The organism is Aliiroseovarius sp. S2029 (genome assembly GCF_023195575.1).
GTDB lineage: Bacteria > Pseudomonadota > Alphaproteobacteria > Rhodobacterales > Rhodobacteraceae > Aliiroseovarius > Aliiroseovarius zhejiangensis.
The window spans coordinates 1-115,343 of the sequence record NZ_JALPQE010000004.1; the positions used below are offsets into that span (position 1 = coordinate 1).

Sequence of the window (115,343 nt, forward strand, 5' to 3'; positions counted from 1 at the left end):
CAATTCGGTTTCCGCACCCCAGATAAACGCAGTTAATCTGGTCGAAAAATCACGATGTTTGCAGTTCAAGACGCGGATGATTGCGGTTCACTACACCTATGGCCATTCGTGGCCCCGTTGCTGAAGAAGTGTGGTCAGCCGAACAAAATCGGCGTCATTCTGCAGATCTAGGCGTTCCTCCCGAATTGCCAGCAGCAGCTTCTTCAAGTCTTCTGACAGCCACTGATCTTGCTCGTTCACAATAATCGATAGCAACGCGAGTGTTTCGGATGGAAAAACTCGTGCCGAGTCACTCTGTTCAAGCAGATGTACAACGAGATTGATGTCGTCAACTGGCTGCAGCCAATCACGAAGTAGCTCGAGAGCTGCAGGAAGTGCACTGCCCGATACCGAGCACAAAAGAGCAAAAGCCTTAGATACCTCTTGGGTTTTTGCGTTTGCATTCTTCGGCCAGAGTTTCACGAAGAACGGACAAATCCGGTTTTCGAAGTACTCTGTCTTGTTCTCTCCCGCCCCTTGCATTGCCCGAAAGAGCGTGTTTGCCACCTGCTCCAAATTCGCCATGGGCAGTGCATGAAGTACGGTCCTAAACTCGCCCTCGGTGAACCCCGCATCTGTATCGAGAGCACTGAATGTCAGCAGCGAAATATACTGCCGCCTGTACGTCTTACCGAGCTTCTCGAAGTGGTTAGGCACCTCAAAAAAATCGTTCTTTAGCGCATTTAACACCGGCCAATAGAGTCTGGGGGAATGCAAGAAACTCATCCACATTCCCGGCGCGCGTTCAGGGGAGCTTTGCCAAATGAAATCGGGCAATAGGTTCTTCTCAGTCCAATCTCGATCAACCCTGAAAATGGTTATGAGATGACCGGCTAGGATCACTCGGCAAAACCCAAGACCATGCGCCTCCGAATTAAACACTCTGTCGAACATCGGGCGAACTTTGGGATTGATCCTTTGGCCATCTTCAAGCCCACTTCTGAACCAGCAACTCAGCAATGCTTCAAACGCGAGTCCTGTAGGGTGATTGATAGCTCGGCTGATTACGTCCTCGCCTAGATCGATATCCTTCGTTTCGTGGTTTTCAAAGATCCGATTGATCAACACAAGGAAATGAGGATCTGCGAACGACACCCATTTCGATGCTGCCTTCAAAAACCAGGCGATCTGGTGAGAGAGTTCTTCAATCTCGTGTTGGCCGAAATCCATGAGCAACGGAGCGGTCGCCCTCCAAATATCCGTAATTTCCTCTTCCTTGTTCGACCATGTCTGGAGGGCTTGTCGCCAACGCCCGATGGGAAATGTACCCTCTTCCGCGAGTCCCTTGAGCGCGTCCAACGCTAGCATCTCGCGCTTCGTGCAAACGTCCGTCCAATCATCAGAATCTCTGAAATCATCCGGATCGGGCTTCTTTTTTAGCCATTGCTTGAGCTCTTCGAGATCGGTCGGGGCTTGATCATACGTTCGCAAATCTTCGCCATCGGATGTCCACATGGCAAACTCGTCGCGTTCATCTCCAGCGACCTGCCAGATTGGATACTCTGCCTCAATTTCCTCAACCTTCGACTGGGCATCTTCGAAAAGCGTACCACCGGACGCTCGAATCTTTGCCAAAAGCATCCAAGTCATTCGCTTTCGTATTCGCTCGAGGTCACTTTGCTCCAAGCCTTCGCGGAACATCGAGATGGGAGGTCCTTCAACGATCTTGGATTGAAGTCTTGCCTGTGTTTCGCGCGATGCATTGAGGGAGATCGAAACCACAAATCGAACGGTTTCACGACGAGTGTAAATTGTCCAAAGCCAATAGGATTGTTCATCTAGGAGCCATTCTAGGCCCTCAGCATCTTGTAGAAGGTCGGGCTTTTGCGTTGCTCCGAAAAATGCGAGCCGTTTGAAAATCGGAAACCCAATTCCCGCCCATTTGCGAAGCTCCGCCGCGGCTGCCTGCTCGTCGATTTCCAGTTTCGCGAGCCAGGCGTCGCGCACAAGATCGATCAATACAGTCCATTCGTTGAAATCCTTGTTCTGATCATGTGGCGAGATCGATGGTTGGTGTATGTGTGAGAGGTCTTCCTTCTCATTGGCTTGTTGCAGAACACTCATTAGTTCCATGGCATCCAGCAGCAGAGCAACAAGGTCTGGAAGGAGTCTTGCTGTAGCGCTTGACCAATCATCGTTCTGTCGAAGGTTTTCGATAGCGGAATGTGCGTAGTCAACATTCAGCACAACCTCAGCCTCGACTACGTCCCGAACGGCGGGTTCAGCTTTCTCCGCTGGATTAGCTTCTTGCTCCTTTTCAAAAGCATCGAATCTGTATGGTCGGCTTACCTTAACCAAGGGCTTTAATGCCGCTTGAAACTCAAAACGAAGGATCGAAGTGAGACCCGAAGATACAAATTTCTTCGCCCAAGAATATAGCTCAGCGTGGCTCGACGTATTCTTTATGCGACCGGCAAGCAGAAGGCCCCACAGACTTTGCAAGGCTTTAGAAGGAGGGTGGTCTTCCAGCTCCTTTTGGATATGCCATTTCAACCGTGGATGCAGGATGCCGCCTTGAGAAACCACCCACAGGAAGAGTTTTGGGTCGTGAATGTGCCGCGCGAGCCATCTCGCCATATGCATCATTATTTGGTCGAAATCGCCCATCGAAGCACTGGAATGGGTGACCGGCGACATGCCCGCAGAAAGCGTGTATGGCGATGGTCTTCGCAAGAGGCTGAACTTAAGGCTTTGATCCACTTCGGAGTTGGCCATCACGCCAAACCTCCTGAGATCATTGTGGCCCAAGGCTTGGTCTGTGAATGGTTCGAGCCAGTCAAGCGGCGGCGCAGGCGAAGCGTCAGCAAAATGTTTTGCTGGCAGCCCAGATTTGTCGCTCAGGGCCCAGTTTAGCCTACCAACGAAGTTGTCCTGACGCGTCGTGATTGCTGGAGTGAGGTGACAATAAGAGCTTACTATTGACTGCTTGGCCAATACACCGTCCCGGTAATTAGCAGCCCACGCGGCAAGAGTTTCGTGCAAATACTCGTGGCAACGTCGGCCCTTGTACAAGATGGGCTTTACGTTCTTGGCCACCCACTCCCGCTCAGCTTCATCGAATTTCGCCGCAGGATAGTAACTTCCAAATGCGTAGGCCTTGGGGTTGCTTTCGCCCATCAAGCTGTCGGCAGCCAGCGCGTCCATCATGTACCGGAGGATCGGATCGTTTATGCTATAGCCAACGAAACAGACGGTATAGCTTCGAAACAGCTCCGACACGAAACGTGCGGCCCATCGTTCATTTAGGTAGGCAAGTCCAAAGTCGCCGCTTGTTACGACCAACCGCTGCAGCATCTCGTCATTTTTGATCTCAGGAAGCAAGCCATGCAAGTAAACGAGGCCATCCCACCTATTCTTAGGCACCGGAAGAGTCGGAGCCGCAAACGTGGAAATCGATAGGCCGTCGTCGTAGATTACTTTTTCGAACAAGCGGTCGAAATTCGTGGTTACTAGCCGCAATCGACCAGCTCTACTTCTGCCTAATGTCAACAAAGACCTTTGAGTTCGAATTGCGTTTGGACTTGTAGAAGCAGGCACAAGGGCTTTCTCGAGTGCACGCCGCACAGCAAGCCGACCACCCGTGTGGTTTCGCTCCAGGAGTCCGAGAGCGGTATCAAACTCGTAATTTTCTAAAGCTTTTTGTTCGATCTGCGAGGGAGAAGTGGCTAGGTTCGCATAAATTCTTTCCACAAGGCCACCAAAACCCGGAAGACCAGCAGGGTAGGAAATGCCTGCCCCACAAAAGAAGACAACGCGACCTTCTTCGTGCTCTTCAAACAGTTCTTCTGGGACGTCTGGTCCATTCTTAATGAATTGCAAGTTTTTCTTCCGTTCGTTTCCGGTGCATCGATTGGCGCGTTCAATAATCCCACCTTACTAAATGTCTGCTTTGGGGGAAGTTGCTTGGGCGTCTCGCACTTGCAGCGAACTTCCGCTTCCCGCCCACTCTCGCCGAATGCCGGGTCCGAAATCGACAGTCGGCGTGGGCCGATGGGACAAATCTCGACTAGCCTTGTTTATTTTTGGCTTCCCACCAACTCGTCTTGCACCGTTGTACCGTCGCCCAGCTGAGTTTCATGGTCGTCGCGATCTTGTTTGTTGTCCATCCATCATCAAACAGCTCATACATGCGGGCGCGATCATATTTCTGGTTTGAATTTCGTAACTTGATTGTGCGTCCGGTCGACTTGATCCACTTGGATATCGTCTGTGGCGTCGGTCCGTGCTCTTTGCTCAGGACACGAAGAGATTCCCCGCCTTCCCATGCCTTCGCAATATTCTCTACAACGTCAAACCCAGCCGCTTTCAGAACGTGAATGGCATCGCGGCGTGTGATCGCTAACCTTTTGGCGAACTGATCAAGGGATCCGACTTCCTGAAACAGCGACACCAGCTCATCGGTCGGTCGCACAATGTTGACGTCGGCCCCTAAGCTGTAGACAAATGCACGCTTTTGAGCCTGCTCTTGAAGTTCGAGACGTCGCTTCGTGGCACTACGTTCGGCTTCTCGAAGACGTGCACGTTTTTCTTCGTCGGTCAGCGATCTGCGGATTTGAAGCTGTTTCTGCCTCCGGGCAGGGAGCCTAATAGGTCGTTGAGAAGCTAGCCTGTCGTAGGCTTCTTGGGCTAAGCAAAGAGCTTCTTTTGCTTGCCGCAAGTTTGCCTCGGCCTGACGAAACATTCGGCTTTCTTCGTCTAGCGGCCCGCCAGTATGACTAGGATTAGGCTGCGCATGAGTATCCGAGTCCATATCTGGTTCCTCGCGTGTGATTCCTTTTCGAGGAATGGTCTCAGTTTGCGATGCTTTGGCCAATACAAGTTCTCATTTTGATAGACGACCGACGGGGTAAAGAAGAGATTCAAAGCCCCACAAAGTGGAAATCCTTGACCTCGCAGCGAACGAGCGGAAGTTGGGCCAACAAGCAAAACAGTTTGATAGTTTGATGACCCTCAACCGCGATCGACATGAAGAGATAAAGTACCGCCTCAGGCAGCGAGGCGTATCCTTGGTTCAGATCGCGCGGAGTTTAGGGATTTCTGCTGGTAGCGTTACTGCCGTCAGCCAGGGACACAGGCGTTCGAGGCGTGTCGAACAAGCTCTTGCCAACGCGCTGGAGACGACGCCCGAAGAGCTATTCCCAGAACGCAGCATCGGGAGGAAAAAACAATGAGCCCATAAAAGCAAAGGCCTCGAAGGAAGCTAGCGACTTCCAACAAGGCCTGAGATGCAAAAGTTTGACCCCTTTGCACCTCCTTCATGACCCAAATTCCGAGACTCGTCAACCGCGCAGAGCGTTTCTGCGGGCGGGTCTCGTTTGTCTCAACATCAAGGAGTGTCATCGGCGCCGGGTTCCCTGGCGGCTGATGCAAACATCATGACCAACTACTTTGACGACGATTTCTATCGTCCGCCACAGCCGACCACGGCTGGGCTGATGTTCCCTGCGCGGTCCAAGTTGACCGTTCGTGGGTTCACCTTTGCCAAGCTGCCGGCAGAAGAGCATTGGCGGCAGATCATCAGTGCCAGTCAGGGCGAACGCGAAACCTGCCTGCTGTGCCTTGCAATGCCGGATATCTGGAACCTGCATGATCAGCCGGAAACGGTCTCTTATGTCGATCACGATGGAAAGCTGCGCTCCCATCGTTTCGACTATCTGGCGGAGTTCAGAAACGGCAGCCGGGTGGCCATCGCCGTGAAGCCGATGGAGCGCGCGGAGAAGCTCAATTTCCGGGCAACGCTTCGGGCAATCGAACGGGACTTGCCCCAGGGCTTTGCAGACAAGGTTGTTCTCGTCACAGAGCGACAACGCCACCGGGTCGAGGTCCAGAATGCCGAGCTTCTGAACTTCTTTCGCCGCTCGCCGGATGATGAGGCGGATCAGGTCGTTCTCGATCTGGGACGCAGGCTTGCCGGTGAAATGCCAATCCACCAGCTGATCGAGAAATCGGGCCTTGGCGCGCGCGCTTTCAGGGCGGTGTTCCGCGCGATCTATGCAGGCGTTTTCAACGCGGAAAAGCAGGAGCGGATCACACCAAACACAATCATTTCACCTCGAAAGGGAACCCCATGAACAAGATGAACATCCGGCTTGGTATCACGCCTTGCGATGCGGTGATCGCGGGTGGCGATATCCACACCATCGAAAAAGTGAATGACCTATGCGTACAGATCCGAGCGCTGCACGGTCATGCGGAACCGCTTTCGCTTACGCATCAGGAGTTGTCCGAGCTTGTCGCGGGGGGCGGCTATGCAATCGAATACGGTTACTTCGAAAGCCGTCAGGTGGCGCGGCGTGCGCGTGCCGGGCGATCGCTGCTGTCGCGGCTGTCGACCAAGTCGCAACTGGAAGCCTTTTGGAAAGAATGCTGGTGCGAAGCGATGCTTGAGGCGGAACAGGAAGGGAAGTTCAACCGCTCCGCCGAACGATGGCTGGCATTCCTACCCGAGCTGGAAGGACGGGTGACCGAAAAGCTCAAACTGGGCCTGAAGCAAGCCAATCCGGGAGCCCCGTTTGATAGCGTTTCCTTAAGGCGATCACCGTGCCGCACCTCGGCAATGGCGTGGTTGCGCGACTGGGAAGGCGTCAAGGATCCGATGGTCTTCGTCAAGAAATCGATCTTCAACGGGTCGAACGCAAAGCGCGTGAGTGCCGAGGTTGAAGCGATTATTCAGTGCCACCTTCAAGACTACCTGCACCCGAACCAAATTCTTCCCAGCCATGTTCTGGATGCCGTCAATGCGGAGGTCCGGGAGAAAAACCGGGTGCGTGCGCTGTCAGGCGATCCACCGCTTGCGGAGGTTTCGAAGAGCACGATCGAGCGCCGGATCAATGAGTTGGACAGATTTGAAGTTCTCGCCGCGCGCAAGGGCGTTGCCTTTGCGAAGAACAAGCTTGGCGCGCATGGAGGTGGCCTGAAGGTTGAGGCGCCGCTGCACCGAGTGGAAATGGATGAATGGGAGATCGACCTGATGGCGATCCTCAGGTCGGCCAACATCGACATCACGTCGGGCAGCCTTCGCGATATTGAGACGGGCCGGTATTGGGTCTGCGTGGCCTTCGATACCGCCAGTCGCAGTATCTTGGGGCTGAAACTGTCGCGCAAGCCATCGTCGGGTGAGGCCAAGGCCGTGCTGTGGATGGCGATGCGGGACAAGACTGAACTTGCCCGTCGGCTTGGGTGCAAGGCGGATTGGCGGCAACACGGCCATATCTATCATGTGACCGTCGATAATGGCCCGGCTTTTGTGAACGCTGAGTTCAAGGCAGCACTGTCGGATCTGGGTATTGACTACTCGGTTCTTCCAGCAGGTGTTCCAAAGCTGCGGGGGCGCGTTGAGCGGGTCTTCCGTTCGGTGGCAACACAGCTCATGCCTTTGCTGACAGGACGGACACATTCGAATCCTCAGGAGCGGGGCGACTATCCATCGCAGGACTATGCCGTTCACACGGCGGAAAGCATTGTTGAGCTTTTAATACGGTTTACCGTTGATCGGTATCACAACCGCAAACACCGAGCGCTTGATTGGGCGACACCAAACATTGTTTGGGAGCGCCTCAACGCGAAGTTCGGTTGGTCGCCCGCCCTCAGCAACCACAAGCTGCGCCATATCCTCGGCGTCGCGCTAAGCCGTGAAACAGGTCGGCACGGTGTTTTGGTGGGGGGCGTGAACTATCATTCGGAACGGCTTGCCAAACATTTCCTGAAGTTCGGGCCTCAAACGGTCGATGTGCGGATTGATCCGGAAGACATGGAGCACATCTCGGTCTGGTTCGACGGGGGTGAAGACGCGGGCTGGGCGAGTTTGAAAGCCCAAATTCCCAATCTGGAAGGCCTGTCCTTTGCCGCTTGGGAACGGGTGATCTTTGATCTGCGCCAGACCAACCGCAATGCTGCTGGCTTGACCCAAGGCGTTGTTGATCGCGCGATCAAACGCATCAAGGAGATCGACGCCGAGCAACGTGCCATGCGGCAACTGGGGCCTGTTGCCCTGACCACCGATCAAATCAAACGCGCCGAACGGGAAACCTTTTGGGGGCTGTCTTTGGGTCTCGATCCCGAACGCCAGGCGACGACAGAGGATGAGGGCGAAGGCACTTTGGGCGGCTTGCTTTCTGAGGAAATCAAACACGACCCGGCGTCCCAGCCAGAAGACCAGCCCCTTCAGCGCGACGAGGAGGAGCCCGAAGAATTCTGGAAATTCAGCGACGAGGAGGAGGAGGACGATGACGATGCGTGACCCCAGGATCCGGCAGATCATCCAGAATATCCGCGCCGCTTATGCGCCAACGCCGGCCTACAAAAAGCTCGAAGGGCATTTTCGGTTGCTGCTTGAACAGCGGCGCGCCGATATGGTGGATGGTGTCAAAAGCAATGTGCGCGGCATCGTATTGGTCGGGCAGTCTGGCAGCGGGAAAACCACGGCTATCCGTGAGTTGGTTCGGCAAAACGCCCATCTGCTCGCGACCGATGCGGACAAGGAACACTGCGAGTTCATAAGCTTGCAGGTGCCAAGCCCCGCGACGATGAAATTCGTGGGCTCAGCAACGCTGCGCGCGCTCGGTTACCCCTTGTCCGGCGACAAGCAGGGCTCGGTGATCTGGGACCAGGTGAAGGTTCAGCTCAAGCTGCGGCGTACGCTCTTCTTGCATCTCGATGAGGCGCAGGACCTTGCGCGCTATCAGACCGACAAGGAGCGACAATCCGTGGTCAACACGCTGAAATCCCTGATGGAGAACTCACATTGGCCGACCGGGGTGATCCTGACCGGGATGCCGGACCTGAAGCGGATCGTGAACCAGGACCCCCAGCTGGCGCGCAGGCTCTTCCCGGTCGAGATTGACCGTCTGCACGCCGTCAAACATGTCGCGCCGGTCCTCGATCTCATCAAGAACTATGCGCGACGGGGCCAAATCGAGGTCGCCGACGGTTTGCTGACCGAGCAATTCGCGCAGCGCCTGATGCATGCTGCGGATTACGAGTTCGGCCTGATGGTCGAGATCACTGTTCAGGCAGTGGCCAAGGCATTGCTGGAGGGCGGTGTGGGGGCAACGCTCGCGCACAGGTGTTTTGCCGATGTGTACCATGATCGAAGCGCTGCGGTGGATGCGTTGAACCCGTTCCTTGCGGAGGATTTCGTTCGGATCAATCCGCGAAGCATCTTTGATCGCCGCTATGATGACGAGGACCCGCAATGAACGCGCCCCTTGTCTTGGCGCTCCCCCTCATCGAGGGGGAGACGCCCTATGGCTATGTCAGCCGCAATGCGCAACGTCATCATACCACGCCCCGGGATTTCTGCACCGATATGGGTATGCGCTGGCCATTCTTATGCTCGGCGCATCCCGATCAACTCGACCGGCTGTCCTGGATCACGGGGGCGCCCCTGGAAACTCTGACCCGCTGGTCGGCCCCGAAATCCGACATTGGCCGCTACCGCGTGGGGCAGGCCTTCTCGACAACGGGTGCGTTTCGCCGGACCGCGACCCGCCTGTGCCCGCGCTGCGTCGTATCTGCGCTTGAGGCGCGCGGACCGGCGGGGGTGGTTCAGATGCTGGAATGGTCGGTGCTGGCGCTCTATCGCTGCCCCACGCATGGATGCGCGCTCATGACCTTGCCGCCGGCGAAAAACTCACATGCGACCTATGATTTCGCGGGGCAGGTGCTGCGGCACGCGGAACTGCTGCGCCGCGCGCGTTGCCGCGCGACGCCGATTGCCGGGACCCGCTATGAGGCCTATGTCAGGCGACGTATCTGGGAGGGGCCGCAAGACGATTGGCTTCGCACCTGGGATCTGACCCATATCCATCGCGCCAGTTTGACCCTGGGCGCAGGGCTCAACGCGGAAGTATCCGCCTCTTTGCAACACATGCCTGCAGCGGAGCAGACCGCTTTGTGCGATGCGGGGTTCGAGGCTCTTTCCGGGGGCCGCGATGCCTATCGCAACGCGTTGGAAAAGCTGCGCACACAGAGCCGGTCTGAACGGCCCTATTTCAGCGCGGATATGGGTCCCTTCTATCATTGGCTGCGGGAGGTCTATGCCGACGAGGCACTGCATCAGCTGACAGATGTCACGCGCCAACATGTCTTTGCGACCTATCCGACGCCGATGGACAAGGAGGTGTTCGGGAAGAAGCCGGACAAGGAGATCTGGCTCACGATGGAGGATGCGCGCAAACGCTCTGGCTTTGGCGCGGTGTTTCTCAAGCGCCTGCTTGGCCATATGCAAGGCGTGCCGGAAGGCGCGGCGCTCAAGCGGACGGACGTGCATCTGGACGAGGTTGCACAGGCCAGGGCCTATTGGAACTCGCTCATCAATCTCAAGGACGCGGCCGGGCTGTTGGGGATCCTTACCCAACAGGTCAAAGCCTTGCAGAACCGCGATGTGTTGTCGACGGTCAGGATCACGTCGTCCCTGCGCTACTTGCTGCGCGACGAGGTGAGGGCGCTGTTGGCCCAACTCGACGCCTTGCCGGAATGGCTGCCCGGAAAATCTGTGGTGCCACTCAAGGAGTTTTGCCGGGCCAAGGGGGTGCCTTTGGCGCAGGTGATTGATCTGTGGGCCCAAGGCGATCTGGACGGAAAACTGTGTCGCGGCGACGGGGCGGGGCTGCAAGCGATGGAGGTGGATTGGGACGCGCTATGCGGCAAAAGCCTTCTCCAACTCGACCGCGACCTGATGCTGCCGGAAACGGCCAGCTATCTCAAGATCGGCTTGGGATCGATCCGCCATCTGCGAGATCACGGGTACCTGTGCCAGGTCCAGCGGCGCAACCCCGACACCAATCACCGAAAGAACTACATCTCCCGGGCCAGCATCGCAGGGTTCGAGGCGACCTATGTCACCTTGGGCCAATTGGCGGCTCTCGGGAATATTGCCCCGATCCACCTGGCCCGCCGCTTGGACCGGGAGCTTGTCCGGCCGCTGTCTTGCGGCGGCAAGCTTGTGCGGGTGTATAAGCGCGGCGACGTCTTGCCCGGCGAACAGGGGCCGCAAATGCAACATCATCACAAGGAGCGAGAAGACGCATGAGACAGAAAATGAGGGATGATCACCTTGCCAGGGATATATCGGCGCAACTGAAACTGATCTCTGACGCCTATGCCGCGGGCGTTGCGTCCGAGATCGACCAGGCACTTGTCCGCGTGGTGGAGATCAGGCGGATGGAGAAGACCGGATTGCAGGATCTGCTGGATGAATGTTCGGCGCCGGATGATGCGGAGTGATGCAACCAGAGGTCGGTTCACATAACACCCCTTGGGCGGTGCTTATTTTTCGGCCGGAAATGAAATTGAAGCTGGGGGTTGAATGGTTCGCCGCGTGCCTCGGAGAGCGGCAATGTTTGGTAGTCGTTCTCTTGGCTGGTGCATATTCCATGATATGTGCACCATGATCGCAAAGCGCGCAAAACAAGGCTGTGCGCGTGGTGCATAAATCAGGTGCGAGTTTGGCTGCATTTTGGTACATAAAGCTATGCAGATCGGCTATGCCAGAGTATCGACGCAAGCTCAGAACCTCGACCGGCAGTTTGGGGCGCTGAATGGTGCCGGTGTCGAACGTATCTTTCGGGAAAAAGCCACAGCCAAGACGGTAAAGGGTCGTCCGCAGCTCGAGAAGGCTATTGACGCGCTTGGAACAGGCGATGTGTTAGTAATCGCCGAATGGGACCGAGCCACCCGCTCAATGGTAGACGGCATTAAGATCATTCAGCGTGTCGCAGATCGTGGGGCAAAGGTGAAGGTACTCGATAAGCCCTGGCTCGATCTGACGACGCCCATGGGCAAGGGCATCCTCGCATTTCTCTCGGCATTGGCAGAGGACGAACGTGAAAGGATTACGCGCCGCGCCAACGAAGGCAGATTAGCGGCAAAGGCTCGGGGAGTAAGATTTGGTGCGAAGCCAAAGCTGTCAGAGCACCAACGGCTTTTAGCGTTACGACGCCTTACAGATGGTGATAGTTGCCGTGCCATTGCGAGGGATATGGGTTTCGCGCATACGACAATCACCCGGCTTCGTTAATCAGCAGTGTGTTAGCGTGAGGACCAAGATGGAAAAGAAGCTTCTCATAACCGCGCCAGTTACAGACGGTGATTGGAGTTTTGGCTTCCGGGTTACGCACGAGCAGGCATTTGAAATCTTGAACGCCCGAGTGGGCGACAGGGTCATCCTGAATGAGGTTCGCGAACAAATACACGTACAAAACGCGCATACGCTGTATCACACGAAAGCGGCGAATTTCATGGGAATAAATGATGGTTCGACATCAGAAGGGCTGCGACGCGAGGCTGTTCTGTCCATCTTAGAACAATTGATCTCCGAGAATGCTTGGGCAGATGAAAGTTCATAGGTTCCAGGGGTTTCATGTAGAGACCCGTCCATGCAGCAACTGCCATCATCAAATGCACCAAAATCGTGCTACAGAAATAGAGAGTTTTGCAACACAATTTAGCATCGTCCAGATGGGGAACTGGTCGGCGTTGCGCAAATGACCGTTTGCACAGCAAACCTCAAAACCCGCCGTTCGCTGCACGACGTAGAAAGGGGTAAGACGCGGGACGAAGCGGACTAAGCACCTCTTTTAATAGTCGGCTGCTGACACCATAAAGCTGTCATTCGACGCAACGAGTTTTCTCTGTGCTTGGGCTCATCTTTGGAAGCATGAGCCGTCTAAACCTCGTTGGTCGGATTATCAAGAAAAGCACTTAGGTTCTTGAAAACTCAATCTTGCGTTCAACTTTTGCTTGCGTCAAAAGCTGTCCGAACAAAGAAAATGTACCTTCGGACAGAGAAAGGACATCTCTGATTTGTTTGAGCTGAATTATCGCCTTTGGGGCGCAATCTTCCTTGTTGCTTTCTTTCCGACACTCTATTCGACCGTCCGAATTTACTTCATCAACAGCATTCCGGATATTTGGAGTGTCAGTATCGCCGCTCAATCAATGTGGCTACACCTTTCATATGAAGTCATTCAAGAGGCGCTGCTTGCTCCTCTTTATTTCTTGTTTGGGCAAGTGATCCGCGATCTGCCGGCCCTCAGAGAAAGAGTGTCGCGCGCCTTTGTGGTGACTTTTATAGCCTATGCGCTTCTGACTGCCATCATATTGCTTGGCGCAGATCGGCTGACAGACCTGATGGCTCAGCAAGCTGAGCTTCAGACCCTCACTGCACGTTACATCCGTCTTGAGGCCATCGCGATCATGATCGGGATCTGCAACGATATTTGCACCGTGGTGCTGGTCGCGCTTGGGAGGTCTAGGCTTGTGCTATTCCTCGTGATGTTACGCGCCGCGTTCACGATCAGCTTTGATGCCTTCTTAGTAGGGCAGTATTCGTGGTCCCTCGATCTCGCGGTTACAGGTGTGGCTCTAACCAACATCGTTGTCGGTTTGATCATACTCGTTCCATCATTTGTTATTCTTCATCGACTTAATGTGATTGCCATGCCGCGTGGGACAGGTCGAGAGGGATGGATGTGGAACTGGTTTCGGGTCTCGGTGCGGTCAGGACTTGAGTCAGGCGTTAGAAACCTCGCCTTTTCGTTGATGATTTTGCGACTGATGAATGAGGTGCAGGAGGCCGGTCTATTCTGGGTGACCAACGGCTTTATCTGGGGATGGCTCCTGCTCCCGGTTCTAACGCTTGGGACGCTCTTACGCCAAGATGCAGGGAACAACGACGGGAAGCTCGGAAGCCGCTTCGTCGGGTATTTCATCGCAACCGGATTAATCATCCTTGTTTGGCTGCTCACGGTTCCGGGATGGGGCTGGTTCGTATCGACAGCCATGGGCTCGTCCGACGCCGGGCGCGTGGTCGATCTGGCCTTGCTGATGCTCTTCTTCTACGGGGTGTTTGCGTTCAACCATCTACTCGACAGCTATTTTTATGGGGTCGGTCGCACGGACTTGATGCTTTACCAGTCGCTATTTGTGAGCATCTGCTACTACGGCGTGGCGTTTCTGGCATATCAGGTTGGGTATTTCGTTCCTGATCTTCAGAGTATCGCCTTGTTGTTTGGCGGCGGAATCATGATCGACTCAGTCGTTACGTTTTGGCAATTCAGACGCCACTGCTATTTCCAACGTGCCGGCCAACGACTTGAACTTCAGGCCTCAGCGTCAAGCGAAGAAACGCCAATCTGAAAACAGTAGGATTATGAGGATTGATCAATGGATGTCGGCAATGGGATCACTAATCAAGACTTGCTATCGACCGCCAGAGCGCTGTTATTTCCTCGCTAAAATGCAATTTTCGACCATTTCAAGGGATTAGGAATAAGAATCTGATTACATCCGTTGGCTCTCCGCATTGTTGCAGCGGTTCTACAAAGCCCGCTTCAAGGCAAGTGCTGTCGTTCAGATTAGCCGCAGCATCAGTCATTCCGGGGCTCTTTCGACACCTTCGCCGCTGATTCAACGAATGGCGGCTCTGTGTGTTGGGTCAGAAATGCTTGACGTTTGGGCCAGAATTGAATGATGTGATTTTCTTGTTTCTTGAGGTTTTGGCTGCCAAAAGAGTCAAAGGTTCGTGACGTTCCACACCAATGTTGAATGTCATACGAACCTGACCCAAGTGTCATAACGTGACCCAATCCCTGTTTTTACCCATGTGGCCTGTTGCGTTGATCTGACTTCCCTATCTGGAAAATCAGGGCAGATTTGCAGATCAGACGGCGAAGCCGCCTGTTCCTGCTGATCTGCCACGTGGCGAACGTGGATGGGGGCGAGGCAACGCTATTCGACAGGGGCGGTGCAAGGAACTGAATACTCTTGAAAATGGGTCATGATACTCTCAGCGGGTTGCCGAGACGATTGTATCTGACCCCCCCTCTAGTCCGAGACGCGGGCGTGCGAAGCGATGATCTCAGCGATCTGCTCGCTGTATTTTGCCTCTGCCGGAAACCAATGCCCGCCATTTTGGAAAAGGTGGAAATCCGCAGAATAACGTTCGGCAATCGCGCGCGCGGCCTTCATAGGAACGATCCGATCCTGACCGCCAGCAATCACGGTGCAGCTACATTGCAGCGGAGGCGCGGGATCGAACTTGTTGCCCGGTGTCAAATCCATTGCCTCTGCAAGTACGCGGCCGCTGTCAGGCAGAAGCGATTGCCTGATTTCATCTGTCGGAGGATCAGGGTCCATGCGGTGAGGTTCATCAAACCGGACGATGCCTGTCCGCCAGTTGCGCCCCAGCGATAACCGGAAGAACAGCTTTTGCAGCCAGCGCGGCGTGCCCGAAGCAATTGATGGAGGCGGGGCCGGTGCCAGCAAAACCAGATGAGAAGCAAGTCCTTCACCTGCCAACGCCAGTCCCAGCAAAGCACCATTCGAATGGCCACAGATGATCGGTGGTTTGTCTTGGGCACATTCTGCGAGGTGCAGGGCTTTGGTTCTTGCTTCTGCCAAAAGGTCGTTCAGGCCAATATGGGACAATGCGCCCCCCGATTTCACGCGTGCCCTGTCGGCCTCGGCCAGCGTGACGGTATGAGCGGAAAACCCGTGGACATCCAGCGCATGGGCCAACGGGCGCATCGTTTCTGTGGTGCCGCCGAGACCATGTAAAATAAGGACATTCTGGTTGCTGCAGGTTACTGTCATCATCGCCATTCGTCAGGATTTTCTGCAAGGTTTGAAACGGCTGGTTCAAGCAACGACACGGTTCCAGCGTCGCAATTGAGTTCAGCATTGACGCCATATGGCAGGACGAACATGGGATCGGTGTGCCCGAAATCCAGGCGAGTAATCAGCGGAAGATGCGTTGCCCCGAACTCGGCCAGAACTTTCGCAATCGCAGCACCGTATTCGTCATGCCGTTGCGCAGGCACGCCACCGCCGGGACGCCCGACGATGAGGCCCCTTATGCGGTCCAAGATGCCCTGTGCGCCGAAGTTGCGCAGCCATCGGGCAACGGTTGAAGGTGTCGGGGCTTCCTCTGATGTTTCGTAAAAGAGGATGGCATCCTCCCAGTAGTCCAGAGGCGGCCAGAGATCGGTCCCTTTGAGCATTTCAAGAACCTCGGCGCAGCCGCCGATCAGCTGCCCACGCGCCTTGCCCGCACCTTGCCAGGTCCTAGACGCAACGGGTGGGTGCAGCCGGCGCTTGCGCGCCTGGTTTTCCGGCACCGACCAGTCAAGCCGCTCGTCCGTCCAGCCCTCGGTGTTCTCGGGAAGACGTCCGGGTGTTTCGACTGAAAACAGAACCCGCCGGATCGCTTCTTTCGACAGGGCGTGCATGCCGCCATTTTCGGCAAAACCGGCCATTACAGTCGGCCCGTAAAAGCTTGTCACGCCAGCTTTGAGGCAGGCAAAGTGAAGAACAGTCGCATCGGAATACCCAAGAAATACCTTTGGGTTTCGTGCAATGATGTCCAGATCGAGATGCGGCAGCAACCGGATGGAATCGTCGCCGCCGATGCTGGCGATCACGGCAGAAACTGAGGGGTCCGCGAAGGCTTGCATCACGTCCTCGGCACGTGCCTGCGGGTTTCGATCCAGCCAAGCGGCGGGCTTGCAGGCATGAGGCATCACGGTGACCTCCAGTTCAAATGCCTCCTCAAGATGTTTCCTGCCTGCTTCGAACCGTTTCGGAAAACATGCGGGACCGCCCCAGGATGGCGTTACAATGGCAACGCGGTCACCGCGTTTGAGCATCCGAGGTTTCTTCAATGTCCTGGGCCAATACTCCATCGCCATTACCTTCCGCAGATTCTGCAGTTCAGGTTTACCGCTCTTCCGTATCATGCACCCGCGATCCATTTGCTCGCAACAGGACGTACATGCCCGATCCAACGATCAGGGCGGTCCCGGCAAGATCAACAATGCCAATCGTCTCGCCGAACAACATGACACCAAATACCGCGCCGCATACCAGGCGGGTGTAGCGAAAGGGGGTGACAACCGATACGTCCCCGGTCCGCATGGCTTCGGTCAGGGCGATGTATCCAAGCGCCCCGGCCAGTGCGGCTCCGGCAAGAACCGGGAGGTCCAGGATATCGGGCATCCGATAGGGCACGCCTTCCCAAATCGCATAGAATACACCTGCAACCACAATCGACGCAAAACTGTAGAAACCCAGAACCGCATTCGGAATCGTTCGCGGCGCAGCCCGCGTGGCGAGATCACGCAACGCCAGACCCAGCATGCCCAGCACGGCGAGCAGGGACAGGACCGAGAAGTCGGAGGCTGCCGGGCGCAGGATCAGCAACACTCCCAACAAGCCGACAAAGATTGCCAACCAGCGCCGGACAGAAATGCGCTCGTGAAACACCAGTGCCGCGCCACCGACCACGACAAGCGGCGTTGCCTGAAGAATGGCCACCGTGGAACTGAGCGAGCACAGAACCAGCGACAGGGTGAAGAACAGACGGCCAAAGACCTCGAACCCGAACCGCAGCACCACACTGAAGTGTTTCAGATCTGAAGGAAACATCGACTGCCGTCTCGCCCGGCAGAGCAATGCAAAGACCAGCATGCCGAGCGATCCGAACGAGAGCATCACGTGCGAGACAGGCATGGCGGCACTCGCAAGTTTGAGGAACGCATCCTCGAACGAAAACGCGGCCATCGACGCAACCATCCAAAGACTGCCCGTCAGGTTCATTCGCGGTGTGGCGGCTGAAACGTTCGTCATGGAGAGTCGCCCTTTCTGCTGGCGTATCGGGTTATCAGACGGCCTGACCGTCCGCTTGTGCAAGAAATACATGCCAAAAACCCATTCAGGCCGAACAGAGCCGTTTGGCGAGCCCCTCGAACCCGGACCAGTCAGACAGAACCCCAAGCGCAAGTTTCTTGACCGATGCGAAATGGCGGTCGGGCCCGGCAAGATCGACATCCGCGATGGAAACGCTTGGAACGGGCCACGGTTGGGACCATTTGAAGTCTCGTTTGGACAAGGTTCGTCGCAGGGCAATCACGCGCGCTTCGGATTGGCCAAGTACAATCTGCGCATAAAGCGCAGCAAGATGCACATGCGCCGACCGGATCGCACGCGGGTCGCCGTTCCGGCTGTGTTGCAGCGCGTAGGCGTCGGTAAGAAGCTGATGCGCCCGCCAATACCGGTGGTCCGAGTATTGCAGAGCAAGTGCCTGACCAAAGCGTGCCCAGCACCCCGCCGAAACGGAAAGATAGTCATGCATGGGGCCATCGGTTTTGGCAAACCGCCCTTTGCACCCGGGACAGGTGGTCATCATGGCAGTCTTCTCCCTTTTTCTGCGATATCGGCAGCGTCCGCGAAGCGGTGGTGACGCTGGGGTTCTGGCGGGGTGCTTCGCCCAGGCACCGCAGACACTGCCGGACTCTCCTTCGTCCTGGTGCAGCATCAGATCGCCCGCGACATACGGAAACCGGGCACCATCGCTTGGCCATCCGCGCCAACCAGGACGCGCTCTTCTGTTCGCCATCCCGACGCCCGATAGAGCCGTTCACCTGCGATGGTCGCCAGAAGCTGCGCGCGCCGAAACCCGGCAAGACGCGCGGCGGCAAGCGCCGTTGACAACACCAGTGAACCAAGGCCCTTCCGGGCGAAATCCGGATGCGTGTACATGTGACGAACACCTGCCGCATCGCGTTCAGGATCAAGAAATGCAATTTCGGAACCCCGACGATCACCGCCGCCGTAAAGCGCCGCGCGCCGCGACCAGCCACCGCTTGCCGCGATCCGCCCGTTCACGGTTGCGACATAGTATGTGCTATCTTCGGTCAGTGTAGCGTCAAACGGGCTGATCTGCCTCATCACACGCCTTTGTTCGGGTGTCATGAGCGGGTCGAGAAGCGCCGTGATCGAGAGTTCCTTCATCTGTTCAAGCAGCTCGCGATCCGACATTGTGGCGTGACGCAGCTCTATCGTGGGCGTGTCGTGAATTGTGGCCTGATAAGTCACTGTTTCATCTCCGTTTTCCGCCCCGCCGGATGATCCGGCAGGGCGTCGAGGTTTGCGGCTACCAGACACGCTGGGTTTCAAAAGCCGCTCCCTTGATTTCAATTTCGCGATAGCTGCCCGAGGCGTTGCCGCCTTCATCCAACTCGACATTGGAGACGCCAACATAGTCGATATCGCCACCTTCCGAGAGTATCCTCAGACCCTTGGCCAGTTCACCGACACCAATGGGCGTCCCGGGCGCATTGGCCACCCGTGACACGTGGCCGGCAATGGCATCCCGTTCGGAACTGCCTGCCGACTGCATCGCCAACGCGATCAGCGCCGCCGCGTCATAGCTTTCGCCGCGAAATGGTCCGATGCCAGTGATCCCGGCTTCCGTCGCCAAAGCATCGAACGCTGCCGACGCATCGCCGTCGGACCCTGGAACCGACCCGAAAGATCCTTCAAGCTGGCTGCCAAGTGCCGCCAGCAACGCATCCCCGATCATCCCGTCAGGCAGGATGAACCGGTCGAATGCCCCAAGATCAAGCGCGGTCTGGATGATCTGGCGTCCGCCCTGATCCACGTATCCGATCACCAGCAAATCCGATGCGTCGGACGCGGAAAGGGTCGAAACCTCTGCCGTATAGTCGGCCTTGCCGTCTTCATGCGCGACAGAAACCGTCACGGTGCCACCAAGCGCCTTGAAGGCGCGCGTGAAAGAATCCACAAGACCCTGGCCATAGTCGTTGTTGGTATAGGTGACGGCGACCCGGTCAATTCCACGAGCCTTGGTAAGCTCGGCAAGAACCTCGCCCTGGCGCGCGTCAGACGGGGCCGTGCGGAAGAACAAGCCACGATCGTCGATATCGCTCAGACCGGGGCTGGTCGCCGAAGGCGACAGTGTCAATACGCCGTTCGGCACCGCGACATTGCTGACGATCGCACCGGTCGCACCGGAACAGGCTGCGCCGACAATGGCCGCGACCCCGTCCCCAACAAGACGTTCGGCGGCAGCCGTTGCGGCGGCAGCATCAGCGCAGGTGCTGTCACCGCGGATCGGCTCGATCCGGCGGTCGCCAAGGAACAGACCCGAAGCGTTGACTTCATCGAAAGCAAGTTCGGCAGATGCAGCCATATCAGGAGTGAGAGATTCCACCGGGCCGGTGAAGCCCATAAGTACGCCGATCTTGACGGTGTTGCCGTGCCCGTCAGCAAGCGCAATACCTGACAGCAGAGACAGAAAAGCTGTTGTCGATAGGATGTGTTTCAACGTTTGGTTCCTTTGTTTTGACAGATTGGCCGGAATGGCCGTTGACGAATTGCAGGCGCTCGGGCAGCCACGGGTCGCGGCTGCGTATTCTGTGCGCGTCGCAAGTAAGAATGATCGCCCGAGGATCATGAGGGGCTGCATTCCGAACCCCCTGCGTTAGTTCACGGCCATCCGGCCGCGCATCGACGGGTGGTAGTCGCAGAAATAGTCGATGCCCCCGGACCCGTTGATCGTGACGCGGACCGCTTCACCGGGCCGAATACGACCGGTATCGAAAGCGCCGCTGCTGGCGGTGGCTGTGTGTGGCGCCCGTCCGGCATTCACGAACACGATGGTATCGCCCGCGACAACGTCGAGGCTCTTCGGTTTGAAGGCCATATTTCGGATGGTCACGCGGTGTTCTTCCGCAAGGACCGGCGTCGCGATATTTGCCGCGAGCGCAAAGATGGCGATAATACGCTTCATAAAGTTTCTCCGTTCTGATCAATCTTGCGGCACGCCGCGAGATAGACCTAAATGGTCCTGTTCAGCGAAGCTTGACGAGGTTCTGAGGGTTTTCTGAGGAATCCCATCTGGTTTCTGGTATTTTCGGTATGGAACCCGTTTTTCGGTCTGCGCCCTTTCAATGATGAGCGATGATTTACGCATTCGAGAATTTCACCGTCGACACGGAACGGTTTCGGCTCGTCGGCCCCGAAGGGCCGATCGAGGCCGAGCCACAGGCGCTGGAATTTCTGATCCACATGATCCGGAATCGGGGACAACTGGTTTCGAAAGAAGCACTTCACCAGACCTTCTGGCCGGACCGGGTCGTCTCGGATGCCGCGCTGTCGACGCTGGTCCGCAGCGCACGGCGGCTTGTCGGCGACAGCGGTGAGGAACAACGTATCATTGCAACCCGGCACGGCCGGGGCTTCGTGTTCCGCGCCGATGTGCAGGAACTTGAAGGCCCCGAGGTTATTGGCGAGGCCATGCGCGACGCCTCTGGCAAGGCGAAGCCCCGTGTCAAGGGTGCGCCGGCAATCATGGTTCTTCCCTTCGAAATTGTCGGAGAGACGCCGGACGCAATCGGGTTAAGCGAAGGCGTGACGGAAGAGGTTATTGCAGCACTGGCGCGGTCGCGGTGGTTCCCGCTGATCGCCCGAAACCGTGTGCGCACCTACCTGGAATTGCCGGCCGAGGCCCGTCATCCTTTCAAGCTGCTGGGTGCCGGCTATGTCGTCGAAGGCGGTATTCTTCGCGATGGCGACGACATCCGTTTGCACATCCAGTTGACTGACGCGGAATCCGCGCTGCATATCCACGTGTCCCGTCATGATTTGAAATACACCGGGCTGTTTGATCTGCTGGACAAGATTTCGACCATCGTGACGGCAACGGTGCAGCCTGAATTGATCGAGGCCGAGCGCGTCAAGGCAGACGCTATTGATCCCGAAGTGCGATCTGCCTGGCAGGAATTCGTTCTGGGTCAGCACCTGATCGCGGCACCGCACAAGGCCGCGAACGCCGATGCCCGTGCCCATTTCGAACGCGCCTTGGCTCTTGAACCCGGGTCGGGGCGCATTCACGCTGGCCTCGCGATGACGCATCTTTGGGACTACAAATATGATTGGTCGGGCAATGACGAACTGTCCCTTGGGGCTGCGGCGCGCGACGCCGAGCGTGCGCTGAAACTGGCACCGGACGACAGTTGGGCGTGGTCCATTCTTGCCATCTGCAAGCTCACCTTGCGACGGTTTGATGCGGCGCTTGTAGATACCAACCGCGCGATCGAGGTCGACCCAGCCTCCGGCATGGCGCATGGCTGCCATTCCTGGATCCTCGCCTATTCCGGTCGATACGAAGAAGCCCTGGCGGCCTTTGATCGGGCCATGGAACTCAGCCCAAGCGATCGGCGCCGGGGGCTATGGCTTACCGGCCGCGGTGTCGCGCAATTCGGTCTTGGCGACTTTGCAGGAGCACTTGAATCCGCGCGGGAGTTGATCGCACTCAGCCCCAGGCATCCTTCGGGACACCGGATGAAATGCGCGTCGCTCGCCTGTCTCGGAAGGCTTGTCGAAGCGCGGCGCGCGTCGGAGCATCTGATGAAACTTCTGCCGCAGCATGACGTCGATGTGGCGATTGATCGCCAGCCCTTTCGCTCAGGTCTTGGCAAGGCGTATGCGAGTGCCTTGAAGCACGCGGGGTTGAAAGGAAGCGGATCTGCGGACCGGAACACAGTGCAGGCCGAACCGGGCGACGGCGGCCCCGCGCAATACCCGATTGAAACGACGACCACAAAGGATGGTGCGCGTATTGCCTGGTCACGTATCGGATCAGGCCCGCCCCTGGTCGCCGCGGTGCGCTGGCTTGGCAATCTGGGGCTTGATCACAAAAACCCGTTTTCGAATGAAATTGTCCGCGCACTTTCCGAACGTTTCACCCTGATCCAATTTGACCATCGTGGCATGGGGCAGTCGCAACGCGATATCGATCAGCTGACGCTGCAAGACCTTGCGTGCGATCTTGAAGCTGTCGTCAACGCCGCCGGACTGGACCGGTTCGCGATGTTCACGATGGCCCACGGCTGCCCGACCGCCCTTGAATACCTAGGAAGAAACCCCGGTCGAATTGAACGCCTGGCCCTTTATGGGGCGTCGGCGACCGGCTGGCGTGGTGCGGGCTGGGAAGATATGACTGACCGTACCGAGGCGATTATGGCGGTCGCCCGGCTTGGCTGGGACGCCGAGGAACCGACATTTCGCCGGCTGACCGTCAATGCCGTCCTGGCGAAGCCTTCGCCCGCAGATGCCCGTTGGTTGGATAGCTATCTCAGGCAAACGATTTCCGCCCGGATGTCGGTAAGGCTGATCGAGGCGATCTCTGATTATGATTTCCGAAATGACCTTCGCGCTCTGGACCTGCCGACGCTTGTGCTCCATGCATCCGGCGATACCGCGATCCCGATTTCGCACGGAAGGCGCGTGGCGCAGGCAATCCCGGGTGCCATCTTTCGCGAAATCGCCTCGGACAATCACATTTATTCTCAGACCGACGAACACTGGAACGAAACGCTCGACGTGGTGATGGATTTTCTGGACGGTCACTAGACGTGATGACCGCACCACCACTCTTTCGTGGCGGTGAGGGAACCTTTGGCAAATACAGCATCAAAGCACAGGGCCGCTTGGCGTGCGATTGCCCGCTCGAAGGCTTCGAAGGTGTTCCGACACGGCGCCGCTTCCTGAGTAAACCGGACAGGTTGGGGGCTTTCCGGCAAAGCGGGATTTAACGCTATTGTCGAGAAACCGGCTGGTTCCAAAAAAAGCGGCATCGCTCTTGCCTGGAACTGATCGTTCCCCACGCAGCACGATACGCCATGTCTGCTATGGGCTCTTTCGACACCCGCCCCAGCTTTGGCCCGCCCACATTGCCTGCTTATTTGCGAACGCAGCCTTGGTCGAATCCTCCATCGCAGAGGCGCTTCAAGCGAGCCGTGTCGTCATCTGTCCATTCCGCCGGATCTGTGACTGCGACCCATGGTCCGACATAGTCGGGTCCGTAATAGGCATGACCGTGCCCTTCAGGTGCTGTGTTTGCCAGGGCCATATCAACCGCCAACTGGAATTGCGTCACGAGGGGCATGAAGCGCATCTTCGGAGAGACGTCAGGCCCGGGCGGTTCGCGCATCCATTCCGGGGCGCGGAACAGTGAACTGGAGGTGAAGAAGACAATCGGATCGCTGGAATATTGCAGATAAACGATCCGCATGTCGCCCCAGCCCTCCGGGCCACCTGCATCAACCGTATGCGATGCAAACCGCACAAGCCGACCGTCGCCAAGGACAGGGGCAATCGCCGGACTGTCGATATCACGCGAGGCAACGATGCTTTGCCACTTTGCGGACGGAAAAGGCGGCCCGGCCCAAAGCGCGCCGTCAATCGGATCGTCGAGCAGCGCGAACAGATCGGTCCCGTGCATTGACGACCACGCCCCAAGGCTCAGACCATGAATATAGAGGCGAGGGCGAGCGTCCTTGGGCAGATCGCGCCAGTATTTGTGTATCGTGTCAATCAGCGCCTCGGCCTGATCAAGGCCCGAGCGGGTTTCCAGAATAAGGGCAAGCGGTGATTGCAGATAGGAATACTGCACCGTGACCGTCGCGATGTCGCCACCGTGCATGTATTCAACGGTATCAACCGCGCCGGGATCCATCCAACCCGTGCCGGTGGGCATGGCTACGATCAGGATTTCGCGGTCAAACCCGCCCTGTCGGATCAACTCTGCCAGCGCGATATCCGCGCGCTCTTGCGGATCGTCCGCCTGCGCACGACCCACATAAACGCGGATGGGCCGAAGTGCATCCCGCCCGGTGAAGGCCGCGATGTCGGCTGCATCCGGTCCCGTCAGCACATAGTCACGGCCCGGTTGCCCAAGGGCGCCCCAATCAACCAGGGATGCCGCACCACCGGTCAAGTTCTCGTCTGTTGGCGGGGGCGGCGCATCGGCAAAGAGCTTCTGGGCCAGCGTCACGGAATCGTCCAACCCTTCAATCACACGGTCCAATACACCATCGCGTGTCGCGATGAGCAGCAGCAGTGCTGTCAGCAGAAAGCCCGCCACGTTCGCGGTGCGCGGCGGCATGTATCGGTAGAGCCGAAACCGAACGCGATCGAAGATCCATTGAAGGGTATAGCCGACAAGCACCAGAGCTGCGAAGACAACAAGGGCAAGCGCCAGCATCTGAACCGTATGGGCTGTCTCGACCAGGTCCACGCCCATTCGTTCGCGGATGCCGTTTTGCCATCCGCGTGCCGAGATAAGGCACAGGCACAACACCATTCCTACCGGAACACCTACGATCAGCCTTGCGATGAGGGCTGTGCGCCCGCCAGGTTCAGGCAGTTCAAGCAATCGCCACAGTGACACGAAGGCGCGGCCGATCAGATACCCCAGAGCCATCACCAGCCCCCCCAACACACCCTGAACCAGCCAGTTGCGCGGGATCAGGGTCGGTGTCAGCGAAGCGGCAAGAAAGAGAAGCCCCAGGAAAAGGGGCAGCGTGTAGATACCGATGCGTGAAAGGTACGTCATCTGCGCGTTCTAGCTGGGTGCCGTTGTGACCAAGGGGTTGCCGCGCCATTTGGTCAGACTGTCAAGCATGGCAACGCAGAACGCCGCCGTGAACGCCCCGGCCATTGTCAGAACGATGCGCGTGAAACTGGCATAGGCCGGATCCTGCGTCGACAACGCGCCCGCGACCAACGCCAGCACGACCGAGAAGGCGTATTGATAGACCATGCTGGGGTGCGGCCCGCTCAGCATCTTGCTGCCCAGAAACAGCCCGGACAGAAAGATCAGGCCAAGGACAATGGGCAAGTGCTGCGAGAACGTGAACAGCCACAGCACGATCAGGGCAATCGCGGCACCGTAGAGAGTAGCACGAACCCGTTGGAACGCCTCGTCCCAGACGCGCCTGCCTGTTGGGAAAACCAGTACCATCGCCGCAACCATCGCCATCATCATGTCGGACGGCTGCATCACCGCATAAAGCCAGAAGCTGAGGCCCAGCAGAACGGTCGCGCGGATGGCTGCACCTGTCTCGATCCGGCCATCTGTGGGAATGGGTTCGTCAACGTGGCGCTCGCGCGTGCGCGCGGGCAGCAGAAGATAAACCAGAGGTCCGATCACGAAAGCGACGAGTGACGCCTGCGCAAAGCCGTCGCGCATGGTCTCAAGCGTTGCCGTGCCATGCATGCCCATGATAGACATCAGGAGAGCGACGATAATGATCAACATCCCCAAGGGCGCGCCGGTTTTCAGGATCATCCGAAAGGCAGCAAAGTAGATCAGCCACATCGACCCGACATACACCAGCGGCATCGGGCGCAACTGTTCCACGAACCATGTCATCGCATAGACCATCACGATCATTACGACAGGCGCAGCCAGCACCTTGCCCGGGTTGAACGCCTTGCGCTGTGCGGCGATCAGGCCAAGCGGAAGCGCGGCGATGATCGGCGGCAACGCAGGGTTGAGGATCGGGATGGCGGCAAAAGCCAGCATTCCGGTCAAACCAAGCCTGACCGCATAGAGCGGATCTTCCTGAACGTCCGGACGGGGCGTGACATACATGGCGCGCCCTCAGTGCAGATAGCTGGTGATCGACCGCACCCGTTGCAGCGCACCGGCGATCCAGGCTATCGGATTGCCGGTGCCAGACGCGTAAACAACCGCATGCACCTTGCCCCCGACCCGGACTTGCGCGGGCCAGCTGTCCAGCCCGCCCTGCAATTCGATCCGCACGGGGATGCGGCGGGCTGGCTCGAACCAGCGGTTGGACGGCTGGTTGACGACAAGCCCACCCTGCATATTGCGACCGGGGTTTATGCCCCAGGCGATGCTTTGCACGCGACCGTCGAAAATCTGCCCCGGCACGGCGTCAAACAGTAGGCCGACGGTATCGCCTGCCTCGATATTCTGAAGCTGGTTTTCGCGCAGATCGACGGTGATCCATGCCGCATCCGCATCAATGAAAGTCAGGGCCGGGTTGCCCGCCCCGACAAATTGGCCTTCTGACAGCAAGACGTTGGTGACGACCCCGAAATGCGGTGCGGTGACAGTGGATGAGGCCAGATCATACTGGGCGCGCTCCAATTGCGCCTCTGCGGCGGCAATTGCGGGATTGCCTTCGCCTTGCGGACCCAACTGGGTGCGTGCGCTTTCAAGATTTGCTTCCGCCGTCGCCAGGCGCGCCTCGGCATCTGAAACCTGGCCTCGGGCCGTGTCGCCCTGCGCATTTGACGCGATGCCACGCTCTTCCAGCCGGAAGGTGCGTTCAGCTTGCGCCTGCGTTGTCTCGAGTGCCGTGCGCGCCTGCGTGACCGCCGCCTGCGCTGCCAACAGGGACGCGCTGGAGGCGTCGATGTTCTGTATCGTGGATGTCAGGTTGGCCTCGGCCTGTTGCACGGCCAGTTCGAAGGGCCGTTTGTCCAGAGAAAACAGTGCATCGCCGGCTTGAACAACGGCGTCATCCTCAACATGCACCTGCGTGATTTCGCCCGACACACGCGGTGCAATCTGTACCACATGGGCAGAGACAATTCCGCGCGAGGATGACGGGGCCATCTTGTCGGACATCGCATAAATCGCCACCAAAACGACCAGAAGGACGACCACGATCGCCGCAATCTTGCCTGCCGGGTTTCTTGCCTCACTCATCTTGAAATCCTTTCATTCCATGGTCGCAAACAAAACACATGACCAGCACACCACCAATACCCCGCTCGCCAACAGCCCCCAAAGACCTGCCTGCAAGAAGAGAGGAGCCGCCTTCATCATGGAGCAATTTTCCGAAGTCTGAATCCTGACAGGACAAACAATGTCCCGACGACGATGGCCCAGAACCCGATGATCCAGGCGATCGAGACCAGGCCAGCATGCGGCAGGAACAGAATGGCGAGACCGAACAGGATCGACAGTACACCGCTCACGATCAGGACCCATTCGCCTTCGATGTGATTGCGCAGCTTGATCGCAGCGGCAATCCGCAAGCCGCCGCCAAGGATCGACCACGCTGCAACGAAGGCCAGCAAGACAACGGCCGTGACCCCGGGCATGAGAAGCGTCAACACACCGACGATGATGCCCAAAGCTGCCTCGAGGGCAAGGTATGCCCAGCGATCGCTGCCGCGTTGACCCAAGGCCTCGATCAGTCCGAACACCCCGTCAACCAGGATGAACGCGCCGAACATCAAAACCAGAACCGTAATGCTCAGCTCTGGCCAGAAAAAGGCGGCGAGACCGAACAATATCGCCGCCACACCCCGCAACAGAAACACCCACCAGTTGCGGGCAATCATTTCCAGCATTGTGTCCATGTCACGCATCCCTCTGTCAGCGCCGCCGCGCGGTGATGGTCGCGCCGTCGGCCGTCTTCAGGATCAGGGTGCCGGTGTCATCAATGCGATAGCCGGTCACGCCTTCAAGGATTGCCAGCAGCGTGCGCTCCTGTTCTTCCAGCGCAGAGGGACACGCCATCATCGTGGCTCCGGTCTGGCCAATCGACAAGGCGCCATCTGTCTCTTCATAACTGCCGACCAGCCGGTTGCAGGTCGCGTTTCCGGCAAGGGATCCGTCCGCCATGAACAGCAAGTGAGCATCGCTGTTGTCGATCACGCCCCCACCGTTGATGTCTTCGACATGCCAGGCCTGCCCCACCAGCGTGGGGTTCGCGGATTGTTGCATCAGATAATCCGCGACAGCCTGATAGGCTGGCAGGGAAGTCGGATCGTTGGCCGCGTTGCCCGCGACCGGATGCGAGGCAAAACGCGCGATCACCATATCAGCCGTCGGATCGACATAGATGGTCTGCCCGTGCACACCGCGCGCCGCGAAGGCGCCATTGTCATTGTGGCTGACCCACCACATGCCGCGATAGCTCCACCCCGGCAGCAGATCATAGCCCGCAGCGGCAAAGGCATCCTTGTTTCCACCCTGCCGGATGCGGTCAATCGCGGCAGAGGGAATGACCTGTTCGCCATTCCATTCACCGTTTTGCAAGACAAGCTGACCAAGACGCCCCATATCCCGCAAAACGGCATTGAAGCCGCCGCCAGCGAAGGGCGTGCCGATGCTGTCCACGGTATAGAACGCCTCGCGTTCCGTGCCGATGCGCGACCAGATACGGTTTGACAAATACTGCGCTGCCGACACGCCGGTTGTGCGTGCGATCAGCCACCCGGCCACGTCCGAGTTCACCGTCTTGTATCCAAAGACCTCGCCATGCGTCCCGTCCTGTTCGACGGTTTGCAGATACTCGAAATAGCTGCGCGGCCCGGTATAGCCCTCGGGTTTGGGCAGGGGGCTGCATAGGTCCAGACCTCGGCGTCGGGGTCGGCATAATCTTCCGAGTAATCCAGTGCGGTGGTCATTTCCAGAACCTGTTGCACGGTGGCACTGCCGAAGGCATTGCCGCCCAGTTCGGGGATCAGATCCGCCATTTGGGCTGTTTCGTCGACCTGACCTTCGGCCACCAGAACCTCGGCCATAAGCCCCGTCAGGCTTTTTGTGACCGACATCGCCCCGTGCAACGTATGCTCATCCAGACACCCGTCATAGCGTTCATAGACGATGCGCCCCTTGTGCAGCACCAGCAGCCCGTCGGTATAGTTGGCGTCAAAGGCGTCGTTCCACGTCATCTGACCTTCGCCACCCAGCGGGGTGAAGGTTACATTGTCGATGTTCGGGTCCAGGGCCGTTGGCAAAGCTGTCACATCACCCGGCGCGGTGGGCACCGCAACCGTTGGCATCAATTCGCGGAAATGGCAGACCGTCCAGCGCAGCTTGGGAAAGGCGAAGTAATCAGGGTCGGTGAACCGGATCGTCTTGTCGGCTGCGGGTGGGAACCCCTGCATCCAGCCCATCGTGACCGGGTTTGACTCCGTTGCGTTCAAAGCATCTTGCGCCATGGCCGGTCCTCCAAACGTAAGCGCGGCGGCGATGGCCGCAGGCAAAAACTTCTTTGTCATAACCAAATCTCCTAGTCTAATTCCTGAACGCCACCGCCCGAAACGGTTAAGATCTGACCGCTGATCCAGCTGGCCGCGGGCGAGCACAGAAATAGCGCGGCATTGGCCATATCCTGTGGTTCTCCCAACCGTTTGATAGGCGTATGGGCAAGCATTTTGCCCTCGATCTCGTCGTTCAGCACGCTTTCCAGCGCATCGGTGCGTGTCGCACCGGGGGCCACACCGTTCACGCGAATGCCTTTCGGCCCCAGATCGAAAGCAATGTTGCGGATCAAATGGTTTGTCGCCGCCTTGGACGAGCCGTAGGAGGCCATGCGCTGGTTCTTGTTCTCGCCAGCCATGGACGTGATGGCCAGCATCGCGCCGCCGCCGGCTTTCTCCATTTCCGGGGCCGCGAGCTGTGCAAGGCGGAACAGGGAAAAGACATTCAGATCATAAGCACGGCGAAAGTCGTCCATCGGCATGTCGAACGGCTTGGGGCCGCCCCCACCTGCGTTGCTGACCAGGATGGTGAGCTTGCCAAATGCCTCGACAGTTCGATCAACCGCGGCGGCCAGATCAGTTTCTTTTGTCACGTCGCACGTGATGGCACGCGCCTTGCCACCCTGCGCTTCGATCTCGGCGGCAACTTTTTCCGCCGCAGCTTCGTCCAGATCGCTGGCCATGACCGACGCACCCGCTTTGCCCAGTGTCAGGGCGATGGCTTTTCCGATACCCGCAGCCGCCCCCGTCACAAGCGCGACCTGCCCTGCCACTGTAAAGTCCGATGGTGCATACATTTCGAATCTCCTTACTGTGCGACTGGCCATCATTTGACAGCACACGATACTTCAGAGCCTGAATGAGGTTGGATGCACCGCCTTAGGTTTGCGGACAAGTCGGGCCAGGTCGCGATCGCTTCTACGTAAACTTGGCCCCTTTCAGGTGGATTTCAATCTAAGCCACTCAAATCGCTTGTTACAATTCATACATCACACCACAGCCGCCTTCCGCGCGGGGCGGCTTGCTGCCTGACTTACATGCCCGAAGACCTAGACGCTGATCCGAGTATGACGGTGATGCTGTGCAGTGTCAAAGCGTCAGACATGCCTGAAGACTGACGACGAAACAACTTGCGATTGCCGATCGCCAGGTTGCAAACGCGAAGGGGTTATGTAGATTTTCAGAGCCTCGAACTTTACCGCGCGATGCTGACATCGGTCACCATACCGGGCCCGGACCTTGTTAAATTTTCGGCAATGGGTTTGCGCGATGAGGTCGATGGTATTGTTTGTTCAGCCAAGGCAGGGTGCAAGAAACCAGGCTACCAGTTCTTTGCGATAGCGGCGCAGCCAGCGGGACAGGAAAGCGGCTATATTCTGACACAGACCCCACAGCGTGCCCTGCTTTTCAGGGGTCAGCGGGCTTGTCGGACAGCAATGCATCGGGGTCGATGCCACGTTTTTCGGCGCTGGAACGAACAGCCGCCCGCAATGACGCGCTGCGTTTCAGAAGCGAACGGAATCGTGCCTGATCCAGGACCAAAAGCGTCGTGGGTGCGATGGCACGGACCTCGGCGCGGCGGGCGTGTTTCATCAGGATGGCGATCTGACCGAACATTTCACCGCGGCCAAGACGCCAAGTCTGCCCGGCGCTTTCCAGTTCCACCGCGCCCGAGGCGATGAAGAACACGCCTTTCACCACCCCGTCCTTGCGCAAGACGATGTTGCCGGCATCCACATATTGGTGCTTCAACGCGCGACCAAGCCGCCGTGCGGTTTTGTCGTCCAGATCCGCGAACAAGGGAAACTGCCGAACCAGTTCGAACCGGCGCATGGCAAAGTCCAAGGGCGGCCGACCCTCGGCCAGCGCGCGGCGGGCTGAGAGATCTTGCATCAGGGTGGTGTAAACCTCGGCCCCGATCAGCCCGTCTTCGCGGATGGCTGTGTATTCTCGTTCCTCAAACCGAAGGGCGGTGCGCCGGATGAAACGGCGTTCCAGCTCTTCGGCATAGCCGGGATACTGAAGCCGCAGACCGTCAAGCGCGGTTTCGACCATCTCGATCCGCCGCCCCAGAAGCTCCAGCAGCAACTCGGCGACACGGCGGCCATGGATGCGGCGGATGCGGCCCTCGATGAAGGCGTCGAGGTCACGCAACGTCAGGCGCTGCGACAACAGACGTTCGAACCGGTCCGCGGTCAGACGCACCAACGGGCCGGACAGGCCCAACCGCCGGTGCAGCAGCCCCGCAACCCGAAAGCCGCGCCCATAGGCCACCGACCTGCGCGCCGCCCGTTGATAGCCACTGCGCCCACCCGTCCGCGCGCCTTCAATCAACCGGTCGGCATCCAAGAGCGTCTGCTCTGCCATCCGGGCCGAAATCGTACGCTCGCGCACCCGCGCCAGGATCATGTCACGTTCAAAACCTGCTAGCGCAATCAGACCCAGAGTGATCCGGTCGCGATCCAGAATGTCGTCCGCGGCTTCGGTATCCCTGACCGCTTTTTCCAGACGTTCGCCAAAGGCTTTCGCCTCTGATCGCACGACCTCATGGGTCAGGGCGTAATCTTCGGTGGTGCGCGCCACGTCTTCGCGGACGGTTTGCAGGGCGACGGCAACCACCTGCCGCGACATTGCCTCGTCAATCGGGGACAGGCGATCCAGCCCCAGCCTGCCAATGACGGACCGAAGTGTGGTGCCCTGCACCAGCAACGTGAACAAGGTGAACCCGGTGGCAAGTATGCCCACAAGGCGCTTGACCTCGACCGGTACGCGCAGGCTTTCGGTCACGGCAAGCGCCAGCGCCAGCGTGACCGCGCCACGCAACCCGCCCCACAGGATCGCGGTTCGGTAGGGGCGTTCGACGTGCGGTGACAGTCGCAACAGGGTCAGCAGAGGCAACAGGCCGAACAACACCACGGCACGGGCGGCCAGGGCCGCGATGACAATGACGCCGATCAGAATGAAATCGCTGAACCGGACCCCTTCCAGCAATCTGGGGATCAGCAGCGCAGCCAGGATGAAGATCAGCGCCCCGGCCCAGTGGGCCAGCAGGTTCCAGACCTCGCCCAGATAGTTCCACGCCTGCGGCGGTACACGACCCGGCCCGGCCAGGTTCAGGGTCAGTCCCGCTGCAACCACGGCGATGACGCCCGACGCCCCGATGATCTGTTCGGACCCGATATAGGCAAGATATGGCAGGGCGACCGAGACCGAGATGATCGCCAGTTCATGCGCGCTGAAAAGCGTCATCAGCCAGATCGCCCCGCGCGCTGCCAACCAACCGCTGATGGCCCCTCCGGCAATCAGCACCGGAAACTGACTGAGTGCCGCGCCCAACTCGGGGTCCGGCATGCCCAGCATGACGAACCCCATGAACAGACCGAACAGCGCAATGGCAGCGGCATCGTTCAAAAGGCTTTCGCCCTCGATGATACGGGACAGGCGACGGGGCGCCGAAATCGACCGAAAGATCGAAACGACCGCTGACGGATCGGTTGTCGACACGATGGCCCCGATCAACAGGCAGGCTGCCAGCGGCAAGGTGCTGACCCAGGACAGTGCATAACCCACGGAAAGCGTCGCCACGACCACTGCAACCACCGCCAGCACCATGATCGGCACCCAGTCATCCAGCATCCGGCGCAGATTCATGCCCAACGTCGCCTGAAACAGGAGCGTTGGCAGAAACACATACAGGAACACATTCGACCGGATGGGCAGGCCCAGGATCGCCTCGGCGACGGGATTCAGGGCATCCGTCAGGTCGGTCCGCAGAAAAAAGGTCGCGGCCAGCCCGATAAGAATGCCGAGTATGGCAAGGATGACGGTGAACGGCAGGCGAAGCCGTGACGCCAGCGGCTCGGCCGCACCAATAACCAGAAAAAGCGACGCGATGACCGCGCAAACGATTACGATATCCATGAAACAGCAGTATCGGATTCGGCGGAGGACAGGAACAGAAAGCGATGGCCTGACCACGCGCATTGGCCAGGAACCTGCCAAGCCCAGGCGGGCGGCATCATCCTTCGCGCAGAAGCAGCGACAACACGTCCGAACGGTGCACGATCCCCACCAGCGCCGCCCCGTCCACCACCGGGAAAACACGGTGCGGGTGGGACAGGAACATCTCGGCGACACGGATCACATCGTCGCTGGCCTGAACGCTGACGACATCGCGCGACATCTGGTCGGCCACCTGCCCGCTCCATTCCTGATGGTAACTGGCATGCAGGGCCGGGCGAAAACAGTCCTTCTGGGTCAGGATCCCGATCATCCGCCCATCGTCACCCAGCACCGGGGCGGCGGCGGCTTTGGCCTCCAGCAAAGTGGCAACCGCGCGCCTGATGGGCATGTCCGGTGTCAGGGTGGGACTGTCGCGGCGCATGATCGACGCGATGCGATGGGTGCTCATTGGTCGGCCCCGGCTGTGTCTGCGTGACGCAGCGGACAGTCTGCACAGCGCCCTTCACGCAAACCTGCCGCTGCGCCACAGCTCGTGCGCACCGGATCGCGCCCGAAGGTCAGGCCCAGCCCAAGCCCCACGGCGGCAAGACCGAAGATGGCGATCGCAAACAAGATTTCCATGTCCACCTATCCTTATCTGGCAGCACCCGCCTGCGGGTAGCCTGGTTGCGATGATAGGGCCAAGAAGCGTCGGTGCCAAATCATGCCCTATCCCCCGAAATCGTCAAAGAAGATTGACCCGGGCTCGACCCCCAGCCGTTCCAGCGTGCCCAACACGGCCGAGATCATGACGGGCGGGCCGCACAGATAGTATTCGCAATCCTCGGGGGCGGGATGGGCGCGCATCTCGGCGTTCAATGTTTCGTGGATGAAACCCGTCGCACCGGTCCAGCGATCACCCGGAGCCGGATCCGACAGGGCGGGGGTCCAGCTAAAATTGGCGTGGTCCGTGGCAAGGGCTTCAAACTCTTCGGTATAGAACAGATCAGCCGCCGTGCGCGCACCATAGAAGTAACGGATCCGCCGTGTCGTGCCGCGCCCCAGTTCCTGATGGATCATTGCGCGCAACGGGGCCATGCCGACGCCACCGCCGATAAAGACCATCTCGCGCGTGGTCGGCTGAACGTGAAACTCTCCGAATGGGCCGGACAGATTGACCGTGTCGTCAGGTTTCAGCGAAAACAGCCAGGACGAGACGATGCCGGGCGGCACGTCGTCCTCGCGCCCGGCAGGCGGCACGGCGAGCCGGATGTTGAAAACCGCGCGCCCCGCATCTTCGGGTCGGCTGGCCAGCGAATAGGCGCGCGTCACGTCGGTGTCCAACCCGCCCTTCAGCCCGCGCCAATTGTTGATCTGCCAGACCTCTTCGAACTGAGGGGCAAGCTCCAGCGTTGCAAAATCAAGCTGATAGGGTGGCGCGGTGATTTGCATGAAGTCACCCGCACGGAACGCAGTCGGGTGATCGTCTGGCAAGTCGACCACGATTTCACGGATCAGCGGGGCCAGCATCCGGGTCGAGGCAACCTTGCACGTCACGCCGCCCCCAGCGCTCAGGATGTCATCGGGCACATGCACCGCGCAATCGCCGCGCAATGTCGTCTGACAGGCCAGGCGCACATGCGCGCGCCGGTCCTTGGGTGACAGAACACCGCGTTCCGTCGATTGCGGCTCGCCCGCCCCGTCACCGGTCACCGTCACGCGACACAGCCCGCAGGTGCCGGACCCGCCGCAGGCCGCAGGAATGCGAATATCCGCATCATGCAGAACGCCCAGCAGCTTGGCCCCCCGCGGCGCGTTCAGGATCATGCCGTCATTCACTGTGACCTCGATCGTCCCTGTCGGAACCAACCGGCTGCGCGCCAACAGAAGCCCGATGGCCAGGCCGACCACAAGGGCCGCGATGATCAGGCTGCCAAGGACGATCTCGTTCATTGTGCGGCCGCCATTTGTGCAAAGGAAGCAAAGCCCAGCGACATCAGCCCCGTCAGGATGAACGCGATGCCAAGCCCCCGCAGGCCTGCGGGCAGGTCGGCATAGGCAAGGCGCGTGCGGATCGCGCTGAGCATCACCACGGCCACCGCAAACCCAACGCCACTGCCCAACCCGAAGATCGCGGACTGGCCCAGCGTATAATTCCGCTCGACCATGAACAGGCTTCCGGCAAGGATCGCACATTGCACGGTCAGCAGCGGCAGGAACACTCCGAACGCGGCGTGAATGGCGGGAAAGAACCGGTCCAGCAGCATTTCCAGAAGCTGCACGGTCGCCGCAATCACGCCGATAAAGGCAATCAGCGATAGATAAGACAGGTCAAGATCGGGTTGCCCAGCCCAGGCCCAGGCGCCAGGTGCAAGCAATCCCTGATAAATCAGATGGTTCAGGGGCACCGTCACCCCCAGCACCCCGGTCATCGCAATGCCCAGGCCGATGGCGCTTTCGGTGCGGCGCGACAGGGCAAGAAAGGTGCACAGGCCCAGAAACAGCGTCAGCGGCATGTTGTCGACGAAGGCCGCGAACAGGAAAAAGGACCAGGCGTCGGTCATTCTGCCGCCTCCGGTCGTGAGGGAGGCGCAAATTCGGGCGCTTCGGCCTGTTCAGGGCGCACCGACCTGACCGCCCAGACAAGACCGCCCAGCAGGAAGAAGGCGGATGGTGCCAGCAACATCAGGCTGAGCGGCGTGAACCAGCCGCCTGCATCGGCCAGCGGAAGCACTTGATGGCCGAACAACTGCCCGCGTCCGAACAACTCGCGGATCGCACCGATGATGATCAGCACCAACGAATAGCCAAGCCCATTGCCGAACGCATCGACCATGGATGGCAGCGGCGGGTGGTAGCGCGCATAGGCTTCGGTGCGGCCAAGAACCAGACAGTTCGTGGTGATCAGCCCGACATAGACGGACAGGGCGCGGCTGATCTGCGCGAAATAGGCTTGCAGGATCTGGTCGATGACAATCACCAGCGAAGCGACGATGACGATCTGCACGATCAGGCGGATCGTGTCAGGAATGTGCCGCCGGATCAGGCTGATCACGCCCGCCGCCAGGGTCAGCACCACGGTCAGCGACACCGACATGGTCAACGCCGTGGCCAGCGACGTCGTCACCGCCAGCGCCGAACAGATGCCCAGAATTTGCAGTGTCACCGGGTTTTGCCGGATCAGCGGTTCGGTCAGGGTGGTCCAGAAGGCGGTGCGCGCGGTCATGGCTCAGAACTCCCCGCGCGCGATGGCGTCCAGCAAGGGGCCATAGCCGTCCGGCCCCAGCCAGAATTGCATCATGCGCGTGAACCCGGTGCCGGTGCGCGTGGCGCCGGTGATGCCATCCACCTCATATTCGGTGGTGGCATCGCCACGGGCCACCTTGAACCGCACCTCGCCGCTGTCATCGCGGATCAGGGTGCCGGGGAAACTTTCCTGCCACGACGGGTCTTCGATCCGCCCCCCCAGGCCGGGGGTTTCGGCATGTTGAGTGATGGCGATTCCGGCAATCGTGTTCATGTCGCCATGCAGCGCCAGCATCGCGTCGAACCGACCGCCATAGCCCTGCCCCGTCACCGGCAGCAACACCAGCGAAATGTCGTCGCCTTCACGCAGCAGGAAGATCTGCGCATAGTTCGGTCGCTGGGCCAGACCGGCGATATCCTGCCCCGCGCTCAGCGGTGTCCAGTTGGCCTGATCGGCAAGGGCAGCCTGAAGCGTTTCAGCCGTCACGCCCGGCGCAGCACGGCCCGTGTCAAGATCGATCACCACCGTTGACAGCGTGCCGCCCGAGGCGTCCAGCAACCCGGACATACCCGGGATACCGCGCACAAGGTCGCTGATCCGGGCCTGCTCTTCGGCGGCACGGTTTGCGGTCTGGATCGGACGCAGGATCACGGTGGCGCCACTGACCATGACGGCACAGACCGCCGACACCAGAAAGGCCACGATGATGGTCTTGGCACGGCTTTCATTCGGCAACGCCAGCAGGCGGCGCCAGGGGTTCCAGTCAGTTTCGGCCATGCCGCCTCCTGCGTTTGGCGATCCACAAGGTGATCGCGATTTCATCCAAGAGCGGCGTTGCAAGCGAGGTCAACAGCGCCGCCGCGACGGCCATTTGAACCGGGGCTGCGCCGCTCCACCCTGTGGCAAAGATCACGACAAGGCCCGCATATACGCCGCCGTTCAACCAGCGGCCAAGGGATGTGCTTGCGCTTGTCACCGGATCGACGACCAGAAGCACCAGCACGATCCAAGCTGCCGGTGCGACCTCTGCGACCGGGGCACCCAGCGCCAGCGCCGCGCCCGCGATCAGCAGCGCACCACCCAACACGGCAGCGGGCATGATGCCGGTTGCCACCCCAATCAGAGCCGCAGGAAAAGCCGCCCAGACCACCGGATCATCGAAGCCCGGCCACCCGAAACCCGGAAAGCCGAACCCAAGGAAGGACAGCGTGACGGTCGCCGGGTTCACCACGTTACGCCCCCAGCCGCCAAAGACAAGCTCGCCCATCACGACGCCAAAGCTGATCCCAAGCACCAGTCGAAGCGCGCCAAGCCCTTCGGGGGCGAGCATGGCTATGGCCAGCGCCGTGACCACTGCGGCAACGGACGGGGGCTGGGCACGGGCAAGCAGGAATACGAAGTTCCAGAAGGCAAGACACAGCACTGCAATCCAGAGCGTGGCCAGCGCCGCACCCCCACCGAACCAGATCCAGAACAGCGCAAGCGGCATATAGGCCGCCAGAAGCATCAACGCGACGGTTTCGCGATCCCACAACCCTTTCATCATGGTGCAAATTCCGTTTGAACCCGATCCAGCATGCCGCGCAACAGCGTGGCCAGATGTGCCTCTCCGCCCAGCACGTAGTCGACCAGCGCGATGTCATCCTCAAGCAGGGACAGGGCGCCAAGTTTCATCGCCATCTCGTCATCCCCGGAACTGAGCGCGCGCACCAGAGCCACCGCAGGCAAAGCCGCGCCAAACGCCTGGGTCAAAGCCGCCGTGGGGATCACCGGTCGAGGCAGGCCCGAACGCGTCAGCGCCGAGACAAACCAATGCGGCGGCTTGCCCTTTGGTGGGCGCGGGAGGACCGTCACCTGCCGGTGACGGGGGCCAAGCCAATGCGCCTCATGGCCATCCAGAGGTGACCCCGAAATCAGGCGATGCGCGCCGGGATTGGCAATGCGCAATGTCAGTTCGCGCAGATCTGCACCCGGTTGGGTGCGGATCGACAGGCTTTCGCGCAACCCCTTGCCCGCAAGGCGCACAAGACGCGTCATCGGCACGATGCCGGTGTCCAGCAGCTCTCCCAAAGCGGCCACATCCTCGGCGTGGATGTCCCAGACCGGGGTTTCGATCGTGGCCGGGGCCAGCGCGTGCACTTGAAACCCGGCTGCCCCTTGCGGATGGCGGGAGGGCGCCTTGACAATGCGCAGCTTGTCACTGGCACGATCGGGGCCGATCAGGGGGGCACCATCGGTCTGGCACACGAAAACCGGCCCGTCGCTCAGGGTGGCAAGCGCCTGCAGACCGCGCAACAACGCCGTCTCGCGCCCGGCCAGCGCCTGGCGTGGATCGGGGGCAAAGGGGCGGGTGTCCATCGCCATCACGACGATGGCCGCTGGGTTTTCATCTGCCGGGGGCATTCCGCCAAAAGGTCGCCGTTGCAGCCAGGGCCAGACCCCAGCCGCCTGCACGAGTTTGCGAAGGCTTGCCCGCGTCGACGTATCGGCCACGTCATGCCGCATCACGTCCCCACCTTCTTCGCGAAACAGCACGATTTCCGACAGCTTGCGACCCGGTTGAAGCGATATCCGCGCAACACGTCCGGGCATCGGCGCGACCAGCTGGACTTGCGGAGCGTCACGCAAACAGGCCACCGGCGCACCCTGCGCAACCAGATCGCCTTCGCCCACCAACGGGGTGATGCGCAGCGATCGGCCCGCCGGTGTCCGTATCCCCGCCTCTTGCGTGATCACCTCGGACGGCTCCTGCGCGTTGACAGGCGGCGACGGAAACGCAGGTGTCAGGCCGGGACCGAACCCGAGAACAATCATGTCCTCTCTCCACTTCTTTCCTGTGTCAAACGCTCGATATCGAAAGACCGTGCCCGGGGGGCTGACATACATCAATGCGTTGATAACATACTTGTGATAGTTGAAAATAGGTTCACTTCGATTGCAGAGAGGAAACAGCCATGAAGTCCAAATCACCTGTCATTTTCAGCCTATCCGCCATTGTTGCGGTCCTCTCTCTTCTCGCAGGTGGTCAGGCCGTTCTGAGCCAGGACGCGGATGACGCGCCCAACGAAGACGCCGCCACGATCCCCTTTGCCCTGCCGAAATCGGGACCGTTTGATGCGGCGGATATCAAGATCGACAATAATGAAGCGATCGCCAACTGGTTCCGCTCGGCCCATGCCGATGCGGCGGCTGAGGCGTTTCGCCATTGGGACGAAGACGAGGAAATCAAACCCGCCTGCGCCGCCTGCCATTCGGGCGAAGGGTTCCGGGCATTCCACGGGCTTGATGGCAGTGAACCCGGCGTGATCGACGGCCCGATCAACACCGGCGGCGTGGTGGATTGTGGCACGTGCCACAACGCGGGGCTGGCTGAGGTGACCGAGGTGCAATTTCCAAGTGGCCTGATGCACCCGGTGCAAGGGGTCGAAGCATCCTGCATGACCTGCCATCAGGGCAGGACGGCCGGTGTTACGGTCAGCACTGCCATCACCGATATGGATCTGGACACGCCCAACCCCGAACTGCGTTTCATCAACCCGCACTATGCCACCGCGGCCGCAACATGGCTTGGGGGCTACGGGGCTGCGGGCTATCACTATGACGGACGCGCCTATTCGGGCCGGTTCTTCCATGCCCGCCCGGTGTCGACCTGCAATTCCTGCCACGAGCCGCATACTTTGGAAATCGACTTTGAACCCTGCCTGACCTGCCACCAGGCCGACAGCATGCAGGACATCCGCATTTCGCGGCAAAGCTATTCGGGCACCGGGGACACCTCGGTGGGCATTCGCGCTGACATTCAGGCCAACGCAGCCCTTCTGATGGATCAGGTCAATGCCTATGCCAAGGACGTGGCGGGCGTGCCGATGGTCTATGACGGGACGCGCTATCCCTATTTCTTCGCAGATGCCAATGGCGATGGCGTGATCGACGAAAGCGACGGCAAGGCGGTGGCATACAATGCCTGGACCCCGCGCAGCCTGCGCGCCGCCTATAACTGGAAGCTGGTCATATCCGATCCGGGCAACTATGCCCACAACCCGCCCTATATCCTTGAACTGCTTTATGATTCGATCGAGGATCTGAGCGGCCCGCTGGGTGTGGACATGCAAAGCCTCAACCTGTTGAGGTAACCGCCCAGGCAGCCCGGTTCGCCGGGCTGTCGGCACCCTTAGACCCGGGAACTGTCCGACATGGATCAGGCGCTACTCTTGATCACGCTTGGGGTGCTTTTTCTTGGCAGTCTGCTGGCGGATAAGATCGGCCACCTGACACGGTTGCCACGGGTCACCATGCTGTTGCTGCTGGGGCTTCTGGTCGGGCCTTCCTGTCTGGACCTACTGCCGGCATCGGTCACCGACCTGTTTGATCCGATCTCGGTCGTGGCCCTGACCATGGTCGCCTTCCTGCTGGGCGGAGAACTGACACGCGATAATCTGGCGCGCCATGGCCGGGCGATCTCGGCCATCTCGCTGAGCATCGTCCTTGGCACGACCGCGATCGTCTGGGGCGGCCTGACCCTTTTCGGGGTCAGCCCCGAACTTGCCCTGCTGCTTGGGGCGATTGCGACGGCGACCGACCCGGCTGCCATTTCGGACGTCATCCGCCAGTCGGGCCTGCGCAACGGGTTTACCGAAACCCTTGCCGGTATCGTGGCCATAGACGATGTGTGGGGGCTTCTGATGTTCAGTCTTTGCCTTGCCCTCGTCGATCAAACCGGCGGCTGGGCCGCGCCGCTTCTGGGTGCCGGGCGCGACATCGGGGGCGGCATCTTGCTCGGCCTGTGCATCGGTATCCCCGCCGCCCTTCTGACCGGGCGGCTGAAACAGGGCGAACCACTTCAGACCGAGGCCATCGGCGTCGTGCTGCTGACCGCCGGGCTTGCGATCTGGCTTGAGGTCTCGTTCCTGGTGGCCGGGATGGCCGCAGGTGCGATGATCGCAAATCTCGCGCGCCACCACGAACACGCCTTTCACGAGATCGAGTATATCGAATGGCCCTTCATGCTGCTGTTCTTCCTGCTTGCGGGCGCATCGCTTGAACTGGACGCCGTGTGGGCGCTTGGCTGGATCAGCCTGGCCTATGTCGGCCTGCGCGTCGCCGCCCGGCTTATCAGCGGGGCCGTCGGGGCGCGGATCGGCGGGGTGCCACGCGCGCAGATGCATGCCTATGGCCCTGCCCTTCTGCCGCAGGCGGGGGTGGCCGTCGGCATGGCGCTGGTGGCCGCCGAAACCTTCCCGGACTGGGCGGCGACCATCATGACGCTGACCATATCCGCCACGGTGTTTTTCGAAATCGCTGGCCCGCTGGCCACACTTGCAACCCTTCGCCGGGTTGATCGCACATGGCAGGGCGCACCCTGAACATTCGTTGAACACGGCCCTTGCGTCATCTTGCATCCGCCGCATAATCGGGACATTCAGATTGGCTGGCCCTGCCCCGTCGGGTCGGCCCTTGCCCCGTTCACAACCCTGCCCGCGGACACATGACGCATCAGACCGTTCCTTTCTTCCCGCCAAAGCCGTCCCGAACGCACGAAGTTTGCGGGGCCGGGGCGCTCGTGTTCGCGCTGGCGTTGGCCGCCCGCCTTGGTGGCCCCGTCCTGTGGGTGCGCGAAGGGTGGAAACCGGACCGGTTGCATCCCGTTGGGCTGCTGGATTTCATCGACCCCGCGGACCTTCTGGTCTGCAACACCAATGACCAGATCGACGTTCTGGCCACCGCAGAAGAGGCGCTGCGATCCGGCGCTGCCCCCCTTGTGGTGATGGAGATTGGCAAGCCCTACGGGCTGACCGAAGGACGGCGCCTGCAACTGGCTGCCAAGGAAGGAAAAGCCACCGGGCTGGCCGTCATCCCGGATGGCATGGGCAGCAACGCCGCCGAAACACGCTGGAAATGCACACCCGTTTTCGACCCGGAGGACTCGACTCTTCAACGTTGGGAACTTATTAAGAACAAATCAGGAACATTGGGAGTCTGGGATGTTCGATGGGATGCCGCGTCGCGTCGTGTCATTATGGTTCCCCCGGCTGGCAAGTGACCGGGCTCTCAGGCTGCGCCCGGTGGATGGCCCCTTTGCCCTGACCTTCAAACACAGCAACGCAAACCGGCTTTACTGCCTGAACCGCGACGCCGAGCAAAGCGGGCTGCATCGCGGCATGTCTTACGCGGATGCACGTGCGTTCTGCCCCGGGTTGCACAGCCGCCCTGCGACACCCGACGGCGATCGGCGGTTTCTGCACATCCTGCGCCGCTGGGCCACCCGTTACTGCCCCTGGGTCGGGCTGGAGGGATCGGACGGGCTGGTTCTGAACATCACCGGATCGGCGCATCTGCTGGGCGGCGAGGACGCCCTGCTGGCAGATCTGCGCGACCGGCTGACCCGGGCCGGATTCACGGTGCAGGCGGGGCTGGCCGACACGCGCGGGGCTGCCTGGGCACTGGCGCGACACGGCGAGGGCGTGGCCCCGACCGGCGAGGCACTGACGGCGCTGGCAAAGCTGCCGGTGGCCGCACTTCGACTTGACGATGACACCTCGGTCGCGCTGCAACGGCTGGGGATCCGCTCTATCGGTGATCTTGCTGCGGCCAGGCGGGCGCCGCTGGCCCGACGCTTCGGCCCCGGCCTGCTGATGCGGCTGGATCAGGCGCTGGGTGCCCAGCCCGAAGACATCTCGCCCCTGCCCGACCCGCCACATTACGGCGTGCGCATGACATTGCCCGAACCGATCGGCCTGCTGGCGGACGTGATGGCGGGCACCCGCCGCCTGCTGGACCAGCTTTGCGCCAAGATGAAAACGCACGAGGTCGGCGCGCGACAGCTTTGCGTGACCCTGCGCCGGCTGGATCAGGACCATCAGCAGGTCGAATTGCGGCTGGCCCGCCCCCTGCGCGACCCGCATCGCATCCTGCCGCTGTTCGAACGCGGTCTGGCCGAGGTCGAGGCAGGCTTCGGCATCGACCAGTTGCGGCTTGAAGCCACACAGGTCGACCCCCTGCCGGCGCAACAGATCAGCCATGTGGCCGACCGGGGAAAGGATCAGCTTGACGATCTGGTGTCCCGGCTTGGCACCCGGATCGGGCTTGACAACATCCACCGGTTCCTGCCCGCCGACAGCCATATTCCCGAACGCAGTTTCATCATCGCCCCCGCCGCCTATTCCGATCCCGAACGGGGGTGGAGCCGCCCGCGTCCACGCCCGCTCTGCCTGTTTCCGCCGGAACCGATTGCAGGAACGGGGCCGCAGCCGCCAGCCCGGTTCCGTTGGCGCCGCATGTCGCTGACCACAGGTCGCGTTACAGGGCCGGAACGCATCGCCCCCGAATGGTGGCTTGAGGATGACAACTGGCGGTCCGGCCTGCGCGATTACTGGCGGGTCGAGACCACGCAGGGGCGGCGTTTGTGGCTGTTCTTCACCCCGCAAAATCCGGGGTGGTTCGTGCAGGGGGAATTCGCATGACCGCCCCCCCGATCCCATATACCGACCGGCTGGGCTATGCCGAGCTGTGCGTCACCACGAATTTCACCTTCCTGACCGGAGCATCGCACCCGGAAGAACTGATCACGCGCGCCGCAGGGCTGGGGCTGGCCGCCATCGCGATCACCGACCGCAATTCGCTGGCGGGTGTGGTGCGGGCCTGGAGCGCCCTGAAACAGCTTCGGCGCGAAGCCGAACAAGCGGTCGACATTCGGTCGCAGCACCGGGTCGATTCGTGTTCGCGGCAGGAAATCGGCGATCCCCAACCCATCGTCAAACCCGACACGCCGCATTTGCCGAAACTGATCGTCGGGTGCCGTCTGGTCCTGCGCGACAGCACGACCCATTGGGTGGCACTGCCCCGTGACCGGGCCGCCTATGAACGGCTGACCCGATTGCTGACCCTGGGCAAGCGCCGCGCCGAAAAAGGCCAGTGCCATCTGGATTTGCAGGATATGCTGAACGGGTGCCGGGGCATGATCCTGATCGCCCTGCCACAGGCGGGGCTGAAGACCGCCGCGCGCGACATCCAAAGAATGCGGCGGCAGTTTCCCAACCATGTCTTTCTGGGCGCCGCCCCCCGCTATGACGGCAGCGATCAGGCCTATCTGGATGCCTGTGCGCGGCTGGCCCAGAAGACCTCGGCGCCGATGGTGGCGGTGGGCGATGTGCTGATGCATCAGGCCAGCCGCCGGCAACTGGCCGATGTGCTGACCTGCATGCGTGAACACATCACCATCGACAAGATCGGCACGCGGGCCCAGCCCAACGCCGAACGGCGGCTGAAAGGGCAGGCTGACATGGCGCGGCTTTTTCGCAACCATCCGGGCGCATTGCGCCGCACGCTGGAGATCGCCGACAGGTGCAGCTTCGACCTGGCCGAGCTGTCTTATGAATACCCGGACGAGATCGGCGGCACGGAAGCCCCGCAAGCCCGGCTGGAACGGCTGGCGCAAGACGGCTTGGCACGGCGCTATCCCGACGGCCCCCCGGACAAGGCCGTGCAGCTTATGCTCAAAGAGCTGGCCGTGGTCGACACCCTGGGATTTGCCGCCTATTTCCTGACCGTGCATGACATCGTGCGCTTTGCCCGGTCGCAGGGCATTCTGTGTCAGGGGCGCGGGTCTGCAGCCAATTCGGTCCTGTGCTATCTGCTGGGCATCACCGATGTCAGCCCCGACCAGATCGCCATGGTGTTCGAACGCTTCGTGTCGAAACATCGCGGCGAACCGCCGGATATCGACGTGGATTTCGAACATGAACGGCGCGAAGAGGTCATCCAGCACATCTATGAGAAGTACGGCCGCGAACGGGCCGGGCTGTGCGCCACGGTGATCCATTTCCGGTCCCGCGCCGCGATCCGCGAAGTCGGCAAGGTGATGGGGCTGAGCCAGGACGTGACCGCCAGCCTGTCGGGCCAGATCTGGGGGATGAGCAATGGCGGCGTCGATCTTGACCGCCTGCGCGAACTGGGTCTTGACCCCGAAGACCGCCGCCTGATGCAGACGATCCGCCTGATCGGCGAGGTCATCGGCTTTCCCCGGCACCTGAGCCAGCATGTGGGCGGGTTCGTCATCACCAAGGGTCGCCTTGACGCGCTGTGCCCGATTGAAAACGCGGCGATGGAAGACCGCACCATCATCGAATGGGACAAGGACGACATCGACGCGCTGGGGATCCTGAAGATCGACATCCTTGGGCTTGGGATGCTCAGCTGCATTCGCAAGGCGTTCGAGTTGCTGGAAAGACACGAACACAAGACGCTGACCATCGCAACCGTCCCGCAAGAGGACACGGCCACCTATGACATGCTGTGCGCGGCGGATGCGGTCGGCGTGTTTCAGGTGGAAAGCCGGGCGCAGATGAATTTCCTGCCCCGTATGAAACCCCGCACCTTCTATGACCTTGTGATCGAGGTCGCCATCGTGCGCCCCGGCCCGATCCAGGGCGGGATGGTGCAACCCTATATCCGGCGGCGGCAGGGGTTGGAAAAGCCCGAACCCTTCGGCCCCGAACTGGAAGAGGTCACGCGCCGCACCCTTGGCGTGCCGCTGTTTCAGGAACAGGCCTTGCAGATATCGGTGGTCGGGGCAGGCTATACGGCGGAAGAGGCCGACCAGCTTCGCCGCTCGCTGGCCTCGTTCCGGCGCATGGGCACGATCGGGGCGCATCGCGACAAGTTCATCGCGGGGATGCAGGCCAAGGGCTATTCGCTTGACGTGGCCGAACGCTGCTTTGCCCAGATCGAGGGCTTCGCCGATTACGGGTTCCCGGAAAGCCACGCGGCGGCCTTTGCCATGCTGGCCTATGTCTCGGCCTGGCTGAAATGTCACCACCCGGCGGTGTTTGCCTGCGCGCTGCTGAATTCGCAGCCGATGGGGTTCTATGCCCCGGCCCAGATCGTGCGCGACGCCCGGGAACACAAGGTCGAACTGCGCCCGATCTGCGTGAACAGCAGCCACTGGGACAACACGCTGGAACACCGCGCCGATGGCACGCTGGCGCTGCGCCTTGGGTTTCGCCAGATCAAAGGGTTCAAGGAAGAGGACGCAACCTGGATCACCGCCGCCCGTGGCAACGGCTATCGCGACCCGGAAAGCCTGTGGCTGCGGGCGGGGCTGCGCCCCTCGGTGCTGGAACGGCTGGCCGAGGCGGATGCCTTTGCCGATATGGGCCTGACCCGGCGCGAGGCGCTGTGGCAGGTCCGGGCAATCCGGGGGCAGACCCCTCTGCCTCTGTTCAACGACCCGATCGACGGCGAAGGCATCCGCGAACCCGACGTGACCTTACCCGTCATGCATCTGGGCGAAGAGGTCGTGGAAGACTATGTCTCCACCCGTCTGACCCTGCGCGCCCATCCAATGGAGCTTCTGCGCCCCGCGATGGCCGGCCTGACCCCCCACGCCGCGCTGCACAAGGTGCCACCTGGCCGCTATGCGGTCTGCGGGCTGGTGATCACCCGCCAGCGCCCCGGCACCGCATCAGGGGTGATCTTTCTGACGCTGGAAGATGAAACGGGGGTCAGCAATGTGGTGGTCTGGCCGAAGGTTTATGAGCAGTTCCGGCGCAGCGTGATGGGTGGGCGGCTGTTGCAGGTGGAAGGTTATCTGCAACGCGAAGGGATCGTGGTGCACCTGATTGCCCAGAAGATCACCGACCTGTCACACAAGCTGTCCGAACTGGGCCACCCGCTGGACGAGGCCATTGGCATCACCCAGCCCAACACCGATGACGCACCGCGCGCAAACCGCACCGCGCCCAGCGCCCGCCACCCACGCGAACAGGCAAAGCGCCTGTTTCCCAGCCGGGATTTTCACTGAACCGGGCGGCGGGTCTGCGGGGCTTCGATCAGCGCCAGTAACTGTTGGCCGCCGCGACGGTGGCGAAATGGGTGGCGACCACCTGGCTGACCGCGATCAGCGCGTCCGCGTCCTCGGCGTATTCTGGGCGCATCCGGCTGCGGGCATCATCATCGGGCTGGGTCATCTTGACCGCAACGCGCGACAGTTTCACGGCCAGTTCATAGCCTTGTTCCGGTGTTTCGGTGATCAACGAGGGAAGCCAGGATGACATGACGTTTTCCTTTCAGGGTTTGCGCGTTTCCTGCGCAGTGTGTGACCACCGCATAAAGGATGCAACACCCCTGCGCCCGGACAAAGCCAACACGATAACATTGGCATCCCACACGGATCGGACCTAGGTTTCGGCAAGGCTTGCAACACATCGGACACCCACAGATCGGACACACCATGAAAATCGTGCGCACGGACTGCGAACTTCGGACCCCGAAACTCGACGCCGCACTGGTGTCTGCCGGACACGATCTGGTGCTGCTGCCGGATGGGGTGAGCGAGGAGGATCTGCTTGACGCCACACACGATGCCGATCTGATCCTGATGTGTTATACCCCGATCACCCGGCGGGTGATCGAAAACGCGCCCCGACTGAAAGGCATCGTCAAATACGGTGTCGGGATTGACGCCATCGACATTCCCGCCGCCATTGACGCAGGCGTGGCTGTGGTCAACGTGCCGGAATATGCGGAAGAAACAGTGGCAGAAGGGGCGTTTGCCCTTTTGATCGCGCTGGCCAAGAAACTGACCGCGCTGAACACGCATATGACGGCTGAGGGTTGGGCCTGGCCTGAACCGACATGGATGGGATCAGACATTGCGGGCAAGACCGTGGGCATCATTGGGCTGGGCAAGATCGGGCGCAGCATGGCGCGGATGGCCGGGCTGGGGTTTCGCGCGAACGTCATCGCCTACAGCCCGCATACATCTGCAGAGGAAATGGCCGCTCTGGGCGTCACCAAGGTGGAACACCTGCACGACCTAATGGCGCAAAGCGATTTCGTCACCATCCACGCAGTCCTGAATAACGACACGCGCGGTATGATTGGCGAGGCGGAATTGCAGGCGATGAAGCCATCGGCCTTCCTGATCAATGTCTCGCGCGGAGCGATTGTGGACGAGGCGGCCCTTGTCCGCGCGATCTGTGAGGGCTGGATCGCAGGCGCCGGGCTGGACGTGTTCAGTCAGGAACCCCTGACCCGCACCGGCCACCGAATGAGCGCGCTTTATGACCACCCCAACGTCATCCTGTCACCGCATCTGACCTTCTATACCGAGGAGGCGATGCAGCGATTGGAAGATGAAGCTCTGGAACGGTGTTTCGAGGTGTTGGAGGGGCGCAATGTCTTGGTCAAATCCCACGACCCACGTTTGAGAGCTCAGGTCAAAGGTGTGGCATTCACCGTTTAGGGCGCAGATCAGCGGCCCAATCCGATGCAAATGATCCCGGCCCCGACGGCGACGGCCGACAAAAGCCGCCGTGCCCGCGGGCCTTCGCCAAACCAAATCACACCAATCAGGGCGGCGAAGATGACCGACGTTTCCCGCAACGCCGACACGATGCCCAACGGCGCGATGGTCTTGGCATAAAGGACCAGCGCATAGGCAGTGCCGGACACGACACCCCCCATGAACCCGATCAGAAGTGTTCGCGGCGATTGCGCACGCAGCCGGTCCATCCGGCCGGGAAACAGAAACAGCACGATCAGTATTTTCGACAGGAACAGCCAACCGATATAGCCCAGCGCGTGACCCGAGGCTCGCACGCCGAGCCCGTCGACCAGCGTATAGGCCACGACCGTGGCACCGATCGCCAAGGCGGCCAGCAGTGCGTTCCTGGACATGGTGGCTCCAAACGCGCCTTGGGCCAGAAACATGATCCCCGCCGAGACGCTGAAGATGCCAATCCATGCTTGAAGCGGAAGCGCTTCGCCCACCCAGAACTGCGCGCCCAAGGCGACAAGAACCGGGGCAAAGCCACGCGCCACGGGATAGATGAAGCTCAGATCGCCCAGACGATAGGCGACGTTCAGCAAGTAGAAATACAGCCAGTGGATCGCAATGGATGCGACCATGAAAGGCCATGCTGACGGGTCCGGGCTGGGCACGAAACCGATGAAGGTCAGGGCAAAAGCCACATGACCCAAGGCAATCATGCCCAGCATGATCACCCGATCCCCTGCCCCTTTCACCAACGCGTTCCACAACGCGTGCAGAAACGCCGCCGAGAGGACGATCAAGGCGACCTGTGCGGTCATACCGTGTCGTTGATGGCCGTCACCACGATGTCTAGCGCACGGTCCAAATCGTCACGCGCGATGGTCAGTGGTGGTGACAGGGTCAGCACGCAGCCCTGGCTGATCTTGAAGCTCAGACCGGCCTCGAGACAGGCGTAATAGATCCGCTCGGCCCGCGCGTTGCCGGGGGTTTTCAGGGCGCGGTCTTCGACGATCTCAACCCCGAACATCAGGCCGCGACCGCGAATGTCTCCGACGGTGGTGACATCTTGCAGTCGGTCCCCAAGCACCTGCATCGCGTGGGCGCCAAGCTCGGCGGAGCGTTCGACCAACCCCTCTTCTTCAATAATTTCAATGGTGGTCAGGGCGGCACGGGACGTGACCGGGTTTTTCTCATGCGTGTAATGCCCGATGGCGAAATCGCCGCAGACATCCAGCTCTCGCCGGGCCACGCAGGCTGCAATGGGAAGGATGCCCCCGCCCAGCGCTTTGCCCATCGTGACGATGTCAGGAATTATGTCGTCATGCTCGAACGCAAACATCTTGCCGGTCTTGCCCAGCCCGGTCGGGATCTCATCCATGATCAACAACGCGCCATGACGGTTGCAGGCCTCGCGCACGGATTTCCAGAAACCGGGGGGCGGAACATACGGAACCGCGCGCATAGGCTCGGCGATCACGGCGGCCACATCGCCTTCACGTTCCAGCACATATTCGACCATTTTGGCGCAGGCCAATCCACAAGTGTCCGGGCTTTCGTGGTTATAGGGACAGCGATAGCAAGCGAAGGGCGCGACATGCTCGGTGCCTGACAGCAGCGGTCCGGCAATGTGGCTGCGGAATGTCGCCTCGCCCCCCACGCTGGCAGCCCCCATGCCCGCCCCGTGAAACGCATCCCAGAACGAGATGGTCTTGAACCGACCCGTCGCCGCGCGGGCGATTTTCAACGCCACTTCGTTGGCGTCTGAGCCGCCCGTGGTGAACAGAACCTTGCCCAGATCGCCCGGCGCAATCGCGGCCAGCTTCTCGGCCAGCTCGACCGCAGGATCGTTGGTGAAACGACGCGGGGCGAAGGGCAGATCATCCAGTTGCGCCTTGATGGCGGCAATCAGTTTGGGATGACCATAACCGATGTGATGCACGGAATTACCATGAAAATCCATGAACTTGCGGCCATCTACATCTTCGATCCAGATGCCATCCGCCTTAGCGATTGTGCTGACACAGGGGCTGGACAGGCTTTGGTGCAAGAACGCGTCCGCATCGCGTTTCAGAAGCGGGGCAGAGTTCGAACCGATGGATTTCTTCAACCAAGACTGCCGGGCGTCCGACGTGTTGGATTCGCCTTCGGTGTGAACGATTTTCTTGGTCATGGTGCCTCAATTGAAAAAGGTGAGGCTCAGATATCTGAGCCTCACAGTCAGGGAGGAAATATGAGCCGTGGCCCTCTAGTTTGGCCAGGGCAGTGAATAGGTTTTCACGTTGGTAAAAAACTTCATCGCTTCGGTGACGCCTTCCTTCACGGCGTTGCCGCTGTCCTTGATGCCGCCGAAGGGGGATGTTTCGATCCGGTATCCGGGTTGTTCCCAGATGTTGCAGGTGCCCACATCCAGCCCGTTGATATAGGCAATCGCGCGGTTCAGATCGTTGGTGCAGACCCCCGAGGACAGCCCGAATTGGGTCGAGTTCGAGATCTGCATGACCTTTTCGTCATCATCCGGCACGCGCACGATCGGGATGATCGGGCCGAAAGTTTCCTCCATCACCAATTCGCTGTCATGGGGCACGTGGTCCACGACGATCGGTGGCAGAAGCGCGCCATCTCGTCCGGGGTGATACAGAATCTCTGCGCCGTCTTTCTCGGCCATGAGCACACGGTTTTCAAAAAGCTCGGCGGCCTGTGCGTGTATCACGCAACCCAGCTCGGTTTCCGGGTCCTGAGGATCACCAAACTTGATCTTCCTGGCCTTCTCAAGCACCAAGGACACGAACCTGTCCGCGACACTTTCCTGCACCAGAATACGCTTGATCGCGGTGCATCGCTGACCGGAGTTGCCGGTCGCGCCCGCCACCGCAATGGTCGCAGCCTTGTCCAGATCGGCGTCGTTCAGGTCGTTGCAGATGATCAGGGGATCGTTGCCGCCAAGCTCCAGCGCTTGTCGCTTATAGGCCGCTTTTTCAGCGATCATCTTGCCCACCGGCACGCCACCGGTGAAGGTGATGATGTCGATATTGTCATTGACGATCATCTCTTCCCCGATGTCCTGCGGCCAGCCTGTGACCACCTGAAACATCTCGGGCGGCAAGCCCGCTTCGTACAGGATATCCGCCAATGCGATTGCGGTCAGCGGCGTCAGTTCTGTCGGTTTGCACACCATGCAATTGTTGGTCGCAATAGACGGCGCAATCTTGTGGCTGACCATGTTCAGCGGATGGTTGAACGGTGTGATCGCGCTGATCGCCCGCACCGGTTCGCGCTTGGTAAAGATCTTGCGCTCTTTGCCGTTGTGGGTCAGGTCGCATGAGAAAATTTCGCCATCGTCATTCAATGCCTGCGCGGCGGCGAATTGGTACACGTCCTGCGCACGCTTGGTTTCGTAGATCGCGTGCTGGTGGCATATGCCAAGCTCCAACACCAGCCACTTGGCCAGAAACTCGCGGCGCTCGCCGATCAACTCTCCTGCGCGTTGCAGGATTTGTGACCGTTCATAGCGCGACAGCTTCGACTTATAGCTCGCGGCAATCTCAAACGCACGGCGCGCATGTTCGGCCTTGCCCGCAGGCACGGTGCCGATCACCTCGTCGGTATAGGGGTATTTCACCTCGACCACATCATCGGTGAACACGACCTCGCCGCCGATGCGCATCCCTTCGTGACGGATGTCGTCCTTGTTCATTACGGTATCCTTCATATCAAAGTGCCGCGGCCTGAGTGGCATAGAAGAACGCGTCGAAATTCCGCAGCACCGGGCGTTCCGGCAGGGGCAAAACACGGTTGCAGATGAACGGCACCTCTTGCTCGGTCAACCCACCGTGACTGCGCAGGGGTTCGTTCAGCGCGGCCAGATCGTGGCGGTGCTCGGACGTGCCAATGCAGATGTTTTCCCCCGACACCAACACGATGTCACCGATCCGGTCGGCGGGCAATTCAAAGCGGGCAACCGCTTCGGCGTTGGTCAGAACATCGGTGATCCCGTCAGTGGCGCGCAGCTTGGCGATGATGTCATCCTGATTGGCACCATCGGGCAGGTAAGCTGTCGCAAACGAGCCGAGCGCGCCATGGTGCACCACGTAAGGATCGGTGATCGGCAGGATCAGACGCGCGGCGGCTTCGCCTAACCAGTCATCCAGCAGATCCTGCACATAGACGACCGAGGGCGAGCCGTCGGCATGGTGCTTGGGCTTCATGCCATGATCTGCGGTCACGACAATCGCGGCCCCCATCGCGTCCAGCTCGGTCAGGTATTTGTCGAACATCTCGTAAAACGCTTTCGCCTCGGCCTGATCGGGGGCGTATTTATGCTGCACGTAATCCGTGGTGGTCAGATACATCACATCCGGTTTCCATTCCCGCAGAAGCTTGACGCCGGCGGCAAAGACGAATTCGGACAGTTCTGCCGAATAGACCTCGGGCTGCGCCATGCCCAGCCATTTGCTGGCGGCGTCCTGGCCATGTTCAGCTTGGTTCGAGGTGTCGGATTTCTCGGCCGAGAAGCACTTGGCGCGGTCGTCGTCAAACGTCAGACCTGCCCCCAGAAGCGCGCGCAGCTTGTCCTTTGCCGTGACAATCGCCACGCGGGCGCCCGCATCATGGAACGCCTTGAACACCGTCGGCGCGCGCAGGAAGCGCACGTCGTTCATCATCACCTCTTCCCCGGTTTCCGGCTCGTACAGATAGTTGCCGCAAATCCCGTGCACGACCGGCGGGCGCCCGGTGGCAATCGACAGGTTGTTGGGGTTGGTGAAGGACGGGATCACCGAATGCGCCAGCCGGTCCGTGCCTTCGGCCCGCATCCGTTTCAAGGTCGGCATCAACCCATCGGCAATGGCCTTGTCCAGGTAGTCCGGCTCGCACCCATCAAGGCAAATCGCAATCGCACAGGTTTTCGGAGCAGGATAGGCGCGCCCGTTCGCAACGACGGGGGATTGAATGGTCATTAGGTCTTTCCTTCGTATTCAGGCGGCCAGCTTGGCGCGTTCTTCAAGTGCGATGGCAGGGGGCGCCGCGTTCTGAACGCCCATCTCATCCAGTGTTTCTTTGGCGGCGGTCACGACCTGCCGCATGACGTGTTCGTCCATCTGACCGATGCAACCCACGCGGAAACTGTCCACAACGGTCAGTTTGCCGGGATAGATGATGAAACCTTTGTCTTTCATAAGCTCATAGAAGTGATCAAAGACGAAGTTTTCATCTGCCGGGCAGAAAAACGTGACGATGATCGGTGACAGCCAGCGATCTTTCAGCAGGGTTTCAAACCCAAGCTCTCGCATACCGTCGACCATGACATCACGGTTACGGGTGTAGCGTCCGCCGCGCCCGGCAACGCCGCCTTCGGCGTCGTGCCCGCGCAACGCCTCAAGAAAGGCCGCAACCACATGGGTGGGTGGAGTAAACCGCCATTGCCCGGTCTTGTTCATATGCGCCCATTGTGCATGGACATCCAGGCTCAGCGAGTGGCTGTTGCCTTTTGCGGCTTCAAGCTCGGACTTGCGCGCGATGATGAAACCAAAGCCCGGCACGCCTTCGATACATTTGTTGGCCGAGGATACCATCGCTTCATAGCGGATATCCGCGACCTTCAAATCAATCGCGCCAAAGGCAGACATCGAGTCGATCAGCAACTTGCGCCCGGCGGCATAAACAGCCTCGGAAATCTCCTCGACCGGGTTCAGGATGCCGGAACTGGTTTCGCAGTGGATTGCAACGACATGGGTGATCGCCGGATCGTCGGTCAGGATCTGCGCCACCTCGTCGCCACGCGGCGGCAGGTAATCACCCTTGTTCAGCACGACATGATCACGCCCAAGATACTCCAACGTCTGCGCCGATCGCATCCCATAGGCACCATTTGCCAGCACCAAGGCCTTGCCATCGCGTGGAATGAACGACGCCAGCATCGCCTCGACCGAGAACGTTCCGCTGCCCTGCATCGGTACGCAGTCGAAATCATCGGAGCCGTCACCCAACAGCGCCAGAAGGCGCTGGCGCATCTCGCGGGTCATGGCACGGAAGTCATCATCCCAGCTGCCCCAATCGCGCAGCATCGCCTCTTTCACGGCATAAGACGTGGTCAAGGGACCGGGGGTCAGCAGATACGGCTCGCCCAAACGCGGCGGTTCGATTTTGAGGTTTGCGGCGGTCATGTCTTGTCTCCGAAAAGGGGAACGCAAGAACAGCATTGCAGCAGTTTGACCTATATGTGAAATTGCAATTAACGATCAAAGCATAAGATCTGCTTATGCAAAGGACTGACCGGAAAACCCATGCGCCACAGCCAGTTAAAAGCCTTTCACCATGTCGCCCTTCTGGGTGGTTTTTCCCGTGCCGCCGAAGCGCTCTACCTGACCCAGCCTGCGATCTCGGAACAGGTGAAAAAGCTGGAGCAGGATCACGATACGCTTCTGTTTCACCGCGAACGCAAGCGGGTGCGGCTGACCGAGGAAGGCGCGCAGCTTTTCCTCTATACCAAGCAGTATTTCGAGATCGAGCAGCAGATCGAGGACTATATGTCCTCGACCAGTGCCGCGATTGATGGTGAGCTGCGCATCATCGCCGACAGTGCCCATCACATCACCCATTTTCTTGGCGATTTCCGCAAACGTTATCCCGATATCTCGGTCACATTGCGCACAGGCAACACAGAAGAAATCCTGGAAGACCTGCGCGCTTATAACGCCGAAATCGGCATCGTCGGCAGCCTGACGCCCGGGAACGACATGGATGCGCTGAACCTTGGCACCACCAAGATCACAGCCTTTGCCGCACGCGGATCATCGCTGGCCAAACGTCGGTCGCTCAGCCTGCAAGACCTGGCAGACCTGCCGCTGATCTTTCGCGAACAGGGTTCCAAAACCCGCCAGAAGCTGGAGGAGCGGGCAAAGAAAAAAGGGCTGACACTGACCCCCGCCATCGTGGCCGAAGGGCGCGAAGCGGTGCGCGAGGTCGTGGCCTCGGGCGCTGGCATCGGGTTCGTTTCACTGGCCGAATACGGGCATGACGACCGGCTGGTGCAGATCCAGCTTGTCGACGCGGATATCGAAATGAGCGAGACCTTGGTGCATCTGGCGCAACGGCGCGACGTCAAGGTGATCCGCGCGTTCATGGAGTTCGCGCGAAATGCCCAGCAAGAAAGAAGCGCCGGCGATCAGACCAGCGCCTCTTGATCTTCTCAGCGGGTGATCAGCGTGTCCGCCACGCCTGCGTGCGCGTCAAAACACCCTTGGATACAATCAGGTGAATGATCCGCGCCGCCGCGTTGGTGTAGAAGATCATCATTCCCATCGCTGCCGCTGGGGCAATATCCCCGGCGTCATCCATGTTCAGAACCGCAATCGACGCCAGCGATGTCTTGGGCGAATACAGGAACACCACCGCTGACACCGTCGTCATCGCGTTGACGAACAGATAGATCGAGATGTCCAGGATCGACGGCAGGCACACCGGCACGGTCACCCGGCTGAAGAGCTTCATCGTGGGCTGCTTCAGCGATGCCGACACCGATTCAAACTCGCGATCCATCTGTTTCAATGCCGTCACCGCGGTCAGGTGCGACACCGTATAGAAGTGTGTCACCGAACAGATGACCAAAATCGCCATGGTGCCATAGATCGCATTCAACGGGTTGGACGGGTTGTTGAAAAAGAAGATGTAGGCCAGACCCAGCACCATGCCCGGAATGGCCATGGGCAGCATCGCAAACATCTGAAACAACGCGCGGCCGGTTCTGAAACCCTTGGTCTTTTCGACCAGATAGGCGCCGAAGAACACGATGGCCGTGCCAAACACTGCCGTCAGCAAACCCAGCTTGATCGAGTTGTAGTAAGACCCCCAGCCGCCGCCATCCATCTTGTCGAACTGGTAGTTGTTCAGGCTCAGGCTCAGGTCATAGGGCCAGAACTTGATCAATGCCGCGAATTGGCAGACCGCCAGAATGCCAACAATAAACAGGCCCACCAATGTGCAATAGATGAACGACAATGTGTCAGTGCGCTTGTTGGGTTGGGGTTGATAAGGCACGGAGCGGGCGGAAAGAAGCGCCACCTGTTTCGACTGCACCAACCGGTCGATGGCAAAGGCGAAAATCGCGGGGATCACAAGCACCACGGACACCACCGCGCCCATTTCGAAATTCTGCTGGCCGATCACCTGTTTATAGATGTCCACGGCCAACACGTTGAACTGACCGCCAATGACTTTCGGCAGGCCGAAATCGGTGATGACAAGGTTGAACACCACAAACGCCGCCGAGATCAGGCCATAGCGCGCGCCGGGAATTGTGACGGTCCAGAAGGTGCGCCAGCGGGTGGCGCGCAGGCTTGCCGCCGCTTCGTAGAGCCGTGCATCCGAAATCGCCAGCGCGGTCGATATGATGATGAACGCATGCGGGAAGGTGAAAAAGATCGACCCGATGACGATCCCGATGGGACCATAGATGCTGGCCCCAAACAGAAGCTCTTTGATCATGCCCTGATTGCCGAACAGATAGACCAGCGCGATGCCGGGCAACAGCGACGGCACAAGGATGGGTGCCATCGCGATCAGTCGAAACACGCCCTTGAAACGCATGCAACTGCGGTTCAGCGCATAGGCGAACCAGAACGCCAGTGTCACGGTCACGATGGTGCTGACCACCGCGATCCAGAGCGAGTTCTTGATCGAGTTGAACAGCGCAGGCGTTGAGAAATAGTTGACGAAATTGTCGAACCCGGTCGATTTCACCGGCCGCAACTGCACCCGGCGGAAGGTGTTGCTGTCCAGCGTCACCCAATCGGTGCCGTCCTGCAGCGTGGAGCCGACCAGAAAGCGACCCTGATCGCTTGTGTTCCGGATCTGGTACATGACCGGACTACGGAAGCTGAAATCGGGAAAGAACCCTGTTACGCCGATGCGGCCATCCGATCCGGTGCTCAGTTCAGCCTCGTCAATCGCACCCGTTTGCGCGTTCAGCTCGGCGCCGTTCAACACCGTGCCGTCGAACACGCCGTTTTCGTCGCTGACCTGAAATTCATACTGCGACAGGTCGAAACGGTAGGTCGAAAAGGATTTCGACAGCATCGCATACAGCGGAAAAGCAAGGGTGACGACAAGGTAGAGGGCAATCACCAGCATCCCGCCGCGCATCATGATATCATCGCGGCTGAGCTTGCCTTTTACGACCGGGCCGTCCGGCAGGTTCGCATAATCGGTGACGTCGGCCATCAGCTTGCCTCCGGGCGGTCAAAGGCCATCAGGCGGTCGGTTGGCAGCTCGATAACCATCTTGCGGCCTTCCCCCAAACCCAACCGGCGGACCGCGTTGATCGAAAAGTCGGCAATCAATTCGGACTGGCCGAACCTTTCATTCTGCAAACGGCAACGCCAGAACGATCCCAGGAATTCCATCTCGTTCAGCAGAACGTCGATGCAGTTCCGGTTCGGATCCTCTGATGTATAGCCATCTTCGTGCGGGATGATGTCCTCGGGTCGGATGGCGGCGATGACGGCGGTGCCGTCAGTGAACGGGTGCGGATGGCAGGCGAAGGTTTTTTCCCCGACGCTGAGACGTCCGCCCTTGGTCACCATGGATTCAATCTGGTTCATCTCGCCGATGAAGTCGGCGACAAACAGGTTTGCCGGCTCGCGATAAACCTCGGTGGGTGAGCCGACCTGTTCGATCACGCCATGATTCATCACAACGATCCGGTCGGCCATCGCCAGGGCCTCTTCCTGATCATGCGTCACCATCACGGTGGTCACCCCCAGCTTGCGCTGAAGCTCCTTGATCTCGTGACGCAGATGTACGCGCACCTTGGCATCCAGCGCCGAAAGCGGCTCATCCAGAAGCAGCAGGCCGGGCTTGGTGGCAATCGCGCGGGCCAGCGCGATCCGCTGTTGTTGGCCGCCGGACAGTTGCGCGGGGTATTTCGATCCCTGATCCGGCAGCCCGACCAGATCCAGCAACTCGCTGACACGCACGGCGATTTCGGATTTGCTGCGGCCCGTGTTTTCAAGCCCAAAAGCAATGTTCCTCTCAATCGTCAGGTTGGGAAACAGCGCATAGGACTGAAACACGATGCCGAAATCCCGCTCGGACGGCGGCAGGTTCGACACATCCCGACCATCCTGCATCACCGTCCCCTTGGTTTGCAGATCAAGCCCCGCAATCGCTCTGAGCAAGGTGGTCTTGCCGCAGCCAGACGGGCCAAGGAAGCAGACGAACTCACCATCGTTGATGTCCAGCGAGATGTCTTTCAGCGCAAGAAAGCTGCCGAAGGCTTTCCACAGCTTGTCGATGCTAAGATAGGTTTTCTGACCGATAGCGGTGTCTTGAATCACGGGCTTTTCCTTACATGTTCCGTCGGCTCACGGCCTGTTCAAACCGGGCGCGGCCGGGAAAATCTCAGTTCCGGAAGGGGTGTGTGGGACAGCAGGGGGCGGGTTGCGCCCCCTGCTTGATTGGCTCAGGACTTGGGTTCGGACTTGCCGTCATAGCGGCTTTGCCATTCTTCCAGAATGGCCGCACGATTGTTCGCTGCAAACTCGAAGTCGTTTTCGATCATTGCATCCAGCAGCCCCTCGGGGAAATGCTCGACCGGCTTGGCGATGCCGGGATAGGCGACAACGGCATAGCCGGTGTTGTACATCTCGTTGGCTTCCTTGGTGACGGTGAAGTCAACCAGGGTCTGCGCGGCTTCAAGATTGGCCGTGCCCGCAACAATCGCCGTGGCTTCCATGTCCCAGCCGACCCCTTCGGATGGCACGATGATTTCCAGCGGCGCACCGTCGGCTTTCGACTTTGCACCCCGGAAGGCAAACGAAATGCCGATCGGAATTTCCCCCGACGCGGCCAGCTTGCACGGCTTCGACCCGGAATGGGTATAGCGCGCGATGTTTTCGTGCAGCGCGTCCATATACTCCCAGCCGCCTTCTTCACCAAACAGTTGCAGCCAGCTGGACACGTCAAGGAACCCGGTGCCGGAAGAATTGGGGTTCGGCATGATCACGTGACCGGCATACATCGGGTCAGTCAGGTCCTTCCACGACGTCGGCGGGGTCAGACCAAGTTTTTCAGCTTCGACCGTGTTGTAGCAAACTGCAGCCACCCAGGCATCCATACCGACCCATGCCGGCGGATTGTCACCATCCACGAATTTCGGGTCCAGGTTTTCGACCCCGGCGGGGGCATAGGGTTCAAGCATACCTTCTGATTTCAGCAGCAGAAGCGACGTGGCTGCCAGACCCCAGATCACGTCGGCCTGCGGGTTGTCACGTTCGGCCAGAAGTTTTGCCGTGATGATCCCGGTGGAATCGCGCACCCAGTTGATCTTGATGTCCGGATGGCTCTGGTTGAAGGTTTCCGCGTAGCGGGCCAGATCTTCGGCCTCGACGGCGGTATAGACTGTCAGTTCCGTTTCGGCGATGGCCGCCGTGGCGAAGGCAACGCCGGCCAGAAACGACGCAAGTCTTTTCGCTATGTGTTTCATTCTTTTCTCCTCTGTTGATCTTTTGTTGTCGTGACGCGGTCGATCAGCTTCCGCGCCATCCGTTTTCAAGCCAGTTTGGCAGGTTCTGACGACAAGAAAAATCGATTATACCTACCATATGATCGGCTTGGCCTATACCAAGCTCACTCGATGACACCCTGCACGCGACACGCGCTTTCCAAAGCTTCGTGATACACACACCTTGTGCGGCGCCTTGTGACACACGTTTATCATTGTTTTGTGACAAGGCGGCGGCTTACCGATGCGGCGTGTTTCGATCTTCATCTGCGCGCCCCTTTTCATGTTTCAGTCGCTGACTTCTTTCGCGTCCAGATCCTCGATCAGGCGCGTTTCAAGAAGCTGCCCGTTGCGATACAGGATCGGATAGGCAATCGCGGCAATGTGGTTGTTGATGTCTCGAAGCGCGCGCAGCGTTTCCAGGTGAATGTCGCTGGTTTCAAAGCTCTCCACACGCCCGTTCTGCAGTCGGGCAAGATGATACTTCCGGCTTTTGCGTTCTGCGCGTTTGAACTCGGCCTTCTCGAACACAAGCAGGCGCGCGCTTTCCAGATCGTCGGACACAAGAACATTGCTGGCCAGGTGGAAATTCGCACAAACCGCTTCATACATCCGAACCAGCTCGGCCCACCCCTCTTGCGAGAAGCTCAGGTGACCATCCAGCTTCTCTTTCGCCACCGATGTCAGTTTGCGTCCGATCACATCACCGGCCGCTTCCAGCCGGATGGCGTATTCCATCAAGCCGCGAATGGTTTTTGTTTCGTCCTTGGAACAGCTTTCCTGCGGCATGCTGGCAACATAGGTGCGGATGCCTGACAACATCTCGTTCACCTCGTCATCCAAGGCGCGCGTCGCCCGCAGAACTGAGCTATCCGTCGCGTTGTAAAGCTGGGGGACTGTGCGAAACATTCGTTCGACCTGCCCGATCATCCGCAGCAATTCGCGTTTCAGGCTGGCAATTGCCTGTTGCGGCGCATCAAGCGCGCCCGGGTCCAGGGCACTGGCAGGCTGTTCCGGCAGGGCCGATTGTCCTCTTTTGTATTTCGGCAGCAACTGAGTGATTGGGCCCTCGATCAACCCGCAGAAAGGCAGGGCCAGCAACAGAAGTGACAGGTTGAACCCGATATGGGCATAGATCAGCGACTGACCGGGGCTGACCAGAAGCAACAAGTCGGGATCAGCAAGAAGATTGATCACCAAAAGCACGATCAACGCCCAGCTTCCACGCAGAACAAGGTTCGCAAACGGGATGCGCCGTCCGGCATTCGGCATGCCACGGGTCAGCCAGATCGGAATGAACGCACTGCCAAGATTGGCACCCAGAAGCAGCGACAAGGCCGCAGCAAAGGGAATGGCGCCGATCTGGACAAGCGTCACGCACATCAGGATGGCGGCCACGCTGGAATGCATCACGAAGGCCAGGGCGGCGCCGACGATGAAGGCCGTCGGAAAGTCCCGCGCCAGATAGCCGGAAACGGCCGGAAGAAAGGCGCTGTCACGGATGGGCTCCACCGCTTCGCGCAGAAATTGCAACGAGATCAGGATGAACGCGACCCCCATCAGGATGCGGCCAAACTGCCGCCCCCTCTTGTTTTCGACCTTGACGAAAAGCCAACCGCCAACAGCAAGCAACAAGGGCACCAGCCAGTCCAGCTTGAACGACAGGATCTGGATGATCAGCGCCGATCCCAGATCGCCGCCCAATACAATTGCAAGACCGGTCGGAAAGGCAAGATATCCACTGGCCGCAAACCCTGTCGCCAGAAGCGCCACCGCCGCCGAGCTTTGCAACACGACAGCCAGGAATACACCAGTGAAGCTGGACCCGATCAGGCTGTGATTCTCGGTCAACATGCGTTGGAATGCGGCGCCAAAGCTGCGTTCGATCCCGGTGCGCACCATGCGCACGGCGAACAGCAGAAGCATGGTGGCCCCCGCAAGGCTGATGACAAAGGTCACGATTGCCATGTCAGACCCCCACCAGTTGAATCAGCTCAGAGTGAAGCGCATGGGTCGCCGCCGTGACAATGCCCGAGGTGCCCGATTCCATCGTCAGGGCATTGCCATTCCAGTCGGTGATAACACCTCCGGCAGCCTCGATCACCGGCACCAGGGGCAGGTAATCATAAGGTTGCAGATCCTCGTCCACCACCGCATCGGCATGTCCCATCGCAACCAGCGCATGGGGATAGCAGTCATACCCGAACCGTCGCGTCTGGCCCGCCGCGACAAGCTGGTCAAAAACCTGCGGGTGTCGGGCGTAAATCTTCTCTGCTTCGTTGATATACAGGATCGCCTGATCCAACACGGTTTGCAACGAGGCATGGATTCGGGTGCCATTCAGCGTCGTCTGACCACCCCGCACGCCGATTACCGTTTCGTTCAGCGCAGGCATCCCGATCAGCCCGATATCAGGGATACCCCTGCAAAGCCGCGCCAGAAGAAACCCGAACAGCGGATGGCCCGATAAAAAGGACCGCGTTCCATCAATCGGATCAATGCTCCAAACGTGGTCCACGGTCAGGTCGGTTGGGCCGAACTCTTCGCCCAGTATGCCATCGTCGGGAAAATGCGTTCTCAGATAGTCGCGCACACGCAGTTCAACCCCGCGATCGGCTTGGGTAACCGGGCTTTCATCCGCCTTCAGTTCAACGTCAAGCAGATTGCGAAAATAACCCATGGCCGCCTCGGCGGCGCGCGCGGCGATCTTGCTGGCATGGATAACCGTGGTGTCCACCCCTGTCAGCATTCCAAAACCTCATCGGAAATGTTGCGGACGGCAACACCCCAGCTCTCCAACTGCTGTGCCAGGCTGTTCTGCGGCGCACGGTCCACGATCAGACGGTCAATTCTGTGCGGCAGGAAGCCTTGATGCGGTGCTTTCGATCCGAACTTGTGATGGGTCATCGCAACAACCGAAGCATCCGTGTTTCCGATCACGACCGAGGCCAACTCTGCTTCGGCTCGGTTTAAATACAGAAACCCATGTTTGGGGTGCAGCGCATCGGCGCTGAGCACGGCAAGGTCAAAGCAGAACTGCCGCGCCTGCTGTTCCGCCACATGGCCGAATGCGCCCAGCTCGTCGGCATGCATCTCGCCCCCCAGAAGATAGACGCGGTTGTTGTTGTGACCCACCAGCGTTTGCGCCACCTGGACCGAGTTGGTGACAACGGAAAGCGCACCGCGCGCACGCAGCTCTTCGGCAACGAACGACGTTGTGCTGCCTACGTCCAGGAACAGTGTCATGCCATCCTGAACCTCGCGCAGAAGGGCCTTGGCGACGGCTCGTTTTTCCGTTGCGTGTTGTTCGATCCGCTTGAAGAAGCTGGGGTCGCTTTGTGTGCCGACAAGATAGGCGCCACCATGCACCCGCGCGACCGACCCGGCCTTCGACAATGCCTTGATGGTGCGGCGCACAGTTTCCTCGGATACGTTCAGGGTGCTGGCAAGGTCCGAGTTCTTGGCAAAGCCCCCGACCCTGCGAATGGCATCCAGCATTTCCAGCTCACGATAGGAATGTTTGGTCTCTCCCGCCACATCGGCCTCCGGATCGGTGGTCTGCTCAGGACTCTAAGAATTTCCACACTTTCTCACATATTTGTGGAGTTTTGCCCGTCTATGTGTGGATTTCAAGTAAAATTCAGGACACCTGTCCATAAAGCAGCCTGTTCAATGCCGGTTGATCAGCCGGCAGGCCAGATAATCGTGCCGTAAAAGTGACCGCAGTGAGCATGTGTTTTGCGAGGGCTGCGTGGACAGATCAAGAAGGCATGCCCGCATCGCTAGCAGAAACAGGCGATGAAAAAACGACAGCAGTTATTGTGAAAGGCGTCACCGCAATCGGATTTCAGCGCGGCCGGTTAATCATTGCACCTTGTCGGTTTCAGCGGACAACAAAATCCGCATGAAGTGCCCCAGCAGCCTTGATGCTTTTCAGTATGTCGATCAGGTCACGAGGCGCAACGCCCAGCGCATTCAGCCCCGCAATGACATCTGACAGGGACGCGCCGCCATCCACCTCCGCCAGCCCGATGCCCGGTTCTTCCTCGATCCCCGCTTGGGTGCGCGGCACCAGTATCGGCTCGCCATTCGAGAATGGATTGGGCTGCACAACAACCGGGGTTTCCTGTATGCGCAGGGTCAAGTTGCCCTGCGATACCGCAACGCGGCTGATCCGCACATCTGACCCCATGACAATGGTGCCAGACCGTTGATCCACGACAACCTTTGCTTTTCGTTCGGGTTCCACCCCCAGGTTTTCGATGGTCCCAATCGCATGGGCGGGCGATATGGCACGGGTTGCGCCGATATCGACAACGACTGTGCCGCTGTCCAGCATACGGGATACCACCCGGTCAAACCTGGCATTGATCGCGCGCTCGATCCGCTCGGCGGTGGTGAAATCGGGGGTGCGCAGCGCCAGCCGAATGGATTTCAGCTTGGTAAAGTCAAAGTCGATCTCTTGCTCGACCCGCGCGCCGTTGGGAATGACGCCACTTGTCGGTACACCTTGTGTTACCTTGCCGGCGTCTCCTTCCGCGACCGCCCCGCCTGCGATGACAGTGCCCTGTCCCACGGCATAGATTTCGCCATCTGCCGCGTTCAATGGTGTCATGATCAGGGTTCCGCCCAGCAGACTTTTTGCATCACCGATGGCCGAAACCGTCACATCAATACGCGATCCGGCGCGCGCAAATGGGGGCAGGGCGGCGGTCACGAAAACAGCAGCCACATTCTTTGGGCGGAACTGCTCACCCGTGATGTTGACGCCCAACCGCTCCAGGATGTTGGACATGATGTCTTCGGTAAATGGCGCGTTTCGGATTCCGTCACCGGTGCCATTCAGCCCGACCACCAGCCCATACCCCACCAGATCATTGCCCCGCACGCCATCGAATTCCACCAGGTCCTTGATGCGCACGGTATTGGCCTGCGCCGCCGTTATCGAAAAAACGAACCAGAGAGTGAGGATCAGGAACCGGGTCATCGCATGTAATCCGTAAAATTCAAGGAAGAAAGCCGGGCCGTCACGGTGTAAAGGCTTTCCATTTGGTCATACAGCGCCTGCAAAGCGGTCGCCGTTTCATAGGGGTCGGCGGCGGTCAGGCGATTATAGGACAGTTCCAGCGCGGCTTTCTCGGCGGCGTTGCTGGCCGCGGCCGCCTCGATCCGAGCCTCGATCCGGCCGATGTAAGCCCGCGCGCCGGTCAACCCGTCCATCGCATCCAGAAGATTGCCTGAGGATCGCTTTACAAGCGCCCGTTGCGCGTCGAAATCACCCGCCAGAGCCCCTTCGGCCAGCACTGCGGATTTGGCAAGCGCGGCCAGAAGATCGCGGATTTCAGTGCTGTCAGCGCGAAAGGGCTGCGATGCGATTTCTCCATCGCGCAGGCGAAATGGTCCCAGATCCTGATCAGCGCCCTGATAGGCCATGGTGTCAAACCCGTCACCGGGCGTGGTGAACCAGTCGTCGATCCGGTCTGATATGCCGGCTGCGGTGGTTTCCCCTGCGATCGCGATCATGACCTCTGACAAGATTGCGTCGGCCCCCGCCAGCGCAGGACCATCGCTTGCCGTCCCCGCAAACAGCGCCCGCCCACCGAGACTGGTGTTGAGGTTCGAGATCACTGATGCCATCCGTTCCCGTGCATCAACTGCGGTGGCGTGCAACAATCCGCCATTCCGCGAACTGACGGCCAGAATAAGATCGCCCGATACGGCCTCGGCTTGGTTCTGAACGGCACCCAGCACCGTTTGCGCGCCGGCAAGCACGGTCGTGGCCTCGGCTATGCTTTGGTCATAGGCCGATTGCAGCTTCAGACTGTGTTCGATACCGGCCACCGGGCCGAAATCGCCCGACACCTGGGTTGCCAGTCCTGCTTTGCGACCGGTTGACAGTTCAAGACCCAGACGCGCCATATCCTGCTTGATCTGTGCCGTCAGGTGGCGGGTCTGAAACGTGCTGGCAAGATCTCCGTAGCTTACGAATGACATGTTGCCCTCCTAGATGGCCAGTAGTGTCTGGATCATTTCATCGGCGGTCGACATTACACGCGCGTTTGCGGCATAGGCCTGTTCAATTTGCATTAGTTTTTGCAACTGGGCATCGGTATCGACCCCTTGCGCAAGCTCCATCTGGCGCAGGGTTTGCTGTTGGGACGAGGCAAATCCCAGCCGGGCTTCGGTCTGAAGCCGCTCTGAACTGGTGCTTGACAGAAGCTCGGACGCCAAGCCGGCTGCGGAATGCGCGGTGGAAGTAAACCCGCCTGACACCGGGGTTCGTATCGCACCAAGCCTGTCAATGAGGCCGTTCAGCAAACTGGCATCGCCAACATTGCCCTGCGCAGCCGCGCCCAGCCCGTCGCGCAATCGCCAAAGCGACCCGCCCTGGGCTGGGTCGACCGCGGCATTCAGCATCAGCCGCGACGACAGCGCCACTTCGTCAGCGGGTGCAAAGGCTGCACCGGCATCAGTAAACAGACCCGGATCGCCCGGTGCGCGCGTTGCATCAAGAGTGGGATCCTGAAACCGTTCGACAAGATCGCGGGCAAATCCGTCCAATCGTTCCTGCGCAACAACAGCGAGTTCATCGCGCACGGCAAACTGGCCCGACAGGGCGCCACCGGCCAGCGGGCTGCGATCCCCACCGGTTTCAAGTGGCTGCCCGTTCAGCGTCAGACCCGACAACGCACCACCGGCGCGTGTCATCTCGGGCACAATCATGTTGACGGTTGAAAAGCCAAGGGTGGCGGGTTTGCCATCCAGCAACATCGCCCCACCCGTGGTGACAAGGGCAACCGCGCCATTGTCGCGCGGCAGCTGTTTCAGCGGCACAATTGGCGACAGCGCGTCGATTTTCTGCTGTCGCAGGTCCATCAGGCCGGACGGGTCGGCACCGCGCGCCTGCGCGGCCTGGATCTTGACGTTCAACGCCCGCACATCCTCGAGCCCCGCATTCAGCGTTGCAACCATTCCCGCAATTGCCTGATCTGCATCCAACCGCGCGGATTGAATATGATCTGATGTGGCCTTCAAATGCGTGATCAGACCCTGGGCTGCGTTCAGGACGGCGGACTGGCGGGTCTGACTGTCGGGGCGCGCTGCCGCTTCGATCAGCGTTGCCTCGAACTGCGCCAGACGGCCGGACAGAGACGCGGGCTGATCGGGCGTACCGATCGCCTGCTCCACCCCCTGCAGAAACGTATTCTGCGCGCCGTGATACCCGGTTGCGGCATCGGCCAATCGCCGGTCCCCGATCAGAGCTTCGTCCACTTGCCGCAGCACGCCACCGATCCGCACTCCGCCGCTTCCGGGGGTTTGGGTTGACAGCGCCAAAGAGCGCGTGCCGTAGCCTTCCGTCATCGCATTCGCAACGTTGGACGAGACTAGCTCGGCCGCGCGCGATGTAGCGGTCAGCCCTGACAGGGCGTTCGAGAAGGCGCCGGAAATGCTCATCGGTCAGTCTCTGATCAAGCCTCTGTTATCAGCGTTTGATGTTGGTGGTTTCTTGCAGCATCTCATCCACCGTCTGGATGACCTTCGCGTTCGAGCTATAGGCCCGCTGCGTCTGAATCAGGCTGGTCAACTCGCCCGCCACATCCGTGGTCGAACCTTCGCGCGCAAAACCCACGACTTCGCCCGTCGGACCGTCACCGGCATCCCACATGAAGAACGATCCGCTTTCGGGTGACACCTGATAGGCCTGGTTTGAAATCGAGATCAGCCCGTTCGGATTGGGCACATCCACCAAAGGCACCTGATAGATCGTGCGGATGAACCCCGTGTCATAGGTGGCCTGTATATAGCCATGTTCGTCAATCTGAACGGCCGTCAGATTGCCCACAGGCGAGCCGTTCTTGGTGATCGCCACAGGGGCAAAGCTGTCCGACAACTGTGTCAGTCCGTTCGGGTCGCCAATCTTGCCGATGGTCAGTGACAACGGGCCACCTGCGACGGTCAAATCCAGCGTGCCATTCACCGGATCATAAGCGCCGCCGGAATCCACCGTGACCGAAGCAAGCGAACCGCCATCCGTGCGCGAATCGTCGAAGGTCAGAGTGTATTCCCCCACCGTGGCACCACCCGACGCGCTGTCGGTGATGACCATGGTCCACTGGTTCGACGATCCTGTCGCTGGCACAATCGGCGTGAACGAGAAATCCAGTGTCTCGGATGTACCGAGGTTGCCGAAATATTCCACCGACAGCGGGCGTGCGGTTCCCGCTGATCCCGCCTCGGTTTCGACCGCGGGCAGATTGACACCAAGTTTCATCGTGGTTGTCGGGTCGCCTGCGGTCTGGTTGGCGTTGATGACCACCGGTTCAAGCCCTACGCCCGTATCGCGCGGGAACGTCGCCACGTTTCCATCCGCATCGGCCGGCCAGCCCAGCAAAACCAGACCGGTTTCGGTTTTCAGCACACCTTCGGAGTCGGTGCGGAACGATCCGGTCGTGGTCATCATCATCGGGCGTTCGCCGGGATTTGCGTCGCGATACACCTCTTGCGTGACGGGCAACATGCCGCGCCCACCGATCGCGATGTCCATTGGGTTGGATGTGGAAATCAGCGGGCCGTGTTCGTCGATCAGGCGTTGCGTTGTCGTGCGCACGCCACCTGCGGAATAGGTACCCGCCCCGGCCAGCCCCCCGATCACAAGGTTCTGGAAATCCGCCGTGGCACGTTTGTAGCCAAACGTCGAAGAGTTTGCGATGTTGTCCGAGATCGTGGCCAGTTTGGTTGCATGAGCATTCAATCCGGCGACGCCGGCACTGAGTGAGGAGGAAATCGTCATGGTGCGCCTTTCTGCTGCATCTACCTCTATGTCGGCTTTCATCCTTACGGGCCCGACCTTAACAGGCGCCTAACGGTTAAAATTGCAGGCAAATCAGGCGTCGAACCAAGCCGTCAACGACCCGAGCGCAACAGAATCAGCTCGATCCGGTTGTTTCGGATCGCCATGGCATTGGCGACCACCGGCTCGCGGTCGGCATGGCCGGTCACGCGGGTGATGCGATCAGCCCCCAAGGGGCTTTCTTCAAACATCTTGCGCATCTGGGTCGCGCGACCGATCGACAAGGCCCAGGCGGTGTTTTCGATCACCACGACGGGTTGCGTGGCCACGTGACCTTCGATCGCCACCCCGTTTTCGACCAGGTCGAAGACGCGGGCGATCATTGCGACCAGATCAATCAGAACCGCCGTCGGCACCGTCGTGCCTGGTTCAAATAACGGCGCGCCATCAAGGTCGAACAGTTCGACCAACAGGCCTTCGTCAGTGACACGGGTCACGATGTGCCGGGCGATATCATCGCTGGCCATGCTTTCGCCGCCACGGGCGAACAGCATCTGCTCCAGCTCCTCCAGGCGCGCGTTTTCAGTGGCCGCGTCATCCGCCAAGCCACCCTGGTCCAGAGTTGGGTCACGCGGAATGCCGCCGTTCCCGGTTTGCGACAGGGTTTCCTCGACAAAAACGCTGTCACCGCCGAACGACCCATCCCCCCCGCCCGACACACGGGTCACCGGGATGGTCGGATTGAAGTAATCCGCGATCCCCTTGCGTTGCTTTTCCGTTGTTGCGTTCAACAGCCACATCAGAAGAAAGAAAGCCATCATGGCGGTCACGAAATCGGCATAGGCCACTTTCCATGCGCCGCCGTGGTGTCCACCACCGCTGACCTTCTTTACCCTTTTGATGATTACCGGCGCATTTGCGTTTGCGCGCATCTCACCACCTCATTCTTCACCCGGGATCAGTGATAGCGGGCCGAAGTTGACGTGGACTTAACCTTTCAAATTGTTGGCAAACTAATACTTCACCTGTGAATAGTCACTTTCCCTTGACTTCATTTCAATCGCAACGATACGATTGACGGGCAAACAGGATTAGCCCCGCAAGGGGTATTGAAACGAGGCTTCAGATGAACCAGCACAGCCCGTCGCGCGACATGACGCGCGCGGTGTCCGCCGTTGGCACCGACACCCATTACATGCCCGGATGGGCCAATGACTTCGAGACCGAGGCCCTTCCCGGTGCGCTGCCGCAAGGGATGAACAGCCCGCAGAAATGCGAATACGGTCTGTATGGCGAACAACTCTCCGGCACCGCCTTCACCGCCAACCCGCCCGAGCGGACTTGGACCTATCGCATTCGCCCGTCGGTGAAACATTCGGCGCGGTATACAAAGATCGACGTGCCGTATTGGAAATCGGCGCCCAATGTCGACCCGGATGTGGTCAGCCTGGGCCAGTACCGCTGGGATCCGGTGCCCGCGACCGAGGGTCTGAACTGGATCACCGGTATGCGCACCATGACCACGGCGGGCGATGTGAACACGCAGGTCGGTATGGCCAGCCACATCTATCTGGTCACCGAATCCATGGTGGACGACTATTTCTTCTCGGCCGACAGCGAGCTGCTGGTCGTGCCGCAGGAAGGCAAGCTGCGGTTCTATACCGAACTGGGCATCATCGACCTTCAGCCACAGGAAATCGGCATCATCCCGCGTGGTCTAGTTTACCGGGTCGAGCTGCTGGAGGGTCCGGCACGCGGATTCGTCTGTGAAAACTACGGCCAGAAATTTGAAATGCCCGGCCGTGGTCCGATTGGTGCCAACTGCATGGCCAACCCGCGTGACTTCAAGGCGCCTGTGGCTGCCTTTGAGGATCGCGAAGTGCCCTCGACCATCACCATCAAATGGTGCGGTCAGTTCCACAAAACGGAAATCGGTCAATCCCCACTGGACGTGGTGGCATGGCACGGCAACTACGCACCTTACAAATACGACCTGACCACCTATTGCCCGGTCGGCGCGATCCTGTTCGATCACCCGGATCCGTCGATTTTCACCGTGCTGACCGCGCCCTCGGGCCAGCAGGGCACAGCGAATATCGACTTTGTGCTGTTCCGCGAACGCTGGATGGTGGCTGAAAACACCTTCCGCCCGCCGTGGTATCACAAGAACATCATGTCCGAGCTGATGGGCAACATCTATGGTCAGTATGACGCCAAGCCGCAGGGCTTTGTTCCCGGCGGCGTGTCTCTGCACAATATGATGCTGCCGCACGGGCCGGATCGTGATGCATTTGAAGGTGCGTCGAACTCGAACCTCGGACCCGAGAAGCTGGAAAACACCATGTCCTTCATGTTCGAGACCCGGTTCCCGCAGCACCTGACCGCGTTTGCGGCCAATGAGGCGCCGTTGCAGGACGACTATATCGACTGCTGGGATAGTCTTGAGAAGAAATTCGACGGGACGCCCGGTAAGAAATGATGACGCTTTACGGATATTGGCGTTCGACGGCGGCCTATCGCGTGCGGATTGCATTGAACCTGAAGGGGATCAGCGTCACCCACGTGTCCGTGCATCTGGTGAAGGATGGCGGGCAACAACATACGCCCGCGTATGTTGCGAAGAATCCGACCCATCTTGTGCCCTCGCTGGGGCTGGAGGACGGCACTGTCCTGACCCAGTCGCTGGCGATCATTGATTATCTTGAGGCCGTTCAACCGGACCCGGCACTATTACCGTCGGACCCAGTCGCCCGCGCCAAGGTTCTGGCCGCCGCCCATGTCGTTGCGATGGATATTCACCCGGTGAACAACCTGCGCGTGGTGTCCCATCTGGCCGACACTTTCGGCGCGGATGCCGAGGCCAAGCGCCAATGGATGTGCCACTGGATGGACAAGGGCTTTGAGGCGCTGGAACAGATGGTGCGCAAGGATACGCGATTTTCCTTTGGTGACACACCGTCACTGGCGGATATCTGTCTTGTCGCGCAATATTACAACGCACGTCGCTGGGGGCTGGACCTGACCCCTTATCCGCGCCTGACCAAGATTGAAGAAACCTGTCTGGCTCTGCCTGCCTTCGCCGATGCGCGACCCGAGGCACAGCCGGACGCCGAGTGAGGATCACATGAGCACACTGAAAAAGTCATGGGTGGACAGCGCGAACTCTGCCGATACCCCCTTTCCCCTGAACAACCTGCCCTACGGCGTGTTCTCGACCGCAGTCCGCGAGCCCCGCTGTGGCGTCGCCATCGGGGACATGATCCTTGATGTGCAGGCTGCCGAAGAGGCCGGTTTGATCGAGATCGCGGACGATCCCGTTTTCGATGTGCCATTCTGGAACGAGTTGATGGAATTGGGGTCGGAGGCATGGGCCGCCCTGCGGTCGCGTCTGGAGCAGCTTTTGGCGGAAGGATCAACTGAACGCGACGCCGTTGAACCCCTGCTGGTCGCACAAGCCGACGCTGACCTGCACATGCCGTTCCTCGTTGCGGAATACACAGACTTCTACGCCGGCCGACAGCACGCCGCCAATATGGGCGCGATCCTGCGCGGCTCGCCTGATCTGCCGGCAAACTGGCTGCACATTCCGATCGGCTATAACGGCCGCGCGTCCTCGGTCGTTGTCTCGGGCACGCCGATCCACCGCCCGAACGGTCAGCGCAAAGCGCCGGACGCCGAGATGCCCAGCTTTGGCCCCTCGATGCGGCTGGATATCGAGCTTGAGATGGGGGCCATTGTTGGCAAAGCGTCGGAGTTCGGCCAACCGATCACCGTGGACGAGGCCGACGACATGATCTTCGGTTATGTGCTGCTGAATGACTGGTCCGCGCGTGACATACAGGGCTGGGAATACCAGCCGCTTGGCCCGTTCCAGGGCAAGGCGTTTGGCACCTCGATTTCCCCATGGATCGTGACCGCCGCCGCACTGGAAGAGTTCCGCGCGCCCACGCCCGAGCGTGAAAAGGAACTGCTGCCTTATCTGGATGGCACCAAGGACGGCCTTTATGACATCGACCTTCAGGTGCTGATGCAACCCGAAGGGGCCGACAAGGCCAGCGTCATCGGCGAAACCAACTACACCCGCATGTATTACTCGGCCGCTGAACAGCTTTGCCACCACGCGGTAGGCGGTTGTGGCATGAATGTGGGCGACCTGCTTGGCTCTGGCACCATTTCAGGCCCGACCAAGACCGAATATGGCTCGCTGATGGAGATGAGCTGGGCCGGCCGCGAGCCCTTCACGCTGGACACCGGCGAAACCCGCACCTTCATTGAAGATGGCGACACCCTGACCCTGCGCGGGGCGGCCAAGGGCGATGGCTTCCAGATCGGCTTTGGTGATTGCGTCGGAAAAATTCTGCCCGCCGTCAACTGGCCCCGTTAAACCGAATACAGATCAAGGACGAAACCCATGGCAAAAGCATTCGCGTCGCAAGGCGACATGACCGAAAAGAAGATCAGCTTTACCGAGGTGGGCGACGGGCTTTACGCATTCACCGCCGAAGGCGACCCGAACTCGGGCGTCATCATCGGCGATGACAGCGTGATGATCGTCGAAGCACAGGCGACCCCACGACTGGCAAAAAAGGTGATCGAATGCGTGCGTTCGGTGACTGACAAGCCGATCAGCCACGTGGTGCTGACCCATTACCACGCGGTGCGCGTGCTGGGGGCCTCGGCCTATGGCGCGGATCAGATCATCATGGGCGACACCGCGCGTGCGATGGTGGTCGAACGCGGGCAGGAGGACTGGGACAGTGAGTTTCAGCGGTTCCCGCGATTGTTTGAGGGGCATGAAAGCATCCCCGGGCTGACCTATCCGACCACCACTTTTTCCGATGACATGACCGTTTATCTGGGCAACCGGCGCATCGACCTGATGCATCTGGGCCGCGCCCACACGGCGGGTGACATCGTGATCCACGTGCCGGATCAGAACGTGATGTTCACCGGCGACATCGTCGAATACCACTCGGCCTGTTATTGTGGCGATGGGCATTTCAGCGACTGGGGGGATACGCTGGACAACATCGCCGCCTTTGATGTGGATGCGATTGCACCGGGGCGTGGTGACGCGCTTGTTGGTAAAGACATGGTGAACGCCGCCATTGAAAACACCCGCGATTTCGTGGAAAGCACCTATCGCCCAGTGGCCAAGGTCGCCGCCCGTGGCGGATCGCTCAAAGAAGCGTGGGTCGCCTGCCGCGCCGAATGCGACCCCAAATTCGCCGATTACGCGATCTATGAACACTGCCTGCCGTTCAACGTCGCCCGCGCCTATGACGAGGCCCGTGGCATCGACACGCCCCGCATCTGGACCGCCCAGCGCGATCTTGAGATGTGGGAGGCGTTGCAAGGCTGACAAACAACGGGATGCGGTGACGCATATCAGCGCATCCCCATCAGCTTCGTAGCTTTCGCAACGAATTTCGCTAGAATGCGTATCGGCGACCATCGCCAGCCGGAGGAGAACCGCATGAACAAGATTTTCGAAGTCCCGCTTTACCCCTATGAACGCAGCCCCGATCAGGATGCCGCTGCCCCGGTGCGCCACCCGGTCGTGATCATCGGTGCCGGTCCTATCGGGCTTGGCATGGGGATCGACCTGGCGCAGCAAGGTGTGAAGGTAGTGATCGTGGATGACAACGACAAGGTCAGCTTCGGTTCTCGTGCGATCTGTTTTGCCAAGCGCCCGCTGGAAATCCTCGACCGGCTGGGCTGTGGTCAGGCGATGGTTGATAAAGGTGTCGAATGGGATGTGGGCAAGGTCTTTTTCGATGATCGCGAGGTCTACAAATTCGAGCTTCTGCCCGAAAAGGGCCACCAACGCCCGGCCTTCATCAACCTGCAGCAATACTATTTCGAAGAATACCTTGTGAACCGCGTGCGCGAGTTGGAATCCGAAGGCGCACCGATCGAAATTCGCGGTGGCAACAAGGTCACGGCCATCGGCACCCACCCCGACCACGCGACGCTGGAAATCGACACGCCCGAGGGGTCTTACAACATCGAAGCGGACTGGCTGATCGCCTGTGACGGTGCCGGGTCGCCCACCCGTCAGATGCTGGGGCTGGATTTCGTCGGGCGTGTGTTTGAGGACAATTTCCTGATTGCCGACGTGATCATGGAGGCCGACTTCCCCTCGGAACGCTGGTTCTGGTTCGACCCGCCCTTCAACCGCGGCCAGTCGGCCCTGTTGCACAAGCAACCCGATGGCGTCTGGCGCATCGACCTGCAACTGGGCTGGGACATCGACAAGGAAGAGGAAAAGAAGCCTGAAAACGTGATACCGCGTCTGAAAGCCATGCTGGGCGACGATGTGGAGTTCGAGCTTGAATGGGTCTCGATCTACACCTTCCAATGCCGCCGGATGGAAAAATTCCGCCACGGCCGGATGCTGTTTGCCGGGGACGCCGCGCATCAGGTGTCGCCCTTCGGCGCGCGCGGCGCGAACTCGGGTCTGCAGGATACAGACAATCTGGGTTGGAAGCTGAAGCTGGTGATTGACGGCAAGGCTGATGAAACCCTGTTGGACAGCTATGATATTGAACGCATCCACGGGGCGGATGAAAACATCCTGAACTCGACCCGCTCGACGGATTTCATTACCCCGAAATCCGAGATGAGCCGCCTGCTGCGCGATGCGGTTCTTGATCTGGCCGAGCATTATGAATTCGCCCGCCCGCTGGTGAACTCGGGTCGTTTGTCGGTGCCCTGCACCTATGACGGTTCACCGCTCAATTCCGCCGACGCGCTGGATGGGCCGATCAAGACGCGCCCCGGATCGCCCTGCCCGGACGTGCCCTTGGGGGACGAATTCCTGCTGCCCAAACTGGGCAATAAGTTCATTCTGCTGACCATCGACGCCGATGCGCCCGATGTTGTCGAAGAGGACGGCATCAGGGTTGAGCGACTGGCACTGTCCGTAAAAGACGACAAGACCGGCGCGCTGAAAGAACGCTATTTGGGTCACGCGCCCAGCGCGGTCTATCTGATCCGGCCCGACCAGCACGTTGCGGCCCGTCGCCCCAGCTTTGATGAAAACCTGTTCCGCGCCGCAATCCGCCGTGCAACCGGCAAGGAGTGACCGACATGACTGATCTTATCCTGACGCCCAACATCAACCGTGCCGACGATTTCTATGCCGAGCTGCTGACCGCGCATGAAGGTCTGTCTAAGGATGACAGCGATGCCCTGAACGCACGGCTGATCCTGATCCTGGCCAACCATATCGGAGACCGCGAGGTGCTGAGTCAGGCGGTGAAAGCCGCGGGTCTGCCTGAGTAAGAGCCGATTTTGCAGAATGCATGAATCCCGGCTGTCTGGCCGGGTTTCTTGTTTATCCCATGGGCTTTTGTGTTGGTCGAATAAAGATACTGACCAGCACCATAATTGCGGATACCTGCCCCAGCAGAACGGCGGGCCAGATCAGCGGGAACTGCGTATCCAGATATTTCTGCGGACCGAAGGATAGCAGCGCGATCACGACTGCAAGCAGGGCAAACACCCGCCCCGCGCCTGACGTCACGGGGCCGAGAAGGATCGCCGCGGCGGCAACTGCGAAACTGGCACCAAGTATCGGCCCGATACCACCCAGCGGGATCTTTGTCGGCGGATGTGGCGCAACGCCCGCGAACAACGAGGCAAGCATAACGGCTTGCAGGATTATCAGCATCACCAGTCCGGCGACAGCGGTTTCAGTCGGTCGACCAAGCATCGGGAAGCTCCTTATCCGTAATTGTGTGTACGCTTGCATATATCCGTAATGATGTGTACGCTTTTGTCAATACAAAAAGGCGAGAGTCCATGAAAGACGACACGCGGGCCGAGCGGCAAAGACAGATCGAATTGGCGGCCTATCAGGTCCTGGAAAACAAGGGGTTTGCCGGGGCATCCATGCTGGCCATCGCCAAGCAGGCGAAAGCGTCGAACGAGACGCTATATCGTTGGTACGGCGACAAGACAGGGCTGTTCAGCGCCCTGGTTGCGCGCAACGCCGCTGATGTGAAAGCCATGATCGAAAGGCATCTGAGCGCCAAGACGAAGCCGGTCGAAATACTGGAGCGGCTGGCCCCTGCCTTGCTCGACGTGCTTTTGGGTAGCAAGGCCATCGCCCTGAACCGCGCTGCTGCGGCAGACAGTTCAGGTGTTCTTGGGCAGGCGATCTTGCAATCCGGGCGCGAATCCATCGCCCCGCTGATCGGAGCAACTCTTGAGCGGGCAAGAGCCGACGGCGTGTTGTCCTTTGACAGCACCGAAGAGGCCGTATCGCTGTTCGTTGACCTATTGGTGGGGGATATGCAGATCCGACGCGCCATTGGCTTGGTCAAGGCACCGTCGACAGCAGATATGGAAAATCGCGCGAAGGTGGCCCTCGCGCGATTTCAGGTTCTGTTGGCGCCTTAGCTCGGGTCTGCCGTGGTCCGCAGATAGGGCAGCTTGATGTCCACGTCACCAAACTTGGCCTTCGCCTCGTCGTCATTCAGCGTCAGCGCAACGATCACGTCCTGCCCTTTGACCCAGTTGGCAGGCGTGGCGATGGGGGTGTTGTAGGTGGCCTGCAAGCCGTCCAGCGCGCGCAGCACTTCGGCGAAGTTTCGACCAACCGACATTGGGTAGGTCATGATCAACTGCACTTTCTTGTCCGGCGAGATGATGAATACCGACCGGACCGATGCGGAATCTGCCGCCGTGCGCCCATCGGGCAAATAGGCATCGGCAGGCAGCATGTCGAACATCTTGGACACGGCCAGATCCTCGTCCGCGATGATCGGGAAATTGGGGGTCGCGCCGGAATAGCCCTCGATATCCTTTTTCCAGCTGACATGCTCGGCGGCGCTGTCCACAGACAGGCCAATCACCTTGGTGCCGCGCTTTTTCCATTCGTCGGCAAGCTGGGCGACAGCACCGAACTCGGTCGTGCAAACCGGGGTGTAGTCCTTCGGGTGCGAGAACAGGATCGCCCAATCATCCCCGATCCAGTCGTGGAAGGTGATTTCCCCCTGATCTGTTTCGGCAGTGAAATTCGGTACGGTGTCGTTAATGCGAAGTCCCATCTGGTCTCTCCTGTGATAAAGATCGGTTGACTAAGAGTTACGATCTGTTTGCCATTTTTAAAGACCCCGAGCGACCCCGAATGCAGCCAAATCGTCGCATCCGAAAAATTTGATCAAATTTTGTTTCGATGGGTTGCGTCGGCCAATTCCCGGTGCCAGAGTGCACGCAAATCCGACCAAGGAGACTGGAATGATCGAGAAACGCGATTTCTATATCAACGGGAAATGGGTGGCCCCTTCGACACCCAACGACCTGAATGTCATCGACCCTTCGACCGAAGAGGTCTGCGCGGTCATATCGCTTGGCGACCAGGCAGATACGGATGCCGCTGTCGCTGCGGCCAAGGCGGCGTTTGCGGACTGGGGTTTCTCAAAAAAGGAAGACCGGCTAGCGCTGATCGAAAAGCTGCTGCAGGTTTATCAGAAACGCTCGGGCGATCTGGCCGAGGCGATGAGTATGGAAATGGGTGCGCCGATTGACCTGGCGCGCACCGCACAGGTCGGATCCGGAACCTGGCACATCCAGAACTTCATCACCGCCTTCAAGGATTTCGAGTTCGACAAGATGCTGGGGGCGCACGCACCCAATGATCGTCTGCTTTATGAACCCATCGGTGTCTGCGCGTTGATCACGCCGTGGAACTGGCCGATGAACCAGGTGTCGCTGAAGGTCGTGGCCGCCATGGCCGCAGGCTGCACCATGGTGTTGAAACCGTCTGAAATCGCGCCACTTTCCTCGATTGTCTGGAGCGAAATCGTCGACGAAGTGGGCTTCCCCGACGGGGTCTATAACATGGTGAACGGCGACGGTATGGGCGTCGGCACGCAATTGTCCACCCACCCCGATGTCGATATGGTCAGCTTCACCGGATCGACCCGCGCAGGCATTGCCATTTCGAAGGCCGCTGCCGATACGCTCAAACGCGTGTCTCTGGAGCTGGGCGGCAAGGGCGCCAACATCATCTTTGACGACGCTGACGAGAAAGCCGTGAAGCGGGGCGTGATGCACATGATGCAAAACACCGGTCAAAGTTGCAACGCGCCGTCCCGGATGCTGGTGCAGCGCAGCGTCTATGACCAAGCCATCGAGACCGCGCGCGAGGCTGCCGAGAAAGTGCAGGTCGGCCCCGCAAATCAAGAGGGCCGTCACATCGGCCCGGTGGTCAGCGAAGCCCAATGGAACAAGATCCAGGACCTGATCCAGGTCGGTATTGACGAAGGCGCGCGCCTGATCGCCGGCGGCACCGGGCGACCCGAGGGCTTGAACAAGGGATACTTCGTCAAGCCGACAATCTTTGCCGATGTGTCCAACGACATGACCATCGCCCGCGAAGAAATCTTCGGCCCCGTGATGGCGATAATCCCCTTCGACACGGAAGAAGAGGCCGTCGAGATTGCCAACGACACCGTCTATGGCCTGACCAACTATGTCCAGACACAGGACGGCCAGCGCGCAAACCGCGTAGCACGCCACCTGCGGTCCGGCATGGTCGAAATGAACGGCACATCGCGCGCCGCGGGCTCGCCCTTCGGGGGCTATAAACAGTCCGGCAACGGCCGCGAAGGCGGCATCCTGGGGATCGAGGATTTCCTTGAGGTCAAAGCCGTGTCGGGCTGGTCGAACGATTGATTGCGACTACATAAAAGGTGAAAGGGCTCGCGACATGCGATCCCTTTTTTATGTGAGTGTGGTGGTTTGTGGTTCAGTGTCGTTAATACGGACGAATCTACCATAGTATCGTTGCCAGCTTCTGGGGCGGAGCCCCATCGCCACACCGGGATTATACAGGCTGCCGCCTGACTAAACATTAGAGAGCATGACCTGCCCCCCGAAACTTCCCTCTTTGCGATTTAGAGTTTGCTCAACCTTTCGAAGGAGCAAACGAATGCGAAATAGCCGTTTCACGGAAGCCCAGATCATCGGGATGATCAAAGAACAGGAAGCCGGAGTGCCGACAGCGGAGGTGTGCCGCAAGCACGGTCTCAGCCAGGGCAGGTTCTACAAGTACAAGTCGAGGTACGGCGGCATGGAAGTGTCGGACGTCGCGAAGCTGAAGGCGATGGAAGATGAAAATGCCAAGCTCAAACGTCTGCTGGCTGATACGATGCTGGAGCGCGGCCTTGAACTGGATGCGCTGGTCAGGCTCTATGGCAAACCGGCTAGCATTGTCTCTGACAACGGCACCGAGTTCACCAGCCGGGCGATCCTGAAATTGGAGAAGGAGAACGATGTCGATTGGCACTACCTCGACCCGGGCAAGCCGCAGCAGAACGCCTTCATCGAAAGCTTCAACGGTAGCCTGCGACGAGCTGCTGAACGAAGAGATGTTCGACAGTCTGGACGATGCCCGCCGGAAGCTGGCGCTCTGGCGATACGACTACAACAATGTAAGGCCACACTCGTCGCTCGGCAACAAAACACCCGCAGAAGCGCATCAAGCACTTGAGTAATTTGAGGGCTCCGCGCCCGACGCGCTTGCCCAAACCCAAACCAAGAAATATGAAGACCAGACCCGCAAGTTCTCGTTATGAATGAGGGAGCTTCGGGGGGCAGGTGAAACCCTCGCCTCCGCCGCGGCGGTCAGAACCTAATGTCGATTTCGGACGGGCAGGATTACGCCAAGCATTCTTGTTCCGGCAGGAAGCGGCCAGACATCCATAACGACTTTGCGCATGAGGTCGCGGAATGGATCATATCGCGGATCTCCGGCGGCGGTATGGGCCAGCCAGTTGTAAAGATGGCCAAACGCCTTTCGCAGTTCATCGTGGGCACCGGTTGCAAGATCCGACATGAGCTCGAGAGTTTCGGTAATGGCCTCAGGTCCGCGTCTTGCAACGTCGAAGCCAACAGCTCTTGCTTCGATGGAGGTTGCCCCACAACGTTCTGCCAAACCTCGACGGACAAGTTCCGAACCGAGCAAGGTACAGAACTGCGCGGCAACATCGATTGAATGCGCCGCCAGCCACGTCTTATCGATGCCGCTTTCCAACCGACTGTCTACCCATTTATCGTATGAGGTGATTGTGCCGTTCGGTGCATCCAGCTCACCGTTGAGAAGGCTGCCCCCAATCCTTCGAAGCTGCGCTGCGTAATCGTATCGTTCCGCAAGACGTTTTGCCGTCCAGAGCGGTACGAGGGGCGAAGCGTGCTGAATGCACATCGACACATGCCGGAATTGCCAATCCCCCCGCATCACCATGCCATCAGTTGTTTCGAACTGTGAACGAGATGCGTCCTCGCGAAGACACTTAGGGCATCCGCGCACAACCGGATTCATTACCGCCCGGGAAACGACCACCTCGCCCCGAAACTGCATGCGAACGCCCGCGAGCGGTTGAGGTGTCCATGACAGAATTTCTGCTCGGACCTTAGCGTTTAGAGCCAATGTCCCGAAAAAGCGGCCGACGCTTGCACTGTCACCCGCAATGAGTGACTTCTGCGGCATACCAGTTCGGATGTGAGCTCCCATGCCGAAAGCCTGCGCATCGCTGCGGTGCACGAAATCAAAGAGAACAATGTCTCTCGACGATGAGGTTCAGGCCGGATGGTGACGGTGCTGGACACATCGACAGTACTGTCTGCTGCTTTTAGACAGTAGCTATGCGCCACTGGAGAAAGAAGCAAAGTGTTCTTTTTTCCCGCGCTTCGAAAACGGCCCTTTGCGGTCACTGGGCCCAGGTCGCACATTCTGCAGCGCGGCAGACGAAGGGTGATTTTGCTGCAGCTGCGCAAATGACTGCTTAAGAAACCCGTCGATGTCAGGAACGATCGTTTTTGTTGCCTTAACGCGCCTTTGTTTCTTTGCCTTTCAATGCCGCTATGCGCATTTCCAGCGGCGGGTGGCTGGCAAAGAGCGCCTGCACCCGGCCCGCGCTGATGGCAAAGGCGCGCATTTCCTCTGGAAGCGGCGGCGCGTTCTGCGTCTGCCGTAGACGTTCGAGCGCCGCGATCATCTTGTGCCGCCCGGCCAGTGCCGCGCCCCCTGCATCGGCCCGGTATTCGCGCCAGCGCGAGAACCACATGACGATGGCCATGGCCAGCACGCCCAGGACCATCTCCATGATCAGCGACACGATCCAGAAGCCGGGGCCGTAGCCGCTCTCGATCCGAAGGATCAGCCGGTCGAAGAGCAGGCCCGCGATCCGCGACAAGAAGATGACAAAGGTGTTCACCACCCCCTGAATCAGCGCGAGCGTCACCATGTCACCATTGGCCGCATGACTGACCTCATGGGCCAGCACCGCCTCGACCTCGCTCCGGTCCATGTGGTGCAAGAGCCCGGTGCTGACCGCGATCAGCGCGTCGTCGCTGTTCCAGCCCGTGGCAAAGGCATTGGGCGAGGGATGATCGAAGATGCCGACTTCGGGCCGCCCGATCCCGGCGCGATCCGCCTGGGCATGGACAGTATCGAGCAGCCAGCGTTCTACCGCATTGCGTGGGGTCGTGATGACCTGCACGCGCATTGCGGCCTTGGCCATCGTCTTGGACAGGAAGAGCGAGATCAGCGATCCGGCAAAGCCCAGCACGCCGGCGAAGATCAACAGCGCCGTCAGGTTCAGATCGACGCCGTTTGCCTGCAACAGGCTGTCGATGCCAAGCAGGCGGAACGCCACCGACAGCACCGCGAGGATCGCGAGGTTCGCACCGAGATAGAGACCGAGCCGCAGCATCGCTTAGTCCTCTGCCGCCTTGACCGGGGCGGCGCTTACGGTGACGCGGGCGGGCCGGATCAGGCGCTGACCGATGGCAAAGCCGGGGCGATGCAGAACGAGAACCTGTCCGGGCTTGGCTTGATCGGTTTCCTCGGTCTGCATCGCTTCGTGCAGGGCCGGATCGAACGACGTGTGCTCGGGCGCGATTGTTCGGACCCCGAGAGCCTTCAGTCCGGTCGCGAAGGCCGTGCGGATGTTGCGCAGGCCTTCAAGATGCGAAATGATCCTTGGGTCTTCCGCATCCGGGCTCGTCCGTGCAGCCTCGATTCCGAGCGACAGGTCGTCCAGAGCAGGCGCGAGGGCTTCGACGGCCACAGCGATACCGTGCTCACGTCCTTCCGCGCGTGACATGTCAGCCCTCTTGCGGGTGTTCTCCGCATCGGCAAGCGCGCGCTTCCACTTGTCGGTCAGATGCGCGATTTCGGCCTCGGCGCTTTCTTCGTCTGCTTTCGGCATCACTCCGGAGTCAGTGGCGTCGCTGGCGACGCCATCGGTGACCGCTACGGCTTGAGTTTTCTTTTCAGTCTCGGACATGGAACCCTCCTCTCAGTTATCCACGAAGTCGCCATATCAACGCATGACCAGGAAAATGCGGGCCGGGCCACGCTGCACGGTCAGGGCAAGCGCCCCGTCGACTGCCGCCAGATGTTGGCGCAATTCTGCGACCGAAGCGACCGGCACGCGGTTGACGGCGAGGATGATATCACCCGCTTCCAATCCCGACCGTGCCGCCCGGCTGCCCGGATCGAGGCGCGCGATCACGACGCCGGACAGGTTGCCATAGAACGGGTCGCCCGGTTGCAGATCGCGCAGTTCCGCTCCCGCCAGCCGGTCGAACGCGCGTTCATTGGTGGTGGTGGCGACCAGCCCGCCTTCGCGGAGGGTTGCATTCAGCGTCAGTTCTTCGCCATCGCGAATGACCCGCAATTCGACATCGCTGTCGATCCGCTTCAATCCGATCTGACTGCGAAGATCGGCGGAGCCCGCCACGGGGCGGCCATCGACGGCGACAATCAGATCACCCGGCTGCAACCCGGCCTCTTCGGCGGCGCTGTCGGGCTCGACCTGCGTGACCACTGCGCCAACGCCAGCTTCAATGCCCAATGCGTCTGCAAGATCAGGTGTGAAATCCTGGATCATCACGCCAAGCTGCCCCCTGCGCACCTCACCATACTCGATCAACTGATCCATAACCGCATTGGCCATGTTGGCGGGCACGGCAAATCCGATCCCGACATTGCCGCCTGAGGGCGCAATGATTGCCGTGTTGATGCCGACCAACCGCCCGTCGAGCGTGATCAGGGCGCCGCCCGAGTTGCCGGGGTTGATCGACGCATCGGTCTGGATGAAATCCTCGTAGCCGTCGACATTGAGGCCGCTGCGGCCCAATGCGCTGACGATGCCGGAGGTCACCGTCTGTTCGAGACCGAAGGGATTGCCAATTGCCAGCACATAATCCCCGACCAGCAGGCTGTCGCTGTTCCCAAGCTCCAGCGCCGAGATATCCTCGGCTTCGATCTGTAACAGCGCGATATCGGTTCCGGGGTCACTGCCGATGAGTTCAGCATCAAATTGCCTCCGATCCTTGAGCGTGACCACGATCCGGTCGCCGTTTTCCACCACATGGTGGTTGGTCAGGACATATCCTTCGCCCGCATCGACGATCACACCTGACCCCGCGCTCATCTGCTGGCGCGGCATGGGTTGTTGCGGCATGGGTGGCATATCGAAGAACCGTCGGAAGAACGGGTCGTTGAACAGCGGGTTCATCTCGGCCGTCTGGCGGCTTTCAACGGAAATGTTGACGACAGCCGGTGTGACCTCGGCCAGAAGCGGCGCAAGTGTGGGCAGCCCTTCGGCATTCTGAAAAAGCGGGCGGTCGGCCGTCTGCGATGCGACCGGCGCCGCGAATGTCAGCGAAATGATGCAAAGAGCCACCAGAATGTGACCAAGGCGAGAAACAAGTGCGGGCATCTTCGATCTCCTTTGCAAGTTTGTGTTGTCCAGCCCCCGTTATCGTGTGGGTGTGCGGCGGGCCGGTTTCCGCACGACCGCGATGTCAGCGCCCCGCCAATGTCGTTCCCGTCCAGGTCGGGGGATCAGAGGCCGGGAAGGATTCCAGAGACGCCAAGTCAACAGGGTCGGACTCCTCGCTTTTCGCCGGGGTCATCCGCGTCTCGGTGTTGACGCGCGGCTGCGGGCCATCAAGCCGATCGAGGGGGCGGAATATGGGCTCTGGCGCGGTGCGCGACCTGCTCCGGCCGTCATCTCGGACGATGTAATCCCAGTCATTCCGCTCGGCATAGTCGATGGCGCTTTCGCGGTCGGGAAAGCTCAGCCGGATCGGGCGATAAGGATCGTCCGAGGCGGTCCAGCCCATGAGTGGTTCGACCTGCGGCGATGCGGCTGGTTCGAATTCCAATATCCAGTGGCGGGGTCGCGGTCCCGACTGCGTCGCGCTGCGTGACGGGCGATAGATGATCGCCATCGACACATCCGGCGAGGACAGGTTGGTGCCGGGGATGGTTGGCCGCGATATCGGCCGGTTATGTCCTCTCATGCTGAACATTGTGACCTCCTTTCCATAGGTTGCTTTTTGGTTTTTCAGGCCGTCTTTTCTGGCGTGGCATCATCCCGGCCGCCACCGGATTCTCGCAGCTTCAGGCCCAGCAGGATCATCGTCACGCCGAAGATCGCGGCATAGATTGCCAGCAGCCAGCCGAGAGCCAGCAAGGTTTCCTCAGGACTTGTCGTCAGGAACCAGACGATCAGGACACCCAGCAGGACCGACACGATGCCGCTCAGCCCGAGCCAGACCTCTCCCTCGATCTCCTTGCGCAGGCGGATCGCGGTGACGATCTCGAAGGCGCCCGAGAAAATCGACCAGACCGCGATGCTGACCCAGAGGAACACGGCCAGAACGAAGGTCGCCACGAAAGGCGTGATCAACACCACGAGGCCGGTCAGAATGCCCAAGATGCCGCTAAAGGCCAGCCAGCCCCAGCGTTCGCCCTCGCGCATCTGGCGCACGGCGGCGATCAGGCCGAAGACGCCATCGGCAAAGGCGAAAGCCCCGAAGACCAGCGTGAAAGCCAGCACCGCCTCAGCGGGCATGAACCAAGCCAGCACGGCAATGACAAGCGCCAGCACGCCGCGCAGAACAAAGGCCCACCAGTTTCGTGAAAGCGAGCAGAGGCCGGGAGTTGCATTGGTTGCGTTGTGCATTTTTCACATCCGTTCCTTACTTCGCTGGCGCGTCCTCGGACGCATCAGCTTCGCCTTTTGCGTCCTTCGTTTTCTTATGATCGGTGTCGGAATCGCCATCCCCTTCGTCTTTCGGCACGGCATCCTCCTCGTCCGCCTCCAGCTTTTCGAAGGTGATATTCTGTTCCTCCGCCGACCATCTGGCGCGGACCTTGTCGCCGTCCTCGACCGAGCCATCCAGCATCGCGCGGGCAAGCTCGGTTTCCAGTTCCGACCGGATCAGGCGGCGCAGCTCGCGCGCGCCGAATTCGGGCTGGAAGCCCACAGCGGCGAAGTGATCGGTTACACTCTCGTCGAACGCCATCTCGACGCCTTGGGTCAGCGCGGTGCGCGCCACGCGGTCCAGTTGCAACCCGACGATCTTCCGGATTTCCGACCGGTCGAGCGAATGGAAGACGATTATCTCGTCGATCCGGTTGATGAATTCAGGCCGGAAATGCTGGCGCAGAACCTCCATCAACTCGCCGCGCTGCTTGGCTTCGTCAAACTCCTTGGTGCCACGTTTCTTCAGGTTGCGCTGGATAATGTCGGAGCCGAGGTTCGAGGTGGCGATGATGATCGTGTGGGTGAAATCCACCACGCGCCCCTTGCCGTCGGTCAGGCGGCCATCATCGAAGACCTGCAACAGGATGTTGTAGACATCGCCATGCGCCTTCTCGATCTCGTCCAGCAGCACCACCGAATATGGCCGGCGTCGGACGCGTTCGGTCAACTGCCCGCCCTCGTCATAGCCCACGTAACCCGGCGGCGCGCCGACCAGCCGCGCGACGGTGTGGCGTTCGCCGTATTCCGACATGTCGATGCGGATCATCGCGTCCTCGTCGCCATAGACGGTCTCGGCCAGCGCTTTGGCAAGTTCCGTCTTGCCCACGCCAGTCGGCCCGAGGAAAAGGAACGTCGCGGTCGGTGCCGGACCTTCGCGCAGTCCGGCGCGGGCCAGCCGCACCGCATCCGCCACGGCGTCGATGGCCTCGTTCTGGCCGATGACACGTTCGTGCAGACGGTCTTCGAGCTTCAAGAGCTTCTCGCGCTCTTCGCTGGTCAGGTCGGTGACGGGGATGCCGGTCAGCTTCGACACGATCTGCGCGATATGATCGGTGCGCACTTCGGCGCTGGCCGAGGCGCGGTCGCGCTTCCAGGTCTCCAGCAGCGTATCCAGTTCGGCTTGCTTTTCCTCCAGCTCCTTCTTCAACTCGGCGGCGCGGTCGAACTGCTTGCGCGCGGCGGCATAGTCCTGTTCGCGCTTGATCTGCTGCACTTCGGCGTCCAGTTCCTGGACATCAACAGGCCGCGCCGTGGCGCTGATCTTGACCCGTGCCGCGGCCTGGTCAATCAGGTCGATAGCCTTGTCGGGCATGAACCGACCCGAGATATAGCGGTCGGAAAGTTCCGCGGCCGCGACCACGGCCTCGTCGGTGATCGTCACCTTGTGGTGTGACTCAAGCGTGTCGCGCAGGCCCCGCAGGATCATGATGGTCTGCGCCACGGATGGTTCGTCGACATAGACCGGCTGGAAGCGCCGTTCGAGCGCCGCGTCCTTCTCGATATGCTTTTGATATTCGTTGAGCGTGGTCGCGCCGATCAGGTTCAACTCGCCCCGTGCCAGCGCCGGCTTGAAGGTGTTGGCCACGTCGAGCCCACCTTCGCCGCCGCCCTGACCGGCACCGACGATGGTGTGAATCTCGTCGATGAATAGGACCATCTCGTCCTTCTGTTCGGTGATCTCCTTGAGGATCTTCTGCACGCGTTCCTCGAACTCGCCGCGATATTTCGATCCGGCGACCATCGAGTTGATGTTGAGCTCCACCAGCCGCTTGTCGCGCAGGGCCTCGGGCACCTCGCCCGCGACGATGCGCTGCGCCAGCCCCTCGATAATCGCGGTCTTGCCGACGCCCGGCTCGCCGATCAGCACCGGGTTGTTCTTCTTGCGCCGGGCCAGAACCTCGATGGTGGTCTCGATCTCTCGTGCACGCCCGACTACGGGGTCAAGCTTGCCCTCGCGGGCCAGCTTCGTGAGGTCACGCGAAAATTCATCGAGGTCGGGCGTGTTCGAAGGCGTATCGACCCGGCCTTCCTCGGTGCCGCGACCGACGACCTTGGTCACTTTCTGACGCAGGGCTTGCGGTGTCAGCCCGTATTTGCGCATCAGGTCAGCGGCCAACCCTTCGCCCTCTTCGGCCAAGCCGATCAGCAGATGTTCCGGGCCGACATAGGAATGGCCCAACTCGTTCGAGGCCACGAAGGCACGGTTGAGTGCGTCCTTCAGGCGCGGGGAAACGCCGATCTCGCCGCCTTCCGACGCCTCGCCACGCGGGGCCTCCTTGTCGATCTGGCGGCGCAGGTCATCCACGTCGATCTTGAATTGCTCCAGCAGTGTCTTGACCACATCGCTGTGGCTGAGTGCAAAGAGCAGATGTTCGGTATCGACCTCCAAGCGGCCGAACTCGCCCGCCTTCGTTGCTGCCTCCTGCAACAGCTTGTTGCCCTGTTCGCTGAGCCGGTCGGCAATGCTCGCACCGCCCTGGCCACGGCGGGAGCCACGGTTGACGGGAATGCGCTGCCCTTCGCCATCGTCGCCAATGCGGCGACCCATGCCGCCAAAGGGGGTGTCCCCGAAGAATTCGTCGAGGAGCGACCCACCCCCGAACAGCGATTCCAGCGGCGAAGACGACCGCCGCTGCTGGCGCGCGAGCTTGCGATAATCGTCGTCGCACAACTCCATTATCTGGCGTTCGCCATTAACCGAAACCTGCGCCCGGAACGAGGCCGGGCGGCGCTTGCAGATGTCACAGATTCCATTTGCCATTGTCGTTTCCTCCTTCGGGCTTCAAGAAATCAACTAATGAATGAGGGCGGGGGTTCCCGCCCTCGAGGGGCGCAGGCCGAAATTGGCCTGTGCAGGGTCAGCCGGACTTCACATCGATCCGCTTGACGCGGGCCTTGGCTTCTTCCGTCTTGGGCAGGGTCACGGTCAGCACACCGCGCTTGAACTCGGCCTCGGCCTTGTCCGCATCGACGCCCGGCGGCACCGGGATCATCCGGTGAAAGCTGCGCCGCGATTGCGAGGTGAAGCCGTCCCTCTCGGATTTCTGCTCGGTCTCACCACGGATCGTCAGCATGTCGTCGGTGACGTTCACCTCGATGTCCTTGTCATCGAGCCCCGGCAGATCGACCGAGACGAGCATCGCCTCGTCGGTCTCCGAGATGTCGGTGCGCGGCCCGCCTGCGGTCATGTTGCCGCCGAACGGGTTGTCGAACCGGCCCCAGAAATCCTCGAACACGCGGTTCAGGTCGCGCTGGAGCGACATCATGGGGTTGTCGTCCTGGTTTCGCTGGTCGGAGACATTGTTGCGGTCCCGACCCCAGGGGATGAGATCACTGAATGCCATTGCTCTTTCCTCCTTTGCTTGGGTCGGTCTTGGCCACTTAGGCGGCCTTGACCTTGATCTGTTTCGGTTTGGCGGCCTCGCTCTTCTTCAGGGTGAGCGTGAGGACGCCGTCGCGATGGGTGGCGTCGATCTTGCCCGCATCAATGGTCTCGGGCAGGCTGAAGGCCCGTTCAAACGTGCCGGGCGCGTATTCGGCATAGATGCGCCGGTAGCCTTCGGGCACGGGTGCATCAATCGTGCCGCGCACCGTGAGCGAGCGGTTCTCGACCGAGACATCGACGCTGTCGGGGGCGACCCCCGGCATGTCGATGGTCAGCGTCACCACATCGTCCTTCTCGAAAATATCCGTGGCGGGACGGAAAGTGGGGCCGATATCGCGGGTGTCTTCCGCCTCGGTCCGGGCCACGTCACCGCCTGTCTTCTTGACTTCGTTTGCCATGGTTGTTCCTCCTTTTCTTTCAGATGTCAGCTTGCCTTGACCTTGATTTTGCGTGGCCGTTCGGCGTCGGGGCGGCCCATCTCGATTTCCAGCACGCCGTTCTTCGCCCGCGCCTCGACCTTGTCGGGATCGACGCGCAACGGCAGGCGGATGGAGCGCGAGAATTCGCCCGCGGGGCGCTCGCGGCGATGCCACGCGGCGTCTTCATCATCGGTTGAAGGATTGCGTTTGCCGGCGATGATCAAGGTGTTCTCACGCACTGTCAGGTCGATGTCGTCCTGTGCGACACCGGGCATTTCGGCGGTGACGACCACGCTGTCGTCGCCCATCCACATGTTGACCGCTGGCCAGCCGCCATCGCTTACGCGCTGGCTACGCCCGTCGCCGTCGAACATGCGGTTCATCTGCGATTGAAGCTGGCGCAGTTCCGCGAAAGGATCCCACTGCGCGGGGGACAGTCCATAGTTCAGCATCGTATCCTCCTCTTCCTGGTCACAACTTCCGGGGGTCCGCAACGGGGCGGACCGCGTTTCACGTTGCGGGACTGTCGCGAAGGGAGGGGCTCGGTTGCGAGCCTGCACGAAGACGCATGGCGACCACGTGTTTCGATACGCAAGGCCAGCTTTCTGCACCTTACGGTCGATGACGGGATCGAAGCGTTGCATAAAGCACACGCCTCGCATCTCACCAACATCTTCGGGACCCTGATAGCGGCATCCCGCATCCAACTATCTGGGAATGGCCTGAAATCTTGTCAAGATGATGTGCCGGGAATTATGTTGGACGTTAGTGAAAAGGGAGAGTTGCCGTCGATGGACAGGAAAACACAAATCAACCTCTGGTATGTTTTATTGGCGATATTCGGCATCGTTCTGCTGCGTGATGTCTGGGTGCAGTCCCGGACCATTGCCGCAATCCCATATAGTCAATTCGAGGACTATCTCGACGAGGGGATCATCGAGGAGGTGGTAATCGGCAGTGACACCGTCCGCGGCTCATTCGTCGAGCCACAGGACGGCAAGACCGGCTTCGTCGCGACCACGGTGCCCGCCGATATGATCGAACGCCTCGAAGAGGCCGATGTCACCTATACCGGCGCGGTCGAGAATACGTGGTTCACTACGCTTCTTTCCTGGGTTCTGCCCGCTCTGGTCTTCGTCGGCATCTGGATTTTCTTCATCCGCAAGTTCGCGGAAAAGCAGGGCATGGGCGGGTTCATGTCCATCGGCAAGAGCAAGGCAAAGATCTATGTCGAGAGCGACACGAAGGTCAGCTTTGAAGATGTGGCGGGCGTGGACGAGGCCAAGCAGGAGCTGGAAGAGATCGTCGAGTTCCTTAAAGACCCCGAGGGCTATGGCGGGCTGGGTGCGCGGATGCCCAAGGGCGTGCTGCTGGTCGGCCCGCCCGGCACCGGCAAGACGCTTCTGGCCCGCGCCGTGGCAGGCGAGGCGGGGGTGCCCTTCTATTCCATTTCCGGGTCCGAGTTCGTGGAGATGTTCGTGGGCGTAGGTGCGGCCCGGGTGCGCGATCTGTTCGAACAGGCGCGCAAGGCCGCTCCTGCGATCATCTTTGTCGACGAGTTGGACGCGCTTGGCCGCTCGCGCAGTGCGGGCCAGCAGCCGGGCGGGCATGACGAGCGAGAGCAGACGCTGAACCAGCTTCTGACCGAGCTTGACGGGTTTGATCCTTCTGAAGGTGTGGTGCTGCTGGCGGCCACCAACCGGCCTGAAATCCTCGACCCCGCGCTTTTGCGCGCGGGGCGTTTCGACCGGCAGGTACTGGTGGACCGCCCCGACCGTGCGGGTCGCGTGCAAATCCTCAATGTCCACATGAAGAAGATCAAGGCGGCGGACAGCGTCGATCCCGACCAGATCGCCGCGCTGACCACGGGCTTTTCCGGCGCCGACCTCGCCAACCTCGTAAACGAGGCGGCGCTGATGGCGACACGCCGCGGTGCAGCACAGGTCGAGATGCAGGATTTCACGCAAGCCGTCGAGCGCATCGTGGCCGGGCTGGAGAAAAAGAACCGCCGCCTGAACCCGCGCGAACGCGAGATCGTGGCGCATCACGAGATGGGCCACGCCATCGTCGGCATGGCGCTTCCGGGCGTGGACGAGGTGCACAAGGTCTCGATCATCCCGCGCGGCATCGGCGCACTCGGCTACACGATCCAGCGCCCGACCGAGGACCGCTACCTGATGACCCACGAGGAGTTGGAAAACAAGATCGCCGTCCTGCTGGGCGGACGCGCAGCGGAAAAGATCATCTATGGTCACCTTTCCACAGGCGCATCCGACGATCTGGCCCGCGCGACCGATATCGCGCGGTCGATGGTGGCCCGCTACGGCATGGACGAAGACCTTGGCCATGTCGCCTATGACACCGAGCGGGGCAATTTCCTGGGGCAGACCGAACAGGGGTCATGGCTGAACCGCCGCTATTCCGACGCCACCGCCGAACGGATGGATCAGGCTGTGAAGGAGGTCATCAGCAGGATATTCGAGCGGACACTTGCGCTGCTGGAGGAGAACCGCACCTTGCTGGAAAGTTCCTCTGCCGAGTTGCTGGAACGCGAAACGCTGGAAGACGCCGACTTGAAGCGTATCGCCGCCGAGGTCGCGCGACCGGCCGACGCGGCGTGAACCTCCGCGCGTCACTGCGGGGCAGCTTCGCCTTCCGCCCGATCAGGTCCGTGTTCGTGCAACGGTAACACCGCGTAGCTGGTGCTGGGTGTGGCCACGTAGCTCTGCTTGTCGGCGATTGCGGTTTTTTCCCGCTGGCGGATACGCATGGCATCGAATGCCGAGAACACGGCCAGCGCGACAGCAATGAAAAGAAACATGCCGGTTGGCCCGGTCCGTCCCATGACCAGGCTGGCGGCGAACGGTCCGAAGGCCGAACCGACGCCATAGACCAGCACAAAACCGCTTGCTGCCGCGATCAACTCGCTCTCGTCAATCCGGTCATTCACGTCAGCCAGGCAGATGGAGTAAAGCGGCAGCAGCGCACCGCCGAGAACAAAGCACAGGGCGATAACGCCCGGTTCATTGCCATCCGCCAATGTCCAGACCAGCAGGCTTGACACCAGGACGCCGATCAGGCTGCTGCCCAGAATGGTCAAGCGCCGATCCATCCGGTCCGACAGCCAGCCAAGCGGCCACTGAAAGACCAGCGCCCCGATCAGGGCGGCAGAGAGGATTGCGCCGGTTTCAGCGTCGTTGAAACCTGATTGCTGACTGGCCACCGGCACCCATCCCGAAAAACGCCCCGACTACGCCACCCATGACAAATGCACCGGAAAGAGCTGTCGGCGAAATGGCCAGTAGCCGTCCGGGCCTCAGGCGCGTGGCAAGCACTACCCCCGGATTGCCTGCCCGGCTGAGCGTGATCGGAACCAGGGCGAACGACAGACAGATCGAAACAAGCGCGAAAAGCACGAACTCCGACGGCGCAGCCAGTGCCACCATCGGCTGACTGATCGCCCATGCCGCATACATGACAATGGAGTAGATCGCAGCGGAGACGAACCCGAAGAAATATCCGGACATCATCACGTCCACCTTTTCATCGGCATATCCCTCGATACCCGCGCGCAGACCGATCAATGTCTGCTGGAGGCCATTGCCGATGCCCAGAAGTGCGTCGCTGAGAAGAATTGAAGCGCATCAAAGCGGGATCTGTGCCATTATACGTATCTATGCCGTTGCGATGCTTGCCAGCGAAGAAACAAAAAACCCTATTCTCGTGTCAAATTCGGCGGTTTTGTCACGAGCAGCACATTCATCCAAATCGCTGACTAATCATGTGCCAGAACCGCTTGGCAAATCTGACACTAGTTTTGTCACGTTTTGGCCTACGCATATAGAACCGGACATTCGAACGTCGCGCAGCACCTGTTGCCGTGGGCTCAAAGCAGACCCCCCACTCACCCCCGCCGCACCACCACCGACCCAACTGAATACCCTGCGCCGAAGGAGCAGATCACCCCGGTATCCCCCGGCGCCAGATCGTCCGAGTACTTGGAAAACGCGATGATCGATCCGGCGGAGGAGGTGTTGGCATAGTCTTGCAGGATGTTGGGCTGTTCGCCCTCTTCCGGGGTGCGGCCCAGAACCTTCTTGCCGATGAAATCGTTCATCGTCTTGTTGGCCTGATGCAGCCACAGCCGTTTCAGGTCGTCGGGCTCCACACCGATATCCTCTATATGCCCTAGAATGTGCTTCGACACGATGGGCAGCACCTCTTTGAAAACTTTTCGGCCGTTCTGCATGAACTGCATATCGCGACGATCAGGCAAATCACTGCCGTCCTCGCGCGTGCGGCGCAGGAAGCCGTTGTTGTTGCGAATGTTGTTGGAAAACTGCGTCAGGCAGCGGGTGGACAGGATGTCGAAATGGTCGCCCTTCGCATCCTCTTTCCGTTCCAGCAGGGTCGCGGTGGCCACGTCGCCGAAGATGAAATGGCAATCCCGGTCACGCCATTCCAGATGGGCCGAGCAAATTTCCGGGTTCACCACCAGCGCGCGCTTGACCGAGCCCGAGCGGATCATGTCGGCCGCCGCCTGAATGCCAAACGTGGCCGAGGAACAGGCAACGTTCATGTCGAACGCAAACCCACCCGCGCCCAGCGCCTGCTGTATTTCAATCGCGATCGCCGGGTAGGCGCGTTCATGGTTTGACGCGGCACAGATGACCAGATCAACCTCGCTTGCCTCTCGTCCCGCCTGCACCAAGGCCTTCTTGCAGGCATCCACGCCCATCTCGGTCATGATCCCCGGTTCATCATCGCTGCGTTCACGCAAGGTTGGATGCATGATATCAGGATCTAACACACCTGATTTATCCATCACATACCGCTGATGGATGCCCGAGGCCGAAACGATGAACTCTTCACTGGAATGCCCGATCGGTTCCGCCTCGCCCGCAGCAATGGCGTCCGCATTTTTGGCGTTCTGCTTGTCGGCATAGGCGTTGAACGCTTCAACCAGTTCGGCATTGGTGATGGTCTGCGTGGGTGTAAACACCCCGGTGCCAGAGATAACAGGCTGGATCATGTGAGACTCCTCAAACGTTGGGTCAGTCAATCAGGAAGCACTCGGGGCGGCAAGGGGAACTGACCTTCCGTCATCCCATCAGAACGGGCATTTGGCCTTGAAGGTCAGCCCTTTTCCGCCATCCGGGTGACGCAGGCGCAGGCTTTCGGCGTGAAGCATCAGGCGCAGCGCATTGCGCGCCTCGCCCTCTGCATAGAAAGGATCCCCCAGAATGGGATGCCCGATTTCCTTCATATGCACCCGCAACTGGTGGCTGCGTCCGGTTTGCGGAAACAGGCGGACACGGGTGGCTTGTTCCTCGTATTTCAGGACTTTCCAGTCGGTGATCGCAGGCTTGCCATTCTCGAAACACACATGCTGCTTCGGCCGGTTCGGCCAATCGACGATCAACGGCAGATCGACTGTGCCTTCGCGGTCGGCCACGCGTCCCCAGACGCGGGCGACATAGGCCTTCTTGACCTGCCGTTTTTCAAACTGAAGCCCCAAATGGCGCTGCGCATGGGGGGTCATCGCAAACACCATGATGCCCGACGTGTCCCGATCCAGCCGGTGCACCAGAAGCGCGTCAGGAAAAACCGCCTGAATGCGAGACAAGAGGCAATCGGCCAGATGCGCGCCCTTGCCCGGCACTGACAAAAGGCCCGCCGGTTTGTCGACCAGCAACAATTCATGATCCTGATGGACGATCTTCAGCGGCTCATCCGGCGGGGTGTATTCATCTGACATGCGCGCCAGATAGCCTGTGTGGCGCAGCCGGGCAAGGCTCAGCGGCGGCGCATCCCGCGCAGCATCGAGGTGGTATAGATCACCAGCGCCAGCCAGATCAGCGGAAAGGCAATCAGCTTTGCACCCTCAAACGGTTCGTCAAACACGAACACGGCGACCAGAAAAATCATCGTCGGCGCGATATATTGCAGGATCGCGATGGTCGACAGCCGCAACAGTTTCGCGCCATTGGCATAAAGCATCAACGGCACCGCCGTCACCACGCCACATCCCAGAAGCAATGCCGTATCCATCCCTGTCAGCAGGAAATGGCTTTGCCCCTGTGCCGTCAGCCACGCCGCAAAACCCAAAGCGGGAAGCAGAAGGATCAGGACTTCCAGCATGAACCCCTGATTGGGGCCAATCGGCAGCGACTTCTTGCACAGCGCATAAAGCCCCCAGGTCAGTGTCAGCCCGACAGCAACGACGGGCAACCGGCCTGCGTCGACGGTCAGGATCACGACCGCAGCAAAGGCCAGCGCCACAGCCACCATCTGCGCCCGGGTCATTCGCTCACCCAAAAGGATGGTGCCCAGAAAGATCGAGAACAGCGGGTTGATGTAATAGCCCAGCGCGGCCTCCAACGCCTGTTCATGCGCAATGGCCCAGACATAGATGCCCCAGTTCACGGAAATCAGCGCAGCGGTCAGCACACCCAGAAGCAGGGTTCGCGGATTTGCAAGAGCCTCGCGCAGCGCGCCGGTGCGCCCGGATGCGATCAGGATGACGCCAGCCACCGGCACCGACCAGATGACGCGATGGGCGACCACCTCGGCGGCGGGCATGTGAGCCACGGCTTTCATATAGAGCGGCAGAAACCCCCACAAGAAATAGGCCGAAATAGCCAGCGCCAACCCTTGTGGCGTATCTTCGTTCTTTGGTTTGCTCATGTCCGTCATCGCGCGCTCCTTATCCCGCCTTTATGGCAGTTGGAGCGGGAAACGGTAGTCAGATTTCCGTGGGCGATCGCATCAAGAAAAGTGATGCTGTGCGCCGGTCACATTCGAACCCGCTCTGATTTCGGATCATACAGGGGCTTCAGTGACGCCTCGGCTTTCACCCGTGTGCCCGCCACGTCGATTTCATAGGTCGAGGCCAGAACCCCGGCCGCCGTCTCGCCCTTGCACGGCACATATCCCATACCGATGGCCGCCCCAACGTGATGCCCGTAGCCGCCGGAGCTCAGGTATCCGACGATCTCACCGTCGCGGATCAATGGCTCGTTGTGATAAAGCTGGGGCTCCGGATCAGTCAGCTTGAACTGCACAAGGCGCTGAGACAGGCCTTCGTCTTTCTTGGCAAGCACCGCATCACGCCCGATGAAATCCGGTTTGTCGGCTTTCACCGCAAAGCCCAACCCCGCTTCCAGCACGTGATCTTCACAGGTGATGTCATGTCCGAAATGGCGGAACGCCTTCTCGATCCGGCAACTGTCCATCATATGCATCCCGCAAAGGGTCAACCCCATGTCCTGCCCCGCTTCAAAGATCGTTTCGAACGCGTGGGCGGCCATGTCGGAGGAGATATAAATTTCCCACCCCAGCTCGCCCACGTATGACACGCGATGGGCGCGGGCCAGACCCATGCCCAGCTCGATCTCTTGCGCGGTTCCGAACGGGTTTGCGTCATTGCTGAAATCCGCCGGGCTGATGCGTTGCAGCAGCGCACGGGAATTTGGCCCCATCACGGCCAACACGCCCTCGCCCGCCGTGACATCGGTGATCACAACGCGGGCGTCACCCATATGGCGGCGCATCCAAGTCTCATCCGCCAGACGCGTGCCTGACGGCGTGACCACCAGATAGGCGGTTTCCGACAGGCGGGTGACGGTCACATCCGCCTCGATCCCTCCGCGGGGGTTCAGGAACTGGGTATAGACGATCTTGCCGACCGGCACCGACATGTCAGCCCCGCAGACCCGGTTCAAAAACGCCTCGGCATCCGGGCCTTCGACCCTAATCTTGCCGAAGGAGGACATATCATACATGCCGACATTTTCGCGCACTGCCTTGTGTTCGGCGGCGGCGTTGTCGAACCAGTTTGGGCGGCCCCATGTATATTCATATGCGCGCGCCTGCCCGTCGCGGGCAAACCAGTTTGCACGCTCCCACCCGGCGGTTTCCCCCATGACGGCACCACGGTCCAGCAGGAGTTGATGAAACGGCGTGCGCCGCACACCACGCGCCGTGGCTTTTTGGCGAAACGGGAAATGGTCGGCATAAAGCAAACCCAGCGTTTCCTTGGATCGTTCATAAAGATAGTGCTTGTTGCCCTGAAACGGCTGCATCCGACTGATGTCCACATCGCCCAGATCAAATGGTTTCTCGCCCTTATCCATCCATTCGGCCAGTGCCATCCCCGCGCCGCCTGCGGATTGGATACCGATCGAGTTGAACCCCGCCGCAACCCAGACATTGTCCATCTCAGGCGACAGGCCAAGGTGATAGGCGTCGTCCGGCGTGAAACTTTCCGGCCCGTTGAAGAAAGTGTGAATGCCCGCCTCGGCCAGCATCGGCATCCGGTTGCAGGCGGCTTCCAATATGGGTTCGAAATGATCGAAATCCTCGGGCAACTGGTCAAATTCAAAGCTGTCGGGAATGCCATCCATCGCCCAAGGCTTGGCATTGGGTTCAAACGCGCCCAACAGGATCTTTCCTGCGTCTTCCTTGTAATAGGCGCATTCATCCGGCACCCGCAGCACCGGCATCTGGGTCAGGCCCTCGATCCCTTCGGTCACGATATAGAAATGCTCGCAGGCATGCAGCGGCACGTTTACGCCCGCCATCTTGCCGACCTCGCGGCCCCACATACCCGCGCAATTTACGATCATGTCGCAGGTGATTGTGCCCTGATCCGATCCATCATCCGATGCCCAGTTGACACCTGTGACCCGGCGACCATCCCGGACTATACCCGTCACCTTGGTGCGCTCCTTGATCACGGCCCCCCGCTGCCGCGCGCCTTTCGCCAAAGCCAAGGCGATGTTGGCAGGATCGGCCTGCCCATCGGTGGGCAGCCAGATGCCCCCGGTGACGCCATCCAGGTTGATATGCTGATAACGCTCTTTCACCTCGGCAGGCGACAACTCTTCGCAGGGGACGCCAAAGGCGCGCGCCATGGCGGCGCTGCGATACAACTCCTCCCGCCGTTCATCCGTCAATGCGACCGAAACCGAACCGACCTGCCGCATCCCGGTCGCCACGCCGGTTTCCGCCTCGAGCCCAAGATACAAATCCGCCGAGTATTTGGCGAGCTTTGTCATGTTCGACGACGACCGCAATTGCCCGATCAGGCCAGCGGCATGCCACGTGGTGCCGGAGGTCAGCTGTTTGCGCTCCAGAAGCACCACATCCGACCAGCCCAGTTTGGTCAGGTGATAGGCGACAGAACATCCGATGACGCCGCCACCGATGATGACGACACGGGCATGATTGGGAAGGCTCATGATCTCTCACTCCATGTGGGTTTGATGTGACGGTGGCATGATCTTCGGGAGCGGAACCTTTCTGATCCGTCACATTTGTCGGAAATCTGTCATCCTGCGGGGGCTCGCGCGCGCCTGAGGGCGGTGGGCGTGACCCCGAAATGCCGCCCGAACAAGGTCGAGAACCCGTTCGAGAACCCGCAGGCCAACCCGACATCGCGCACGCTCATCGAGGTTTTCAACAGAAGCGTATTGGCTTGGTTGAGACGTAGCTCGCGATAGTAGGTGTTCGGCGAGGTGCCGAAGTGTTTGCGGAACTGACGTTCCAATGACCTTTCGGAAATATTAAGATACCCGGCAAGCTCTGAAATTCGCAAAGGTTCCTCCAGATTGGCCTGCATCAATTCGATACACTGATCGAGCGTACGATTGCCGCTGCGCGACAGCTCCTTTCCCCCGAACGGCTGCAGCGTCGACGAGGTGCGGATCGTTTCATGCAAGAAAATGTCGGTGACCGTCGCCACCGCCGCTGCGCTGATATGGTCGCCCAGGATTCCCAGAACCAGATCATAGGTCGCCCCCATGCCCGCGCTGGTGGTGATCTGCCCGTCATCAGCAGCAAGGGCATAAGACCCCATGCCGGGCGTGCCGCGTTCATTCAACAGCGCCCGGTTTTCCCAATGGGTGGTGTGGCTCATCAGTTGCTCGCCGGTTTCGGCGATATAGCGACTGGCGGCTTCCGACAGCAAAATCACGCGCGCACCGGCCCATTGATACGCCTTGATCGTCTTGCGCATCGACAGGTCCGGGGCATCGGGGTCTGAGTTGCCCAGCACAAAAACATACTGTGCCGTATGCTTTCTGTCGAAGGGGTGAGTGTCGATGGTGATCCCTGCACGGCAGCCCACCACGCCACCGTGCTTTGACAGCCAGCGCCATCGAAACGCCTGTTTCGCGGTCACGCGGTTGGCGGTGCGCAGAAGTTCGACGATGGCCGTGAACTCGGTCAGGACGAACCCGTCCGCCACCACGATATCCACAAGGATGGGGGATGGACTTGCGCAATCCGTCACGCGCGCAACCTTTCGTTTTTGGGATCCCATAGCGGCTGGTCAAGCTGCACGACGGCAGGGTACCGTTCGCCGTAAATCTCGACCTCAACCTTTGTGCCCGGCACGGCCAGGTCGGCCCGAACCATGCCCAAGGCGATCGAGGCATCGGCACGATAACCCCACCCGCCCGACGTGGTTTCGCCGACAATCTGGCCGTCATGCCAGATGCAGGACATATAGGGCGCATCTGCCTCACCAGCGTCGACCGTCAAGGTGACAAACCGCTTCTTTGGTCCTGCCTTCGCTTCTGCCTGCAGCGCCGCCTTGCCGGGAAAGTCTTGTGGTTTGTCCAGATGCAGGAAACGCTCAAGACCCAACTCCAACAACGTGTAATCCGTCGACAGATCGCCCTTCCACGCCTTGTATCCCTTCTCAATTCTCAGCGCGTCCAACGCATACATGCCGAATGGTTTGACGCCTTCGTCAACAAGCGCGTCCCAGATCGCGGGCATCGCTTGGGGGACAGCATGAATTTCCCATCCAAGTTCGCCGGCAAAGGACACCCGCAGCAATGCCGCCACTTGCCCCGCGACCTGACCATCGAAACTGGCCGACAACCACGGCAGGGTCAGGTCATGCCCCACGACCAGCTTGCCAAGAATTTCGCGGGATTTCGGGCCTGTCACCAACAGGCATTCCACGTCTTTCGAGTGATCCGTCACCGTGACCCCATCCGGCGCCTGCCGCGTGAATATCTCGGCATCATGCCATTGCGCGACAGAAGCAGTGATCAACCCGACCTCATCCGGGCCATGCACCATGACAGACATTTCTGTCAGGCACCGTCCACGCGCATCCGGGAAATAGGCCAAACTCACGCGACCTTCTTTTGGCAGGCGCGAGGCGGTCAGGCTGTCCACGAAATCGCGCGCGCCCGGCCCTTCAACCTTCAGCCGCGTGAAACCGGTGATCGGCAGCATCCCGCAATGGTCGCGCACGGCTTCGCATTCCTCGCGGATGCGCGCCTCCCACGGACCTGACCGGCCCCATGTATGGGTTGCCTCAAGCGACGTGTCATCCCCCGGCTTTGCGAACCAATTGGCGCGTTCCCACCCGTTATAGGCCCCGAATACGGCGCCAGCCTCTTTCAGGCGTGAATGCAAGGGCGACAGTTTCTTGTCGCGCCCCGCAGGCCATTCGTGGCGGGGAAAGTGCATGGCGTATTCGTTGCCATAAACCTCCATCCCCTTCTGCACGCAATAGTCGTGATCGGTGTAGTCGGTGTAGCGGCGCGGATCGCAGGCCCACATATCCCACTCGGTTTGCCCATCGACAATCCATTCCGCCAGCACCTTGCCCGCGCCACCACCTTGCGCGATGCCGAAGGTGAACACACATGCCTCGAACGCATTTTTTACGCCGGGCATGGGGCCGATCAAGGGCAACCCGTCGGGCGCATAGGGGATGGGGCCATTGATCACCCGACTGACGCCTGCCGTGCCCAGCGCGGGCACCCGTTCCATCGCGTCCGTGACAATATCCTCAATCCGGTCCAGATCGTCATTCCAAAGCTGGAAGCTGAAGTCGTCCGGCATCGGGTCATCGTCAGTTGCCCAATGCGCCTTGCAGTTCGGTTCATAGGGGCCAAGGTTGAACCCGTGCTTTTCCTGCCGCAGGTAATAGGACACATCCACATCGCGCAGCAGGGGCAGCTTCTTGCCCGTTTCCTTGGTGAAGGCTTCGATTTCGGGGATTTCTTCGGACAGCAAATATTGATGGCTCATCACCATCATCGGCACAGTGCGCCCGCCATAGGGCTTGAACCACTCACCCACCCGCTGCGCGTAATATCCAGCGGCATTGACGACGTAGTCGCAAGCGATGTCACCCTTGGGCGTATGGACGGTCCAGGTGCCGTCATCGTGTTGCGTGACCCCTTCGGCGGGACAGAAGCGCAGGACCTTCGCCCCCATGTCCCGCGCGCCCTTGGCCAGCGCCTGCGTCAACTGTGCAGGGTCAATGTCACCGTCATGCGGATCATAAAGCGAGCCAACAATGTCATGGGTTTCAAGAAATGGATAACGCGCCTTGGTTTCTTCGGGCGTGAGGATTTCAATATCCATCCCCTGATAGCGCCCCATGCTGGCGGCGCGCTGAAACTCCTGCATTCGTTCCTTGGAATGCGCCAGCCGGATCGACCCGGTGACGTGGTAGTTCATCGGATAATCCACCTCATCCCCCAACCGCGCATACAGCTCGGTCGAATAGCGCTGCATGTTCATCACCGCCCACGAGGTCGAGAAGGTCGGCACGTTCCCGGCAGCGTGCCAGGTTGACCCGGCGGTCAGCTCGTTCTTTTCCAGCAGAACACAGTCCGTCCAGCCCTTCTTGGCCAGATGATACAGGGACGAGGCGCCAACCACACCGCCGCCGATGATGACGACGCGGGCTTTGGTGGGGAAATCGGACATGGGGAACTCCAATTGTTCGGGTTACTGCGCGCTTTGCGGCAAGCCATCGGTGATGTCGTAATAGTCGCCCTTGTTGGCAACAAAGATGTGTTTCTCCAAAGTCAGACCCGTTGGCCCGTCAATGGCACCAAGGGCAAAACTGATCGTATCTTCGTCATGGGCTTTCCAGAACAGGAACGATCCGCAGGTCGGGCAGAAGCCGCGCTTGGCGGTATCGCTTGAGGCATACCAGTTCACCACACCCTCGATGTGAAGCTCACGCTCCGGCACATAGGCCGACGACCATACGCCGCCGGATTGTTTGCGGCACTGGCTGCAATGACACATCGACACGCCTTTTGGTGGGGCTGCGGTTTCAAATCTGATCGCGCCACACAGGCAGCTTCCTTGCAGCATCTCGGCCTCCTCAATACACCGGCGGCGCGATCACCCAGATCGCGACGGCGGGTTCATCATAGGGGTTCGCCCATTCGTGCAGCTCGCCCCGAATGCGAAAGCTGTCACCCTGTGCCACGGTGAACGGGCGGCCCCCGATGGTCAGGTCCAGCCTGCCGGACACCATGTACCCCACCTCCTGCGTGGGCCGGAGCGCCGGGGTCTGCATTTTCGAGCGGGGTTTGAAAGTGGAATGCACCACCTCAAAATCATCGGTCAGGTCAGGGGACAGGAGTTCCTCGATCAACCCTTCGTCACCAGATCCCATCGGACGGCGCGCGCCAGCCCGCACCACATACCCTTGTTCACCCGCCGGGGCCGAGGCATGGGCGAACAGCAGCGACATCGGCACCCCCAGCGCCTGCGCGACCGCACGCAAGTCAGAGATGGACGGATCGGACATATCCCGCTCGACCTGGCTGAGCCATCCGACCGACCGCCCCAATCCCGCGGCCAGCTCAGATAGCGTTAGCCCGCGCGACTTTCGCAGCGCACGAATGTCGGCACCCAGGCTGCGTGGTGAAACCGGATCGCTGTGCAACATACGAGGCATCCCCTGCGTGACATGAAACAGTGCGTGACATGAAACAGTGCGTGAAATTTTCACGTATAATTTCACGTTGGCGCAAGGATGTGATTCGACGCAAGCAGAAACGGGCGTGGTTGCTATCGTGCGAAGGTATCTTTCAGGATCGCCGCCAGTTGGTCTGCGTCCTCTTGAGTGAACCCGTCCGACTGATCGCTGTCGATGTCAAACACCCCGATCAATGCGCCTGTCCGGTTCCAGACCGGCAAGACAAGCTCGGACCGCGTCGAGGACGCACAGGCGATATGGCCGGGAAAGGCATCGACATCCGGCACAAGCTGCACCTGCCCTGTGCGTGCCGCCGCCCCGCACACCCCACGCGAAAACGGGATCTGCAAACATCCATGCCCGCCCTGATAGGGGCCGATCTTCAGAAGGTCAGGGGCAACAACGCGGTAAAACCCGGTCCAGTCGAAGCGATCATCGGCGTGATGCACCTCACAGGCGAGCGTGGCCATCAAGGCAACTTCGTCCTGTTCGCCTTCGGTCAGGGATGCGACCACCTGTGCAAGTTCGGCATAATTGACGCGCGCCATGGGGGCTCCGATAGGAAAAGGGCGCGGATGATCCGCGCCCCTCTGTCTATAATCTCTGGCTCAGACGCGTTCAATCGCGATGGCGGTGCCTTCGCCGCCGCCAATGCAGATCGCCGCCACACCGCGTGTCAGCCCGCGTTTTTCCAGCGCGTTCAGCAGGGTCACGATGATCCGCGCGCCCGATGCCCCAATCGGATGGCCCAGCGCGCAGGCCCCTCCGTTCACATTCACCTTGTCACGGGACAAGCCCAGTTCATGCATGAACGCCATGGGCACGACGGCGAATGCCTCGTTGACCTCCCACAGGTCCACGTCGTCCTTCGACCAGCCAAGACGCTCCAACAGCTTTTTCGCGGCAGGAACGGGGGCGGTCGGAAACAGATTGGGTTCCTGTGCATGGCTCGCATGGCCCAGAATGCGCGCCCGGATCTTCAGCCCATTGGCTTTGGCGGCCCCTTCCGACGCGACGACAAGCGCCGCCGCCCCGTCCGAGATGGACGAGCTGTTCGCGGGCGTTACCGTACCATCCTTGCGAAAGGCCGGTTTCAGGGTCGGGATTTTCTCGGGACGCGCATTGCCGGGCTGTTCATCCTCGGACACCACGACATCGCCCTTGCGGGTCTTGATCGTAACCGGCGTGATCTCGCCTTCGAATGCGCCGCTTTTCTGCGCCTCAAGCGCGTTTGACAGCGATTTCAACGCGTATTCGTCCTGCGCCTCGCGGGTGAACTGGAAGCTTTCGGCGCAATCTTCGGCAAAGGTGCCCATCAGGCGACCCTTGTCATAGGCATCCTCAAGCCCGTCCAGAAACATATGGTCGATGACGGCCCCATGGCCGATGCGGGCACCGCTGCGCATCTTCGGCAACAGGTAAGGCGCTTCGGTCATGCTTTCCATACCGCCCGCGACCATGATGTCCGTGCCGCCAAGGGCCACCTGATCAAAAGCGATCATCGTTGTTTTCATGCCCGATCCGCACATCTTGTTCAGCGTGGTCGCAGGCACTTCCTTGCCCAAACCGGCGGCAAACCCGGCCTGACGCGCCGGAGCCTGACCCTGACCTGCGGGCAGAACGCAGCCCATCAACAGCTCTTCGATCTGGGCAGGTGCCGCGCCCGCATCTTCCAGCGCGGCCTTGATCGCGGCCCCCCCAAGATCAGCGGCAGCTACACCCGAAAACGCCCCCTGAAACCCGGCCATCGGCGTGCGCGCCGCGCCTGCGATTACGACATTCTTCATCGTTCTCTCCATCCCTAAGCAATTTCCCGACCACGCTTACCGAATGGTAACGATCGCCGTCTAGACTGTAGTTCTACCAATCGCGGGAAGGAGAATACAGTTGGAACTTGCCCATTTCGACACCGCCGGGGCGCGTGTGATCACAGTGAATGAACACCGGATCGACGCAGCCATCGCAATCAGCTTCAAGGACCGAATGCGCGAACTGACTGACCAGGGGCCAGATCGCATCGTCGTCGACATGACACAGGTCGATTTCATCGATTCCAGCGGGCTGGGTGCCATCGTGGCGGCCATGAAACAGGTCGGCCCGTCAAAGTCCTTTGAACTGGCCGGGCTTTCCGGCACCGTGCAGAAGGTGTTCAAACTGACCCGCATGGATACCGTGTTCACGATCCACGCCACACTCGAAACCGCGCTGGGCGGCCCCATCGCCGATGCCGGCTGAGGCGTTTTGCTTCATGGGGCAAGCTCACCAGCGGCATATTTCTGCGCTTTCGCCAGAAACGGACGAGATGAGCCTGGTTTTCCCGGCCCGCCCGATGGCCGTGCGCCGGGCGTTGCGCGCGTCTATGACTGGTTTGTCTCGCCTGAACCTGACGTCGGACGAACGCGGCGTCATCGAAATTGTGTTGGCGGAGGTTCTGAACAATGTGGTGGAACATGCCTATGCCCACCACAAGGACGGCGTGGTTGAGCTGCGCGTAAAGCGGCGGAAAGACAGTCTGGAGTTCACCGTGCTTGACGATGGTGTGCCCCTGCCCAATGGCGCCCTGCCGAAAAGGTCAGAGCACTGCCTGAACGTCCCCCTCGAAGACCTGCCCGAAGGCGGTTTCGGCTGGTCGCTCATTCAGGAATTGACGCGGGATCTGCGCTATCACCGCAGCAATGTCCGCAACAGGTTGGAGTTTACCATCAAGCTGGCTGACACGCAGATCAGCTGACCTGTGTGGCGCTCATCACACCTTTGTTCCAGCCTGTCAGGGAACCTGCATGTTGGAAAAATCCGCGTCTGCCCGTAGGCTTCGCAAAACCCCGACCGAGAGGGACGATGCGAGAATTTCACCTGCCGGGACGCTCACCGGTTTATGCCACGAACGGGATCTGCGCCACATCTCACCCGCTGGCAGCGCAGGTCGCCGTCCAGATCCTGAACAGGGGTGGGAATGCCGTAGATGCGGCAATTGCCGCAGGCATCCTGCTTGGAGTATGCGAACCCCACATGACCGGAATCGGGGGCGATTGCTTTGTCTTGCTGGACGCCCCGAACCAGAAAGGCATCATCGCCCTGAACGGATCAGGCCGGGCACCTGCCGGGTTGTCCGCGGATACGCTGCGAAACGATGGCTTGACCCGAATACCGGAACGATCCGTCCACGCCGTGACAATTCCCGGTGCGGTCGATGCGTTCTGCATCTTGTCGGAAGATTGGGGTCAATTGTCTCTGGCCGAAACGCTTGCGCCGGCGATCCACTACGCAGAAACGGGCGTTCCTGCCGCCCCTCGCGTCGCGCTGGATTGGGCAAATGCTGCGCGTGAAGGCAACCTGTCCGGTGTCGCGCGTGATTTCTATCTTCACAACGGCGCCGCTCTGCAGGTCGGCGATATCTTCCGCGCACCAAAACAGGCCGAGATCTTGCGCATGATCGCGCAAAAGGGCCGCGCCGGGTTCTATGAAGGCACGGTGGCCGAGGATATGGTCACCAGCCTGAAAGCCTTGGGCGGCACCCATGAACGGGATGACTTCGCCCAGCCGCAGGCGTTCTATACAGACCCGATATATGGCACCTACAAGGGGATCGACCTGGTCGAGCATCCACCGAACGGGCAAGGCGCGACGGCCATTCTGATGGCAAAGATCCTGTCGCATTTCGACCTGACGGATCTGGACCCGGTGGGGGCTGATCGTGCCCATCTTGAAGCCGAAGCGGCCAAGCTGGCCTATGACGCGCGAAACCGGTACATCGCCGACCCCGATAACACCACGCGACTGTCCCATATGCTGTCGGATGACACTGCCGAGAAACTGGCCACCCTGATCGACCCGCGCCGCGCGAGGGACATACCCAACCGGATCAGCGATGCGGTGCACCGCGATACGGTCTATCTGACGGTGGTGGATCGTGACCGGATGGCGGTTTCACTGATCTATTCGATCTTTCATGCCTTCGGATCCGGATTGGCATCGGACAAGTTCGGCATCCTGTTTCAGAACCGGGGGGCCGGGTTCAACCTGACGCCGGGCCACCCGAACGAAGCGGGAGGCAACAAGCGCCCGATGCACACGATCATTCCCGGAATGCTGCGCGAAAACGGGCAGGTTACGATGCCGTTCGGGGTGATGGGCGGGGCATATCAACCCAACGGCCATGTGCGGTTTCTGAGCAATATGGTGGACTTCGGGATGGATGCGCAGACCGCGATCGACACGCCCCGTTGCTTTGCCGATCAGGGCGTGCTGCGACTGGAGCGCGGTTATCATCCCGAGGTGCAGGCGCAACTGGCCGGGATGGGACACAAGATCATTCTGACCGAGGCGCCGATTGGTGGCGGACAGGCGATCCGCATAGATCATCAGCGCGGTATCCTGATCGGGGCGTCGGACCCGCGCAAGGATGGCTGCGCCATCGGATACTGATGCGGAAGGGTCGGGGGTTTGTCAGTTCAGCTGAACATGCAGCGGATACTGGCCATCTTCCAAATCGCCGAAAAACTCCGGCAGGTCCGGGTGGCCCACAGGCTCACCGGAATAATCCGCAACCAGATTCTGCTCGGACACATAGGCCACATAGTAGCTTTGGTCGTTCTCAGCCAGCAAATGATAGAACGGCTGGTCCTTCTGAGGGCGACTGTCTTCGGGAATCGCGTCATACCATTCCTCGGTGTTCGAGAACATGGCATCCACATCAAACACCACGCCGCGGAAGGGATGCTTCCGGTGACGGACAATCTGCCCAAGTGCATATTTGGCGCGCGTCTTTAACATTTATTAAAGCTCCTAACCTTTTACCTAACGCCTCCCAAGGGTGTTTGTCCATGGAATCGGCCTTGTTTTCTACGAAACAAATTGTGTCGTCCGGGGTCGCGAGATCACCGCAAATGGGTGTGCGCGGGTCGCTGCTGGTCACGAAAAATCGCCAATCTTGGAATTCCCAGCCCCAACAGTTTCGGCTATAGTCACAAAAAAACATAAGATTGCGAGAGGCAGATGAGCAGACTTCTTCGCGCAGCAGTGATCCTTTTGTTCGTGGCGTCTTGTGGTGGTACCGACACCAAGGCACCACGGAACCTGGACAATGCGTGCAGCATTATCAAGCAGCGCCCGAATATACATAAGGCGATGAAACGAACCCAGCGCAAATGGGGCGTTCCGGTGCCCGTGCAAATGGCGATGATCTATCAGGAATCGAAATTTATCGGAAACGCGCGCACGCCGGTGAAATACGCATTGGGCGTGTTGCCCATGGGGCGCCAAAGCTCGGCCTATGGCTATGCACAAGTTCTGGATGCGACCTGGAAGGAATACCAGCGTGACGAGGGCGGCCGTGGTGCGCGGCGCACCGACATCAAGGACGCCACGGATTTCATGGGTTGGTACATGAATGAAACACGCGCCAAGACGGGGATCCCCCTGACCGACGCGCGCAATCAGTATCTGGCCTATCACGAGGGGCGTTCGGGGTATCTGCGCGGCAGCCACAACTCCAAGTCATGGCTGCTTCGCATCGCGTCCGAGGTGCAGGCCCGCGCCATTCTGTATCAGCACCAACTGGCAAGTTGCCGTCGGTGACCCGGCGTTAGCGCGACCGCTGATTGATCGCCGCCGTGATCGAGAACAGCGAGCTTTTCAGCGGCGCGCCTTTCGTCATCTCGCCCAGGATGACCGTGGTTTTCGACCCGGCATTGTCGGTGATGATCCACTGGCGTAGCTCGGTCGGGTTGGCGGTGAATTTCAGCTCGATCGTGCCAATTTCGGGGTTTTGGGGATCCTGGGCCAGCACCGTGGTTGCCGTGCCGTCATACCCATGCCCCTTGACCATCTGCGCCTGGTTCAGGTTGACATTGCGTTCAAGGATCAGGTTCAGCGGCGTGCGTTTCAGCGGGTATTGCTGCGGCCCGGCATTGGACTTTCCGTCAAAGATCGCCACTTGCGACCCGCCAGCCACGACCAGCGCATCGGTCGGCGGGTTGTATTCGAACCGCGCCCGGCCCGGTCGTTTCAGGTAGATCGTCCCGGTCGAGATCGTGCCGTCATCATTGATCTGCGTGAACGCAGCTTTGGCCGTATCAAGCCCATTCAGATACTTTGAGATCGCATTCAGCGACAGTTTTTCCGCCATCGCAGGTGCCGCGCTTGCAGCGATTGCCACGGCGGCAAGCGTCATTCGAAAAAGGGTCATTCATCCTACCTTTGCTGATCGGGCACAGTTTATCCCGTTACATATGGGAAGATTAAGCCCGATCAGAAGGTGATAGGCGATAACGTGCCGTTCAATTCAAGGTGTTATTCCGCGACAGCCGCGGTCACGATGATCTCGACCCTGTAATCCGGGGTTGCCAGATCGGCCGATCCGGTGGCGCGCGCCGGTGCGTGCCCCTTGGGCACCCAGGCATCCCACACCTCGTTCATCGCGGCGAAATCTTTCATGTCCGCCAACCAGATCACCGCCTGAAGCATGTGTTTCTTGGACGACCCGGCTTCGTTAAGCAGATTTTCAACGCGAACCAGACATTCGCGCGTCTGGTCTGCCACGCTGTCCCCGGCATTGCCCACTTGGCCCGCCAGATAGACAACCCCTTTATGGGTCACGCTTTGACTCATCCGGTCGGTTGTATGGCGTCGTTGGATCATCTTTTGCCTCAATTCTGTTGATGGTGAACCGCGCGACTTGCGCGTGCGGCGGTTCTTATTATTCGGGGATCAGGATCTCGCGCTTGCCAACATGGTTCGACGCGGACACGAGGCCCTCATCCTCCATTTGCTCGACCAGTCGCGCGGCCTTGTTATAGCCGATGCCCAGTTTGCGCTGGATGTAGGACGTCGAACACTTGCGATCCTTGATCACAATCGCCACGGCCTGATCGTATTGCGCATCTTCGCCGGTGGTGTTGCCGCCCGTATTCAGGCCCAGCACCGCGTCGATATTGTCCGCCTTGTCATCCGACGGTCCTTCGACCACACCGCCCACATATTCGGGTGCGCCGAACCCTTTCAGATAGGTGACGATCTCCTCGACCTCTTCATCTGAAACAAAGGGGCCGTGTACGCGCGTGATCTTCGATCCGCCCGCCATGTACAGCATGTCGCCCATGCCCAGAAGCTGTTCGGCCCCTTGTTCACCCAGAATGGTGCGGCTGTCGATTTTCGACGTGACCTGGAAGCTGATGCGGGTGGGGAAGTTCGCCTTGATCGTGCCGGTGATCACGTCCACCGACGGGCGCTGTGTGGCCATGATCAGGTGAATGCCCGACGCCCGCGCCATCTGCGCAAGCCGCTGAATACATGCCTCGATCTCTTTGCCGGCGACCATCATCAGGTCAGCCATCTCGTCCACGACCACCACGATATAGGGCAGTTTCTCGGGGGCAAATTCCTCGGTCTCGAAAATCGGCTCTCCGGTGTCATCGTCAAAGCCCGTCTGAACGGTGCGTTCAAACATCTCGCCTTTGGCCAGCGTGTCAGCGACGCGGCCGTTGTAACCTTCGATGTTCCGCACACCCATCTTGGACATCTTGCGATAGCGGTCCTCCATCTCGCCCACGACCCATTTCAGGGCGACGACCGCCTTTTTAGGGTCGGTCACAACGGGGGACAGCAGATGCGGGATGCCGTCATAGACGGAAAGCTCCAGCATTTTCGGGTCGATCATGATCATCCGGCAGTCTTCCGGCGTCAGACGATACAGAAGCGACAGGATCATCGTGTTGATCGCGACGGATTTACCAGACCCGGTGGTCCCTGCGATCAAAAGGTGAGGCATCTTCGCCAGGTTCGCGACAATCGGATCGCCGCCGATATCCTTGCCCAGCGCCAGCGGCAAGCCATTGCCGTCACCGAAATCGCGCGTGGACAGGATTTCGCGGAATGACACCATTTCGCGTTTTTCATTGGGCAGTTCAATGCCGATCACCGACCGGCCCGGCACGGTCGAGACCCGCGCCGACAGCGCCGACATGGACCGGGCAATGTCATCGGCCAGGCCAATCACGCGGCTGGCTTTCAGGCCCGGCGCCGGTTCCAGTTCGTACATTGTGACGACGGGGCCGGGGCGGACCGACACGATTTCGCCCTTCACGCCGTAATCATCCAGCACGGTTTCCAGCATCCGCGCATTTTCCTCCAACGCTTCGTCCGACAGATGATGGCGTTCGATCGTCACCGGATTTGCCAGCAGGTTCAAAGGCGGCAGTTCATAGCCGGGATGCGTGTCTTCGAAGCTCAGCGAAGGTTGCGCTTCCGCCTTTGCGCGGGTCGAGGGCGGCGTGGGTTTCGGCACGGGATGCTGCACGACCTTCTTGGCCGGCTGCGCCAACCCGGCATGCGCCGGAGTATAGACGCGCGGCTCGGCCGGTGGGGCGTCGGGTGCCATCAGGTCTTCGACCACCATGTCATCATCGTCCACCAACTCAGGCGCAGTCATCAACGGCGTTTCGGCATGTTCAACCGGCGGCGCCGCGTTCAGGATCATCGGATCAGGCCCGCGCCGGTGCCGGGCAACCGCGCGCGCCAGAGGGGGCTCGGCCCGCGTGGGGTCGGACAATGTCGGCTGATGCGCCCGGTTCTTCAGAGCCGATGCAATCTTGGCCCGGATACGGTCCTCACCGCCCAGACCTTCGGGAATCTCGCCATCGAAGGTGGGGGATTCAACCAGTTCGGGCTCGGGGTCCGTATTGCGACGGAACAGCGCATTCAACAGCCCCGGCTTTGACGGTGCGGGCGCTGGGTCTTCGATGATCACCTCGGGCGCGCTGCCGTGCAAGGGCGGCTCCGGTCGCATCACGCGGGCTGCGCGCAACGGGGGCGGGGCGGTGAACTCTTCGTCATAGACATCGTCGGCCTGGGTCTGCGCACGCCGTTCGTCGCGGCGTGCAGCCTGGCGGGCCTGCATCTGACGGGCCGTGGCAACCGCCCCATGGGCCGCCCCTTTCGCGCCTTTGCCCAACAGCGACACGACACCGGCATAGCTCATCACGATACCGACGATCAGGAAGTGGCCAAAGCGTTGCAGTTCGAACCGGTCCACACCGATCACGAACAGGACGGCCAGCAGGGCGGCAAACGCCGACAGCACCGACATGACCTTCAGCCCCAGACCGGCACCCACCGGCAAACCGGCCAGAAGCGCACCCAGAACAGTGTCACCGAACAGCCCGCCCAGCCCGAAAGAGTGGGTCCAGCCCGCCCCCGGAACCAGCGTTGATGCATAGATTGAACACAAGGCAACCGCGATCGGCGCAAAGATCATCCGACCCATCACGCGTTCCTCGCCGATGTGGAACGTCAGACGCAGCCCCCAGACAGCAAGGATCACGGAAAGCGACCAGGACCCCAGCCCGGAAATCACCGCCAGAGGCGAGGCAACAAAGGCACCAATCCGGCCCAAAGCGTTCTGCGCGGGCGTATCGGTCGCCGACATCCAGCCGGGATCTTCGGGCGAATAACTGCCAAGGATCAGCGCGACAATGACGCCAAGGGCGATCAGCCCAAGGCCCAGAAGCTCTTTTCCGCGTCGTTCCAGCACCGCCTGGGTGTTGCTGTCAAAGATGGGATCCCGTTGTTTCGCCTGATACGCCATACCACCACGTCCTCACTTAAAGAGACAGTCGCGGATTTTTTCCAACCCGCGCTGCATTTCTTGTTTTGGGGCCACCATGGCGACCCGGATATACCCCTTGCCGGGGTTTTCGTTGTTCACGTCCCGCGACAGATACGCGCCGGGCAAAACCCGCACGCCAGTCTTGGTCCACAGCTTCATCGCCGCCGCTTCGCCATCGTCGACGGGCAGCCACAGGAAGAACCCCGCCTCGGGCCCCTGATAGCCATCGACACCCGCGAACACGTCGTCCGCCAGCGCGTATTTATCCTGATAGAGCGCACGGTTCTCAGCCACATGCGTTTCGTCCGTCCAGGCCCGCTCGGCCACGCGCTGCAAGGGCAGCGGAAGGGGCGCACCCGCAAACGATCGCAACTGACGCACGCGACGCAGGCTTTCCGGCCCACCCGCGACAAAACCCGACCGCAACCCGGGCAGGTTTGACCGTTTGGACAGCGAATGAAACACCACCACACGTTCAGGGTCCGCCCCGCCTTCGCGGGCGACCTCAAGCGCGCCGGGGGGCGGCGTGTCGCGATAGATCTCGGAATAGCATTCGTCGGCGAAAATCCGGAAATCGTATTTCTCGGCCAAGGCGATCAAGTTCGCCCAGTAATCGCGATCAGCAACCGCCCCTTGCGGGTTCGTCGGAGAGCAGACATAGGCAACCTCGGTCCGGTTCAAAATATCCGGCGTCAGCGCCGAATAATCCGGCAGAAAACCAGTATCGGCCGTCGCAGGCAGGAACACCGGTTCAGCCCCGACCGTCATCGCGGCCACGGCATAGACCTGATAAAACGGGTTCGGGATCAGCACCACGGGTCGCTCGCCGTGTGCGGTGTGTTCCGGGCACAGGGCCAGCAACGTGTTGAACAGCCCTTCGCGGGTGCCGTTCAGCGCCATGATCTGGGTGGCAGGGTCCATCTGCACGCCATAGCGGCGCAACAGCCAGCCCACGATCGCATCCAACAGTTCGGGTGATCCGTCATTGGGCGGATATTGCCCAAATTCTTCCGAATGCTCGGCAATGACCTGCGGCACCCATTCGGGGAATGGATGCTTCGGCTCGCCAATGGTCATATGCATCACCTCGCCGCCCGGCGCATGGGCGTCAAGAAGGCTCCGCAGGCGCGGAAATGCATATTCGGGCAAGCTGGAATACCGCTCGGGAAACGTCATTGGAACGTCACTATACTGCCTCAGGTCTCGGGATCATGTCGCCCCGTTTGATCCAAGGATAGCTTGCAAACCGCGGCGGGTCCAGAAAAACGCCGCGATTTTCGATGGTTGATCGCGCAGGTTGTGGCTTTTAGGCCAACACGGCCTCGCAGGCTGCCCCAAGGCGCAGCAATCGCTCCTCGGCCATCGGGGCACCCAGAAGCATGATCCCGGTCGAGGGCAAGCCGGTCGGCAGGCTCAGCCCGCACGACCCCATCAGGTTGCCAATGCGTGTGTTGCGCAGTGCCCACAGGTTTTCTTCGACGTAATAGTCATGATCGTTCAACAGCCGTGAGACAATCGGCGGCATGATCGGCGATGTCGGCATCACCACGGCGTCATAGCCCGCAACGGCGCTATGATAAGCCTCGCGGATCTGGTCCAGCCGCTGCCACGCCCGAACATAGTCAACGCCTGAGAATTGCCCCCCGGCGCGGAAGCGTTCCAGGATTTCGGCAAACATCAGGTCTGGTTGTGCCTCGATCT

At 60.0% G+C, this 115,343-nt stretch carries 102 protein-coding genes and 1 pseudogene (1 of these 103 running past the window's edge); 31 read left to right on the forward strand and 72 right to left on the reverse strand.

The features are described 5' to 3' along the window. Positions 1-96: 96 nt before the first annotated feature. The gene (gene dsr1, locus MUY21_RS09080; RefSeq protein WP_248410054.1) at positions 97-3,858 is read right to left on the reverse strand and encodes an anti-phage defense-associated sirtuin Dsr1; all 3,762 of its coding nucleotides are present in this window, start codon (positions 3,856-3,858) and stop codon (positions 97-99) included. A 187-nt stretch (positions 3,859-4,045) separates the two neighbouring features. Next, a complete protein-coding gene (locus MUY21_RS09085) occupies positions 4,046-4,789 on the reverse strand; it encodes a hypothetical protein (protein ID WP_248410055.1) in 744 nt (247 codons plus the stop codon). A 193-nt stretch (positions 4,790-4,982) separates the two neighbouring features. Here MUY21_RS09085 and MUY21_RS09090 point away from each other — a divergent pair, with 193 nt between their 5' ends. The 9 genes from MUY21_RS09090 (at position 4,983) to MUY21_RS09130 (ending at position 14,178) form a co-directional block, all read left to right on the forward strand. Continuing rightward, complete coding sequence (locus MUY21_RS09090) at positions 4,983-5,210, forward strand: helix-turn-helix domain-containing protein (protein WP_248410416.1); 228 nt, start codon at positions 4,983-4,985, stop codon at positions 5,208-5,210. Between the two features lie 204 nt (positions 5,211-5,414). Beyond that, positions 5,415-6,110 carry a Tn7 transposase TnsA N-terminal domain-containing protein gene (locus tag MUY21_RS09095; protein WP_248410057.1) on the forward strand — a complete coding sequence of 232 codons (696 nt, stop codon included), beginning with the start codon at positions 5,415-5,417 and terminating at the stop codon, positions 6,108-6,110. A 5-nt stretch (positions 6,111-6,115) separates the two neighbouring features. Beyond that, a complete protein-coding gene (locus tag MUY21_RS09100) occupies positions 6,116-8,278 on the forward strand; it encodes a transposase family protein (RefSeq protein WP_248410058.1) in 2,163 nt (720 codons plus the stop codon). Further along, on the forward strand, positions 8,265-9,236 hold the full coding sequence (locus tag MUY21_RS09105) for a TniB family NTP-binding protein (RefSeq protein WP_248410060.1): 972 nt from the start codon (positions 8,265-8,267) through the stop codon (positions 9,234-9,236). The genes MUY21_RS09100 and MUY21_RS09105 overlap by 14 nt, the downstream gene beginning before the upstream one ends. Then, positions 9,233-11,071 (forward strand): TniQ family protein, encoded by a 1,839-nt coding sequence (locus tag MUY21_RS09110; RefSeq protein WP_248410062.1) that lies wholly within the window; start codon positions 9,233-9,235, stop codon positions 11,069-11,071. Before MUY21_RS09105 ends, MUY21_RS09110 begins: the two co-directional genes overlap by 4 nt. Next, entirely contained in the window at positions 11,068-11,265 is a 198-nt protein-coding gene (locus tag MUY21_RS09115; RefSeq protein WP_248410063.1) for a hypothetical protein, read from the forward strand. Before MUY21_RS09110 ends, MUY21_RS09115 begins: the two co-directional genes overlap by 4 nt. A 247-nt stretch (positions 11,266-11,512) precedes the next feature. Next, positions 11,513-12,058 carry a recombinase family protein gene (locus MUY21_RS09120; RefSeq protein ID WP_248410065.1) on the forward strand — a complete coding sequence of 182 codons (546 nt, stop codon included), beginning with the start codon at positions 11,513-11,515 and terminating at the stop codon, positions 12,056-12,058. Between the two features lie 28 nt (positions 12,059-12,086). Continuing rightward, positions 12,087-12,386, forward strand: a complete 300-nt coding sequence (locus tag MUY21_RS09125) for a hypothetical protein (protein WP_248410066.1) — start codon at positions 12,087-12,089, stop codon at positions 12,384-12,386. 457 nt (positions 12,387-12,843) lie between these two features. After that, complete coding sequence (locus MUY21_RS09130; RefSeq protein WP_248410067.1) at positions 12,844-14,178, forward strand: MATE family Na+-driven efflux transporter; 1,335 nt, start codon at positions 12,844-12,846, stop codon at positions 14,176-14,178. Between the two features lie 687 nt (positions 14,179-14,865). Here the strand turns inward: MUY21_RS09130 and MUY21_RS09135 are convergent. From MUY21_RS09135 to MUY21_RS09165, 7 genes are all read right to left on the reverse strand, one after another. Further along, on the reverse strand, positions 14,866-15,642 hold the full coding sequence (locus tag MUY21_RS09135) for an alpha/beta fold hydrolase (protein WP_248410069.1): 777 nt from the start codon (positions 15,640-15,642) through the stop codon (positions 14,866-14,868). Continuing rightward, positions 15,633-16,790, reverse strand: coding sequence for a S66 peptidase family protein (locus tag MUY21_RS09140; protein ID WP_248410070.1), 1,158 nt, complete (start codon positions 16,788-16,790; stop codon positions 15,633-15,635). The genes MUY21_RS09135 and MUY21_RS09140 overlap by 10 nt, the downstream gene beginning before the upstream one ends. Beyond that, entirely contained in the window at positions 16,756-17,664 is a 909-nt protein-coding gene (locus tag MUY21_RS09145; RefSeq protein WP_248410071.1) for a DMT family transporter, read from the reverse strand. The genes MUY21_RS09140 and MUY21_RS09145 overlap by 35 nt, the downstream gene beginning before the upstream one ends. 85 nt (positions 17,665-17,749) lie before the next feature. Next, complete coding sequence (locus MUY21_RS09150; RefSeq protein ID WP_248410072.1) at positions 17,750-18,220, reverse strand: DUF5946 family protein; 471 nt, start codon at positions 18,218-18,220, stop codon at positions 17,750-17,752. Between the two features lie 131 nt (positions 18,221-18,351). Further along, positions 18,352-18,993 (reverse strand): GNAT family N-acetyltransferase, encoded by a 642-nt coding sequence (locus MUY21_RS09155; RefSeq protein WP_248410073.1) that lies wholly within the window; start codon positions 18,991-18,993, stop codon positions 18,352-18,354. Then, positions 18,971-20,164: an ABC transporter substrate-binding protein gene (locus MUY21_RS09160; RefSeq protein ID WP_248410074.1), complete on the reverse strand. Its 1,194-nt coding sequence runs from the start codon at positions 20,162-20,164 to the stop codon at positions 18,971-18,973. Before MUY21_RS09160 ends, MUY21_RS09155 begins: the two co-directional genes overlap by 23 nt. Before the next feature lie 156 nt (positions 20,165-20,320). Then, positions 20,321-20,629 (reverse strand): cupredoxin domain-containing protein, encoded by a 309-nt coding sequence (locus MUY21_RS09165; protein WP_248410075.1) that lies wholly within the window; start codon positions 20,627-20,629, stop codon positions 20,321-20,323. A 170-nt stretch (positions 20,630-20,799) separates the two neighbouring features. Here MUY21_RS09165 and MUY21_RS09170 point away from each other — a divergent pair, with 170 nt between their 5' ends. Then, positions 20,800-23,253 carry an alpha/beta fold hydrolase gene (locus tag MUY21_RS09170; protein WP_248410076.1) on the forward strand — a complete coding sequence of 818 codons (2,454 nt, stop codon included), beginning with the start codon at positions 20,800-20,802 and terminating at the stop codon, positions 23,251-23,253. Between the two features lie 328 nt (positions 23,254-23,581). On the opposite strand, the gene MUY21_RS09175 is transcribed toward MUY21_RS09170, so the two are convergent. The 16 genes from MUY21_RS09175 to MUY21_RS09250 all read right to left on the reverse strand — a co-directional run bounded on the left by MUY21_RS09175 (position 23,582) and on the right by MUY21_RS09250 (position 39,658). Next, on the reverse strand, positions 23,582-25,237 hold the full coding sequence (locus tag MUY21_RS09175) for an alpha/beta-hydrolase family protein (RefSeq protein ID WP_248410077.1): 1,656 nt from the start codon (positions 25,235-25,237) through the stop codon (positions 23,582-23,584). Between the two features lie 9 nt (positions 25,238-25,246). Then, positions 25,247-26,278, reverse strand: coding sequence for an FUSC family protein (locus MUY21_RS09180; protein WP_248410078.1), 1,032 nt, complete (start codon positions 26,276-26,278; stop codon positions 25,247-25,249). Between the two features lie 9 nt (positions 26,279-26,287). Then, positions 26,288-27,364 carry an HlyD family secretion protein gene (locus MUY21_RS09185; protein ID WP_248410079.1) on the reverse strand — a complete coding sequence of 359 codons (1,077 nt, stop codon included), beginning with the start codon at positions 27,362-27,364 and terminating at the stop codon, positions 26,288-26,290. A gap of 116 nt (positions 27,365-27,480) precedes the next feature. Then, positions 27,481-28,023, reverse strand: coding sequence for an HdeD family acid-resistance protein (locus MUY21_RS09190; protein ID WP_248410080.1), 543 nt, complete (start codon positions 28,021-28,023; stop codon positions 27,481-27,483). A gap of 16 nt (positions 28,024-28,039) precedes the next feature. Then, the gene (locus MUY21_RS09195) at positions 28,040-29,005 is read right to left on the reverse strand and encodes an META domain-containing protein (RefSeq protein ID WP_348984593.1); all 966 of its coding nucleotides are present in this window, start codon (positions 29,003-29,005) and stop codon (positions 28,040-28,042) included. Beyond that, on the reverse strand, positions 28,900-29,673 hold the full coding sequence (locus MUY21_RS09200; RefSeq protein WP_248410081.1) for a serine hydrolase: 774 nt from the start codon (positions 29,671-29,673) through the stop codon (positions 28,900-28,902). The genes MUY21_RS09195 and MUY21_RS09200 overlap by 106 nt, the downstream gene beginning before the upstream one ends. Before the next feature lie 11 nt (positions 29,674-29,684). Beyond that, on the reverse strand, positions 29,685-30,452 hold the full coding sequence (gene hdhA / locus MUY21_RS09205) for a 7-alpha-hydroxysteroid dehydrogenase (protein ID WP_248410082.1): 768 nt from the start codon (positions 30,450-30,452) through the stop codon (positions 29,685-29,687). A 610-nt stretch (positions 30,453-31,062) separates the two neighbouring features. Continuing rightward, positions 31,063-33,576, reverse strand: coding sequence for a cation:proton antiporter (locus MUY21_RS09210; RefSeq protein ID WP_248410084.1), 2,514 nt, complete (start codon positions 33,574-33,576; stop codon positions 31,063-31,065). A 97-nt stretch (positions 33,577-33,673) separates the two neighbouring features. Next, complete coding sequence (locus MUY21_RS09215) at positions 33,674-34,066, reverse strand: CBS domain-containing protein (protein WP_248410085.1); 393 nt, start codon at positions 34,064-34,066, stop codon at positions 33,674-33,676. Then, positions 34,063-34,239 carry a hypothetical protein gene (locus MUY21_RS09220; protein WP_191287435.1) on the reverse strand — a complete coding sequence of 59 codons (177 nt, stop codon included), beginning with the start codon at positions 34,237-34,239 and terminating at the stop codon, positions 34,063-34,065. The genes MUY21_RS09215 and MUY21_RS09220 overlap by 4 nt, the downstream gene beginning before the upstream one ends. 87 nt (positions 34,240-34,326) lie before the next feature. Continuing rightward, entirely contained in the window at positions 34,327-35,550 is a 1,224-nt protein-coding gene (gene nqrF / locus MUY21_RS09225; protein WP_248410086.1) for an NADH:ubiquinone reductase (Na(+)-transporting) subunit F, read from the reverse strand. Next, positions 35,547-36,161, reverse strand: a complete 615-nt coding sequence (gene nqrE, locus MUY21_RS09230; RefSeq protein WP_248410087.1) for an NADH:ubiquinone reductase (Na(+)-transporting) subunit E — start codon at positions 36,159-36,161, stop codon at positions 35,547-35,549. The genes nqrF and nqrE overlap by 4 nt, the downstream gene beginning before the upstream one ends. Beyond that, positions 36,158-36,823, reverse strand: a complete 666-nt coding sequence (locus MUY21_RS09235) for an NADH:ubiquinone reductase (Na(+)-transporting) subunit D (RefSeq protein ID WP_248410089.1) — start codon at positions 36,821-36,823, stop codon at positions 36,158-36,160. Before MUY21_RS09235 ends, nqrE begins: the two co-directional genes overlap by 4 nt. A gap of 3 nt (positions 36,824-36,826) precedes the next feature. Then, on the reverse strand, positions 36,827-37,621 hold the full coding sequence (locus MUY21_RS09240; RefSeq protein ID WP_248410090.1) for an FMN-binding protein: 795 nt from the start codon (positions 37,619-37,621) through the stop codon (positions 36,827-36,829). Next, positions 37,608-38,390 (reverse strand): RnfABCDGE type electron transport complex subunit D, encoded by a 783-nt coding sequence (locus MUY21_RS09245; RefSeq protein ID WP_248410092.1) that lies wholly within the window; start codon positions 38,388-38,390, stop codon positions 37,608-37,610. The genes MUY21_RS09240 and MUY21_RS09245 overlap by 14 nt, the downstream gene beginning before the upstream one ends. Further along, positions 38,387-39,658, reverse strand: coding sequence for a Na(+)-translocating NADH-quinone reductase subunit A (locus MUY21_RS09250; protein WP_248410093.1), 1,272 nt, complete (start codon positions 39,656-39,658; stop codon positions 38,387-38,389). The genes MUY21_RS09245 and MUY21_RS09250 overlap by 4 nt, the downstream gene beginning before the upstream one ends. 140 nt (positions 39,659-39,798) lie before the next feature. Here MUY21_RS09250 and MUY21_RS09255 point away from each other — a divergent pair, with 140 nt between their 5' ends. The 5 genes from MUY21_RS09255 to MUY21_RS09275 all read left to right on the forward strand — a co-directional run bounded on the left by MUY21_RS09255 (position 39,799) and on the right by MUY21_RS09275 (position 47,642). Then, on the forward strand, positions 39,799-40,977 hold the full coding sequence (locus MUY21_RS09255) for a cytochrome c3 family protein (protein WP_248410094.1): 1,179 nt from the start codon (positions 39,799-39,801) through the stop codon (positions 40,975-40,977). 60 nt (positions 40,978-41,037) lie between these two features. Continuing rightward, complete coding sequence (locus MUY21_RS09260; RefSeq protein ID WP_248410096.1) at positions 41,038-42,207, forward strand: cation:proton antiporter; 1,170 nt, start codon at positions 41,038-41,040, stop codon at positions 42,205-42,207. 122 nt (positions 42,208-42,329) lie between these two features. After that, positions 42,330-42,884, forward strand: a complete 555-nt coding sequence (locus tag MUY21_RS09265) for a hypothetical protein (protein WP_248410098.1) — start codon at positions 42,330-42,332, stop codon at positions 42,882-42,884. Next, positions 42,826-44,304 carry a DNA polymerase Y family protein gene (locus MUY21_RS09270; protein WP_248410100.1) on the forward strand — a complete coding sequence of 493 codons (1,479 nt, stop codon included), beginning with the start codon at positions 42,826-42,828 and terminating at the stop codon, positions 44,302-44,304. Before MUY21_RS09265 ends, MUY21_RS09270 begins: the two co-directional genes overlap by 59 nt. Next, positions 44,301-47,642 carry an error-prone DNA polymerase gene (locus tag MUY21_RS09275; protein WP_248410101.1) on the forward strand — a complete coding sequence of 1,114 codons (3,342 nt, stop codon included), beginning with the start codon at positions 44,301-44,303 and terminating at the stop codon, positions 47,640-47,642. The genes MUY21_RS09270 and MUY21_RS09275 overlap by 4 nt, the downstream gene beginning before the upstream one ends. 28 nt (positions 47,643-47,670) lie before the next feature. On the opposite strand, the gene MUY21_RS09280 is transcribed toward MUY21_RS09275, so the two are convergent. Then, positions 47,671-47,895, reverse strand: a complete 225-nt coding sequence (locus tag MUY21_RS09280; RefSeq protein WP_191287423.1) for a hexameric tyrosine-coordinated heme protein — start codon at positions 47,893-47,895, stop codon at positions 47,671-47,673. Positions 47,896-48,071: 176 nt separating this feature from the next. Between MUY21_RS09280 and MUY21_RS09285 the strand changes: the two genes are divergently transcribed. Next, the gene (locus tag MUY21_RS09285; protein ID WP_248410102.1) at positions 48,072-49,085 is read left to right on the forward strand and encodes a C-terminal binding protein; all 1,014 of its coding nucleotides are present in this window, start codon (positions 48,072-48,074) and stop codon (positions 49,083-49,085) included. Between the two features lie 8 nt (positions 49,086-49,093). Here the strand turns inward: MUY21_RS09285 and MUY21_RS09290 are convergent, their stop codons facing one another. From MUY21_RS09290 to MUY21_RS09310, 5 genes are all read right to left on the reverse strand, one after another. After that, positions 49,094-49,933: a DMT family transporter gene (locus MUY21_RS09290; protein ID WP_248410103.1), complete on the reverse strand. Its 840-nt coding sequence runs from the start codon at positions 49,931-49,933 to the stop codon at positions 49,094-49,096. Further along, positions 49,930-51,285, reverse strand: a complete 1,356-nt coding sequence (locus MUY21_RS09295) for an aspartate aminotransferase family protein (RefSeq protein WP_248410105.1) — start codon at positions 51,283-51,285, stop codon at positions 49,930-49,932. Before MUY21_RS09295 ends, MUY21_RS09290 begins: the two co-directional genes overlap by 4 nt. Positions 51,286-51,360: 75 nt before the next feature. Beyond that, positions 51,361-52,809: a phosphonoacetaldehyde dehydrogenase gene (gene phnY, locus MUY21_RS09300; protein WP_248410107.1), complete on the reverse strand. Its 1,449-nt coding sequence runs from the start codon at positions 52,807-52,809 to the stop codon at positions 51,361-51,363. Positions 52,810-52,825: 16 nt separating this feature from the next. Continuing rightward, complete coding sequence (phnA, locus tag MUY21_RS09305) at positions 52,826-54,070, reverse strand: phosphonoacetate hydrolase (protein ID WP_248410108.1); 1,245 nt, start codon at positions 54,068-54,070, stop codon at positions 52,826-52,828. Between the two features lie 18 nt (positions 54,071-54,088). Beyond that, complete coding sequence (locus tag MUY21_RS09310) at positions 54,089-55,276, reverse strand: 2-aminoethylphosphonate--pyruvate transaminase (RefSeq protein ID WP_248410109.1); 1,188 nt, start codon at positions 55,274-55,276, stop codon at positions 54,089-54,091. Positions 55,277-55,396: 120 nt separating this feature from the next. Between MUY21_RS09310 and MUY21_RS09315 the strand changes: the two genes are divergently transcribed. Then, positions 55,397-56,296: a LysR substrate-binding domain-containing protein gene (locus MUY21_RS09315; RefSeq protein WP_248410110.1), complete on the forward strand. Its 900-nt coding sequence runs from the start codon at positions 55,397-55,399 to the stop codon at positions 56,294-56,296. A 16-nt stretch (positions 56,297-56,312) separates the two neighbouring features. On the opposite strand, the gene MUY21_RS09320 is transcribed toward MUY21_RS09315, so the two are convergent. The 11 genes from MUY21_RS09320 to MUY21_RS09370 all read right to left on the reverse strand — a co-directional run bounded on the left by MUY21_RS09320 (position 56,313) and on the right by MUY21_RS09370 (position 70,335). Next, positions 56,313-58,331, reverse strand: coding sequence for a putative 2-aminoethylphosphonate ABC transporter permease subunit (locus MUY21_RS09320; protein WP_248410111.1), 2,019 nt, complete (start codon positions 58,329-58,331; stop codon positions 56,313-56,315). Beyond that, positions 58,331-59,446 carry a putative 2-aminoethylphosphonate ABC transporter ATP-binding protein gene (locus MUY21_RS09325; protein WP_248410112.1) on the reverse strand — a complete coding sequence of 372 codons (1,116 nt, stop codon included), beginning with the start codon at positions 59,444-59,446 and terminating at the stop codon, positions 58,331-58,333. Before MUY21_RS09325 ends, MUY21_RS09320 begins: the two co-directional genes overlap by 1 nt. Before the next feature lie 125 nt (positions 59,447-59,571). Continuing rightward, entirely contained in the window at positions 59,572-60,594 is a 1,023-nt protein-coding gene (locus MUY21_RS09330) for a putative 2-aminoethylphosphonate ABC transporter substrate-binding protein (protein WP_248410113.1), read from the reverse strand. A 306-nt stretch (positions 60,595-60,900) separates the two neighbouring features. Beyond that, positions 60,901-62,580, reverse strand: a complete 1,680-nt coding sequence (locus tag MUY21_RS09335) for a Na/Pi cotransporter family protein (protein WP_248410114.1) — start codon at positions 62,578-62,580, stop codon at positions 60,901-60,903. Position 62,581: 1 nt separating this feature from the next. Further along, on the reverse strand, positions 62,582-63,361 hold the full coding sequence (locus tag MUY21_RS09340; RefSeq protein WP_248410115.1) for an inositol monophosphatase family protein: 780 nt from the start codon (positions 63,359-63,361) through the stop codon (positions 62,582-62,584). Then, positions 63,355-64,149 carry a DeoR/GlpR family DNA-binding transcription regulator gene (locus MUY21_RS09345; protein ID WP_248410116.1) on the reverse strand — a complete coding sequence of 265 codons (795 nt, stop codon included), beginning with the start codon at positions 64,147-64,149 and terminating at the stop codon, positions 63,355-63,357. Before MUY21_RS09345 ends, MUY21_RS09340 begins: the two co-directional genes overlap by 7 nt. A gap of 346 nt (positions 64,150-64,495) precedes the next feature. Beyond that, the gene (locus MUY21_RS09350; protein WP_248410117.1) at positions 64,496-65,599 is read right to left on the reverse strand and encodes a flagellar basal body P-ring protein FlgI; all 1,104 of its coding nucleotides are present in this window, start codon (positions 65,597-65,599) and stop codon (positions 64,496-64,498) included. After that, positions 65,596-66,606, reverse strand: coding sequence for a flagellin (locus tag MUY21_RS09355; RefSeq protein ID WP_248410118.1), 1,011 nt, complete (start codon positions 66,604-66,606; stop codon positions 65,596-65,598). Before MUY21_RS09355 ends, MUY21_RS09350 begins: the two co-directional genes overlap by 4 nt. A gap of 9 nt (positions 66,607-66,615) precedes the next feature. After that, positions 66,616-68,067, reverse strand: coding sequence for a flagellar hook-associated protein FlgK (gene flgK / locus MUY21_RS09360; RefSeq protein ID WP_248410119.1), 1,452 nt, complete (start codon positions 68,065-68,067; stop codon positions 66,616-66,618). A 28-nt stretch (positions 68,068-68,095) separates the two neighbouring features. Next, positions 68,096-69,403 (reverse strand): flagellar hook-basal body complex protein, encoded by a 1,308-nt coding sequence (locus MUY21_RS09365; protein ID WP_248410120.1) that lies wholly within the window; start codon positions 69,401-69,403, stop codon positions 68,096-68,098. Positions 69,404-69,516: 113 nt separating this feature from the next. Beyond that, entirely contained in the window at positions 69,517-70,335 is an 819-nt protein-coding gene (locus MUY21_RS09370) for a flagellar motor protein MotB (RefSeq protein WP_248410121.1), read from the reverse strand. Between the two features lie 194 nt (positions 70,336-70,529). On the opposite strand from MUY21_RS09370, the gene hmgA reads away from it, so the two are divergent. The 6 genes from hmgA (at position 70,530) to MUY21_RS09400 (ending at position 76,690) form a co-directional block, all read left to right on the forward strand. Continuing rightward, the gene (gene hmgA / locus MUY21_RS09375) at positions 70,530-71,882 is read left to right on the forward strand and encodes a homogentisate 1,2-dioxygenase (protein ID WP_248410122.1); all 1,353 of its coding nucleotides are present in this window, start codon (positions 70,530-70,532) and stop codon (positions 71,880-71,882) included. Further along, the gene (gene maiA, locus MUY21_RS09380) at positions 71,882-72,520 is read left to right on the forward strand and encodes a maleylacetoacetate isomerase (protein ID WP_348984588.1); all 639 of its coding nucleotides are present in this window, start codon (positions 71,882-71,884) and stop codon (positions 72,518-72,520) included. The genes hmgA and maiA overlap by 1 nt, the downstream gene beginning before the upstream one ends. A 7-nt stretch (positions 72,521-72,527) precedes the next feature. Further along, the gene (gene fahA, locus MUY21_RS09385) at positions 72,528-73,787 is read left to right on the forward strand and encodes a fumarylacetoacetase (RefSeq protein ID WP_248410124.1); all 1,260 of its coding nucleotides are present in this window, start codon (positions 72,528-72,530) and stop codon (positions 73,785-73,787) included. 27 nt (positions 73,788-73,814) lie between these two features. Then, positions 73,815-74,765: an MBL fold metallo-hydrolase gene (locus tag MUY21_RS09390; protein ID WP_248410125.1), complete on the forward strand. Its 951-nt coding sequence runs from the start codon at positions 73,815-73,817 to the stop codon at positions 74,763-74,765. Positions 74,766-74,879: 114 nt separating this feature from the next. After that, on the forward strand, positions 74,880-76,490 hold the full coding sequence (locus tag MUY21_RS09395) for an FAD-dependent oxidoreductase (protein WP_248410126.1): 1,611 nt from the start codon (positions 74,880-74,882) through the stop codon (positions 76,488-76,490). A gap of 5 nt (positions 76,491-76,495) precedes the next feature. After that, positions 76,496-76,690: a DUF2783 domain-containing protein gene (locus MUY21_RS09400; RefSeq protein WP_248410127.1), complete on the forward strand. Its 195-nt coding sequence runs from the start codon at positions 76,496-76,498 to the stop codon at positions 76,688-76,690. A 52-nt stretch (positions 76,691-76,742) separates the two neighbouring features. On the opposite strand, the gene MUY21_RS09405 is transcribed toward MUY21_RS09400, so the two are convergent. Beyond that, a complete protein-coding gene (locus MUY21_RS09405) occupies positions 76,743-77,120 on the reverse strand; it encodes a hypothetical protein (RefSeq protein ID WP_248410128.1) in 378 nt (125 codons plus the stop codon). Between the two features lie 89 nt (positions 77,121-77,209). Between MUY21_RS09405 and MUY21_RS09410 the strand changes: the two genes are divergently transcribed. Continuing rightward, on the forward strand, positions 77,210-77,809 hold the full coding sequence (locus tag MUY21_RS09410; RefSeq protein ID WP_248410129.1) for a TetR/AcrR family transcriptional regulator: 600 nt from the start codon (positions 77,210-77,212) through the stop codon (positions 77,807-77,809). On the opposite strand, the gene MUY21_RS09415 is transcribed toward MUY21_RS09410, so the two are convergent. Next, on the reverse strand, positions 77,806-78,459 hold the full coding sequence (locus MUY21_RS09415; protein ID WP_248410130.1) for a peroxiredoxin: 654 nt from the start codon (positions 78,457-78,459) through the stop codon (positions 77,806-77,808). The two genes, MUY21_RS09410 and MUY21_RS09415, sit on opposite strands and share 4 nt — an antisense overlap. A gap of 190 nt (positions 78,460-78,649) precedes the next feature. Here MUY21_RS09415 and MUY21_RS09420 point away from each other — a divergent pair, with 190 nt between their 5' ends. After that, a complete protein-coding gene (locus MUY21_RS09420; RefSeq protein WP_248410131.1) occupies positions 78,650-80,089 on the forward strand; it encodes an aldehyde dehydrogenase family protein in 1,440 nt (479 codons plus the stop codon). Positions 80,090-80,345: 256 nt separating this feature from the next. Beyond that, positions 80,346-80,991, forward strand: a pseudogene (locus tag MUY21_RS09425) (integrase core domain-containing protein). Between the two features lie 56 nt (positions 80,992-81,047). Here the strand turns inward: MUY21_RS09425 and MUY21_RS09430 are convergent. The 10 genes from MUY21_RS09430 to MUY21_RS09475 form a co-directional block, all read right to left on the reverse strand. After that, entirely contained in the window at positions 81,048-81,929 is an 882-nt protein-coding gene (locus tag MUY21_RS09430; RefSeq protein ID WP_248410132.1) for a TniQ family protein, read from the reverse strand. Between the two features lie 313 nt (positions 81,930-82,242). Then, positions 82,243-83,130 carry a protease HtpX gene (gene htpX, locus MUY21_RS09435; protein WP_248410133.1) on the reverse strand — a complete coding sequence of 296 codons (888 nt, stop codon included), beginning with the start codon at positions 83,128-83,130 and terminating at the stop codon, positions 82,243-82,245. Positions 83,131-83,133: 3 nt separating this feature from the next. Continuing rightward, positions 83,134-83,706: a nucleotide exchange factor GrpE gene (locus MUY21_RS09440; protein ID WP_248410134.1), complete on the reverse strand. Its 573-nt coding sequence runs from the start codon at positions 83,704-83,706 to the stop codon at positions 83,134-83,136. Between the two features lie 36 nt (positions 83,707-83,742). Next, positions 83,743-85,146, reverse strand: coding sequence for a DegQ family serine endoprotease (locus tag MUY21_RS09445; RefSeq protein ID WP_248410136.1), 1,404 nt, complete (start codon positions 85,144-85,146; stop codon positions 83,743-83,745). 85 nt (positions 85,147-85,231) lie between these two features. Then, positions 85,232-85,741, reverse strand: a complete 510-nt coding sequence (locus tag MUY21_RS09450) for an NADH dehydrogenase ubiquinone Fe-S protein 4 (RefSeq protein WP_248410137.1) — start codon at positions 85,739-85,741, stop codon at positions 85,232-85,234. Positions 85,742-85,776: 35 nt separating this feature from the next. Beyond that, entirely contained in the window at positions 85,777-86,397 is a 621-nt protein-coding gene (locus tag MUY21_RS09455; RefSeq protein ID WP_248410138.1) for an HdeD family acid-resistance protein, read from the reverse strand. A gap of 16 nt (positions 86,398-86,413) precedes the next feature. Further along, on the reverse strand, positions 86,414-89,242 hold the full coding sequence (locus MUY21_RS09460; RefSeq protein WP_248410139.1) for an ATP-dependent Clp protease ATP-binding subunit: 2,829 nt from the start codon (positions 89,240-89,242) through the stop codon (positions 86,414-86,416). Between the two features lie 97 nt (positions 89,243-89,339). Continuing rightward, positions 89,340-89,825: an Hsp20/alpha crystallin family protein gene (locus tag MUY21_RS09465; RefSeq protein WP_248410140.1), complete on the reverse strand. Its 486-nt coding sequence runs from the start codon at positions 89,823-89,825 to the stop codon at positions 89,340-89,342. Between the two features lie 37 nt (positions 89,826-89,862). Beyond that, positions 89,863-90,264 (reverse strand): Hsp20/alpha crystallin family protein, encoded by a 402-nt coding sequence (locus tag MUY21_RS09470; RefSeq protein WP_248410142.1) that lies wholly within the window; start codon positions 90,262-90,264, stop codon positions 89,863-89,865. Positions 90,265-90,290: 26 nt separating this feature from the next. Beyond that, positions 90,291-90,737 carry an Hsp20/alpha crystallin family protein gene (locus MUY21_RS09475; RefSeq protein WP_248410143.1) on the reverse strand — a complete coding sequence of 149 codons (447 nt, stop codon included), beginning with the start codon at positions 90,735-90,737 and terminating at the stop codon, positions 90,291-90,293. A 339-nt stretch (positions 90,738-91,076) separates the two neighbouring features. Here MUY21_RS09475 and ftsH point away from each other — a divergent pair, with 339 nt between their 5' ends. Then, the gene (gene ftsH, locus MUY21_RS09480; RefSeq protein WP_248410144.1) at positions 91,077-92,906 is read left to right on the forward strand and encodes an ATP-dependent zinc metalloprotease FtsH; all 1,830 of its coding nucleotides are present in this window, start codon (positions 91,077-91,079) and stop codon (positions 92,904-92,906) included. An 11-nt stretch (positions 92,907-92,917) separates the two neighbouring features. Here ftsH and MUY21_RS09485 read toward each other — a convergent pair whose 3' ends face one another. The 12 genes from MUY21_RS09485 to MUY21_RS09540 form a co-directional block, all read right to left on the reverse strand. After that, on the reverse strand, positions 92,918-93,508 hold the full coding sequence (locus tag MUY21_RS09485; RefSeq protein WP_248410145.1) for an MFS transporter: 591 nt from the start codon (positions 93,506-93,508) through the stop codon (positions 92,918-92,920). Next, positions 93,474-93,812 carry a hypothetical protein gene (locus MUY21_RS09490; RefSeq protein WP_248410146.1) on the reverse strand — a complete coding sequence of 113 codons (339 nt, stop codon included), beginning with the start codon at positions 93,810-93,812 and terminating at the stop codon, positions 93,474-93,476. The genes MUY21_RS09485 and MUY21_RS09490 overlap by 35 nt, the downstream gene beginning before the upstream one ends. A gap of 377 nt (positions 93,813-94,189) precedes the next feature. Then, positions 94,190-95,317: a beta-ketoacyl-ACP synthase III gene (locus tag MUY21_RS09495; RefSeq protein ID WP_248410147.1), complete on the reverse strand. Its 1,128-nt coding sequence runs from the start codon at positions 95,315-95,317 to the stop codon at positions 94,190-94,192. Positions 95,318-95,395: 78 nt separating this feature from the next. After that, positions 95,396-96,043: an RluA family pseudouridine synthase gene (locus tag MUY21_RS09500; protein ID WP_248410148.1), complete on the reverse strand. Its 648-nt coding sequence runs from the start codon at positions 96,041-96,043 to the stop codon at positions 95,396-95,398. Positions 96,044-96,081: 38 nt separating this feature from the next. Next, positions 96,082-96,981 (reverse strand): EamA family transporter RarD, encoded by a 900-nt coding sequence (rarD, locus tag MUY21_RS09505; protein WP_191287393.1) that lies wholly within the window; start codon positions 96,979-96,981, stop codon positions 96,082-96,084. 98 nt (positions 96,982-97,079) lie between these two features. After that, positions 97,080-99,530 carry an FAD-dependent oxidoreductase gene (locus MUY21_RS09510; RefSeq protein WP_248410418.1) on the reverse strand — a complete coding sequence of 817 codons (2,451 nt, stop codon included), beginning with the start codon at positions 99,528-99,530 and terminating at the stop codon, positions 97,080-97,082. Between the two features lie 86 nt (positions 99,531-99,616). Continuing rightward, positions 99,617-100,579 carry a helix-turn-helix domain-containing protein gene (locus tag MUY21_RS09515; protein WP_248410149.1) on the reverse strand — a complete coding sequence of 321 codons (963 nt, stop codon included), beginning with the start codon at positions 100,577-100,579 and terminating at the stop codon, positions 99,617-99,619. After that, complete coding sequence (locus MUY21_RS09520; RefSeq protein ID WP_248410150.1) at positions 100,576-103,029, reverse strand: FAD-dependent oxidoreductase; 2,454 nt, start codon at positions 103,027-103,029, stop codon at positions 100,576-100,578. Before MUY21_RS09520 ends, MUY21_RS09515 begins: the two co-directional genes overlap by 4 nt. A 21-nt stretch (positions 103,030-103,050) precedes the next feature. Beyond that, entirely contained in the window at positions 103,051-103,425 is a 375-nt protein-coding gene (locus tag MUY21_RS09525; RefSeq protein ID WP_248410152.1) for a GFA family protein, read from the reverse strand. A gap of 10 nt (positions 103,426-103,435) precedes the next feature. Further along, entirely contained in the window at positions 103,436-104,008 is a 573-nt protein-coding gene (locus MUY21_RS09530) for an XRE family transcriptional regulator (protein WP_248410153.1), read from the reverse strand. A 122-nt stretch (positions 104,009-104,130) separates the two neighbouring features. Then, positions 104,131-104,586 (reverse strand): GAF domain-containing protein, encoded by a 456-nt coding sequence (locus MUY21_RS09535; RefSeq protein WP_248410154.1) that lies wholly within the window; start codon positions 104,584-104,586, stop codon positions 104,131-104,133. 60 nt (positions 104,587-104,646) lie between these two features. After that, the gene (locus MUY21_RS09540; protein WP_248410156.1) at positions 104,647-105,825 is read right to left on the reverse strand and encodes an acetyl-CoA C-acyltransferase; all 1,179 of its coding nucleotides are present in this window, start codon (positions 105,823-105,825) and stop codon (positions 104,647-104,649) included. A 100-nt stretch (positions 105,826-105,925) separates the two neighbouring features. Between MUY21_RS09540 and MUY21_RS09545 the strand changes: the two genes are divergently transcribed. The 3 genes from MUY21_RS09545 to MUY21_RS09555 all read left to right on the forward strand — a co-directional run bounded on the left by MUY21_RS09545 (position 105,926) and on the right by MUY21_RS09555 (position 108,463). Continuing rightward, positions 105,926-106,273, forward strand: a complete 348-nt coding sequence (locus MUY21_RS09545; protein WP_191287386.1) for an STAS domain-containing protein — start codon at positions 105,926-105,928, stop codon at positions 106,271-106,273. Positions 106,274-106,340: 67 nt separating this feature from the next. After that, positions 106,341-106,769: an ATP-binding protein gene (locus MUY21_RS09550; RefSeq protein ID WP_248410157.1), complete on the forward strand. Its 429-nt coding sequence runs from the start codon at positions 106,341-106,343 to the stop codon at positions 106,767-106,769. A gap of 107 nt (positions 106,770-106,876) precedes the next feature. Continuing rightward, positions 106,877-108,463: a gamma-glutamyltransferase family protein gene (locus MUY21_RS09555; protein ID WP_248410159.1), complete on the forward strand. Its 1,587-nt coding sequence runs from the start codon at positions 106,877-106,879 to the stop codon at positions 108,461-108,463. 21 nt (positions 108,464-108,484) lie between these two features. Here the strand turns inward: MUY21_RS09555 and hspQ are convergent, their stop codons facing one another. Further along, positions 108,485-108,811, reverse strand: coding sequence for a heat shock protein HspQ (hspQ, locus tag MUY21_RS09560; protein ID WP_191287383.1), 327 nt, complete (start codon positions 108,809-108,811; stop codon positions 108,485-108,487). Positions 108,812-109,033: 222 nt separating this feature from the next. Here hspQ and MUY21_RS09565 point away from each other — a divergent pair, with 222 nt between their 5' ends. Then, on the forward strand, positions 109,034-109,615 hold the full coding sequence (locus MUY21_RS09565; RefSeq protein ID WP_248410160.1) for a transglycosylase SLT domain-containing protein: 582 nt from the start codon (positions 109,034-109,036) through the stop codon (positions 109,613-109,615). Positions 109,616-109,622: 7 nt separating this feature from the next. On the opposite strand, the gene MUY21_RS09570 is transcribed toward MUY21_RS09565, so the two are convergent. The 5 genes from MUY21_RS09570 to MUY21_RS09590 all read right to left on the reverse strand — a co-directional run. Then, entirely contained in the window at positions 109,623-110,225 is a 603-nt protein-coding gene (locus MUY21_RS09570; RefSeq protein ID WP_191287381.1) for an outer membrane lipoprotein carrier protein LolA, read from the reverse strand. A 104-nt stretch (positions 110,226-110,329) separates the two neighbouring features. Continuing rightward, a complete protein-coding gene (locus tag MUY21_RS09575; protein ID WP_248410162.1) occupies positions 110,330-110,677 on the reverse strand; it encodes a RidA family protein in 348 nt (115 codons plus the stop codon). Between the two features lie 58 nt (positions 110,678-110,735). Continuing rightward, a complete protein-coding gene (locus MUY21_RS09580; protein WP_248410163.1) occupies positions 110,736-113,621 on the reverse strand; it encodes a DNA translocase FtsK in 2,886 nt (961 codons plus the stop codon). A gap of 12 nt (positions 113,622-113,633) precedes the next feature. Next, complete coding sequence (locus tag MUY21_RS09585; protein WP_248410164.1) at positions 113,634-114,818, reverse strand: aminotransferase class I/II-fold pyridoxal phosphate-dependent enzyme; 1,185 nt, start codon at positions 114,816-114,818, stop codon at positions 113,634-113,636. A 130-nt stretch (positions 114,819-114,948) separates the two neighbouring features. Beyond that, a protein-coding gene (locus MUY21_RS09590; protein WP_248410166.1) for an amidase family protein crosses the window boundary here: on the reverse strand, positions 114,949-115,343 show its final stretch. Its footprint extends 934 nt past the window's final position; 395 of the gene's 1,329 nt are visible here — the last part of the coding sequence; its start codon lies off the right edge, out of view; it ends in the stop codon at positions 114,949-114,951.

Excerpts from the sequence above, each read along its gene's own strand:
- MUY21_RS09490 (WP_248410146.1), bottom strand. The coding sequence starts at position 93,812 with ATGTCCGGATATTTCTTCGGGTTCGTCTCCGCTGCGATCTACTCCATT.
- MUY21_RS09240 (WP_248410090.1), bottom strand. The coding sequence starts at position 37,621 with ATGGCCGAAACTGACTGGAACCCCTGGCGCCGCCTGCTGGCGTTGCCG.
- MUY21_RS09210 (WP_248410084.1), bottom strand. The coding sequence starts at position 33,576 with ATGGATATCGTAATCGTTTGCGCGGTCATCGCGTCGCTTTTTCTGGTT.
- MUY21_RS09465 (WP_248410140.1), bottom strand. The coding sequence starts at position 89,825 with ATGGCATTCAGTGATCTCATCCCCTGGGGTCGGGACCGCAACAATGTC.
- MUY21_RS09550 (WP_248410157.1), top strand. The coding sequence starts at position 106,341 with ATGAGCCTGGTTTTCCCGGCCCGCCCGATGGCCGTGCGCCGGGCGTTG.
- MUY21_RS09390 (WP_248410125.1), top strand. The coding sequence starts at position 73,815 with ATGGCAAAAGCATTCGCGTCGCAAGGCGACATGACCGAAAAGAAGATC.
- MUY21_RS09170 (WP_248410076.1), top strand. The coding sequence starts at position 20,800 with ATGATTTACGCATTCGAGAATTTCACCGTCGACACGGAACGGTTTCGG.
- MUY21_RS09355 (WP_248410118.1), bottom strand. The coding sequence starts at position 66,606 with ATGTCATTCGTAAGCTACGGAGATCTTGCCAGCACGTTTCAGACCCGC.
- MUY21_RS09400 (WP_248410127.1), top strand. The coding sequence starts at position 76,496 with ATGACTGATCTTATCCTGACGCCCAACATCAACCGTGCCGACGATTTC.
- MUY21_RS09125 (WP_248410066.1), top strand. The coding sequence starts at position 12,087 with ATGGAAAAGAAGCTTCTCATAACCGCGCCAGTTACAGACGGTGATTGG.
- MUY21_RS09285 (WP_248410102.1), top strand. The coding sequence starts at position 48,072 with ATGAAAATCGTGCGCACGGACTGCGAACTTCGGACCCCGAAACTCGAC.
- MUY21_RS09570 (WP_191287381.1), bottom strand. The coding sequence starts at position 110,225 with ATGACCCTTTTTCGAATGACGCTTGCCGCCGTGGCAATCGCTGCAAGC.
- MUY21_RS09495 (WP_248410147.1), bottom strand. The coding sequence starts at position 95,317 with ATGATCCAGCCTGTTATCTCTGGCACCGGGGTGTTTACACCCACGCAG.
- MUY21_RS09320 (WP_248410111.1), bottom strand. The coding sequence starts at position 58,331 with ATGGCCGACGTCACCGATTATGCGAACCTGCCGGACGGCCCGGTCGTA.
- MUY21_RS09200 (WP_248410081.1), bottom strand. The coding sequence starts at position 29,673 with ATGACAAAGAAGTTTTTGCCTGCGGCCATCGCCGCCGCGCTTACGTTT.
- MUY21_RS09115 (WP_248410063.1), top strand. The coding sequence starts at position 11,068 with ATGAGACAGAAAATGAGGGATGATCACCTTGCCAGGGATATATCGGCG.
- MUY21_RS09260 (WP_248410096.1), top strand. The coding sequence starts at position 41,038 with ATGGATCAGGCGCTACTCTTGATCACGCTTGGGGTGCTTTTTCTTGGC.
- MUY21_RS09535 (WP_248410154.1), bottom strand. The coding sequence starts at position 104,586 with ATGGCGCGCGTCAATTATGCCGAACTTGCACAGGTGGTCGCATCCCTG.
- nqrF (WP_248410086.1), bottom strand. The coding sequence starts at position 35,550 with ATGAACGAGATCGTCCTTGGCAGCCTGATCATCGCGGCCCTTGTGGTC.
- fahA (WP_248410124.1), top strand. The coding sequence starts at position 72,528 with ATGAGCACACTGAAAAAGTCATGGGTGGACAGCGCGAACTCTGCCGAT.
- MUY21_RS09090 (WP_248410416.1), top strand. The coding sequence starts at position 4,983 with ATGACCCTCAACCGCGATCGACATGAAGAGATAAAGTACCGCCTCAGG.
- MUY21_RS09370 (WP_248410121.1), bottom strand. The coding sequence starts at position 70,335 with ATGCGCGCAAACGCAAATGCGCCGGTAATCATCAAAAGGGTAAAGAAG.
- MUY21_RS09315 (WP_248410110.1), top strand. The coding sequence starts at position 55,397 with ATGCGCCACAGCCAGTTAAAAGCCTTTCACCATGTCGCCCTTCTGGGT.
- MUY21_RS09520 (WP_248410150.1), bottom strand. The coding sequence starts at position 103,029 with ATGTCCGATTTCCCCACCAAAGCCCGCGTCGTCATCATCGGCGGCGGT.
- MUY21_RS09215 (WP_248410085.1), bottom strand. The coding sequence starts at position 34,066 with ATGAGCACCCATCGCATCGCGTCGATCATGCGCCGCGACAGTCCCACC.
- MUY21_RS09095 (WP_248410057.1), top strand. The coding sequence starts at position 5,415 with ATGACCAACTACTTTGACGACGATTTCTATCGTCCGCCACAGCCGACC.
- MUY21_RS09450 (WP_248410137.1), bottom strand. The coding sequence starts at position 85,741 with ATGTTCAGCATGAGAGGACATAACCGGCCGATATCGCGGCCAACCATC.
- MUY21_RS09120 (WP_248410065.1), top strand. The coding sequence starts at position 11,513 with ATGCAGATCGGCTATGCCAGAGTATCGACGCAAGCTCAGAACCTCGAC.
- MUY21_RS09415 (WP_248410130.1), bottom strand. The coding sequence starts at position 78,459 with ATGGGACTTCGCATTAACGACACCGTACCGAATTTCACTGCCGAAACA.
- MUY21_RS09085 (WP_248410055.1), bottom strand. The coding sequence starts at position 4,789 with ATGGACTCGGATACTCATGCGCAGCCTAATCCTAGTCATACTGGCGGG.
- MUY21_RS09150 (WP_248410072.1), bottom strand. The coding sequence starts at position 18,220 with ATGACCACCTGTCCCGGGTGCAAAGGGCGGTTTGCCAAAACCGATGGC.
- MUY21_RS09525 (WP_248410152.1), bottom strand. The coding sequence starts at position 103,425 with ATGCTGCAAGGAAGCTGCCTGTGTGGCGCGATCAGATTTGAAACCGCA.
- hmgA (WP_248410122.1), top strand. The coding sequence starts at position 70,530 with ATGAACCAGCACAGCCCGTCGCGCGACATGACGCGCGCGGTGTCCGCC.
- MUY21_RS09475 (WP_248410143.1), bottom strand. The coding sequence starts at position 90,737 with ATGCTGAACTATGGACTGTCCCCCGCGCAGTGGGATCCTTTCGCGGAA.
- MUY21_RS09460 (WP_248410139.1), bottom strand. The coding sequence starts at position 89,242 with ATGGCAAATGGAATCTGTGACATCTGCAAGCGCCGCCCGGCCTCGTTC.
- maiA (WP_348984588.1), top strand. The coding sequence starts at position 71,882 with ATGACGCTTTACGGATATTGGCGTTCGACGGCGGCCTATCGCGTGCGG.
- MUY21_RS09110 (WP_248410062.1), top strand. The coding sequence starts at position 9,233 with ATGAACGCGCCCCTTGTCTTGGCGCTCCCCCTCATCGAGGGGGAGACG.
- MUY21_RS09585 (WP_248410164.1), bottom strand. The coding sequence starts at position 114,818 with ATGACGTTTCCCGAGCGGTATTCCAGCTTGCCCGAATATGCATTTCCG.
- MUY21_RS09270 (WP_248410100.1), top strand. The coding sequence starts at position 42,826 with ATGTTCGATGGGATGCCGCGTCGCGTCGTGTCATTATGGTTCCCCCGG.
- MUY21_RS09395 (WP_248410126.1), top strand. The coding sequence starts at position 74,880 with ATGAACAAGATTTTCGAAGTCCCGCTTTACCCCTATGAACGCAGCCCC.
- MUY21_RS09410 (WP_248410129.1), top strand. The coding sequence starts at position 77,210 with ATGAAAGACGACACGCGGGCCGAGCGGCAAAGACAGATCGAATTGGCG.
- MUY21_RS09365 (WP_248410120.1), bottom strand. The coding sequence starts at position 69,403 with ATGACGATTTCCTCCTCACTCAGTGCCGGCGTCGCCGGATTGAATGCT.
- MUY21_RS09420 (WP_248410131.1), top strand. The coding sequence starts at position 78,650 with ATGATCGAGAAACGCGATTTCTATATCAACGGGAAATGGGTGGCCCCT.
- MUY21_RS09255 (WP_248410094.1), top strand. The coding sequence starts at position 39,799 with ATGAAGTCCAAATCACCTGTCATTTTCAGCCTATCCGCCATTGTTGCG.
- MUY21_RS09335 (WP_248410114.1), bottom strand. The coding sequence starts at position 62,580 with ATGGCAATCGTGACCTTTGTCATCAGCCTTGCGGGGGCCACCATGCTT.
- MUY21_RS09330 (WP_248410113.1), bottom strand. The coding sequence starts at position 60,594 with ATGAAACACATAGCGAAAAGACTTGCGTCGTTTCTGGCCGGCGTTGCC.
- MUY21_RS09540 (WP_248410156.1), bottom strand. The coding sequence starts at position 105,825 with ATGAAGAATGTCGTAATCGCAGGCGCGGCGCGCACGCCGATGGCCGGG.
- MUY21_RS09565 (WP_248410160.1), top strand. The coding sequence starts at position 109,034 with ATGAGCAGACTTCTTCGCGCAGCAGTGATCCTTTTGTTCGTGGCGTCT.
- MUY21_RS09350 (WP_248410117.1), bottom strand. The coding sequence starts at position 65,599 with ATGACCCGGTTCCTGATCCTCACTCTCTGGTTCGTTTTTTCGATAACG.
- MUY21_RS09135 (WP_248410069.1), bottom strand. The coding sequence starts at position 15,642 with ATGGCGATGATGACAGTAACCTGCAGCAACCAGAATGTCCTTATTTTA.
- hdhA (WP_248410082.1), bottom strand. The coding sequence starts at position 30,452 with ATGTATGCACCATCGGACTTTACAGTGGCAGGGCAGGTCGCGCTTGTG.
- MUY21_RS09250 (WP_248410093.1), bottom strand. The coding sequence starts at position 39,658 with ATGATTGTTCTCGGGTTCGGTCCCGGCCTGACACCTGCGTTTCCGTCG.
- MUY21_RS09165 (WP_248410075.1), bottom strand. The coding sequence starts at position 20,629 with ATGAAGCGTATTATCGCCATCTTTGCGCTCGCGGCAAATATCGCGACG.
- MUY21_RS09500 (WP_248410148.1), bottom strand. The coding sequence starts at position 96,043 with ATGTCAGATGAATACACCCCGCCGGATGAGCCGCTGAAGATCGTCCAT.
- MUY21_RS09190 (WP_248410080.1), bottom strand. The coding sequence starts at position 28,023 with ATGGACACAATGCTGGAAATGATTGCCCGCAACTGGTGGGTGTTTCTG.
- MUY21_RS09175 (WP_248410077.1), bottom strand. The coding sequence starts at position 25,237 with ATGACGTACCTTTCACGCATCGGTATCTACACGCTGCCCCTTTTCCTG.
- MUY21_RS09275 (WP_248410101.1), top strand. The coding sequence starts at position 44,301 with ATGACCGCCCCCCCGATCCCATATACCGACCGGCTGGGCTATGCCGAG.
- phnA (WP_248410108.1), bottom strand. The coding sequence starts at position 54,070 with ATGACCATTCAATCCCCCGTCGTTGCGAACGGGCGCGCCTATCCTGCT.
- MUY21_RS09470 (WP_248410142.1), bottom strand. The coding sequence starts at position 90,264 with ATGGCAAACGAAGTCAAGAAGACAGGCGGTGACGTGGCCCGGACCGAG.
- MUY21_RS09145 (WP_248410071.1), bottom strand. The coding sequence starts at position 17,664 with ATGACGAACGTTTCAGCCGCCACACCGCGAATGAACCTGACGGGCAGT.
- MUY21_RS09235 (WP_248410089.1), bottom strand. The coding sequence starts at position 36,823 with ATGACCGCGCGCACCGCCTTCTGGACCACCCTGACCGAACCGCTGATC.
- MUY21_RS09310 (WP_248410109.1), bottom strand. The coding sequence starts at position 55,276 with ATGACCGCCGCAAACCTCAAAATCGAACCGCCGCGTTTGGGCGAGCCG.
- phnY (WP_248410107.1), bottom strand. The coding sequence starts at position 52,809 with ATGAACAAGGACGACATCCGTCACGAAGGGATGCGCATCGGCGGCGAG.
- MUY21_RS09580 (WP_248410163.1), bottom strand. The coding sequence starts at position 113,621 with ATGGCGTATCAGGCGAAACAACGGGATCCCATCTTTGACAGCAACACC.
- ftsH (WP_248410144.1), top strand. The coding sequence starts at position 91,077 with ATGGACAGGAAAACACAAATCAACCTCTGGTATGTTTTATTGGCGATA.
- htpX (WP_248410133.1), bottom strand. The coding sequence starts at position 83,130 with ATGCTGCGGCTCGGTCTCTATCTCGGTGCGAACCTCGCGATCCTCGCG.
- MUY21_RS09575 (WP_248410162.1), bottom strand. The coding sequence starts at position 110,677 with ATGATCCAACGACGCCATACAACCGACCGGATGAGTCAAAGCGTGACC.
- MUY21_RS09405 (WP_248410128.1), bottom strand. The coding sequence starts at position 77,120 with ATGCTTGGTCGACCGACTGAAACCGCTGTCGCCGGACTGGTGATGCTG.
- MUY21_RS09340 (WP_248410115.1), bottom strand. The coding sequence starts at position 63,361 with ATGCTGACAGGGGTGGACACCACGGTTATCCATGCCAGCAAGATCGCC.
- MUY21_RS09245 (WP_248410092.1), bottom strand. The coding sequence starts at position 38,390 with ATGATGAAAGGGTTGTGGGATCGCGAAACCGTCGCGTTGATGCTTCTG.
- MUY21_RS09105 (WP_248410060.1), top strand. The coding sequence starts at position 8,265 with ATGACGATGCGTGACCCCAGGATCCGGCAGATCATCCAGAATATCCGC.
- MUY21_RS09140 (WP_248410070.1), bottom strand. The coding sequence starts at position 16,790 with ATGGATCGCGGGTGCATGATACGGAAGAGCGGTAAACCTGAACTGCAG.
- MUY21_RS09220 (WP_191287435.1), bottom strand. The coding sequence starts at position 34,239 with ATGGAAATCTTGTTTGCGATCGCCATCTTCGGTCTTGCCGCCGTGGGG.
- MUY21_RS09265 (WP_248410098.1), top strand. The coding sequence starts at position 42,330 with ATGACGCATCAGACCGTTCCTTTCTTCCCGCCAAAGCCGTCCCGAACG.
- flgK (WP_248410119.1), bottom strand. The coding sequence starts at position 68,067 with ATGAGCATTTCCGGCGCCTTCTCGAACGCCCTGTCAGGGCTGACCGCT.
- MUY21_RS09280 (WP_191287423.1), bottom strand. The coding sequence starts at position 47,895 with ATGTCATCCTGGCTTCCCTCGTTGATCACCGAAACACCGGAACAAGGC.
- nqrE (WP_248410087.1), bottom strand. The coding sequence starts at position 36,161 with ATGACCGACGCCTGGTCCTTTTTCCTGTTCGCGGCCTTCGTCGACAAC.
- MUY21_RS09430 (WP_248410132.1), bottom strand. The coding sequence starts at position 81,929 with ATGGGAGCTCACATCCGAACTGGTATGCCGCAGAAGTCACTCATTGCG.
- MUY21_RS09290 (WP_248410103.1), bottom strand. The coding sequence starts at position 49,933 with ATGACCGCACAGGTCGCCTTGATCGTCCTCTCGGCGGCGTTTCTGCAC.
- rarD (WP_191287393.1), bottom strand. The coding sequence starts at position 96,981 with ATGACGGACATGAGCAAACCAAAGAACGAAGATACGCCACAAGGGTTG.
- MUY21_RS09445 (WP_248410136.1), bottom strand. The coding sequence starts at position 85,146 with ATGCCCGCACTTGTTTCTCGCCTTGGTCACATTCTGGTGGCTCTTTGC.
- MUY21_RS09100 (WP_248410058.1), top strand. The coding sequence starts at position 6,116 with ATGAACATCCGGCTTGGTATCACGCCTTGCGATGCGGTGATCGCGGGT.
- MUY21_RS09180 (WP_248410078.1), bottom strand. The coding sequence starts at position 26,278 with ATGTATGTCACGCCCCGTCCGGACGTTCAGGAAGATCCGCTCTATGCG.
- MUY21_RS09295 (WP_248410105.1), bottom strand. The coding sequence starts at position 51,285 with ATGACCAAGAAAATCGTTCACACCGAAGGCGAATCCAACACGTCGGAC.
- MUY21_RS09555 (WP_248410159.1), top strand. The coding sequence starts at position 106,877 with ATGCGAGAATTTCACCTGCCGGGACGCTCACCGGTTTATGCCACGAAC.
- hspQ (WP_191287383.1), bottom strand. The coding sequence starts at position 108,811 with ATGTTAAAGACGCGCGCCAAATATGCACTTGGGCAGATTGTCCGTCAC.
- MUY21_RS09455 (WP_248410138.1), bottom strand. The coding sequence starts at position 86,397 with ATGCACAACGCAACCAATGCAACTCCCGGCCTCTGCTCGCTTTCACGA.
- MUY21_RS09185 (WP_248410079.1), bottom strand. The coding sequence starts at position 27,364 with ATGAGTGAGGCAAGAAACCCGGCAGGCAAGATTGCGGCGATCGTGGTC.
- MUY21_RS09530 (WP_248410153.1), bottom strand. The coding sequence starts at position 104,008 with ATGTTGCACAGCGATCCGGTTTCACCACGCAGCCTGGGTGCCGACATT.
- MUY21_RS09440 (WP_248410134.1), bottom strand. The coding sequence starts at position 83,706 with ATGTCCGAGACTGAAAAGAAAACTCAAGCCGTAGCGGTCACCGATGGC.